This window comes from Mesorhizobium sp. M2A.F.Ca.ET.043.05.1.1, from assembly GCF_003952445.1.
In the GTDB taxonomy this organism is placed as follows: domain Bacteria; phylum Pseudomonadota; class Alphaproteobacteria; order Rhizobiales; family Rhizobiaceae; genus Mesorhizobium.
The window spans coordinates 6,527,513-6,637,729 of record NZ_CP034446.1 but is presented as its reverse complement, the minus strand read 5'-3'; the positions used below and the strand labels follow the sequence as shown (position 1 = coordinate 6,637,729).

The 110,217-nt window shown below is 61.6% G+C and carries 112 protein-coding genes and 12 pseudogenes (2 of these 124 only partly in view); 65 read left to right on the top strand and 59 right to left on the bottom strand.

What is annotated here, in order from left to right; all coding sequences use genetic code 11:
• The 7 genes from EJ069_RS32105 to EJ069_RS32075 all read right to left on the bottom strand — a co-directional run.
• Positions 1–149, bottom strand: the start of a protein-coding gene (locus EJ069_RS32105; RefSeq protein WP_126064530.1) for a type IV secretion system protein. Its footprint begins 853 nt before the window's first position; 149 of the gene's 1,002 nt are visible here — the first part of the coding sequence; its start codon is at positions 147–149; its stop codon lies off the left edge, out of view.
• Between the two features lie 212 nt (positions 150–361).
• Positions 362–1,096, bottom strand: coding sequence for a type IV secretion system protein (locus tag EJ069_RS32100; RefSeq protein ID WP_126064529.1), 735 nt, complete (start codon positions 1,094–1,096; stop codon positions 362–364).
• Positions 1,097–1,105: 9 nt separating this feature from the next.
• Positions 1,106–2,266 carry a lytic transglycosylase domain-containing protein gene (locus tag EJ069_RS32095; RefSeq protein WP_126064528.1) on the bottom strand — a complete coding sequence of 387 codons (1,161 nt, stop codon included), beginning with the start codon at positions 2,264–2,266 and terminating at the stop codon, positions 1,106–1,108.
• Positions 2,250–4,652 carry a VirB4 family type IV secretion system protein gene (locus EJ069_RS32090; RefSeq protein ID WP_126064527.1) on the bottom strand — a complete coding sequence of 801 codons (2,403 nt, stop codon included), beginning with the start codon at positions 4,650–4,652 and terminating at the stop codon, positions 2,250–2,252. The genes EJ069_RS32095 and EJ069_RS32090 overlap by 17 nt, the downstream gene beginning before the upstream one ends.
• On the bottom strand, positions 4,649–4,942 hold the full coding sequence (locus EJ069_RS32085) for a VirB3 family type IV secretion system protein (protein ID WP_095488713.1): 294 nt from the start codon (positions 4,940–4,942) through the stop codon (positions 4,649–4,651). The genes EJ069_RS32090 and EJ069_RS32085 overlap by 4 nt, the downstream gene beginning before the upstream one ends.
• A gap of 3 nt (positions 4,943–4,945) precedes the next feature.
• Positions 4,946–5,260, bottom strand: coding sequence for a TrbC/VirB2 family protein (locus tag EJ069_RS32080; protein WP_066991230.1), 315 nt, complete (start codon positions 5,258–5,260; stop codon positions 4,946–4,948).
• A 17-nt stretch (positions 5,261–5,277) separates the two neighbouring features.
• Positions 5,278–5,955, bottom strand: a complete 678-nt coding sequence (locus EJ069_RS32075) for a lytic transglycosylase domain-containing protein (protein ID WP_126064526.1) — start codon at positions 5,953–5,955, stop codon at positions 5,278–5,280.
• 88 nt (positions 5,956–6,043) lie between these two features.
• On the opposite strand from EJ069_RS32075, the gene EJ069_RS32070 reads away from it, so the two are divergent.
• The 3 genes from EJ069_RS32070 to EJ069_RS32970 are packed head-to-tail and all read left to right on the top strand — an operon-like array spanning position 6,044 to position 7,363.
• Positions 6,044–6,664: a hypothetical protein gene (locus EJ069_RS32070; protein ID WP_126064525.1), complete on the top strand. Its 621-nt coding sequence runs from the start codon at positions 6,044–6,046 to the stop codon at positions 6,662–6,664.
• A 37-nt stretch (positions 6,665–6,701) separates the two neighbouring features.
• Positions 6,702–7,202, top strand: coding sequence for a hypothetical protein (locus EJ069_RS32065; RefSeq protein ID WP_082980351.1), 501 nt, complete (start codon positions 6,702–6,704; stop codon positions 7,200–7,202).
• Entirely contained in the window at positions 7,199–7,363 is a 165-nt protein-coding gene (locus EJ069_RS32970) for a hypothetical protein (RefSeq protein ID WP_189476087.1), read from the top strand. The genes EJ069_RS32065 and EJ069_RS32970 overlap by 4 nt, the downstream gene beginning before the upstream one ends.
• Here the strand turns inward: EJ069_RS32970 and EJ069_RS32060 are convergent.
• On the bottom strand, positions 7,360–7,704 hold the full coding sequence (locus EJ069_RS32060; RefSeq protein WP_126064524.1) for a hypothetical protein: 345 nt from the start codon (positions 7,702–7,704) through the stop codon (positions 7,360–7,362). The two genes, EJ069_RS32970 and EJ069_RS32060, sit on opposite strands and share 4 nt — an antisense overlap.
• 122 nt (positions 7,705–7,826) lie before the next feature.
• Here EJ069_RS32060 and EJ069_RS32055 point away from each other — a divergent pair, with 122 nt between their 5' ends.
• Positions 7,827–9,440, top strand: a complete 1,614-nt coding sequence (locus EJ069_RS32055; protein ID WP_126064523.1) for a hypothetical protein — start codon at positions 7,827–7,829, stop codon at positions 9,438–9,440.
• Complete coding sequence (locus tag EJ069_RS32050) at positions 9,430–10,467, top strand: dienelactone hydrolase-related enzyme (RefSeq protein WP_126064522.1); 1,038 nt, start codon at positions 9,430–9,432, stop codon at positions 10,465–10,467. Before EJ069_RS32055 ends, EJ069_RS32050 begins: the two co-directional genes overlap by 11 nt.
• Here EJ069_RS32050 and EJ069_RS32045 read toward each other — a convergent pair.
• The 5 genes and pseudogenes from EJ069_RS32045 to EJ069_RS32025 form a co-directional block, all read right to left on the bottom strand.
• Positions 10,383–10,981, bottom strand: a pseudogene (locus EJ069_RS32045) (plasmid pRiA4b ORF-3 family protein); the annotation flags it as partial. The gene EJ069_RS32050 and the pseudogene EJ069_RS32045 sit on opposite strands and share 85 nt — an antisense overlap.
• Before the next feature lie 314 nt (positions 10,982–11,295).
• Positions 11,296–11,592 (bottom strand): hypothetical protein, encoded by a 297-nt coding sequence (locus EJ069_RS32040; RefSeq protein WP_126064521.1) that lies wholly within the window; start codon positions 11,590–11,592, stop codon positions 11,296–11,298.
• Positions 11,592–11,910: pseudogene (locus EJ069_RS32035) on the bottom strand (transposase domain-containing protein); the annotation flags it as partial. The gene EJ069_RS32040 and the pseudogene EJ069_RS32035, both read right to left, overlap by 1 nt.
• Positions 11,911–12,170: 260 nt before the next feature.
• Positions 12,171–12,383, bottom strand: coding sequence for an IS66 family insertion sequence element accessory protein TnpB (gene tnpB / locus EJ069_RS32030; RefSeq protein ID WP_348639381.1), 213 nt, complete (start codon positions 12,381–12,383; stop codon positions 12,171–12,173).
• 554 nt (positions 12,384–12,937) lie between these two features.
• Positions 12,938–13,681 carry a 4'-phosphopantetheinyl transferase superfamily protein gene (locus EJ069_RS32025; RefSeq protein ID WP_126064520.1) on the bottom strand — a complete coding sequence of 248 codons (744 nt, stop codon included), beginning with the start codon at positions 13,679–13,681 and terminating at the stop codon, positions 12,938–12,940.
• Between the two features lie 361 nt (positions 13,682–14,042).
• On the opposite strand from EJ069_RS32025, the gene EJ069_RS32020 reads away from it, so the two are divergent.
• The 5 genes and pseudogenes from EJ069_RS32020 to EJ069_RS32000 all read left to right on the top strand — a co-directional run bounded on the left by EJ069_RS32020 (position 14,043) and on the right by EJ069_RS32000 (position 23,134).
• Positions 14,043–19,079: a non-ribosomal peptide synthetase gene (locus tag EJ069_RS32020; protein WP_189476084.1), complete on the top strand. Its 5,037-nt coding sequence runs from the start codon at positions 14,043–14,045 to the stop codon at positions 19,077–19,079.
• Between the two features lie 247 nt (positions 19,080–19,326).
• Positions 19,327–20,364 carry a phosphopantetheine-binding protein gene (locus tag EJ069_RS32015; protein WP_189476081.1) on the top strand — a complete coding sequence of 346 codons (1,038 nt, stop codon included), beginning with the start codon at positions 19,327–19,329 and terminating at the stop codon, positions 20,362–20,364.
• Positions 20,252–21,109: an alpha/beta fold hydrolase gene (locus EJ069_RS32010; RefSeq protein WP_126064517.1), complete on the top strand. Its 858-nt coding sequence runs from the start codon at positions 20,252–20,254 to the stop codon at positions 21,107–21,109. The genes EJ069_RS32015 and EJ069_RS32010 overlap by 113 nt, the downstream gene beginning before the upstream one ends.
• Before the next feature lie 215 nt (positions 21,110–21,324).
• A pseudogene (locus EJ069_RS32005) lies at positions 21,325–22,571 on the top strand (acetyl-CoA carboxylase biotin carboxylase subunit family protein).
• 176 nt (positions 22,572–22,747) lie between these two features.
• Positions 22,748–23,134 (top strand): ectoine synthase, encoded by a 387-nt coding sequence (locus tag EJ069_RS32000; RefSeq protein ID WP_126064515.1) that lies wholly within the window; start codon positions 22,748–22,750, stop codon positions 23,132–23,134.
• Positions 23,135–23,229: 95 nt separating this feature from the next.
• On the opposite strand, the pseudogene EJ069_RS31995 reads toward EJ069_RS32000, so the two are convergent.
• Positions 23,230–23,524 (bottom strand): annotated as a pseudogene (locus tag EJ069_RS31995) (IS6 family transposase); the annotation flags it as partial.
• Between the two features lie 212 nt (positions 23,525–23,736).
• Here EJ069_RS31995 and EJ069_RS31990 point away from each other — a divergent pair.
• Positions 23,737–24,897 (top strand): annotated as a pseudogene (locus EJ069_RS31990) (transposase).
• Positions 24,898–25,274: 377 nt separating this feature from the next.
• Here EJ069_RS31990 and EJ069_RS31985 read toward each other — a convergent pair.
• Positions 25,275–26,168: a LysR substrate-binding domain-containing protein gene (locus EJ069_RS31985; protein ID WP_126064516.1), complete on the bottom strand. Its 894-nt coding sequence runs from the start codon at positions 26,166–26,168 to the stop codon at positions 25,275–25,277.
• Between the two features lie 153 nt (positions 26,169–26,321).
• On the opposite strand from EJ069_RS31985, the gene EJ069_RS31980 reads away from it, so the two are divergent.
• Positions 26,322–26,708 (top strand): ectoine synthase, encoded by a 387-nt coding sequence (locus EJ069_RS31980; protein ID WP_126064515.1) that lies wholly within the window; start codon positions 26,322–26,324, stop codon positions 26,706–26,708.
• Positions 26,709–26,803: 95 nt separating this feature from the next.
• Here the strand turns inward: EJ069_RS31980 and EJ069_RS31975 are convergent.
• Positions 26,804–27,401, bottom strand: a pseudogene (locus EJ069_RS31975) (IS6 family transposase).
• Between the two features lie 171 nt (positions 27,402–27,572).
• On the opposite strand from EJ069_RS31975, the gene EJ069_RS31970 reads away from it, so the two are divergent.
• On the top strand, positions 27,573–28,346 hold the full coding sequence (locus EJ069_RS31970) for an arylmalonate decarboxylase (protein ID WP_126064514.1): 774 nt from the start codon (positions 27,573–27,575) through the stop codon (positions 28,344–28,346).
• Positions 28,346–28,651 carry a GntR family transcriptional regulator gene (locus EJ069_RS31965; protein WP_245456382.1) on the top strand — a complete coding sequence of 102 codons (306 nt, stop codon included), beginning with the start codon at positions 28,346–28,348 and terminating at the stop codon, positions 28,649–28,651. Before EJ069_RS31970 ends, EJ069_RS31965 begins: the two co-directional genes overlap by 1 nt.
• Positions 28,652–28,727: 76 nt before the next feature.
• On the opposite strand, the gene EJ069_RS33865 is transcribed toward EJ069_RS31965, so the two are convergent.
• Positions 28,728–28,850, bottom strand: coding sequence for a hypothetical protein (locus tag EJ069_RS33865; protein ID WP_281060008.1), 123 nt, complete (start codon positions 28,848–28,850; stop codon positions 28,728–28,730).
• Positions 28,851–29,284: 434 nt separating this feature from the next.
• Here EJ069_RS33865 and EJ069_RS33620 point away from each other — a divergent pair, with 434 nt between their 5' ends.
• Genes EJ069_RS33620 through EJ069_RS33860 form a run of 3 tightly spaced genes read left to right on the top strand, consistent with a single transcriptional unit; the run spans position 29,285 to position 30,276 of the window.
• Positions 29,285–29,758 carry a site-specific integrase gene (locus EJ069_RS33620; RefSeq protein WP_245456381.1) on the top strand — a complete coding sequence of 158 codons (474 nt, stop codon included), beginning with the start codon at positions 29,285–29,287 and terminating at the stop codon, positions 29,756–29,758.
• A complete protein-coding gene (locus EJ069_RS33615; RefSeq protein ID WP_348639380.1) occupies positions 29,667–30,086 on the top strand; it encodes a tyrosine-type recombinase/integrase in 420 nt (139 codons plus the stop codon). Before EJ069_RS33620 ends, EJ069_RS33615 begins: the two co-directional genes overlap by 92 nt.
• Positions 29,968–30,276: a tyrosine-type recombinase/integrase gene (locus EJ069_RS33860; RefSeq protein ID WP_281060078.1), complete on the top strand. Its 309-nt coding sequence runs from the start codon at positions 29,968–29,970 to the stop codon at positions 30,274–30,276. Before EJ069_RS33615 ends, EJ069_RS33860 begins: the two co-directional genes overlap by 119 nt.
• A 111-nt stretch (positions 30,277–30,387) precedes the next feature.
• On the opposite strand, the pseudogene EJ069_RS31940 reads toward EJ069_RS33860, so the two are convergent.
• The 8 genes and pseudogenes from EJ069_RS31940 to EJ069_RS31905 all read right to left on the bottom strand — a co-directional run.
• Positions 30,388–30,672 (bottom strand): annotated as a pseudogene (locus EJ069_RS31940) (IS21 family transposase); the annotation flags it as partial.
• Between the two features lie 139 nt (positions 30,673–30,811).
• Positions 30,812–31,807: a tyrosine-type recombinase/integrase gene (locus EJ069_RS31935; RefSeq protein WP_126064512.1), complete on the bottom strand. Its 996-nt coding sequence runs from the start codon at positions 31,805–31,807 to the stop codon at positions 30,812–30,814.
• On the bottom strand, positions 31,797–32,741 hold the full coding sequence (locus tag EJ069_RS31930; RefSeq protein ID WP_126064511.1) for a tyrosine-type recombinase/integrase: 945 nt from the start codon (positions 32,739–32,741) through the stop codon (positions 31,797–31,799). The genes EJ069_RS31935 and EJ069_RS31930 overlap by 11 nt, the downstream gene beginning before the upstream one ends.
• Complete coding sequence (locus tag EJ069_RS31925; protein WP_126064510.1) at positions 32,738–33,964, bottom strand: tyrosine-type recombinase/integrase; 1,227 nt, start codon at positions 33,962–33,964, stop codon at positions 32,738–32,740. The genes EJ069_RS31930 and EJ069_RS31925 overlap by 4 nt, the downstream gene beginning before the upstream one ends.
• Positions 33,965–34,016: 52 nt before the next feature.
• A complete protein-coding gene (locus EJ069_RS31920) occupies positions 34,017–34,355 on the bottom strand; it encodes a transposase (RefSeq protein WP_210211318.1) in 339 nt (112 codons plus the stop codon).
• Between the two features lie 330 nt (positions 34,356–34,685).
• Entirely contained in the window at positions 34,686–35,072 is a 387-nt protein-coding gene (locus EJ069_RS33610; protein WP_245456380.1) for a site-specific integrase, read from the bottom strand.
• 250 nt (positions 35,073–35,322) lie between these two features.
• Positions 35,323–35,901 (bottom strand): annotated as a pseudogene (locus EJ069_RS31910) (IS21 family transposase); the annotation flags it as partial.
• Between the two features lie 102 nt (positions 35,902–36,003).
• On the bottom strand, positions 36,004–37,542 hold the full coding sequence (locus EJ069_RS31905; protein WP_126064509.1) for an IS3 family transposase: 1,539 nt from the start codon (positions 37,540–37,542) through the stop codon (positions 36,004–36,006).
• Positions 37,543–38,033: 491 nt separating this feature from the next.
• On the opposite strand from EJ069_RS31905, the gene EJ069_RS31900 reads away from it, so the two are divergent.
• Together EJ069_RS31900 and EJ069_RS33605 are read left to right on the top strand one after the other, a co-directional pair.
• Positions 38,034–39,368, top strand: coding sequence for an acetyl-CoA carboxylase biotin carboxylase subunit family protein (locus EJ069_RS31900; protein WP_126064508.1), 1,335 nt, complete (start codon positions 38,034–38,036; stop codon positions 39,366–39,368).
• Positions 39,369–39,461: 93 nt separating this feature from the next.
• Positions 39,462–40,481 (top strand): annotated as a pseudogene (locus EJ069_RS33605) (M81 family metallopeptidase); the annotation flags it as partial.
• A gap of 56 nt (positions 40,482–40,537) precedes the next feature.
• Here the strand turns inward: EJ069_RS33605 and EJ069_RS33600 are convergent.
• The 4 genes and pseudogenes from EJ069_RS33600 to EJ069_RS31875 all read right to left on the bottom strand — a co-directional run.
• Positions 40,538–40,969 (bottom strand): annotated as a pseudogene (locus tag EJ069_RS33600) (MBL fold metallo-hydrolase); the annotation flags it as partial.
• A gap of 522 nt (positions 40,970–41,491) precedes the next feature.
• Positions 41,492–42,250, bottom strand: coding sequence for an alpha/beta hydrolase (locus EJ069_RS31885; protein WP_042639129.1), 759 nt, complete (start codon positions 42,248–42,250; stop codon positions 41,492–41,494).
• A 20-nt stretch (positions 42,251–42,270) separates the two neighbouring features.
• Positions 42,271–42,567 carry a putative quinol monooxygenase gene (locus EJ069_RS31880; RefSeq protein WP_126064505.1) on the bottom strand — a complete coding sequence of 99 codons (297 nt, stop codon included), beginning with the start codon at positions 42,565–42,567 and terminating at the stop codon, positions 42,271–42,273.
• 55 nt (positions 42,568–42,622) lie between these two features.
• The gene (locus EJ069_RS31875; protein ID WP_245456379.1) at positions 42,623–43,441 is read right to left on the bottom strand and encodes a DJ-1/PfpI family protein; all 819 of its coding nucleotides are present in this window, start codon (positions 43,439–43,441) and stop codon (positions 42,623–42,625) included.
• A gap of 207 nt (positions 43,442–43,648) precedes the next feature.
• Here EJ069_RS31875 and EJ069_RS31870 point away from each other — a divergent pair, with 207 nt between their 5' ends.
• Entirely contained in the window at positions 43,649–44,305 is a 657-nt protein-coding gene (locus tag EJ069_RS31870) for an NAD(P)-binding domain-containing protein (RefSeq protein ID WP_126064504.1), read from the top strand.
• Here EJ069_RS31870 and EJ069_RS31865 read toward each other — a convergent pair.
• Both EJ069_RS31865 and EJ069_RS31860 read right to left on the bottom strand, forming a co-directional pair.
• Entirely contained in the window at positions 44,234–45,646 is a 1,413-nt protein-coding gene (locus EJ069_RS31865; protein ID WP_126064503.1) for a tetratricopeptide repeat protein, read from the bottom strand. The two genes, EJ069_RS31870 and EJ069_RS31865, sit on opposite strands and share 72 nt — an antisense overlap.
• 43 nt (positions 45,647–45,689) lie before the next feature.
• Positions 45,690–46,856, bottom strand: coding sequence for a winged helix-turn-helix domain-containing protein (locus tag EJ069_RS31860; RefSeq protein WP_126064502.1), 1,167 nt, complete (start codon positions 46,854–46,856; stop codon positions 45,690–45,692).
• 762 nt (positions 46,857–47,618) lie between these two features.
• On the opposite strand from EJ069_RS31860, the gene EJ069_RS31855 reads away from it, so the two are divergent.
• The gene (locus EJ069_RS31855) at positions 47,619–47,921 is read left to right on the top strand and encodes a helix-turn-helix transcriptional regulator (protein WP_348639352.1); all 303 of its coding nucleotides are present in this window, start codon (positions 47,619–47,621) and stop codon (positions 47,919–47,921) included.
• A 7-nt stretch (positions 47,922–47,928) separates the two neighbouring features.
• Here the strand turns inward: EJ069_RS31855 and EJ069_RS31850 are convergent, their stop codons facing one another.
• The gene (locus EJ069_RS31850; protein WP_126064501.1) at positions 47,929–48,981 is read right to left on the bottom strand and encodes a hypothetical protein; all 1,053 of its coding nucleotides are present in this window, start codon (positions 48,979–48,981) and stop codon (positions 47,929–47,931) included.
• A gap of 398 nt (positions 48,982–49,379) precedes the next feature.
• Between EJ069_RS31850 and EJ069_RS31845 the strand changes: the two genes are divergently transcribed.
• Genes EJ069_RS31845 through EJ069_RS31800 form a run of 10 tightly spaced genes read left to right on the top strand, consistent with a single transcriptional unit; the run spans position 49,380 to position 58,553 of the window.
• A complete protein-coding gene (locus EJ069_RS31845) occupies positions 49,380–50,102 on the top strand; it encodes a heme-binding protein (protein ID WP_126064500.1) in 723 nt (240 codons plus the stop codon).
• Positions 50,099–51,973, top strand: coding sequence for a methanol/ethanol family PQQ-dependent dehydrogenase (locus EJ069_RS31840; RefSeq protein ID WP_126064499.1), 1,875 nt, complete (start codon positions 50,099–50,101; stop codon positions 51,971–51,973). The genes EJ069_RS31845 and EJ069_RS31840 overlap by 4 nt, the downstream gene beginning before the upstream one ends.
• 46 nt (positions 51,974–52,019) lie before the next feature.
• On the top strand, positions 52,020–52,823 hold the full coding sequence (locus EJ069_RS31835; protein WP_189341546.1) for a substrate-binding domain-containing protein: 804 nt from the start codon (positions 52,020–52,022) through the stop codon (positions 52,821–52,823).
• Entirely contained in the window at positions 52,820–53,353 is a 534-nt protein-coding gene (locus EJ069_RS31830) for a c-type cytochrome (RefSeq protein WP_126064497.1), read from the top strand. Before EJ069_RS31835 ends, EJ069_RS31830 begins: the two co-directional genes overlap by 4 nt.
• Positions 53,350–54,363 (top strand): cytochrome c oxidase subunit II, encoded by a 1,014-nt coding sequence (gene coxB, locus EJ069_RS31825; protein ID WP_189476075.1) that lies wholly within the window; start codon positions 53,350–53,352, stop codon positions 54,361–54,363. The genes EJ069_RS31830 and coxB overlap by 4 nt, the downstream gene beginning before the upstream one ends.
• Complete coding sequence (ctaD, locus tag EJ069_RS31820; RefSeq protein WP_126064496.1) at positions 54,360–56,336, top strand: cytochrome c oxidase subunit I; 1,977 nt, start codon at positions 54,360–54,362, stop codon at positions 56,334–56,336. Before coxB ends, ctaD begins: the two co-directional genes overlap by 4 nt.
• A complete protein-coding gene (locus tag EJ069_RS31815) occupies positions 56,333–56,938 on the top strand; it encodes a cytochrome c oxidase subunit 3 (protein ID WP_126064495.1) in 606 nt (201 codons plus the stop codon). Before ctaD ends, EJ069_RS31815 begins: the two co-directional genes overlap by 4 nt.
• Before the next feature lies 1 nt (position 56,939).
• Positions 56,940–57,281, top strand: coding sequence for a hypothetical protein (locus tag EJ069_RS31810; RefSeq protein WP_126064494.1), 342 nt, complete (start codon positions 56,940–56,942; stop codon positions 57,279–57,281).
• Entirely contained in the window at positions 57,278–58,156 is an 879-nt protein-coding gene (locus tag EJ069_RS31805; RefSeq protein ID WP_126064493.1) for a cytochrome c oxidase assembly protein, read from the top strand. The genes EJ069_RS31810 and EJ069_RS31805 overlap by 4 nt, the downstream gene beginning before the upstream one ends.
• Positions 58,137–58,553 carry a c-type cytochrome gene (locus tag EJ069_RS31800; protein ID WP_126064492.1) on the top strand — a complete coding sequence of 139 codons (417 nt, stop codon included), beginning with the start codon at positions 58,137–58,139 and terminating at the stop codon, positions 58,551–58,553. The genes EJ069_RS31805 and EJ069_RS31800 overlap by 20 nt, the downstream gene beginning before the upstream one ends.
• Here EJ069_RS31800 and EJ069_RS31795 read toward each other — a convergent pair whose 3' ends face one another.
• The 14 genes from EJ069_RS31795 to EJ069_RS31730 all read right to left on the bottom strand — a co-directional run bounded on the left by EJ069_RS31795 (position 58,554) and on the right by EJ069_RS31730 (position 68,891).
• The gene (locus EJ069_RS31795) at positions 58,554–59,360 is read right to left on the bottom strand and encodes an ABC transporter permease (RefSeq protein ID WP_126064491.1); all 807 of its coding nucleotides are present in this window, start codon (positions 59,358–59,360) and stop codon (positions 58,554–58,556) included.
• Complete coding sequence (locus EJ069_RS31790) at positions 59,357–60,082, bottom strand: ATP-binding cassette domain-containing protein (RefSeq protein WP_126064490.1); 726 nt, start codon at positions 60,080–60,082, stop codon at positions 59,357–59,359. Before EJ069_RS31790 ends, EJ069_RS31795 begins: the two co-directional genes overlap by 4 nt.
• Positions 60,079–61,038, bottom strand: a complete 960-nt coding sequence (locus tag EJ069_RS31785) for a PQQ-dependent catabolism-associated beta-propeller protein (RefSeq protein WP_126064489.1) — start codon at positions 61,036–61,038, stop codon at positions 60,079–60,081. Before EJ069_RS31785 ends, EJ069_RS31790 begins: the two co-directional genes overlap by 4 nt.
• Positions 61,026–62,246: a branched-chain amino acid ABC transporter substrate-binding protein gene (locus EJ069_RS31780; protein ID WP_126064488.1), complete on the bottom strand. Its 1,221-nt coding sequence runs from the start codon at positions 62,244–62,246 to the stop codon at positions 61,026–61,028. The genes EJ069_RS31785 and EJ069_RS31780 overlap by 13 nt, the downstream gene beginning before the upstream one ends.
• 174 nt (positions 62,247–62,420) lie before the next feature.
• Positions 62,421–62,930, bottom strand: coding sequence for a DUF892 family protein (locus EJ069_RS31775; protein WP_126064487.1), 510 nt, complete (start codon positions 62,928–62,930; stop codon positions 62,421–62,423).
• A gap of 73 nt (positions 62,931–63,003) precedes the next feature.
• On the bottom strand, positions 63,004–63,870 hold the full coding sequence (locus EJ069_RS31770) for a DUF3618 domain-containing protein (protein ID WP_126064486.1): 867 nt from the start codon (positions 63,868–63,870) through the stop codon (positions 63,004–63,006).
• The gene (locus EJ069_RS31765; protein ID WP_126064485.1) at positions 63,867–64,259 is read right to left on the bottom strand and encodes a phage holin family protein; all 393 of its coding nucleotides are present in this window, start codon (positions 64,257–64,259) and stop codon (positions 63,867–63,869) included. Before EJ069_RS31765 ends, EJ069_RS31770 begins: the two co-directional genes overlap by 4 nt.
• Positions 64,256–64,870: a hypothetical protein gene (locus EJ069_RS31760; protein WP_189476072.1), complete on the bottom strand. Its 615-nt coding sequence runs from the start codon at positions 64,868–64,870 to the stop codon at positions 64,256–64,258. Before EJ069_RS31760 ends, EJ069_RS31765 begins: the two co-directional genes overlap by 4 nt.
• Before the next feature lie 161 nt (positions 64,871–65,031).
• Positions 65,032–65,361 (bottom strand): hypothetical protein, encoded by a 330-nt coding sequence (locus tag EJ069_RS31755; RefSeq protein ID WP_126064484.1) that lies wholly within the window; start codon positions 65,359–65,361, stop codon positions 65,032–65,034.
• 2 nt (positions 65,362–65,363) lie between these two features.
• Positions 65,364–65,723, bottom strand: coding sequence for a hypothetical protein (locus EJ069_RS31750; protein ID WP_126064483.1), 360 nt, complete (start codon positions 65,721–65,723; stop codon positions 65,364–65,366).
• Positions 65,723–66,943 carry a divalent metal cation transporter gene (locus EJ069_RS31745; protein WP_126064482.1) on the bottom strand — a complete coding sequence of 407 codons (1,221 nt, stop codon included), beginning with the start codon at positions 66,941–66,943 and terminating at the stop codon, positions 65,723–65,725. Before EJ069_RS31745 ends, EJ069_RS31750 begins: the two co-directional genes overlap by 1 nt.
• A complete protein-coding gene (locus EJ069_RS31740; RefSeq protein WP_189476070.1) occupies positions 66,940–67,368 on the bottom strand; it encodes a hypothetical protein in 429 nt (142 codons plus the stop codon). Before EJ069_RS31740 ends, EJ069_RS31745 begins: the two co-directional genes overlap by 4 nt.
• A 239-nt stretch (positions 67,369–67,607) precedes the next feature.
• Complete coding sequence (locus EJ069_RS31735) at positions 67,608–68,588, bottom strand: alpha/beta hydrolase (RefSeq protein ID WP_126064480.1); 981 nt, start codon at positions 68,586–68,588, stop codon at positions 67,608–67,610.
• A 57-nt stretch (positions 68,589–68,645) separates the two neighbouring features.
• Positions 68,646–68,891, bottom strand: a complete 246-nt coding sequence (locus EJ069_RS31730) for a hypothetical protein (RefSeq protein ID WP_126064479.1) — start codon at positions 68,889–68,891, stop codon at positions 68,646–68,648.
• 242 nt (positions 68,892–69,133) lie between these two features.
• Between EJ069_RS31730 and EJ069_RS31725 the strand changes: the two genes are divergently transcribed.
• The gene (locus EJ069_RS31725) at positions 69,134–69,328 is read left to right on the top strand and encodes a hypothetical protein (protein WP_126064478.1); all 195 of its coding nucleotides are present in this window, start codon (positions 69,134–69,136) and stop codon (positions 69,326–69,328) included.
• Here the strand turns inward: EJ069_RS31725 and EJ069_RS31720 are convergent.
• Entirely contained in the window at positions 69,309–69,656 is a 348-nt protein-coding gene (locus tag EJ069_RS31720; RefSeq protein WP_126064477.1) for a DUF768 domain-containing protein, read from the bottom strand. The genes EJ069_RS31725 and EJ069_RS31720 overlap by 20 nt on opposite strands.
• Before the next feature lie 121 nt (positions 69,657–69,777).
• Here EJ069_RS31720 and EJ069_RS31715 point away from each other — a divergent pair, with 121 nt between their 5' ends.
• From EJ069_RS31715 to pqqE, 8 genes are all read left to right on the top strand, one after another.
• Positions 69,778–70,386, top strand: a complete 609-nt coding sequence (locus EJ069_RS31715; protein WP_126064476.1) for an ATP-dependent Clp protease proteolytic subunit — start codon at positions 69,778–69,780, stop codon at positions 70,384–70,386.
• Between the two features lie 163 nt (positions 70,387–70,549).
• The gene (locus tag EJ069_RS31710) at positions 70,550–70,879 is read left to right on the top strand and encodes a low affinity iron permease family protein (RefSeq protein WP_126064475.1); all 330 of its coding nucleotides are present in this window, start codon (positions 70,550–70,552) and stop codon (positions 70,877–70,879) included.
• 218 nt (positions 70,880–71,097) lie between these two features.
• Positions 71,098–71,616, top strand: coding sequence for a ferritin-like domain-containing protein (locus tag EJ069_RS31705; RefSeq protein WP_126064474.1), 519 nt, complete (start codon positions 71,098–71,100; stop codon positions 71,614–71,616).
• A gap of 64 nt (positions 71,617–71,680) precedes the next feature.
• Positions 71,681–71,776 (top strand): pyrroloquinoline quinone precursor peptide PqqA, encoded by a 96-nt coding sequence (locus EJ069_RS31700; protein WP_126064473.1) that lies wholly within the window; start codon positions 71,681–71,683, stop codon positions 71,774–71,776.
• 124 nt (positions 71,777–71,900) lie between these two features.
• Positions 71,901–72,839: a pyrroloquinoline quinone biosynthesis protein PqqB gene (gene pqqB / locus EJ069_RS31695; RefSeq protein WP_126064472.1), complete on the top strand. Its 939-nt coding sequence runs from the start codon at positions 71,901–71,903 to the stop codon at positions 72,837–72,839.
• Positions 72,836–73,594: a pyrroloquinoline-quinone synthase PqqC gene (gene pqqC, locus EJ069_RS31690; protein WP_126064471.1), complete on the top strand. Its 759-nt coding sequence runs from the start codon at positions 72,836–72,838 to the stop codon at positions 73,592–73,594. Before pqqB ends, pqqC begins: the two co-directional genes overlap by 4 nt.
• Positions 73,591–73,890 carry a pyrroloquinoline quinone biosynthesis peptide chaperone PqqD gene (gene pqqD / locus EJ069_RS31685; protein ID WP_126064470.1) on the top strand — a complete coding sequence of 100 codons (300 nt, stop codon included), beginning with the start codon at positions 73,591–73,593 and terminating at the stop codon, positions 73,888–73,890. Before pqqC ends, pqqD begins: the two co-directional genes overlap by 4 nt.
• Positions 73,887–74,993 (top strand): pyrroloquinoline quinone biosynthesis protein PqqE, encoded by a 1,107-nt coding sequence (pqqE, locus tag EJ069_RS31680; protein ID WP_126064469.1) that lies wholly within the window; start codon positions 73,887–73,889, stop codon positions 74,991–74,993. Before pqqD ends, pqqE begins: the two co-directional genes overlap by 4 nt.
• A 97-nt stretch (positions 74,994–75,090) precedes the next feature.
• On the opposite strand, the gene EJ069_RS31675 is transcribed toward pqqE, so the two are convergent.
• On the bottom strand, positions 75,091–75,723 hold the full coding sequence (locus EJ069_RS31675) for a hypothetical protein (RefSeq protein ID WP_126064935.1): 633 nt from the start codon (positions 75,721–75,723) through the stop codon (positions 75,091–75,093).
• 184 nt (positions 75,724–75,907) lie between these two features.
• Between EJ069_RS31675 and EJ069_RS31670 the strand changes: the two genes are divergently transcribed.
• From EJ069_RS31670 to EJ069_RS31655, 4 genes and pseudogenes are all read left to right on the top strand, one after another.
• Complete coding sequence (locus EJ069_RS31670; RefSeq protein WP_126064468.1) at positions 75,908–76,471, top strand: DUF1003 domain-containing protein; 564 nt, start codon at positions 75,908–75,910, stop codon at positions 76,469–76,471.
• Between the two features lie 52 nt (positions 76,472–76,523).
• On the top strand, positions 76,524–76,889 hold the full coding sequence (locus EJ069_RS31665; RefSeq protein WP_126064467.1) for a VOC family protein: 366 nt from the start codon (positions 76,524–76,526) through the stop codon (positions 76,887–76,889).
• Positions 76,890–77,070: 181 nt separating this feature from the next.
• Positions 77,071–77,820 carry a DUF4142 domain-containing protein gene (locus EJ069_RS31660; protein ID WP_126064466.1) on the top strand — a complete coding sequence of 250 codons (750 nt, stop codon included), beginning with the start codon at positions 77,071–77,073 and terminating at the stop codon, positions 77,818–77,820.
• Between the two features lie 22 nt (positions 77,821–77,842).
• A pseudogene (locus EJ069_RS31655) lies at positions 77,843–78,447 on the top strand (general stress protein).
• 339 nt (positions 78,448–78,786) lie between these two features.
• Here the strand turns inward: EJ069_RS31655 and EJ069_RS31650 are convergent.
• The 3 genes and pseudogenes from EJ069_RS31650 to EJ069_RS31640 all read right to left on the bottom strand — a co-directional run.
• Positions 78,787–79,061: pseudogene (locus EJ069_RS31650) on the bottom strand (LysR substrate-binding domain-containing protein); the annotation flags it as partial.
• Between the two features lie 62 nt (positions 79,062–79,123).
• Entirely contained in the window at positions 79,124–80,410 is a 1,287-nt protein-coding gene (locus EJ069_RS31645; RefSeq protein WP_126064465.1) for a D-tagatose-bisphosphate aldolase, class II, non-catalytic subunit, read from the bottom strand.
• The gene (locus EJ069_RS31640; protein ID WP_126064464.1) at positions 80,407–81,354 is read right to left on the bottom strand and encodes a sugar kinase; all 948 of its coding nucleotides are present in this window, start codon (positions 81,352–81,354) and stop codon (positions 80,407–80,409) included. The genes EJ069_RS31645 and EJ069_RS31640 overlap by 4 nt, the downstream gene beginning before the upstream one ends.
• Before the next feature lie 239 nt (positions 81,355–81,593).
• Here EJ069_RS31640 and EJ069_RS31635 point away from each other — a divergent pair, with 239 nt between their 5' ends.
• On the top strand, positions 81,594–82,616 hold the full coding sequence (locus tag EJ069_RS31635) for a LacI family DNA-binding transcriptional regulator (RefSeq protein ID WP_126064463.1): 1,023 nt from the start codon (positions 81,594–81,596) through the stop codon (positions 82,614–82,616).
• On the opposite strand, the gene EJ069_RS31630 is transcribed toward EJ069_RS31635, so the two are convergent.
• Positions 82,613–83,578 carry an alpha/beta hydrolase gene (locus EJ069_RS31630; protein ID WP_126064462.1) on the bottom strand — a complete coding sequence of 322 codons (966 nt, stop codon included), beginning with the start codon at positions 83,576–83,578 and terminating at the stop codon, positions 82,613–82,615. The two genes, EJ069_RS31635 and EJ069_RS31630, sit on opposite strands and share 4 nt — an antisense overlap.
• 9 nt (positions 83,579–83,587) lie before the next feature.
• A complete protein-coding gene (locus EJ069_RS31625; RefSeq protein WP_126064461.1) occupies positions 83,588–84,736 on the bottom strand; it encodes a Gfo/Idh/MocA family oxidoreductase in 1,149 nt (382 codons plus the stop codon).
• A gap of 183 nt (positions 84,737–84,919) precedes the next feature.
• Here EJ069_RS31625 and EJ069_RS31620 point away from each other — a divergent pair, with 183 nt between their 5' ends.
• The 16 genes from EJ069_RS31620 (at position 84,920) to EJ069_RS31545 (ending at position 100,680) form a co-directional block, all read left to right on the top strand.
• Positions 84,920–85,720 carry a class I fructose-bisphosphate aldolase gene (locus EJ069_RS31620; protein WP_126064460.1) on the top strand — a complete coding sequence of 267 codons (801 nt, stop codon included), beginning with the start codon at positions 84,920–84,922 and terminating at the stop codon, positions 85,718–85,720.
• 3 nt (positions 85,721–85,723) lie between these two features.
• Positions 85,724–86,674 carry a PfkB family carbohydrate kinase gene (locus tag EJ069_RS31615; RefSeq protein ID WP_126064459.1) on the top strand — a complete coding sequence of 317 codons (951 nt, stop codon included), beginning with the start codon at positions 85,724–85,726 and terminating at the stop codon, positions 86,672–86,674.
• Positions 86,675–86,756: 82 nt separating this feature from the next.
• Positions 86,757–87,902, top strand: coding sequence for an ABC transporter ATP-binding protein (locus EJ069_RS31610; protein ID WP_126064458.1), 1,146 nt, complete (start codon positions 86,757–86,759; stop codon positions 87,900–87,902).
• 111 nt (positions 87,903–88,013) lie between these two features.
• Positions 88,014–89,261, top strand: a complete 1,248-nt coding sequence (locus EJ069_RS31605) for a sugar ABC transporter substrate-binding protein (protein ID WP_126064457.1) — start codon at positions 88,014–88,016, stop codon at positions 89,259–89,261.
• Between the two features lie 126 nt (positions 89,262–89,387).
• Positions 89,388–90,284: a sugar ABC transporter permease gene (locus EJ069_RS31600; protein ID WP_126064456.1), complete on the top strand. Its 897-nt coding sequence runs from the start codon at positions 89,388–89,390 to the stop codon at positions 90,282–90,284.
• Between the two features lie 5 nt (positions 90,285–90,289).
• Entirely contained in the window at positions 90,290–91,132 is an 843-nt protein-coding gene (locus EJ069_RS31595; protein ID WP_126064455.1) for a carbohydrate ABC transporter permease, read from the top strand.
• Between the two features lie 32 nt (positions 91,133–91,164).
• On the top strand, positions 91,165–91,986 hold the full coding sequence (locus EJ069_RS31590; protein ID WP_126064454.1) for a sugar phosphate isomerase/epimerase: 822 nt from the start codon (positions 91,165–91,167) through the stop codon (positions 91,984–91,986).
• A gap of 4 nt (positions 91,987–91,990) precedes the next feature.
• Positions 91,991–93,067, top strand: coding sequence for a Gfo/Idh/MocA family oxidoreductase (locus tag EJ069_RS31585; RefSeq protein WP_126064453.1), 1,077 nt, complete (start codon positions 91,991–91,993; stop codon positions 93,065–93,067).
• A complete protein-coding gene (locus tag EJ069_RS31580; RefSeq protein ID WP_126064452.1) occupies positions 93,067–93,885 on the top strand; it encodes a sugar phosphate isomerase/epimerase family protein in 819 nt (272 codons plus the stop codon). The genes EJ069_RS31585 and EJ069_RS31580 overlap by 1 nt, the downstream gene beginning before the upstream one ends.
• Positions 93,885–94,712: an alpha/beta hydrolase gene (locus EJ069_RS31575; RefSeq protein WP_126064451.1), complete on the top strand. Its 828-nt coding sequence runs from the start codon at positions 93,885–93,887 to the stop codon at positions 94,710–94,712. Before EJ069_RS31580 ends, EJ069_RS31575 begins: the two co-directional genes overlap by 1 nt.
• Positions 94,709–95,431 carry a ribulose-phosphate 3-epimerase gene (locus EJ069_RS31570; protein ID WP_126064450.1) on the top strand — a complete coding sequence of 241 codons (723 nt, stop codon included), beginning with the start codon at positions 94,709–94,711 and terminating at the stop codon, positions 95,429–95,431. Before EJ069_RS31575 ends, EJ069_RS31570 begins: the two co-directional genes overlap by 4 nt.
• The gene (locus EJ069_RS31565; protein ID WP_126064449.1) at positions 95,431–96,414 is read left to right on the top strand and encodes an ROK family protein; all 984 of its coding nucleotides are present in this window, start codon (positions 95,431–95,433) and stop codon (positions 96,412–96,414) included. Before EJ069_RS31570 ends, EJ069_RS31565 begins: the two co-directional genes overlap by 1 nt.
• Positions 96,415–96,796: 382 nt before the next feature.
• On the top strand, positions 96,797–97,783 hold the full coding sequence (locus EJ069_RS31560) for a substrate-binding domain-containing protein (RefSeq protein ID WP_126064448.1): 987 nt from the start codon (positions 96,797–96,799) through the stop codon (positions 97,781–97,783).
• Positions 97,780–98,784 carry an ABC transporter permease gene (locus tag EJ069_RS31555; protein WP_126064447.1) on the top strand — a complete coding sequence of 335 codons (1,005 nt, stop codon included), beginning with the start codon at positions 97,780–97,782 and terminating at the stop codon, positions 98,782–98,784. Before EJ069_RS31560 ends, EJ069_RS31555 begins: the two co-directional genes overlap by 4 nt.
• The gene (locus EJ069_RS31550) at positions 98,781–99,545 is read left to right on the top strand and encodes an ATP-binding cassette domain-containing protein (protein WP_042639027.1); all 765 of its coding nucleotides are present in this window, start codon (positions 98,781–98,783) and stop codon (positions 99,543–99,545) included. Before EJ069_RS31555 ends, EJ069_RS31550 begins: the two co-directional genes overlap by 4 nt.
• A gap of 49 nt (positions 99,546–99,594) precedes the next feature.
• Positions 99,595–100,680: a Gfo/Idh/MocA family oxidoreductase gene (locus tag EJ069_RS31545; protein WP_126064446.1), complete on the top strand. Its 1,086-nt coding sequence runs from the start codon at positions 99,595–99,597 to the stop codon at positions 100,678–100,680.
• A gap of 195 nt (positions 100,681–100,875) precedes the next feature.
• On the opposite strand, the gene EJ069_RS31540 is transcribed toward EJ069_RS31545, so the two are convergent.
• The 5 genes from EJ069_RS31540 to EJ069_RS31520 all read right to left on the bottom strand — a co-directional run bounded on the left by EJ069_RS31540 (position 100,876) and on the right by EJ069_RS31520 (position 106,615).
• The gene (locus EJ069_RS31540; protein WP_126064445.1) at positions 100,876–102,006 is read right to left on the bottom strand and encodes a substrate-binding protein; all 1,131 of its coding nucleotides are present in this window, start codon (positions 102,004–102,006) and stop codon (positions 100,876–100,878) included.
• Positions 102,007–102,089: 83 nt separating this feature from the next.
• Positions 102,090–102,362 (bottom strand): hypothetical protein, encoded by a 273-nt coding sequence (locus EJ069_RS31535; RefSeq protein WP_027024197.1) that lies wholly within the window; start codon positions 102,360–102,362, stop codon positions 102,090–102,092.
• Positions 102,363–102,453: 91 nt separating this feature from the next.
• Positions 102,454–103,998 carry an HD domain-containing phosphohydrolase gene (locus EJ069_RS31530; protein WP_245456376.1) on the bottom strand — a complete coding sequence of 515 codons (1,545 nt, stop codon included), beginning with the start codon at positions 103,996–103,998 and terminating at the stop codon, positions 102,454–102,456.
• A 457-nt stretch (positions 103,999–104,455) separates the two neighbouring features.
• Complete coding sequence (gene msuE / locus EJ069_RS31525; protein ID WP_126064443.1) at positions 104,456–105,019, bottom strand: FMN reductase; 564 nt, start codon at positions 105,017–105,019, stop codon at positions 104,456–104,458.
• A 219-nt stretch (positions 105,020–105,238) separates the two neighbouring features.
• On the bottom strand, positions 105,239–106,615 hold the full coding sequence (locus tag EJ069_RS31520) for an aspartate aminotransferase family protein (protein ID WP_126064934.1): 1,377 nt from the start codon (positions 106,613–106,615) through the stop codon (positions 105,239–105,241).
• A 195-nt stretch (positions 106,616–106,810) separates the two neighbouring features.
• On the opposite strand from EJ069_RS31520, the gene EJ069_RS31515 reads away from it, so the two are divergent.
• Positions 106,811–107,932, top strand: coding sequence for an NAD(P)/FAD-dependent oxidoreductase (locus EJ069_RS31515; protein WP_126064442.1), 1,122 nt, complete (start codon positions 106,811–106,813; stop codon positions 107,930–107,932).
• Between the two features lie 35 nt (positions 107,933–107,967).
• Here the strand turns inward: EJ069_RS31515 and EJ069_RS31510 are convergent, their stop codons facing one another.
• Complete coding sequence (locus tag EJ069_RS31510; protein WP_126064441.1) at positions 107,968–108,183, bottom strand: KTSC domain-containing protein; 216 nt, start codon at positions 108,181–108,183, stop codon at positions 107,968–107,970.
• 99 nt (positions 108,184–108,282) lie between these two features.
• On the opposite strand from EJ069_RS31510, the gene EJ069_RS31505 reads away from it, so the two are divergent.
• The 3 genes from EJ069_RS31505 to EJ069_RS31495 form a co-directional block, all read left to right on the top strand.
• Positions 108,283–108,894 (top strand): alpha-ketoglutarate-dependent dioxygenase AlkB, encoded by a 612-nt coding sequence (locus tag EJ069_RS31505; RefSeq protein WP_126064440.1) that lies wholly within the window; start codon positions 108,283–108,285, stop codon positions 108,892–108,894.
• A gap of 82 nt (positions 108,895–108,976) precedes the next feature.
• The gene (locus tag EJ069_RS31500) at positions 108,977–109,381 is read left to right on the top strand and encodes a hypothetical protein (protein ID WP_126064439.1); all 405 of its coding nucleotides are present in this window, start codon (positions 108,977–108,979) and stop codon (positions 109,379–109,381) included.
• A gap of 59 nt (positions 109,382–109,440) precedes the next feature.
• A protein-coding gene (locus EJ069_RS31495) for an NADH-quinone oxidoreductase subunit D (protein ID WP_126064438.1) crosses the window boundary here: on the top strand, positions 109,441–110,217 show its 5' portion. Its footprint extends 414 nt past the window's final position; only the first 777 of its 1,191 coding nucleotides appear in the window; it begins with the start codon at positions 109,441–109,443; the stop codon falls past the right edge of the window.

Below are 110,217 nucleotides of genomic sequence, written 5' to 3'. Positions count from 1 at the left end.
ATCGAGTAGCCCCACCAGATGATATAGAGGGTGAGCATGAGCGCGTAGACATTCCCCAGCGCATAGCCGAGCTGCAGGTAGACGCTGGAGACAAAGCCCCGTCCGACGTCGTCGATGCCTCCCAGAATGCTTGTCGCCAGACCGTTCATCCAGCCTCGACAACACGATCGAAGGGCGGTGCGTTGACCGGCTTCAGGGGTCCGCAGCCCGTATCGCCGGCATAAGCCAGCGGCGCGCACGGGGCCTTGAGTTCGCGACCTGGCCCGGCGCAGCCGCCTAGCATGACGCTAGCGACCGTTGCGGCGATCACGCCGACCCGCCGCCACCAGGCTGGCATCCGTTTCGCTCGGCACCTCAACGATCAGTTCCCGCTTGTGCCGAAATTTTCGAACGGATTGACTTGCGCCGGCGTCATCAGCTTTTGCACCTGGCTTTGGCGCAACAGCCGGGTCTTCATTTCCTCGTTGAGCGCGGCGACGGCACCGTTCTGGACGACGATGAGCTCGTTGACCGCGCGTGCGTTCTCGAGCTGCATGCGCGTGTTCTGATCGACCGATCCCTTGACGTCCTCGGACTGTCCGATCTGGCCGCTGGCCGACTGCAACGACTGCTCGCGTTGCGCGACGCCTTGCGAGGCCTGCGAGGTGAGGGCGCTCAACAGCGAGGCGACGTTGACGCTGCCGCTATAGGCTGTGTTGACGGCACTGCTGCCGTGGCCGGTAATCTGCTGGAGCTGTTTGACCAGCTGCAGGCCGTTGATGACCGCTCCGGCGATCTTCTGGATTTCAGGCGACAGCCCGCCGAAAGAGAGGGCGCCGCCATTCAAGATCGATCCGAAGCTCGGCGCTTGCGCAATCGACATGTTGCCGCCGAGGCCCATCTGGCCGATGCCGAGAGAGCCGTTGCGGCTTCCTGTCAGGGCTTGCAGAATCTGATTGCTCTTCTCGAGGATGTCCTTGTTGGTGCCCATGATCGAATTGGTGTTGTCAGCGTTCTGGCGGGCAATGTCCAAATTCGCATTGTCGATGACGGCGATCTGCGCATGAGCGACGCTGGACAGAAGTGTTACACATGCCGCGAAAGCGATTTTTCTCACGTCAGCCTCCTATTCCTGAATTGCTTCGATTGCGCGGGCCGCGCCGGTTGGATCTACGTTGATCTGCACCGACTGCGCGTTCCCCGAAACGCTCTCGGCGCTCCGGCCCGCACAGGGTAGCCATTGGCTTCGATCAATCCGCAGGCGTTCAAGCTCGGCCGGGTCGCATGAAAATGGATTTGGGGATCCACCTTGCGGCGGCGTGATGGTCCGCGCGGTCTGCGAGGCTCCGACGTTGTTCAACGAAAGAAACTGACCGAGCAGGGCGGTGAAGTCCGAGGCCTGACCGATATATTGGCCGGTCACATCGGCATTGAGAGTTCGAGCGGACGAGTTGAGCTCCCAGGCGTCCTTGTATTCGCCAACATGTCCGACGCCGCCGGCAAGCGCGTCGATCCGCGAGGAATTGGCCGTCATCTGTGCGGAGCTTCCGTCGAGGTCGGCCGCGGCTTTGGAGACGGAATCGAGGGCGTCGCTTTGGGCAGACCCGCCCGGTCCGCTTGATGTCACGATGCTGATCGCTGGCGGAGACGCCGCCGGCGCCTCTCCGCTGGAGACGTAATTGTCAAAATAGCCATGCCATCGGCCGACGCCCGAGGCCCACCCAGCCTGTTCGGCGGCGTTCGAGCCGTTATAGAAACTCGCCAGGCAGCTGTAGTTGCTGGCGCCACACTGCGCGACGCCTTTGCCGAGATATTTGACGCCGCCCTCGATGTTTTGCTCGTTGATGTCGCGATCGAAGCCGAGTTGCCTGCCCGTTCCCTTCGTCAGTTGCATCACGCCCTTGACGCCGGTGTGCGAACCGGCGCAGCTGTCCAAGCGCGATTCCTGGTAGGCGACCGACAGCGCCAGGCCCTCCGGAACGCCATATTTTTGCGCATAGTAGCGGATGAGCCTTGCGTTCTCGGCGTCGCGGCTCAGCGCCTCGCCAGGGGAGCGGCTGAACATTTGCGATCTGTATTTGTTCGTATAGGTGCAAACGAGGCTCTTTTTCTTCTCCTTCTCGTCGGATTTGTTTTCCTCCGACTTCGTGCTGTGCTCTTCGTCCTGCGCGCGCTGATCCAGATTGGAATTGTCGATCACGGCGATCTGGGCCAGCGCCGGGAGAGCCGCCATCTGCCCAGGTATGATCGCGGCAGCGGCGATCGCGCTGCTAAGCCGCTTCTTCATGCTCGCTCTCCCATCCACAAAGGTATGGCAGCCACGCTTCCGGCTCTTGCCCGTAAATCTCGCGCAGCCGTTCGCATTCCTTGATGCTGGCTTCGTTGGTCGACAGCACCTTGACGAGGTCGGGCATGGCCGAGAGGTCGAGCTTGGCCACGACGGAATCGCTGTCGTGCTTGACCAGGAACGTGCGCGTTTCCTTGGGCGTACGGCGCACGAACTCGAACTCCTTCGCCGTCAGCGAAAAGCGCGCCATGTAGGAATCTTTGCTCGCCTTCGGATTGGGGAAGAAGATGTTGGTTTTCGTCTGCTCGATCAGCGAGGACGAGATCGACGAGTTCACCACATCCTCGGCAGTCTGGGTGCCAAAGCCGACGACACCGTTGCGCCGGCGGATTGTTTTCAGGGTCTCGTTAATGAAGGCGGCAAACACGTCGTCATCGAGCAGCTTCCAGCCTTCGTCGAGGAACATCAGAAGCGGTGTGCCGTCGATGATCTCTTCGAGCCGATGGAAGATGTAAAGCAGAGCGGCCGAGCGCAATTTCTTGTCGGCCAGGATCTTCGTCATGTCGAACCCGACCACCGGCTTCGAGAAATCGACGAGATCGACAGGGTTGTTGAAAAGCCAGCCCTTGTCGTCAGGGTTCAGCCACGGTTCAATTCGAGCCGAAAGGTCGTTCATTCCGGGGGTCAGCGAGCCGCGCAGCACCTCTGGCAGCAACTCGAACGTGCGCTGTTGGCGCGGGATCTTGTAGACCTTGTCGACGGCCGTGTTGATCACGCGCATCTCCACTACGTCGAGCGAAGCGTCGTCAGGGGTGAGCAAGTAGCGTAGCAGCCCTTCCAGAAACGTGCGGTTTTCTGCCGTGTCTTCCAGCTGCAGCGGCGCGAAGCCGGTGGCCTGCATCGGCTCCATGACCTCGTAGCGGCCGCCGAGCGCGCGAATGAAGAGTTCGGCGCCGCGCATATAGTCGAAATAGACGCATCGGGGTCGCGGCGAAATGCGCATCGCCTGCGCCATCAGGAATGACAGCACCACCGTCTTGCCCGAACCGGTCGGGCCGAAAACGGTGAAATGGCCGACGTCGTGGACATGAAAGTTGAAATAATAGGCGGTCTGGCTGGTCGTCTCGAGGAGCGCGATCGGCCGCTTCCAGTGCAGTCCCTCACGCTGGCCCGAGGGAAAATTGTGACCCGAGAACAGCCCAGCAAAGTTCAGCGACGAGATCAGGGCGCGGCGCGCGATGTAGCTGAAATTGCCGGGCAGCTGTGCCCAAAACGCTAGTTCGGTGTTGAGCGTTTCCCGCACCGGCACGATCGACATGCGCGACAGTTCGGCCGTGATGTCGGACAGGGAGCGGTTTAGCGCTTGGACGTCGGCAGCGAGCGCCATCACCGTCATGTGGTGCTGCCCGAAAACGACCTCGCCACCGGCGAGCTTGTCAGCGCCGGCGTGCACGGAATCCTCGACCGTGGTCCCGGCCTCATCCGAACCGCTGACCTGGTTCGAGATCGTGTTGATGCGGCGCATGGCCGTCACGCGATCTTCAATCGCGAAGGACTGCGTCAGGATGAATTCATGCGGTAACCGCAACAGGCCATCAAGCGACCCGGGTGCGGTGAAGGGCGGGTATTCCTTGATCGACACCATGGCGCCGATCTTGCTTGTCTGCGCTCCCGTGATCTCCAGCGCGGATTTGCCGAAGAAGATTTGCCGGGTCGCACAGGCGCTCGCCAAGCTCATGCGCGGCAGCGGCATTTCGACATCCGCGCCGCCGGCAAGGATCTTGGCGATGAATTCGGCAGGTTCGGAAAACAGGCTGTCGCGCCGTGTCACCACGCCCAAAAGTCGCGCCCTGTAGGCCGAAAAGTCCTTCACGACGCCATTGAGCACATCGTGCAGTTCGGCCATGGCCTCTTCACGTGTCTCTTCGCCCGCCGTGCTGATGCGGAACGCATTGAGCGCCCTGTCGACCCAGCCGATACGCCCGACCATCGGGCGGCGGATCAGCGTCAAAAAGGCCTCGTTGACGAACAGGTTCTTCGAGCCCAGCTCGTCCATGTAGCGGGCATCGAGTTCCGCCACGAAAGGGTTGTCGAAATCCCCTTCGATCTCGGGCGTGATGTGACGCCGGATGATGGTCGCATAGGCGGCAAAACGGGACGTGGAGAGGTTGCGGAATGTCGTGTTGCGATTGAACAGGCGGTTGTTGAGCTCTGCCTGGTCCATTGTCTGGAAGGGCAGGCCGCCAAGCTGAATGACGCCGAGGAGAAAGCCGCTTTTGGTGACGACCAAATTATCGTCGACATGGCGCAAATAGGGGACATGCGCCTCGACAGGCTTTTCCCGTCTGCGCGCTTTGGCGAATTTCAGGTCGGCGTTCAGGCTCACGGCGAATAGCTCCTCGCGCCCCAGAAGCCTGAGTTTGCGACCGCGTCCCGCTTCGACAGTCGACGTTCGACGATGTGGAAGATGTATGGGTCGCGCTGGCACAGATAGGCGCTGATCAGATGGGTCGCGCTGAATAGGCCGAGGCCAAGCGTGAAGCTGCTGGTCGCGATGAATCCGATGACGGCAGCCATGCCGTTAAGCGCGAACACCTCGTAGCGCACACCCCATTTCATCGGCGGGCGCGTCAGAGGCAGGCTGACCGGCTCGACATAGACCTCTTCATCCTCCATCGGTCACGCGCCTCCAGCGGTAGACCGGATGGAATCGACCAGGGCTGCGGCGCCAAACACCAGAGCGATGCCGATGATGATCGAAAGCGCCATCATCCACACCAGTCTGCCGGTCATGGCGAGGAAGCCGAGAAAGCAAACCGCTATGATCCCGAAAGATCGGGCAATGCTGCCCTGCAGCACACCGACGAACCATTCCAGCACGCCCTCGACCGGGGCAGCTGACTGCGCGTATGCGCTCGCCGGCGCCAGCGCCATGCCGATCGCCGCGGCGGCCACAAACTGCAGGGCGAACTTGCCCGCCTTTTTATAATCCATCCTCGTCTCACTCCTATTCAGTTGCCAAAATCCATGACGTGACCATCTTGCCAGGCGACGCCATCGACCGCGTCGGTCGCGGCTGCGCGATGATCGTCAACAGGGTTGGGAAGGGGAGCCTTGATCAGCTTGCCGAGCTTCCAGCGATTGAGCACCTTGACCACGTATTTCGTGGTCTCGTCGTTCACCGGGATGCCTTTGGCCTTGTAGACGTTCTGCTCGCCTGCATTGTAGGCCGCCAACATCAAAAGCGGATCATGGAACTCATCATAAAGCGCTTTCAGATAGCGGACGCCGGCACGGATATTGGCATTCGCGTCACACCTGTCAGTCACACCGAGACGGGACGCTGTCGCCGGCATGAGCTGCATGATGCCGAGCGCGCCCGCGCGGGACGGCCCTTGATTGCCGCCCATGTCGCTTTCCGCCCAGGCAACCGCTTCGGTCAGGTCGGGATCGAAGCCCTCTTCCTCAGCAATTTGGCGCACCAAGGCCGCGGCCCGCCCGCGATCCGTCGGCGCACACCCGCCACCGATCGGCAAACCGTTCTCAGCGGCCGAACGGGTCGAAACCGCCGGGCGGGCAGGCAGAGCAAATGCCACCGCGATGCGCGTCGAACTCGTGTTGTCCGCATGGGCGCCTAATGGCGCCATGACGGCTGAGAGAGAAAGCGCAAGGGCGATCCGGTTTTTCATTGCGCCACCAAGGTTGACACTTTACTATGGGTACATGGTGCCAAAGTAAAGTGTCAATACGAGAAGCAGGATCGAGGCCAATTTTCCGATGAAGCAGTTCTTCTTCCTCGCGGCATTGTTGTTCCACAGCACCGTCGTAGGCGCCGCCGATCTGGGCGCCAACGAGCCGCATCCGTTCGAGCAGCCCTCGACCGCGTATCTGCAGAAGTTCGCAAAGCCTGGCGAAAAGACCTTCGTCTACGAGCGCTACGACGCACGCGGAGGCCTTTTTCAACGCGAGGTGATACCGCTGGCAAAGCCGGTGGACATCAGGTCCGCCACTGAACGCGTCATCAACGGCGTCATCTACAGGCTGCGTGGGCTCGCGGCCTGCCCGAAACCCAAGATTACCTACAAGGCTGAGAAATGGGATTGCACGAAGGCCGTGCGGGACTATGACGAGGCTGTCTATAACACCCGCGCCTCCGTCGTGTTGTGCAAGACGCTGGTCCTGAAAAGCCAATCCGGGGTGCCGGACGCGGTTTCGTGTTTTGCCCTCGTCGGAGCTGGCAATACCAACGATCCTTATTCGGTCTCCTATGACGACGATTCCATGGTTTTCTTCGAGATGGCTGCGATCGGCCGCAACAAGGACGGCAAGTCCCTGCGGCCGGATCTCGAACATGCCTTAGATCTCGGCAAACAGTTCCAGACCGATGAAGCGAACTAGCCTCGCAGCGCTTATCTCACTCGCGACCGCCCACGCCGTGAGCGCCGCAGGCGTCGAGCCAAGAAGCGCGACAGCCGCGCCCTTCCTGGTGTCGAAAAGCGTCGAGCTGCTGACCGGAGATACGTGGCGCGACGATGGCAAGCTCTACCGGCTTTATGGCGTGCAATCATGCTTGCGGGGCACGATCGCCGCGGATGCCAATGGCAAAGAGCTCGATTGCGGCAACGTCTCGCTCGCGCACCTGGCCGCCTTGTTTTCGACGGCGGCCGTGACCTGCCAGCCGATCGCCTTGGCGCTCGACAAAGCCACGTTTGTGGTATGTGGCGCGAAACTCGACGGCGATACGGTCGACCTCGGCACCGCGCTCATCGCGGCCGGCTACGCCTTCGCCGCTACTGATGCGAAAGGCAAGGCGGTCAGCGCCACCTATCTGGTGGCTGAGCTCAACGCGAAGATGAAAGCTGATGGTCTCTGGGCGACGAAGTTTCAACATCCCATTGAACTTCTGCTGAGACGGGCAGGGGAGCGCAAGCAATGAACCACGAAGATGAATCGAGCCGTTATTACTACCCGGTCGAGGGCCGCACGCACGGTGCCATAGCCGGGGCGCTCGCATTCATCGCCATCATCGCGGTGCCGGCGCTGACCTATGCCGCATGGCACGAGCTCATGTCGTGGATTTCCGCTCTCTTTTCTTAGATCGGCAACTCGGCAAATGACCGCAGCAGTTCCTGCAGGTCGTCCGCATCCACGTCGCACCAACCGTTGTTGATGAGCCGCTTAAAATATGCGGCTTTGATTTTCAGCTCGCCGACATTAGCCACCGGCGCCATCGCTGCCTGCCGTCGAACAACCGTCTCGGTCTTCATGGCAGCGTCAAGCCGCGGACCGATCAGCGCCGCCTCGGCCTCTCCGGCGTGCATCAAACGTTTCCCGAGACACTCCAGCGCTGAAATGGCGCGGCGGTGCGCCGCGATCAGACCCACGACTCCTTCCGCCTTTTGCGCCTCTCCGTTGCTGCATGCCAGTTCAACAGCCATTGTCCTGCTCCGAGTAATTCGCGGCCCGCCCCTCGCCCGTTGCATCGAGTTGAGAAATACGTTGATCAGGAACGATGGCACGATAGGATACGAAACGAAGCGAAATCAGAGCCTGCAAGTCGTTGTTTAAGAATGAAAAGTTATTTCTCCCGCCACCGAGAGATGGGAGTGATTTCAAGGAAATATTCAAACGGTTAGCGGCTGCGGGTGCGGGTCGGCCGTTGGGCAAGGATGGATTTCCTGCAGGCCCATGGACGCCCGAGCTTCTTGCAGAGGCAATTTCACAAATTGATTCCAACCGGATCGGGGTCGATCTGCGAACAGTGCAGCTTTGGTTTCAAGAGAACGACAAGGGTATTAGCGCTGCCAACATTCGTTGGCTGGCGAGGGTTTTTGGCTGCGGTGATCCGGCGGCCACCAGCGAATGGCAGATGGAACTGAGTGCTGCGCAATCGAGGTTAGCGGCCAAGAGACGAGAATCGAAGAGCGCCGGAAGCAGCATTGCACGGGAGATTCCAGATACAGCACTGGCTGCGACCTTTGATGACGACACAGCGTCTCCGGCAGAGCTAAAACGGGATACTGACGCCAAGGGGCCAAGGCGGCGTTTTAGTTTGGCGAGGAAATCGGAGGCGTTTTTTACTCACGGATCTCCTCTGAATTTGCCGGCGTCGGTGTTTGCAGGTGTCACCGCTCTTGGGTTTTTGTCATATACTCTGGGGATTCACAGCGTGACGTATGGCCGGGCGGATGGCGTCGTCAAGCAGGTGGGGTTTCTTTGGACAGCGAATTGGACATTCGTCTTCATGGTATTTTTGCCACTGTTTTTTGCCTTCGTGACCGAGCTAGTGACCTTTTGGAAAGATGAAGGCCGCCCAAAGGTTGCGGGGAATGGCAATAAGATGGAAAGCGACGATGCCTGGGCGCGCAGCGTAGAAGCTTCTTCGTATTCATATTGGGCGGTTTTTTTGATTTGTGTGCTGTTCGCCGGTCTTTTTCAGTGGATCGGCGTGTCATTGATCCCGTTGATGAAAGGTGGTGGCGACTATGCGACGGATTGGGGCTCGTTAGCGATTGTGCGCCCCGAGGTCATATCGGTTCCAGAAGCGGTCGTATTCACCGGGCTCGCTTACTTATACATGTGCCTTTGCTTTTATCTGTTCTTCGTAGGTCTCATTTTGCTCTATACGGTTGTCCATGATCTTTGCAGAATTGGAGAAGCAGCGAGTAATCGACCGGAAGTGGATTATCAACACGAGCTCAACGAAGCCAGCCTCAGAGTGATGCGCGGAACTTTTCGCTGTACTGTTTTGGGGGTTCTGATCGGCATAGTTATGAAGGTTCAGAGTGCTTACCTGACATCGCGTGGAGAAAATGTCGTGGCTTGGTTGGTCGGCGATATGTCTTCAGCCTTCCATGGCGGCCACGACGTGAGCGATGGCATCGCCTATAGGATGCCGACGCATTACAGCAGCTTTCTTATCGTTATTTCGACCTGTGTGGTTTTTGTGTATGGGACCGTCCGTTTGGGCGGCGGAAGTCGGGTTCCGGTTCCTTTGTGGAAGATGTCGGCGGTCGTGGCGTTACTCGTTTCTGGCTACTTGCTGATCGATGCATTTGCTGGCTTTTCGATCCTTCTGGGCGTTGGAGTGCTGCTCGCGATATACGGTCTCATTGATCCCGCATTTGGGCGATGGCGAGCAAGCGAATTAGGAAAAAATCACAGTGTATCATAGCTGGCTTGATCATTGGGATGAGCGGCGTGCGCGACGCGGTGAGGAAGGGAAGAAGACAACGGATTTCATCCTTGACGCGGACCGTGCCTTTCCAGGCGCGGGGAAGATTGCAAGCATCGAAGAGTTTTGTGTCCTTGCCGACCAGGCCGTGGCCGATCCGGCCTTTTTCGATGAGCCGAGCGAGAGCGATCAGCGTTTCGACCGGAAAGATGGGTGGTTAAGATTTCCATCGGACATTGCGACTGATATCGCGGCGAACAATGTTGTGTGGGCGAAAATCACGGAAAGCGGGTCGTTCGATCGGGCGATGGTGATCTTTCACCATTGGAATGCCGGCGCGCGGAACCGTCAGATTGCCAGTTTTTTCTCGCGGCGTGGTATCACCGTTGTCGAGATTGCCATGCCTTATCACTTCGAGCGCAGCCGTCCCGGCTCCGCCTACGCCGACTATATGCTTAGCCCCAACCTTGGGCGAACGGTCCAGTCAATGAGGCAGGGGGTATTGGACGGGCGAAAGCTCATACGTTGGTTGAAGAGCGAAGGCTACAGAGAGATTTCGGTTCTTGGTATGAGCTTAGGTTCCTGGGTCGCGGGGTTGATTGCTGCGCGCGATGCCGCCGTGTCAAAAGCCTCGTTGTATCTGACGGCGGGGAGTCTGGCGGACATGGTCTGGACGGGCCGCGCGACACGATCGATACGCGATAGCCTTGAGGCCGAGATTGAGCTGACCGATCTCAGAAGGGCCTGGGCTCCACTTAACCTGGAGAATTACGCACATAGTCTGGCACGGCCTGATCTCGATCTTCACGTTGTGTTGGCCAAGAGAGACAAAGTGGTGTTGCCGGAGCTCTCCGCGAGGTTCATGCAGAGGCTCAAGGACGCTGGAGCCAGGCCGACTGTTTTGGAATTGAACTGTGGTCACTATTCGCTCGCCATGCCGCCTTACATTTTGCTGGCGGGTTTGAGCTTGAATCGGTTTCTGTCGCGTGCGCACAACTCTGCCCTGGGTTGGCGGCGGAAGCGGTAGTTTCTTCGTGCGGCGCGCACTGCCTTGGCGATCGCCTTGCTTATGGCATCGAGGTCGCAGTTTTCGGGATGAAATTTGCGGCCGGCCCACCGGCGCATGGCCTTATGCTCTTCGTGACCGCTGTCGCGCCATGCTTCGAGGAGCTCGGCATAGCCGTGCGGGCCGCCGACGTCCTCTGGCGGCCCTAACCGGCCAGCTGCAATGCAGCGAGGATAATTGCGCCTGCCTCGCGCGGAAGGCGTTCCAGACGGAGCAGATGGCGTCAGTTGTCGCCGAAGTCGTACTCATAGAGGATCGTGATGGGCTGCTCGTCGGGATCGTAGAAAAAAACGAAAACGACCATCCGTAACTCGGTTGCCTCGAAGATGCGATTGGCGGTGAAGCCGTCGTCGTCGAACTCCGGCGCGCCATAGATGATGCCTCCGATGTTGAACTGGTGCAAATGGCTACCGGTCCAACCAAAGGAGGCCTAGAGCACCTCGAGGAGTTGGGCAAGGTTGAGCGCCATCGGCAGAGCTCGAAGGTGCGGCTGGCGATGGATGCGACGACATTTCGCGGGTAGGGACGCTGCTTCGAAAACAACCCCGATTGTTGATCAGCCGGCCGTCCCACCTTATTCATAGGGGCGCAACGCCTCCCTCCTACGCCAGCCGAGAGAACATGAGCAGGTACAAAGACCATCCCAAGCCGCGTCGGCAGCGAGATGACGACGAGCCGTTTTGTTTTCCGGAAAAGTTTTTCGTGCCCAGCTTCTTTCAGCGGCCACCGCCCGCGGTCGCGGCGCCTGTCGACGCCCACGTGAAGTGGTTCAACGTAACGGCCCGGTTGTTACCGCGGAGATTTCCGCTTGATGCGTGTGATGAGTTCCTCGTCGTCGACGAAGGCGTCGAGGAAGTCGCTCCATTCGTCGGCGGTGCGGCGAGCGTCGGCAAGCATTTGCCTAAGTTCATCCATGCCATCGTCGGTTAGAGCAGTTATTGCCTCATCCGGCCCGGTGTAGACGCTGATGATGCTGCCGTAGCTCAGGTTGTCATCGTTGCGGACGATCGCCTGAAGGAGTTCGGGATTTTCATCGATCAATTTGGCGACGTAGTCGATGCTGAACACGTGGGTCACGGTTGCCATCAGGCGGCCTCGGCGGAGATGGCGGCGACAGGCGACCAATTCCAGGGAAGCAGTTCGTCGAGACGATTGATCTTGTGATCGTGGATACGGTCGAGCACGTCATCCGGGTAGGCTTGCGGATCGATGCCGTTCATCTTGGCCGTCTCGATGATCGTCATGGCGCGCGCGAGCGTTTCGGCACCAGTGTCGGCGCCGGCAAATAGCCAGTTCTTTCTTGCGCAAGGCGCGCTCGGCGGCGTTGTTATCCATGGCGACGCGGCCGTCTTCCAAGAACAGGCAGAATGAAGGCCAGCGGCTCAAGCCATATCGGAAGGCTTTCGTCCGAGGATTTGCCCGAAGACCTGCTTCTTCAGCCTGGCGATGCGCGGCCGCAGACTCTACGTCGCCGACATCTTCGCATTCTCCGCCCGCAAGGCGGCGATGATCGCCTTCAGCGAGGCGTGATCGTCGGGAAGATTCTCGGCAGCGTTCAACATGAACCTGACTACCACAAGTCAGGCAGAAGAGCCATATAAACAAGCAGGTTCAAAAGGATAAAATCACCCGACACGCGCCGGCGGCGCTCCCCAGCTGGGGCGTCACCAGTCAATCCCTTCCCACAGCATCGCCATTTGCGCTGACGTCAGTCGAGCTGTCCCATCCGCCGCCGATGGCCACGGAAAGCGGCCTTTCTGTAAGACCTTGTAGTAGAGACAGAACCCCTGGCCATCAAAATAAAGAAGCTTCAAACGATCGCCGCGCCTGCCCCGAAAGGCGAAGACCGCTCCTCCCGTCGGCTTCTGACGCAGCACATCCTGGGGCAGGGCGGCCAGGCCTTCGATCCCTTGCGCATGTCTGTTACGCCGCAGGCAAGATAGACCCGAACGCCAGCTCCCGGTCCGATCATGCTGCCTCAACCGCACGGATCAGCCGCGCCAGAATGGCGGCATCGATGTCCTTATCAAAGCGAAGGCTCCGCCCGCGGCATAGTTGCAATTCGACCGTGCTGGACGAACCCTCGGCATCGGTTCAACGCAAGCAAGGGGTTTGGGTTCGTCAAAGGCTCAAACTGTTCTGCCTTGCGACTTTTCAGCTTTGGATCGTGCTACAGCCTCGAAGGCGGGTTTGTCAAACTCCCGGAGTAAGCCAACTCTGGGCTACTCGGCGGTCAGTCCAATCTCGGCGGGATCCGGCATTATCGCCTCGAATGTCTCGAGGTAGCTCTTCCAGCAGTTAGGACGTTCTAAGCCGCTGGCCTCGATTTGCTCGGCAATTCTTTTCTTTTGATTTAGATCCTTGGGAGTGCAGACGGCTCTCGGCTGGCGACCCCGTTTCAGCCAACGCCGGGAACGATCCGCAAGTAATCTCAGGACGAGCCACTCATCGGGCCTGAACTCATTGGCGCTGATGCAGCACGGCATTTCGGCCAAGCGTCCAATTGTGATGGCAGGCTGCGCATGATGATTTTTTGGGGAGCATGCGACGCTAAATGCCCTACCAAATGCCCGCAGACCGGGAGTGCGCTGAGGTAATATCGCACGTCACCAAATTGCACAGCCGGCTCATCCCAGCCCGTATGAAGGCCGCGCGGGTCTTGGCGGAGGCCAAGACCAGCGCATTTCAGTACGGCCTCTTTTCTGGTCCAGAGCTCCAGAAACTTTCGCGCAGTCAGCTCGCTCGGAATCGCTTCAAAGGTCATTGCCTCTTGGTCAGTCATAATGTGGCAAGCCAATTGCGGGCAATTAGCCAGGGGGCGCCAATGCTCAATATCTATCCCGACGAAGCCCGTGGCTGATACTGCGACGGCGGACCAGTCATGGCTATGAGACTGACTCACCTCAACGTTGTGTGCCGGTAATAGGGGCTTGCCGAACCGCGAAACGGTCATCTGGAGATCTCTCAGCGGAACATGCAAGTGCGAAGCAAGGATAGTTCGAAAAGCAAACTTCGCCTGAAGGTACGAAAGGCGCAGGTCTGAGTGACGGATTTTTTCGGCCCGTTCCCGCTCAGCTGGACTCAACACTTCGCGCATGTGCAACGTCGGGATCGTCAGCTGCGCATGCCGGAAAACCCAAACGTCGATTGTGCCCGTCTGCTTATTCGAGTGCATGCATACCGCGTGCTACCTTGCCTGATTAGCAGGGGGGTCATTCATTTCGACCCTTTGGCCGTTCATACCCTTCGGCTGCCTTGGAGGCGTGGATGCGTGACTGACTAGGAGTCACTTCTAGGAGCGACGGCCCGTGATGGGAAGAGATTTATGAAATGCAAAAAAATTTCGATACTAATCTGTCCACATTTTAAATTTTCCTTTAAAAATTTGTTTCTGCCAATGCAATGCGATTATTATTAAGATTAATATTCGTGATACGATGTGGACATAATCGACTGAATTATTCACAAAAAATTCAAACTGTTTCCAAGCAAAGACGGCTAGTGTTCTACGCACAACTATGCGCTTGGAGAAAGCAATGGATCATGTTGCGCGTCCGCTGTCGCATGGCCAGATGGGCCTTTGGATACATCATCAAAAACGACCTCACGGCAGCGAATACAATCTGCCCGTCGAACTGCGCATAAGGGCACCGTTCGACATTGATGCCTTGCGGCGCACGCTCCAATCATTGATCGACCGCCATGAAATGCTGCGCACGACCTTTCACCGGGAAGGCGAGCAGATCGTTCAGCGCATTCATGAGACAGCCCTTCTGAGTTTTCATGTCGTTCGGCTACAAGGTCTCGAAGAGGCGGACTTCCATCACTCCATCGCAGCGGAAGCTCGCTCGCCTTTCGATCTGGAACATGGGCCGGTGTTTCGCGCTCACCTGTTCATCAGCAGTGCCACGGAAGAGGTTCTCCTCCTCAATTTCCATCACATCATTTCCGACGGCTACAGCATTCGCACCTTCCTGCACGAGTTCGGCGGGCTTTACCAGGCGTTCTGCGGCGACACGGATACGCCGGATCTGACCACGGCAGCTGCTTACGCGGATTTCGTAGCCTGGCAAGAGCGCCTCCTCGCCGGCGACAACGGAGAACGCATGTGGGCCTACTGGCGCAGCCAGTTTGTTGATCATGAACCTGACCTGGCCCTTCCGACCGACAGACCACGAGCTGCACTTGCCACGCACACCGGGTCAGTTTTCTCCGTGAATGTCGAGATGCCGCTGGTCGCGCGCTTGGAGCGACTGGCGGATAAAGAAAAAGTGACGCTCGCCACCGTGCTGCTTGCTGCCTATTACGTCCTGCTGCATCGTTACGGCGACCAGGACGACATCACCCTTTACGTACCACGCCTCGGTCGTCCGACCGGAAATTTTTCGGGGACCTTCGGCTACTTTGTGACACTGGCGGCCCTACGGCAGGATCTTTCCGAAAATTCCATTTTCCTCGACCATTTGCAGCGGGTTCGTGAGCTCATGCGCTGCGCGCGTAGACACGAGTATTTTCCTCTTCCCCTACTGCTGGAGAAGCTAAAGCTCCCTCCTGCACCTGATCGCAACCCGCTTGCGCAAGCTGTTTTCAACTTCATCCCGGAGGCGGTGAGTTCTCTTGGCTTCAGGCGATGCGACGTCGACCTGTGCGGCTTGCCTGCGCAAATCCGACTTTGCGAGACCGACGTCTGGATCGATCTTGATTTTCGCATCCTCGCTGGAAAACAAAGCGTCCGCCTTGACGCCGTATACAATGCGGATTTGTGGGATCGCAGCACCATCGAGCGGCTGACCAAGCAGTATCAGTTGTTGCTTGAGGCGATTGCAGATGCGCCAGGGCGACGGATAGGCGATTATAGTTTTCTGACGCCAGAGGAGGAGCACCAGCTTCTGCGTGATTTTACTGACACATCTGCACCTTTTCCTTCGGACATTTGCCTGCACAACCTGATCGAAGCGCAGGCTGCCGCTTACCCAGACAATATCGCCGTCAGCTGCCCATCGGAGGCGCTCAGCTATACAGCACTTGAGCAAAGGGCAAACAGGCTTGCCCATCATTTGATTTCAAAAGGTGTGCGCCTTGGAGATGTGGTCGGCGTTCTCGTTCAGCGTTCGTGCGATCTCATTGTCGGCTTTCTAGCTGTCTTGAAGGCGGGCGCCGTCCATCTTCCTCTCGATCCTAGACTCCCACCCCAGCGCCTACACTTCATGTTGCGGGACGCTGAAGCCACTGCAGTGATCAGCAAGGCAGAGCTTACAGAACAGGCGTTCGGGGGTGCCCTGTCGGGGCGAAACATTGAAGGTGCGAATGGATGCGCTGTGGTTCTCCTCGACCAGGACCACACCGAAATCGCCCTGCACGAAGTCACTCCTCCGCACTGCCCCGCCGGTCCCTCGGATTTGGCTTACGTTATCTATACATCCGGTTCTACGGGTCAGCCGAAAGGCGTGATGGTTGAACATCGAAGCGCCTGCAACATGGCGGAGGATCTAAAACGCACGTATCAGCTGGGGCCGGATAGCCGGGTACTACAGTTCGCTTCCTGCGGATTTGACGCATCGCTGTTCGATTTTATGCTGGCCTTTTCTTCTGGGGGTCGATTGTGCCTGGCGCCCCCATCAGCGGCGCTGCCCGGAGCAGAGCTTGTCGACTTCATGCGCCGTGAGCGCATTACCGCAGCCGGTCTCACACCGACAGCATGGGCCTCCTTGCCGTCTACTGATCTTCCTGATCTCACCGTGATCAAGTCAGGCGGAGAGCCGTTGCCGCCAAGCCTCGTTGAGCGATGGGGTGAGAAACGCCGCGTCTTCAATTCTTATGGGCCAACCGAAACGACCGTCTATTGCATAAGGAGCGAGGTGAAACCCGACTGGCGAAGGCCACCCATAGGGCGCCCTGCCATCAATACCAAGGCTTACATCCTCGACCGCTATGGTAACCCGGCTCCGGTTGGCGCAATCGGCGAGCTCTGTATCGGGGGCGTCGGCCTAGCTCGCGGCTACATTAATCACAATGACCTCACGCGCCAGGTTTTCCGGCCAAACCCGTTCGATGATGATCCGCAAGCCAGGCTCTACTGGACTGGGGATCTGGCCCGGTATCGGTCAGATGGCACGATTGAGTTCCTGGGCCGAAAAGACGGACAGATCAAATTTCGCGGCATGCGGGTCGAGCTTGCCGAAATCGAGCAATGTCTGATGGAGCATAAGAACATCAAAGCATGCTGCGTCACGCTGACAAACCGTGCCGTTGAAAATGCGAGCCTGACAGCGTACGTGGTGAGGCGATCGGAAAGTTCGGAGGACATCGATGAACTCCAGGCTTTCCTGCGCGCCGCGCTGCCTGGCTACATGGTTCCCTCACAGTTCGTGTTCCTTCCACAGCTACCAACCAACCGCAGCGGCAAGATCGATCGGCGCGCTCTTCCCGAGCCGAAGAGAGACGGCTCGACATCGAAGGCCGCCACTTTACCGACTGGTGGGTTACAGACAGAAGTGGCTGACATCTGGAAGGACATTCTGCAGGTGGACTCCATCGGCGTTGAAGACAATTTCTTCGATGTTGGTGGACATTCCCTGGCCATTGTTCAGGTTCAGGCGCGTATCCACGATCATTTGGGCATTGATTGCAAGATTCTGGATCTATTCGAGCATCCCACCATAAGAACGCTCGCAGCGCACTTGGCCGCAATTTCCGACGCCCCTCGCCTCACTTCGTATCTTGAGAAGCCAATTGGGGTGGCCGCAAGCGAAAGCAAGGCCGAACAGAACCGCAATGCTGTCGCGATCATCGGCATGGCGGGCAGGTTCCCGGGAGCGGAAAACGTCGATCAATTCTGGAACAATCTGGTTGATGGCATAGAGTCCATCGCAGACTTGGATGAACAGACATTGCGACAAGCTGGCGTTGATCCCAATACCTTTGGCAAGCCCAATTATGTGAGGCGCGAAGCCGTTATCAGGGGGGTCGATCTGTTTGACGCAGCGTTCTTCGGCATCTCGCCAAAGGAAGCAGCGTGGATGGACCCGCAACAGCGGATCCTGCTGGAAACGGCGTATCAGGCGCTCGATCATGCAGGATACGGATCGCGCGAGACCGCCGAGGATCCAGTCGGTATCTTTGCCGGCGTGGGAGCCAACCACTATCTCGCTGAACATGAAGCAGGCCGGGACTTGCTGGATTCGGAGAAATTGCAGATCCGCATTCTTAATGGCCACGATTTCACGGCGACGCGCATTGCCTACAAGCTCAACTTGACCGGTCCCTGCGTGTCAGTTCAGACGGCGTGTTCCACTTCGCTGGTGGCCGTCCACCTCGCTTGTCAGAGCCTGCGCAGCAATGAGTGCGACATGGCGCTGGCTGGCGGTGCATCGATTTCCCTGCCCCACGGAAAAGGCTATCTCCATCAAGAGGGCCATATCTTGTCCCCTGACGGTCACTGCCGTGCGTTCGATGCTAGAGCACAGGGAACGGTGAGAGGCAGCGGAGCAGCGGTCGTCGTTCTCAAGCGGCTGAGCGACGCCTGTAGAGACGGCGATTATATCTGGGCAGTGATAAAGGGGACCGCCATCAACAATGATGGCGCCGCCAAGGTAGGGTTCACCGCCCCCAGCGCCGACGGACAGGCTGCGGTGATCCAAGCCGCCCTCACCGATGCTGAGGTCTCTGCGGACACCATTGGTTACGTCGAAGCGCATGGTACGGGAACCTATCTTGGAGACCCCATCGAAATCTCCGGCCTGACCAAGGCCTTCGGTTCCTACACAGCACGGAAACAATTCTGCGCAATAGGTTCGGTGAAGACAAATGTCGGCCATCTCGACGCCGCAGCGGGCGTAACGGGATTGATCAAGCTCGCCACGATGCTGAACAGGAACGTCATTCCGGCTAGCCTACATTTTGACAAGCCCAACCCAAATATCGACTTTCACGAGAGCCCGGTTTTCGTAAACAAGACCTGCACCGATTGGCCCAAAGGTGGTGAGCCACGGCGCGGCGGGGTCAGCTCATTTGGCATTGGTGGCACGAATGCGCACGCGATTCTCGAGGAGGCTCCGCCGCGAACCGGTGCGCATGCCAGTCGCCGGCCGCACGTCTTTACGGTATCGGCGGCGAGCAGATCGGCAATGACCGAAATGCTCCAGCAACTGGCCGGCTTTATGCGCCGAAGCGATATTCAGCATAGCGCCGCAAATATCGCATACACCCTGCAAACGGGTCGAGCCGCTCTCAGATATCGCACAAGTTTCGTGGGATCCGGTCTGGTGGAACTAACCGACCAAATCGACCAGGCGGCACTGCAGGCGGGCGCGACGCGAGAGGTGTCAAGCAGTGAACGCATCGTTTTCATGTTCTCCGGCCAGGGCGGGCAGCAGATTGCAATGGGTCGGGAGCTCTATGAAGAAGAGCCGGTATTCCGCAACGCCATCGACGAATGCGCAAACTGGCTTAATGAGCTCGCACATATTGATTTCCGCCCCTGCTCTACTGCGAAGGCAAATCTGATGGCGAGCCTGAGGCTCAGCTGGAACCCGTCATACAGCCTGTCATCTTTGCTACGCAATATGCAATGACGAAGCTCTTCATGTCGTGGCGCATTGTCCCTGCAGCTGTGATCGGCCACAGCATCGGCGAATATGCAGCCGCTCATTTTGCGGGCATTATCTCGTTACCTGATGCTATTCGTCTGACGCTGATAAGAGGACAGTTAACGTCGCGTGTGCCTGCCGGCGGGATTGTTGCAGTCAGCCTGTCGCCGGAAGAGCTCCAGCCCTATTGGAACGAACGCCTTTCATTGGCGGCCATAAACGGGCCTCGTCAGTGCCTCGTTTCGGGGCAGCATCCGAGATCGCGGCGTTTCATGAGCGGTTGGAGTCGAGATCCATTGCGAGTAAACGGATACGTGCAAGTCATGCCGTACATTCATCCCTACTCGATCCAATCCTTCCGGAGTTTAAGATTCACGCAGCACAAGTCGATTTGCACGCGCCGCAAATGCCTTTCATGTCAACGGTACTCGGTGACTGGCTTGAGCCGGACGTGCGGCTCGATAGCAACTATTGGGTCCGCAACCTGCGAGAGACGGTGCAGTTCCATCAGGCCTTCGATCGGCTAGTGCAATCGGGCCACGAGTTGTTCATTGAGATGGGGCCTGGCGCAGCCCTGACGGGACATTCCAAGCGGTTCAAGTCAAAGATCAACCCTCACAGTCCCCTTGCCTTTGCGGCCTTGCCAGGAGGCGACCATGGGCAAGGTGATCGCCTGAGACTGTTACAGACACTGGGCAAGCTTTGGAGCTGCGGCGTTCGCGTAGATTGGTCTGGCCTGCACGCCCATCACCACCCACAGCGCACCCCCCTCCCCCCTTATCCTTTTGATCGCAAGCGTTACTGGCTCGATGCGGTCGTAACCAAGGAGCAGGAACAAAATGCCGATTTGAATCAGCCTGATATTGCAGCCACATCCGTCGATCGCCCGACTGGGAACGAAGGGGTGCGCAGTCCGACTGAAGTTGAGATGTCTGCTGAGGCAGCTTTAGACAGCCAAATTGGGGCGGTCTATCGGGACATTTTGGGCTTGGATGAGGTTGCCCTGACCGACAGCTTCTTTGATCTTGGTGGCGATTCGTTGAGCGCCTTAAGCGTCATCGATCGCATCGAGCAGCTCACGGGAGAGAGAGTGGCTGTCTCCCTGCTGCTGGAACACCAGACTCCAAGAGGGCTCGCAATAGCCCTGTCGAAGACCCGTGGAAGCGCGCGTCAGAACGCATTGGTGCCGATACAAACCGGCGGTTCACGGACGCCTCTGTTTTGCCCCACCCTTTTGGGGACATGTACTCCTCTATACGCCTCTTGCTAAGGCACTTGGCACGGAGCAGCCGCTGTTCGGCCTGCAGGCGCGCGGTCTGAATGGTGAAGCAAGACCTCACCTGAGCATTCCGGAGATGGCGCGGGAATACGTAGAGGCTATCAAGAGCGTTCAACCGCGAGGCCCCTATCAGCTCGCCGGGTTGTCTATGGGCGGTAGCATTGCTTGGGAAATGGCCTGCCAATTGCACGATGCTGGTGACGAGGTAGCAATAGTTGGGCTGCTCGATGCCAAAGCGCTTCACAAGGATGAAGAGCACACAAGCGACCGGTATCATCGCTTGCTCGGCGACCGCCGTATTCCTGACTGGCTTAGCGAGCAAGCGGTCACATTGAGCGTCCTTTTTCCTACGCTGAAGAAACATTGGCGAAAGCTGAAATCCATCAAACGTGAGTGTCAGGTCACGGCATTGCTGGATTTCGGAATGCAAGCAGGCAATGTACCCGACATGGGTGAAACGCAGCTCAATAATATTCTGGCAGTTGCCGAGGCAAATAAAATTGCGCTGCGTGAATATACGCCTCGGCTCAACGACAGCAGGTCCGTTCTTTTTGCAGCCAAGAAGGGGCTGCGCACATCCACTAATGAACCTGATGGCGATCTTGGGTGGAAGCAATTCGCGCGGACGCGCCTGGAAATCCATGAGGTGCCAGGTGACCATTACACGATGGTCGCTCCGCCTCATGTGAGCGTCCTAGCAACGAAGCTCAAAGATTATCTCAATCGAAACGACTAAGCGACGGCACCAGCAGCAGATCGCAAAAGCCGGACAAGGGCCGGCGACCAAACTGTTGCAACAAATCCTTGAAGTAAATTTACTGAATCTTTGCGACCGCAAATCGCTCACAATGATACGTTCACTACAAGGTCTGAGATCGGGCACGGCTGAAAAAGCTTCTGCCGATGTACGAAGGACTGCCACAAAGCACGTAACGTCGGAGTCAACGGCCAATGGCAAGAAGAGCGCTCATCCTGCTTGAAGGTTCAAGGTATAATGGTCCGCTATACGTCCAGGCGGCCAAGCAACTTGGTCTTCATCCAATTGTCCTATCGGCTGATCCAGATCAGTACGACTATCTTGGGGCCGAAGGAATTGAGGCAATCCGTGTCGATACAGCGGATCTCGATGCGCTGATCCGCGAATGCTCCCGGCTGCATGCAACCTATGACATTGCTGGCATTACGTCCGTCGGGGACTCATTCTATGCGACAGTTGGCAAGCTCTGCCGCCATTTCGATCTGCCGGGACCGAAACCCACATCCATCGAACAATGCTGCGACAAATTCAAGCAACGTCACCTACTCGCAGAGGCCGGCGTTCCAATACCTGCCTATCGCTTGGCAGCGGATGCGACGGAGGTGGAAAGTTTTGCCGCGGAGATCGGCCTGCCGGTGATTGTCAAGCCAGCCGTGGGCAGCGGCAGTAGGGGAGTCCGATTGTGCCGCAACGTCAACGAGTTGGTTGAACATACGACCTATCTGTTGGGCGGGAAGCATATATGGCGGTCTTCGCCGAGAATACTCGTGGAAGAATTCGCACAAGGCCCCTACTATTGTGCCGAGATAATGGGAAATGAGATCATTGGCATTTCCGCCGCCGATTTCGGCTCCCCACCGCATTTCGTCTTTCGTGAATTCACCTTTCCGGCCGGGCTGACTGATGACGAGCATCAGCGTATCGCCGATGTTTCCCTGAGCTGTTTGCGAGCTCTCGACCTTGGCTGGGGCCAGCGGGTATTGAATTCCGGTGGACGACGCGTGGGCCAGTCGTCATTGAAGTCAATCCGCGCCTTGCCGGCGCGCCCGATCCTCAACTGGTTCATCTGGCTTACGGTGTCGATCTCGTCACCGAGCACATCAAGCTTGCCATTGGGGAAGAATGGGATTTGCACAGAAGGCATTCGCAGACTGCGGCCGCGCGGTTCCTCGTTCCTGATCGCGATGGCACCCTCGATTGGATCAGCGGCGACAGTCGAGCGGCTGCCATACCCGGTATAGTCGAGGTCAAATTCTATGTTGAACCCAAGACGCCAATCGTCAGGAAAGGCGATCTTCGAGACTGGATCGGATATGTCATCGCTGCTTCACCCACCCATGATCGGACTGAGGCGATACTTCAGCGTGCAGTCGACTTAATCGATTGGTCGATCACACCATTTTCGACCGTTGGCGAACAGGAACAACCGGCGGCCCCTTAACCAGCGCTGGTGGCGCCTGGTAAGAGGCGTTCGTCGCCGTAAAGCGCCCAGGGGGTCAACTATCTGATGAGGAATCCGCGTTTGTTTCATGCAGAAACCAGGCAGATAAAGCACCTGCCGCGAGTGGTCTGAACTCGCACGCAGCTATTGTCAAATCTTCTTAAATGGAGAACACCATGTTCGTACGCAGCCTGCAAGATGTTGAAGCCACCGATCACTTCGTTGAGTGGGGTAGTGGTACCAGCCACCGTCTGCTGACGAAAAAGGACGGAATGGGCTTTACCGTCTGTCACACGGTAGTGCGCGCCAACACGGAATCCCTGCTCCAATACCGCAACCACCTTGAGGCCTGCTATTGCATTGCTGGGGAGGGCGAGGTTGAGGACATGGACGGCAATGTCTTTCCCATTCGCAAAGGCGACATCTACGTGCTCGACAAGCATGACGAGCATTATTTGCGCGGGGGCCGGAACAAGGACCTGGTTCTCGTCAGCATCTTTAATCCGCCGCTCAAGGGCACCGAGCGCCACAACCTCAATGACGGGTCAAGCTCGGCCTATTGAAGACGGAAAAGAACCGCAGGTTTTGTAGGAACTCGGTCCAAGGGCGATGTCACGTTGTCTGCATATAAACGCATTGAGACCTGCGGCCGCTGATGTCAGCTGACCATGGCCACGGCTTTCCATTGCGCCATGGCCTGCAGGCGGTGAATATGTGCAGCGAGAGCGGAGCGTTTTGAGCGGGGCGGGACGAAGAGATTGCGCAGAGCCGAGAAGATCGAAACGAAGCGTTGCAGTGCTCCTGGTGATCGGAAGTCTTGCATCATCCGCTCGCGTTTTCGCAGCGGCATGTGCACTCTCCGCCCGGCTGCGGCGCGACGCCTTGCTTCTTCAGCAGCCGCGTCAGCAAACGCTTGGCCGCTTTGGTTTGCGGCGGTTCTGGACGATCTCGTCGAGCCCTGTCCGGAACGATTGGAATACGCACCAAAACATCGCTTCAGCAGGCCAAAGACCACTGAAACCTCCGGGAAAACAGCCGTTTATGGACACGTACTAGACGTTATGACCGTGGTCTGAGCGGCGGCCCGTCCTTAGTCTTTGTAGCTGTAAGCAAACGGGGTTGCTCGGGAATGCCGAGCCGAGCCCCAGCAAAGGAAGGACGGGCCATGGCAGAAGATAAGGGTTTTTACGTCGGTGTCGATGTTTCGAAGGCCAAGCACGCGATTTGCGATTGCGGAGGGTGGCCGGGAGGGGGAGGTCCCCTATTTCGGCGAGATCGAGGCGACACCGGCGGCGGTGGAACGCTTCATGCGTAAGCTGGAGGGCAAATATCCGCGCCTGCATTTCTGCTACGAGGCCGGACCAACGGGCTACGGGCTTTGCCGCCAGATCGTTGAGCTCAACCACCGCTGCGATGTTGTCGCGCCGTCGCTGATCCCGAAGCGCCCGGGCGAACGCGTCAAGACGAACCGACGCGATGCGGTCACCCTGGCACGGCTGCTGAGGGCGGGGGAGCTGACCGGGATCTGGGTTCCCGACGCAGTGCATGAAGCGGTGCGCGTTCGGAGCTCGGCGAGCGAGGATCTGCGCAAGGAGCGCCAGCAGCTTCTGTCGTTCCTGCTGCGCCATGGCCGGGTCTTTAGTGGACGCACGAATTGGGGCCCGGCGCATGCCCGCTGGCTGGCGGCGCAGAAGTTGGACCATCCGGCCCAGCAGATCGTGTTCCAGGACAAGTCGATGTGATCACCGATGCGCAGAACCGGCTGGAGCGGCTCGGTGCCCAGCTCGCCGAACTGGTGCCGAGCTGGTCGATGGCGCCGGTGGTGGCGGCCTATCAGGCGCTACGTGTCTCCTTCATCGTTGCCGTCACCTTTGTCAACGAAGTCGGCGATGTACTGCGCGGCGACAATCAAGGTGAGACTCGTATCATCCCGTTCGTCGCGCTATAGATGTACGCCGTTTCGACAATCCGCGGCAGCTGATGGCCTTTCTCGGCCTGGTGCCGTCGGAGCGGTCAACCGGCGAGACGGTGAAGCGTGGCGGCCTGAGGCTTGCCGGCAAAGCCGCGCACGCCGCGTCCTTGTGGAGGGCGCCTGGAGCTACCGCTATCCGGCCCGGGTGACGAAACCATTCGCATCCGCCTCGAGGGCCCTGCCCAGGGCGGTTCGCGAGATTGCCTGGAAGGCGCAGACCCGACTGTGCGCTCGCTACCGCGCCTGACGGCCTGTGGCAAGAAGAGACCGTGACCGATCGTCGTGGCGGCGATCGCCCGCGAGATCGCGGCTTTCCTGTGGGCCATCGGCCACCAGGTTGAGCCGGTGCGCTGAAGATGCTGTGCGCTCCCCTGTGGAGATTGAGCTTCCGGCAAACGCTCGTCTCCCACGGGCGCCGCCGGATTGAAGCTAATTGACCGGCTTCAATCCGGCGCAACAAACCGGGACAGCACGGAGACGGGATGTGGCCACGGTGGGGAATTCCCGCGCTAGCTATGTGGCTGGGCAACGGCCCAACGCCCGATTCTAGGCAAGGATACCCAAGACGGATTACGAAAGTGCGGTAGCCAACCCGAGGATAAGAGCATGATCGAGCGTCGTCTCAAGGGCTCATCCCGTCCCCGGGCCGTCCATCAAAGGGGCAAACATCCTGTGGCAAAGAACATCGGACGGAAAAGTTCATCTACCACACTTGACCACGGTCATAAGAGCTAGGCGTTCGGCCCGTCGTCCTCGCTTGCACAGATCTGCTGAAACCAATCGGTGAACGCGTCCACGGTGGGGCCCGCATCATGGGCCCTTAATAGGTAATACCCTTGATCTTCAAGCGTCGCGATCTCTGACAGGACCACGAGATCGCCGTGCGCTATCTCCCGTCGGAACACCTGGATCGGACAAAGTGCGACACCATGGCCGGCCATGATGGCGCCCGTCAGAAGATTGAAATCCTGATAGATCGGCCCGCGCAGCGGCTTGACACGCGTCATGCCCGCCTTCTCGAACCACTGCGCCCAGCCATCCAAGCTTTCGTCATGGAGCAGTTCCGCGCCTTCCAATCCATTGCTGTGGAGAATCTCGGGCTTGTGTTTCACGTAATGGGCGCTCGCCACCGGCTTGTTCATGCGTGAGAAAAGCCTGACGGACCGGCAGGCCTCGCTGTCCGCGCGGCTAAGCGTGATCAGGACATCGTGCTTGTCGGCATCGAAGGTTTCCTGCGCATGGGCGTATTCAACGCGCATGTCTATGTCCGGATGCATCCTCAGGAAGTCCTGGATAGCCGGCACGAGCCAACGTGTGGCGATCGATGCGATACAGCCGACCGACAGCGGGCGGCTGCCGGGCCTGCACTTTAGGCGCCGGGTCGAGACCGAGATCACGCGTAGCGCAGTCGATACGGCCTCGTAGAACTCCTCGCCGGCAGGTGTGAGGGCAATCCCTCGTCCGACGCGCCTGAATAGCCGTCGACCGATCCATTCCTCCAACTGTCTGACCTGCTGGCCCACCGCCGAATGCGTAACGTTTATCTCGCGGCTTGCATTGGTCAGGCTGGCCAAGCGAGCCGCGGCCTCGAACGCTCTCAGCGCGTTCAAAGGAGGCAGTTCCATCTGTAAGCATTCCTTTCAGTTGTGTTAGAAATGACCGTTTGTCCGAAAAGCCACGATCATGCATCTTGTCCTTCGGTCGCGCGGCTGGCCGGCGTCCTTCGATGTGACAAGCTGTGGCACCTTTATCGCACTTTTCCTTAAATGGAGAACACCATGTTCGTACGCAGCCTGCAAGATGTTGAAGCCACCGATCACTTCGTTGAGTGGGGTAGTGGTACCAGCCACCGTCTGCTGACGAAAAAGGACGGAATGGGCTTTACCGTCTGTCACACGGTAGTGCGCGCCAACACGGAATCCCTGCTCCAATACCGCAACCACCTTGAGGCCTGCTATTGCATTGCTGGGGAGGGCGAGGTTGAGGACATGGACGGCAATGTCTTTCCCATTCGCAAAGGCGACATCTACGTGCTCGACAAGCATGACGAGCATTATTTGCGCGGGGGCCGGAACAAGGACCTGGTTCTCGTCAGCATCTTTAATCCGCCGCTCAAGGGCACCGAGCGCCACAACCTCAATGACGGGTCAAGCTCGGCCTATTGAAGACGGAAAAGAACCGCAGGTTTTGTAGGAACTCGGTCCAAGGGCGATGTCACGTTGTCTGCATATAAACGCATTGAGACCTGCGGCCGCTGATGTCAGCTGACCATGGCCACGGCTTTCCATTGCGCCATGGCCTGCAGGCGGTGAATATGTGCAGCGAGAGCGGAGCGTTTTGAGCGGGGCGGGACGAAGAGATTGCGCAGAGCCGAGAAGATCGAAACGAAGCGTTGCAGTGCTCCTGGTGATCGGAAGTCTTGCATCATCCGCTCGCGTTTTCGCAGCGGCATGTGCATTCTCCGCCCGGCTGCGGCGCGACGCCTTGCTTCTTCAGCAGCCGCGTCAGCAAACGCTTGGCCGCTTTGGTTTGCGGCGGTTCTGGACGATCTCGTCGAGTCCCTAGCCATCCTGGTCGACGGCGCGCCACAACCAGTGTTTCCTGCCGGCGATGGTGATGACGACCTCGTCCAGGTGCCAGACTGTGCTGCTTGCGGAGCAAGCGGCGAGCGTAATGCGGACCGAACTTGATGCCCCACCGGCGGATTGTCTCATACGAAACCACGATCCCCCGCGCTCCAGCAGCATTTCCTCGACCAGACGCAGGCTCAAGGGGAACCTGTAGTAGAGCCAGACTGCATGGGCGATGATCTTCGGCGGGAAACGATGGCGCCTGGAGCTGACGGTCGCGGTGTTCATGCCATCGGTCTATGCCGCAAATCCCTGAACGCTAGTTAAGTGGATAACGCCGGTCCAAGACTTAACCGGTGAGCCTGCTAAAGGCTCCGCCTCGTGCTGCATTGGCGTTTTTTTGGACACAAATCTTGTGCATTCCCATTGGCTGTGTACAGGTAAGAAGGAGCAGACGGAATGCAACAGACTGGACAATTTGAACATTCACTCGGTCGCGGAGGCATCCGGTTCGACGCGGGACGCCATCACAAGGCCAAGCTAGGTTTCGTTCTTCTGGCAATGGAGCAGACCATCGAAGAGGATATGTTCAAGATGGCTCCAGACGGGGTCGGCGTTCACTTCCAGAGAGCCCCGATGGCAAATAAGGTGGAAATCGAAACTTTGTCTGCCATGGCTTCGGGAATCGGTGACGCTGCTGCTCTGATCGTTCCGGAGGTGCAACTCGACGTAATTTGCTACGGATGCACTTCGGGAAGCGTCGTGATCGGCGAAGACAAGGTGTTCGCCGAACTCACGCGCGGTGCACCCGGCGCCAAGCCGACGTCTATAATCTCCGGCGTCATGCGCGCCTTGAAGGCCGTGAATGCGAGGAAGATCACCGTCGCGACCCCTTATGTCGATCCGGTCAACGAGATCGAGCGGGTTTATATGGCGGAACGGGGATTTGAGATCCTGAATATGCAGGGTTTGAATATTGAAAATGATGAAGACATGGTGCGGGTGACCCCTGACTATATCTACGAATTCGCGAAGCAGGTGGATCGGGCAGATTCCGATGCCATTTTTATCAGTTGCAGCGCCCTTCGCTCGGTGGACATTATCCAGGCACTTGAAGCAGAATCGGGTAAGCCGGTGATTACCAGCAACCAGGCGATGATGTGGGATTGCTTGCGGCTGGCGGGGGTGAATGACCGGAGCGACAATTATGGCCGACTTTTCAAAGAGAACTGATGTCTAAAGCCGCGACAGAATTTAGGCGAGAGGCGCCACGAGCTGCGCCTCCTCGGGGCCAGTCAATCGAGATCCATCGTGTTCTTCGAGACCGGATCTGTCGGTTACAATATCGGCCCGGAGAACTGCTCGTCGAGACAGGATTGGCAGCGGAATTCAATGTCAGTCGTACACCGGTCCGGCAAGCGTTGCAGCGTCTTGAATACGAGGGTCTGGTTGAAACCAAGAATGGCGTAGGTACGACAGTCACCGGAGTGGATTTCCAGGAATTCAAGGATGTCTACGCTTTCCGTCTAAGAGCCTGAATCAAAAAGGGTCTTTTGATATCAAGCTCTTGCAAGCTGCGTACTGCACATGAGTCGACTGATGTTGAGCTCAACATCAGTCGACGAGATCGGCTACCTGCCCGTCGTCCACGGTGGCGGCAAAGGTGGACGCCAAACCCTTCTCGGCTTTGAGATGGTGTTCGAAGAACTGATAGACGAGGCTGCCGGCGGTCCTCATGGCCGCCCTCCACGCGAAAGCGGCGCTGCAAAGCGTTCGAAGCGCTGACCGGCGGCTTCTAGGAGATCGGCGGTAACGGTGAGATAGACGGCGGTGGAAGCGGGATCCACATGACCCATGAAGGTCGACAGCTTGACCAGTTTGTCGGTGGGATTATGTCCGTCGCGATACCACCGTAGAAGTCGCCCGACCGCAAAGCTGTGGCGCTAATTCCGAGCTCGGAATTAGCGCCACTCGTTTGCCACTGGCACACTCATGCGCTGGTATAGACTCGGCCTCGATCCTCAGACGAGGCTTCTTGCACTCTCGACTTTCATGGGGCACGGCGACATCAGTTCCACTGCCGTGTATCTGGCGCCGACCCCGGAACTGCTCGAACACGCCAACCAACGCTTCCGTGCCTTTGCCGCGGCAACACTCGGGGAGGATCGGTCATGACCCTCTCCCTCGGTACACTGGTTCAGTCATTTTTTGCCGATCATCTCCCGGTACAGAAGGGGCTGCGGCTCGGTTCGATCCGCAGTTATCGTGACACGATCCGCCTGTTTCTGTGCTTCGTGTCCAAGCAGCGTGGCCGCAAAATTACTGCACTGGCCCTTGATGATCTGACGTTCGAACGGTGTCTGGCATTCCTGAAGCACCTGGAACAAGAACGCGGCAACTCGGTGCGTAATCAACGTCGCGCTGCACTGAACACCTTCTTTGCTTACCTCGCTGTGCGTGCACCCGAGATGCTGGCAGTTTGCCAGCGGGTCGCGGCAATCCCCGTCAAGCGCACATCACTTCCCGATACGCACTTCCTGGAACGGGAGGGAGGTGGTGGCCTTGTTTCGTTCGCTGCCTCGGCAAGGGCATCTCGCGCTACGCGACCACACACTATTGCTCTTCCTCTACAACACCGGCGCTAGGGTACAGGAAGTTGCCGATCTTCGTATCGAGCACCTCGAACTCAAGCCGCCGGCCAAAGTCCACTTGCACGGCAAAGGTGACAAGTGGCGGACGTGCCCGCTCTGGGATGAGACAGTGAAGCATGCTGGCCCCGCGCCGCGTAGCGCCAGGCGAGCCAGTCTTCTGCGCTCCGAAGGCTCGTCCCCTAACAAGGTTCGGGATCTACAAGATTGTCCGACGACACGGCGCTTCCTTCGATACACACGGGCCAAAATCCAGACGAGTCAGCCCGCGCCTATTCCGGCACACCGCTGCCTGCCACCTACTGGAATCCGGTGTCGAAGTTAATGTCATACGCAGTTGGCTCGGGCACGTGAGTCTCGACACGACAAACCGTTATGCCGAGCTGACGCTACGCGCCAAAGCCGAGGCGCTGCGGGCCTGCGAAGTGGGTGGTTCAGGTATTTCAACGGTGCCCCGACCACGTGTTGCCTGGAAGGATGACAAAACCCTCCTCAACTGGCTCAACTCCCTGTAACGCATTATGTGTCCTCTCGCCCGCGGCCCACCCGCGAAGACCGGCTCAAAACCGTTGCCAGCCACATAATGGCGTCGGACACAAAATCCCGATTTTGTTCCCGGGAACAAAATCGCAGACCACGAGCCTGGTAACGCCGTGAAAAAACCGAAACATCCGGACATGCGAGCCAATCCAGTCGGGCAGCGTTTGCGTCCAGGTCGCCTCGGCAAAGGTGTAGCTGGAGGCGCCCAGCACCGCCACGAAGATCTCCGCCTCGCGGATCTCGCCGGTCTTGCGGTCGACAATCGGGATCTTCTTGCCGGAATAATCCACGAAGACCTTGTCGCCGGCGGCGTGTTCCTGGCGCATTGTCGGCGACAGTCGCTGCTGGAATCCCCGCAGGAGTTCACAAAAGCGACTGATATGTTCTGCAGAACATATCAGTCGTTATGTTGCGGCCAAATTTATGTTGCGGTTGCAGGGGATGAGCCAAGGTTCTCGGTGATTTCCTTGGCCCAAGCCGCCACATAAGAAGAACGCCGATAGTAGCTGCCTACAAGGCTTTCAGGAATGCCATCAATGACGGCAGGGATCGTTGCCGTGGGGGTTCATTCAAGCCGCCGATATCAACCTTGGCCAACGCCTTGGCCTTCATTTCCAGATCCACCTCGGCGTAGATGTGCGTGGTGTCCAACGACACATGGCCCAGCCAAGCGCGGATCGTGTTGATATCGACGCCGGCACGCAGGAGGTGGACGGCTGTCGTGTGCCGGATCGTATGGGGGCTGACGCGCTTCGTGGCCAGGGTCGGAACGGTTTTGCTTGCCATGGCGGCATATTGAGTCACGACGCGGTGTATTCCGAACCGCGTCAGAGGCTCCTTCATCCGCCCCAGAAAGACGGCATCGCTTTTATCCCGATCGGTCACGAGGCCGGCCAGCGATGTTGCCGTCGCTGGCCACAATGGGCAGATCCGGATCTTGTTCCCCTTGCCATGAAGGCGCACTGAAGGAGACGCGCCCAGTTGAAGATTACCGACCGTCAATTTTGCTGTCTCATCCGCGCGGGCACCGCTGTTGTACAGGAATAGCAGCAGAGCACGGTCGCGCGCGCCCAGAGTCGTACGCCTGTCGGGTTGAGCAAGGAGCGCATCCATCTCGGTCTTTTCGAGATAGCCGATCGATGCTTTTGCCGTTTTCTTGAATGGTATTGCCCTTATCTCGGAACACCAGGCCAGGTGGACCGGCGAACGCATGCCGATGTAGCGTGCCAATGAGTGAATGGTCGCTAGCCGTTGGTTACGGGTTGCTTCGCTGCATCGGCGGTCACGTTCCAGGTGGTCCAGGAACTTGCGGGCGACCTCCGGTGTCAGGTCTTCAACTGTCATGCGATCGATGGCGCAGCCTTCCTGTTTGCTTGCGAATGGCAGCAACAGGGCCAGTGTGTCGCGGTAGCTGGCTTGGGTGTTGCGGGAAAGATTGCGTTCGGCGACCAGATGTTCCAACAGGAAACGACGGATCCACGGACCAAGGAGGGTCTCATCCTTCATGGTCGGCCCCCATTGCATATTGCGCAAAGCGCTGGCTTGCCGCATCGAGGAGATCGGGCGTCATGTGCAAATAGCGCTGCGTTGAACGTATATCGATATGGCCAAGGTAGGTTGCTAGCTGCGGAAGCAACCGTTGCACGTCTTGGCCGGAGCGATACCAGGCGACCACCCGGTGCACGGCGGCGGTGTGACGAATATCGTGCAATCGTGGCGGCCGAAGCTCCCCGATAGGGCAACTGATTCCGGCGGCTCGACGGACATGCTGGAACCAGGAAATAACTCGCACGTAGTGCCACGGCCGGCCATCGCGCGTGGTGAACAACGATGATTCTTCCCCACGCGGCAAAGGTAGAAGGTGCCGGCGTTCGATATGCGCAGCCAGCTCGCAGTTGAGCTTTGGTCCGATTGGCACGAGACGCGTTTTGAAGAACTTCGTGTCGCGGACGGTGATGATCTGTTCGGTCAGATCCACGTCGTGCAAGACCAAGCGAAGCGCCTCGCCGATGCGCATGCCGCTACCGTAAAGCAGCAGGAGAAGGGTACGATAAATTGTCGGCACCTGGGGGCTGTGCCCATCCTTCAGGATCGAGGTCGCGGCCAGCAGCCGGCGCAGCTCTTCCGTCGAATACACGTACGGCGTTTGTTGCGGCGGCAACTTCGGCAATGACGTCGGCAGTGGCGAGAACGCCGCATAGCCGCGGCTGACGGCGAAGCGATAAAATCCGCTCAAGACCTTGTAGCGCAGCATCCAGCTGGCACTGAGCGAACCGCTGCCTTGGAGAAACGCGGCTACCCTCTCTGGGGCAATCTCGCTGATCTCGGGATTGCCCATCACGCGGCAGAACCGGCGCAGCAACGCCTCGGCGGACTCAAAACGCATGCCCAATGACCGCTGCTTGGTCAGATAGTTGTCGATGACATCGGCCAGCATCATTGGAGTTCTCCCAAATCGAATGCAGCAACCTCGCGCAGGGCCTTGATATTCACCTTGGCGTAGATACTGGTTGTTGCCGCGCTGCTGTGTCCCAAATGATCTCCGATCTCCTTTATCGACAGACCTTCGGCAAGAAGCCGAGAGGCGCAGGCATGGCGCAGTGCATGCCCCCCGCGATGAGCCGCTTCGATTCCAAGCGCGACAAATCTGCGGTTCGCGACATCATAGATGCTCCCCGCCTTCAACGGTCGACGGGGTGCTTGCATGCAAAGGAAGATCTCTGGGCACGATGACGGCGGCCGCACCGTGTCTATGTAGCGGGCGAGCGCCTCAGCAACAGACGAAACAAGTGGATAGATCTGCGGCTGCCGACGCTTCAGACGGAAAAGCCTGAGCGTCCGACCGGACCAGTCGATCTGATCGAGGCGCAATGCCACTACTTCCCCGCTGCGCATTCCATAGACTGCGAGCAGCAGCAGGATTGCACGATCGCGAATGTCCCGTGGCTTGTCGGTCGCGGCATCGGCCAACATGCACTGCACGTCTGACCAGTTCGGGGCGTACGGCAACGATTCTTGGCGGTAAAGCCGCGGGCGACAGATCGATCCGGCCAGAGTGTCTGCGCACATTCCCCGCTTGCCGGCGTAGCGCAAAAATACCCGCAGAGCGGAAGCAGTGTTGGCGACGGACACGCGGGACCATCGTCCCGTTGCCTGGGTAACAAAATAAGCGTCGATGTCGGCGGCCTGAAGATTCCCAAGTTGCCAGTTCGTCTGGTCGCACCACCGCAGAAACCTGCCGATCACACGAGTCCATTGCTCGAGCGTGGATGGTGTGAAGCCGCGCTCATCGCGCATCCATCTCACATACTCATCGAGTTGGCTCTGATACTCGAACCCGGCACTCGGTTCACGCCACCAACCGAGAAATCGAAGCCAAGGTCGTCCGATATCGACAACTCTTCGCGCCGCAGTGATGGCTCCGTGGGCTTGTTCCCTCTCAATGCCAATCCGTCGAAGTGTGTCTATGCCGATGCCCTCCGACGAGGCATCCGGGCCGAGACGCATGGCAATCCACAGCAGCTCGTTGCGCTTTATTGTCAGCGAAGCGGGAGTCGCCCCGCATTCCGCACAGTGGCGAAGGTAACGGTCCCGCTCTTCGGCAAAGGGCTCGTCATTGTCGTCGTGGCCGACCGAGCGGCCGGCATCAGTCGTCTGATCCATAGCAAACCTCCGTTGGAAAAGGCTTGCTACCGACCTGCTGAGTTATGTTGCGTCAAGAACCCCACGCCGCCCAAGCACCCGAGCAACAGCGGGGCTTGCGCAACATAAATTTGGCCGCAACATAACGACTGTATCCGTACCCGTCGGGATGCGCCCCTCGATACTCCTCCCAGAGGATGAGTAAAGTGACGCCTGGCTTCTTGAGCTCGACCGCAAGATCGGCCCAGTTCGGTTCCGTGCGCCGCCGTGTGCCCTGCCTGACGCCGTTGCGGCTGAAAAGCTTGTGCTCGAGCGCATCGTCGGTCAGCTCGCCCGGCAACGGCCAGTTCAATCCAACTGCTGCCGCACGCTGCAGGTTATCCTGCACGGTGCTGCGCGCTATTCCTAACATGACTGCTATCTCGCGGGAGCTCGTCCCGCTTCCGGCAAGCCGAAGCATTTGTCTCAATTGTCTCATTGGTCAGCCTTCTCTTCGCCGGCATCCAAATCTCCCCTTTTACGGCGGGCACTTGATGCCAAAGTTGCTGACCCAGGAGGTAATCTTCAGTGCCGAAAACTGGCCGGTCTTTGATCGGAACGGTGGCCGGCTTCAAATCGGAATGGTGGCCGGTCTTTGATCGGAATGGAGGCCGACTTCATGTCGGAATCCGCACCCGCTTCCAATCGAGGTCATCAAGCGTCAGCGTCGCGACCTCGCGGGCGCGCAGACCGTATGTGATCATTAGCAACAGCATGGCGTAATCGCGCGGCCAACGACGGTGCGGCGATCGACTTGGTCGAGCATCTTCCGGACGGAATCCCAACCGATCGATCGGGGGATGTCGGCCAACCTGTAATGCTGGGGCACCTCGACGAGCTTGCTGATGTCGCGTTGGATAAGTCGGAGAAAAACCCGCAATGTGCTTGCGAGACCGATCATTGATCTGGGCCCGAAGTGCTGAGCCTGCGTCGTGACAAACCCCGTCACCACTGGCAACGAAAGCGCGGTCACCTCGCATCCAACATCCCTGAGATATCGCTCGAACCCACGCAGGTAGTGCCGGTAGTGATGAATGGAGCTCGCACGCAGGCCCCGCTCTTCGCGAAGGTAATCAAAGAATCCCGACACCTGGGTAGCGAATGGGATCGGCCAGGCTGTTCTATGGCTGGTGTTGTCCGACTTCGAGACGACATGGCTGAAGAAATGCCGCACAACGCCCCGACGAAGTTGCGATCGCGTCGACACGCTTCAGCGGATCGGTCGGCACGACGAGTGAACAACCAATCGTCGATGAATGGCTCGATGAGCACCTCGGTTCGTTTGATCTGGTCGACATTGTGGGCCGCGGTGAACTTACGATTACGTGCCCGGGCACGTAATCGTAGATGCCGCGCCGAGGAACGCCGCCAAAGACACGGAAAGCGTGATTGTGCGCGTCAAACAGCATCTCATGCGTCTGCAGCAGATAGGCCCGAACGATGAAGGCGCGGCTGTAGCTTAGCTTTGAATGGGCCACTTGCAGTTTGGTGCGCTCATTGCCGACGATTGCCCAGTCCTCCGACCAATCGAACTGGAACGCTTCACCCGGATCGAACGAAAGCGGCACGAATGTCCCGCGCCCTGTCGTCTGTAACTCCCTCTGCAGATCAGCCTTCCACTCCCGGGCGAAAGCAGCAACACGGCCGTATGACCCCTCATAGCCAAGGCTAAGCAGATCGGCATGAAGCTGCTTGATCGTGCGTTTCTGTTTGCGGTTCTTTTTGGCTTCCGTCCTCAGCCAGGCCGACAAACGGTCGGCAAACGCATCAAGCCTGCTCGGCCGCTCTGGAACCTTGAACTTCGGCCCCACCTCGCCCACCCGCAGGTATTTGCGCACGGGCCGGTCCTATGGCTAATCTCTCGGATCGATAAAATGCTCTCGAAAATGCCAGCGTCGGATCACGCTCAATAATGCCATGTCGATCACTCCGTAATCCCCGCTGAAAAAACGCGCGGTAAGGTTCAAACATGGGTCAATTCTCGGTGGAAATATGGGGGTGCGGATAAAAAGTTGGACTGGTTATGCGCTAAGTCCAAGGCTTTTCCGATATTCGATGGGACTGAGGGCGCCGAGTGACAATTTGATGCGCTTTTCGTTGTACCATTGGATGTAGGCATCGACCTCGTTGACGAACTGCTCGATCGTGGTCGCCTTCCAGTCTCGTGGGTAAAAGAGTTCGGTTTTCAGCCGGCCGAAGAAGCCCTCGCAGGCAGCATTATCTTGCGAACAGCCCTTGCGGGACATTGAGCGAACCAGCTTCGCATCGCCTATCCTGGTGAGCCAGCCCGGCCAGCGATAATGGGCTCCGCGATCGGAATGAACGATGGGCCGTGCATCCACGTCGACCACGGTTTCGATAGCGGCTTCCAACATGGTATTGACCAGCCCCGCATCTGGCTGCGTTCCAATGGACCAGCTTATGACCATGCCGTCGAAGCAGTCGATAATGGGCGAGAGGTACACCTTACCCGCCGGGATCTGGAACTCGGTGATGTCAGTGAGCCACTTCTGGTTCGGCACCTCGGCCTGGAAGTCACGATTGATCAGGTTCTCAGGCGCCGGACTGATCTCTCCCAGATACGAACCGAAGCGCCGGCGCTTGGGCCTAGAGACGACCAAACTTTCCTGTTTCATCAGCCGCTGCACAACCTTTTCCGAGATCGTCACGCGCTCCCTAGCCAGCGACGCCTGCAGTCTGCGATAGCCATAGCAGCGATGGTTGGTTTCGAAGATTTCGGTGATGCTTCGACGAATAGCGACATATTTGTCCGCCAAGCTCACACGGGCGCGATGGTAGAAGTATGAGCTTCGTGCCAGCCCCAACTGGGAAAGCAGTTCTGGCAGTCGATAGAGATCCTTGAGGGCGTCAACCAGCCTCGTTTTCTCCCGGTTACTCAGGAGTGGCAGATCGACGCCCAGGCCTTTTTTTAAGAGTTCATTGGCCTTCTTCAAGAGATCATGCTCGAGCTGCAATTGGCGGACATCGCGTTGGAGGGCTTCAAGCTGTCGCTCGAGTTCCTCGCGGTCCGGCGCCGGCGGAGAGGCGTTGCGGCGTTTCATGGATGAGGAAGCCTCATGACCGAGTAACTGGTTCTTCCAGTTGTACAACGTCGGTCTGCATACGCCCAGCCGGTCAGCTACGTCCTGGGCACTTTCCTCTCCACTGCAAAGCCCAATGACGCCGACCTGCTTCAACGCCTCGGGATACGCCGGCCGCCAAGATCGACCGACTATGGACGTTCTGGTCTCCGGAAACGCCTCTCGAACCCATGCGGTTAAGGTTCCACGACCGGGATAACCCAATGCCCTCATCGTCGAAGCGATGCAGCGATCGTGACAGAGGTAATGCTCAACAGCCGCCTGCTTCTGAGCCTCAGAATACTTCGGAGCTTTTGCGGCACAGCCTACACGCAAGTCGCGATGCTGCTCGAACTCACGGCACCACGCCTTCAAAGCATTTTTGGTGGGATAACCCAGCTGACGAATAGTCGCCTTAACCCGCCTGCCAAGCTTTACATATAACTCGACCGCTCGGATTCTGTCTGCGTAGGAATACATGAACTACCTCCTGGTGGTCCAAGTTTTCGTCCGCACCCCCTATCCTGTGTCGCCGGGTCAGTTCTCAGTGACAATCAACAGTCCGTTCTTTTTGCAGCCAAGAAGGGGCTGCGCACATCCACTAATGAACCTGATGGCGATCTTGGGTGGAAGCAATTCGCGCGGACGCGCCTGGAAATCCATGAGGTGCCAGGTGACCATTACACGATGGTCGCTCCGCCTCATGTGAGCGTCCTAGCAACGAAGCTCAAAGATTATCTCAATCGAAACGACTAAGCGACGGCACCAGCAGCAGATCGCAAAAGCCGGACAAGGGCCGGCGACCAAACTGTTGCAACAAATCCTTGAAGTAAATTTACTGAATCTTTGCGACCGCAAATCGCTCACAATGATACGTTCACTACAAGGTCTGAGATCGGGCACGGCTGAAAAAGCTTCTGCCGATGTACGAAGGACTGCCACAAAGCACGTAACGTCGGAGTCAACGGCCAATGGCAAGAAGAGCGCTCATCCTGCTTGAAGGTTCAAGGTATAATGGTCCGCTATACGTCCAGGCGGCCAAGCAACTTGGTCTTCATCCAATTGTCCTATCGGCTGATCCAGATCAGTACGACTATCTTGGGGCCGAAGGAATTGAGGCAATCCGTGTCGATACAGCGGATCTCGATGCGCTGATCCGCGAATGCTCCCGGCTGCATGCAACCTATGACATTGCTGGCATTACGTCCGTCGGGGACTCATTCTATGCGACAGTTGGCAAGCTCTGCCGCCATTTCGATCTGCCGGGACCGAAACCCACATCCATCGAACAATGCTGCGACAAATTCAAGCAACGTCACCTACTCGCAGAGGCCGGCGTTCCAATACCTGCCTATCGCTTGGCAGCGGATGCGACGGAGGTGGAAAGTTTTGCCGCGGAGATCGGCCTGCCGGTGATTGTCAAGCCAGCCGTGGGCAGCGGCAGTAGGGGAGTCCGATTGTGCCGCAACGTCAACGAGTTGGTTGAACATACGACCTATCTGTTGGGCGGGAAGCATATATGGCGGTCTTCGCCGAGAATACTCGTGGAAGAATTCGCACAAGGCCCCTACTATTGTGCCGAGATAATGGGAAATGAGATCATTGGCATTTCCGCCGCCGATTTCGGCTCCCCACCGCATTTCGTCTTTCGTGAATTCACCTTTCCGGCCGGGCTGACTGATGACGAGCATCAGCGTATCGCCGATGTTTCCCTGAGCTGTTTGCGAGCTCTCGACCTTGGCTGGGGGCCAGCGGGTATTGAATTCCGGTGGACGACGCGTGGGCCAGTCGTCATTGAAGTCAATCCGCGCCTTGCCGGCGCGCCCGATCCTCAACTGGTTCATCTGGCTTACGGTGTCGATCTCGTCACCGAGCACATCAAGCTTGCCATTGGGGAAGAATGGGATTTGCACAGAAGGCATTCGCAGACTGCGGCCGCGCGGTTCCTCGTTCCTGATCGCGATGGCACCCTCGATTGGATCAGCGGCGACAGTCGAGCGGCTGCCATACCCGGTATAGTCGAGGTCAAATTCTATGTTGAACCCAAGACGCCAATCGTCAGGAAAGGCGATCTTCGAGACTGGATCGGATATGTCATCGCTGCTTCACCCACCCATGATCGGACTGAGGCGATACTTCAGCGTGCCGTCGACTTAATCGATTGGTCGATCACACCATTCCCGACCCTTGGCGAACAGGAACAACCTGCGGCCCCCTTAAGAACTCCAGCACTTGTCCCCGGCGCAGCCTCTTGCGGGCCACTACCCGCCAGCCGTCCGCCCCGTGAACTTGAAACCGCAGTATAAAACGCAGCAATACGCCGTCGCACGCTGATCCAGTAAAGTAGCCGCGAAGTCGCTGGCGATCAAAGCCTGACATTCAGGAGGAAATATAAGATTATGAAGCGCATAGCAGTTGGACGCCTGTTTCATGAATCGCACGGATATGCGCTTGCGACAGCGGCGGCAGATATCACGGTCGTTCGCGGCGAGGCTGTGATCGAGGCGGCCAAGGGAAATGGCACCACGCTCGGCGGGATTGTCGACGCCTTGATTGAACGCGCTGATATTGAAATCCTTCCCGTTTCAGATTCGATGGTCGCCCCGAGCGGCGCCATCGATCATGGTTTCTACGTTGAGCAACGCCAGTTCTGGGGCGAGGAGCTCAAGAACCTCGCGCCCGATGCGATTGTCCTCGACCTGCATGGGTCGATGTCCACGACTGAGTTCGAAGATGCGGAAGGTGATTTCCTCTCCTACATTCGCGGCGCCATCGGCGGAAACGCAGTCATCGGAGTTGGTCTCGACCTTCATGCCAATATCACGCCGCAGATGTTGAAGGCAGCCGACATCTGCATCGCCTGCAAGAACAATCCCCATGACGATTACTACGACAATGGCAAGAAAGTCGTCCAGTTGGTTTTCGATGTCCTGGAAGGTCGTCTGCGCCCGGTCTATACCTTCGCGAAAACCCGGATGATTGCCCCCGGCAGGCTCGAAACTCATCTCAGCCCACTGAAGGAAATGCACGCACGCGCCCGTGCGCTCGAGAAGTCGGAAGCGCTAGTGGTGGACCTTAGCATCTACAACGCCTATCGCTTTGCGGATCTAACGGACATGGGTCAGGCCGCTGTGATACTGAGCAACGGGCCATATGCGCAAGCCAAGGCGATCGTCGAGGATTATGCCCAGGAGTTCTGGGATCTGCGCGAGTGCTTCAAGGATGAAACCGTGACGATCGCAGAGGCCCTGGATGCAACTGCGAAGGACAAGAGCGGCATTACCAAGGCGCTTGCCGATCTTGGTGACCGGACGCTGGCCGGCGCGCCGGGGGACAGCACCTTGATCCTGAAGGCCGCACTGAACCATCCTGTGAAGCTCCAGGGCGCGATGACGGTCAATGATCCGGATACCGTCGCCCAGGCACATGCCGCCGGAGTCGGTGCAAAAATCAAGATGCATCTAGGCGGCAAGGTTAGGTATTTGCGCGTGTTTTCATGGGCCGTGATCTTTGCCCCGAGCGCGCCAAGCCACGCGTTGCCGTCGGCATGGTCGAAATGCCAATGCGTGTTAATCAAGTGTGTTACGGGATCGGCCGAGAGCTTATCCAAGGCTTCGGTCACGTGTGTCCGTGACACTCCGATGCCAGCGTCAACCAGAAGATTGCCCTCCGGCCCCGTGAGGACGGCGATGTTCCCGCCCGAACCCTCCAGCACGCTAATACTGCCGCGCAGTTGATGCACGACGATCGGCGATACGGCAGCGCTATCCCTGACAAGACTGACAACACCGCGAGCCTCGGCGTACGCTTCCCTGGGACTGAGCCATCCGCCGGTAGCCGCTGAAGCAGAAGCGGCTGCGCAACAGAGGCAGAAACTCCTTCGCGATATCAGATTGGTCTGAGACATCATTTCCACTCCGCTTGGAAGACAATAGCGCAAGCACGACTGACATTTGTCCGTGCTGACACCCACGGCTTTACGCAAGCTTCTTCAGGGCAGCGAGCAGGATGTTGAACACTTCCTGCCAGCCGGAGCCGTCCACGAAGGCGCCATGTACTAGAACGATCGAGACAGGTTTGTCGGCGGCGAAGGAAGCGACGGGGAGGCAAGGATCATGGCGGCGAGAAATCCCCTGATTGTTCGTCTCACAATGACCTCCAATGTATGTTGGCAACCGCCGCGACGGTATCGCGTTCAGCCATGTMCTCTTTGGGGCCTGCTGCTGTCCGTCCGCTTGTGGCACTGCTCGAAACAACCGCCGTCGCGTGTTCAGCCGCTCAAGCATTCAACGGGGCCGACGCCAGCCATCCGGGAAGGCCGCGTCGGCAGTTCAGCATAGTTGACGGCCCTTCCGCCGTTCGATGAAGAGAGACTGCCGCTGGGCGGTCTCGCTGTCTCCCGTTGGGCCTGTATGGGTTACAACCGGCATTAATTCGTCTGGGCGGCCACGCCAGCGATGAAGTCGGCGACCTCCTGAGGATGCGAGAGCATCACCGCGTGGCTGGAGTCGATTTCCATCACTTTTGCTTTCGCGCGTGCCGCATTGGCGCGCTGCTGGCTGGGTGGGATCATGTGATCTTTGGTCGTCACCATGAAATAGGTCGGCTTGTCCTTCCAGGCGGGGGCGGTGATCTTTGTCTGCACGGCTTCCAGACCCCAGGGCACCTGCGCATCCGCCATGAAGCGAGCCGTCTTGGGATCGACATCGGCAGCGAAGGAAGTCGGGAACTTCTCCGAGTCGCAGAGCAGGAAGTTGTTACTTGGCGGGAGCAGCGGCGCCTTGTCCTCGCCGGGCGTGGGCGCCGTCGCGATGTCGAACACGGATTCTCCGGCCTGGGGTGCGTAGGCGGCGAGGTAGACCAGGCTCTGCACCTTGGGCAGATCGCCAGCCTCTGTAATGACCGCGCCGCCATAGGAATGACCCACAAGCACCACCGGCTTCTTGGCCCTGGCGATAACCTGGCGGGTCGCTTCAACGTCACCTTTAAGGGTGACAGTCGGGTTCTGCACCGCCAAGACCTCGTAACCTTTCGCGGACAGGATGTCATGGACGGCCTGCCACCCGGAGGCATCGACGAAGGCACCGTGAACGAGCACGATTGAGACGGCCTTTTCGGCAGCGGAGGCTGCAAGCGGGGAAGCGGTTGTGATCATGGCTGCGAGTAATCCTGTAATTGCACGTTTCATTGTCCTGTTCTCCTAGCGTTTCATGTGACGTCGACCGGATCGAGAACGATCGGCGTTCGTTCGGCCAGATCGTCGATCTTCTTTGCATAGTTCTTGAAGTGCGGCGTCTCGCGATGGGCGTTAAGCGCGGTGTCGTCCGAGTAGAGCTCGTCAAGTATGAAGCGGTCCGGATTGGCACGGTCGCGCCAGACGTCCCATCTCATATTGCCGGGCTCCGTCCGGCTGGATACTCGTGTGGCGCATAGGAGCCGCTGGAGCTCCGCGGCCTTGCCTGGCCGAGCGGTAAGGATTCCCACGATCTTGACGCCGGTCGACATGATCCAGTTCTTTCTCCGAGAGGTTGGGTCGGCGCCGAGGCCGACCCGCAGGACCTCAGGCGGCGCGCTTGCCTTCGCACTGGCGGTCGAGCGCAGCGATCAGCGCTGCACCGATCGGATGATCCGAACGCGGGTTCTGGCCCGTGATCAGTTCGCGATCCTCGACCACATAGGGATCGAAATCGACCGGAGTTGTGGTCACATTGGCACCTGCAAGCGTCAGCGCGTAAGGCATGTGGAAATAGATTTTCGCGTGCAAGATGTTGTCCTCGATCACCTTCTCTTCGGTCGAAGAGAATATCGTCATCTTGTAGCCCGCATACTGCCAGCCTTTGGCCCACTCTGCCGCCTTGTCCGGATCTCCGGCAATCAAAGCCGCGCGAAACTCGCGTGCGTAGGGCATCGCGGCGACCGCTGATATGGGTCCGTGGCAAAGCAGGGCCGTGGGCTTCGCCTTCTCATGAAAATGGCGGAGCACATCGCCGACGTCCTGATCCTGCATGAGGTCGACGACCGGGGCCTGCCCACCCGGAGCGAACACACCGGCATAGTTGTCCAGCCCTTCTTCGATTACCGACCGCAGCGTTCGCGGCGTCATCGATGGATGGTCGGCGTAGAAGGCCTTGGCGCGATCGTACGCCGCCTTGTCGCCGCCGAAATGCGCCGGCGCATCAGAAGCCTTGTCGATTACCGGTTTTTCGCCATTCGGCGTCGCGAGCACGACCTCATAGCCGGCATCGATGACGGCCATTGCTGGAACGACCGTCTCATTGAGGTACTGTCCTGTAGCGCCCCACCGGCCGCCCTTGATCTCGATCCTGGTCGCATTGGACCCGAGAATAAGCACTTTTCCTTTGCTCACATTGTCCTCCATTGCGTGTCGTAGGTGGACTTGGCCTCCAGCGCTCGGTGGAGGGCACCGTTTCAGGTCGGTAAGTGGACGATAGGTTGGGCGGGCTAAGCCGGCGAGTGAATCGATGTGAAAAGTTGCTGCGCTAGTTGCTTCGACGTTCACATCGATTCATTCGCTTAACGGAGCGCCGTGCATCATCCTGGAGCGAGTCCGCGAGCCAACCAGCCCATGCCCCTCCAACCATCTCAGAGCAGTCTTCCCGATGTCGAGTATGCCAGGATCGGTATCATTGGCTGTGGGCGGCTCGGCTCAGCCATCGCGCGCCTCGCAGTGGGGGCCGGCATGGTGGCGGTTGTCAGCAACAGACGAGGAAGGTCAACCCTTCAGGATTTTGCAAGGGAACTCGGGGACCTGGCCGTCGCCGCTAGCGTGACCGAGGCGGCGCAAGAGGAAATCGTCGTGCTCGCCGTACCATGGTCCCAGCTTGCCGTGGCGCTACTGGAAGTGCCCGATTGGGACGGCAGGATCGTGATCGATGCAACGAACCCCGACATGCCTACCGCCGCACTCCCCGATTTCCTGGCGAGGAACTCCAGCGAGATTGTATCCCACCTCGTCCCCGGCGCACGACTGGTAAAGGCCTTCAACACGCTGCCGCCTCAGTTGCTGCTGATGCCCCCGGAGGCTGCGACTGGGCGGCGTGTCATCTTCTTTTCTGGCGACCATGCGCGTGCCAAGGCGGTGATCGGCAGGATGATCGCGCATCTGGGCCTGGCCGGCATCGATCTCGGCCGACTCTCCGAAGGCGGCAGGTTACAGCAGTTTCCCTCGGGTGCTCTTGTCGGTCTCAATCTCATCAGTATCGGCCCGTCGACTGTCTTCTAGCCGCGTGAGAAGCTGTGCGGCTTCGACGAGATCGGCCGTCTCAAATCCCTCCGTGAATCTTGCCCGCAACTCAGACAGGAACGCGTGCGCCACAGCGATCCTGCCCTGTTCCGCCAAAAGACGCGCCAGGCTGATGCCCGTGCGGAGCTCCCAGGCAAGCGCCCCTTGCCGTCGGGCCCAGTCCAGGGAAAGTAGAAAAGTCTCCTCGGCCGCATCGGGTGCCCGTCGTGCGGCCAAAAACTCGCCTTTGACGCGCAGCAACTCCGGAAAATACCAAACGTCCCCCGAGCGTTCGGCGAGTGCGAGTGCATGCTCGATCACTGTCGCCGCATCATCAGCCCGGCCCGCCGCGGCGAGACCCTGCGCCAGGGCGGCCCGAAGCGACGCGTAGTGAGCGTGAAAGGCCGCTTTCGGGAGCTCGGTGAGAGCCACCTCCAATAAACGGGAACCAGCTTCAGGATCGCCGTCGCGGATCATGATCTCGCCCCGGTAGGCTCGAATCCAGACGCCGTAGCTGACTTGCCGCGCAACCGCGCCCTGCAGCAAGGCCAGCAGCCTATCGGCGGAAGGCCTGTCGCCCGCCAGGAGCGCGACCCGGCAACCCGACAATGCGGTCGCATGAAATATCGAAGGATCGTGGGCAAGGTTTTGTGCCAGTTGCGCACTGGTCTCGACTATTTTCATTGCCTGCTCGGGAAAACCCTGAAGCCAAAGCGTCAGAGACAATGCCGAATAGGCCGTGACCCGTTGATCGAATTGGAAGCGGATCAGGTGCGAACGATCGGACGGAGCCATATATGAGCGAAGGACCTGTTCCATCGTGCTGCGAGCGGCCTGCAGTTCTCCCTGAGCCCAGAGGACCGTTCCAATGATCCGATCGCCCACGACGGGATCGGCAACATCCGACGACAGCGCCGCGACGTCCCTGAACTTGCGCGCCGCCTCGAGGGCCCTAGCCTGGCTCTCGCCGGTGTGATGGCCAATCCAGATGCCCCATAGTGCACGGAGCTGATAGTCGATGTCGCCGATCCGCTCAGCGATTTGGAGCGTCGCTGACCAGGCCAGTTCCGACTCCGGTCCCGGCCCCTTGGTCAGGGTCGAGGCCGCCGCAAATGCTGCGAAGAGCTGCATCTCGCGCTTGCCTCCGCGAGCGACATCGGGACTCAAGACTGAGAGAGCGCGTTCGACGCGAGTTCGGCATTCCTCGAGGAGGGTCAGACGAGTCCACAGCGGAACGGCGTTGGCAGTGAGCGCCACGCCGACATCACCGTCGCCATCAGGCGATAGAGCCCAATCAATGGCAACGTGGACGTTGTCGATGCAGCTGCTGTACTCGGCCATCCACTCGGCTAGCGGCTTGCTGAAAAACTCGGAATGCGCCCGATCAAGAAGCGCGGCGTAGTAGGATGCGTGGCGACGCGCCGAGGCGGAGCTTTCGCCTGCCTCGGTCAGCTTCTCGCGAGCGTAGCTTCGAGTCGATTCTAGCAACCTGTATTCCGTCGAGGCGACGACATATGTCGGCGGCAAATGGCACCGTCGAATCGTCGAGTTCGAAATCGCTTCGCGTCGCCTTCGCACGATCGACAAAGAGTTGCGTGGCCGGAAAGCTGAGCGCCTCGGCCGTCGTGAGGCCTTCCAGCCGGGTCGGGAACTCAAGCGACGGCAATCGTGCCACGGTCTCGCCGAGAGCGCGAAGGGGCTCGCGGCTCGTGGCCAGGACGCTGACTTGTGACGTGTTTTGGGTGATCCGTTCTGCCAGTTCAGCCGCCGCGTCGATAAGATGCTCACAATTATCGAGCACGATCAGCATGTGTTTGTTCTGGAGGAACTCGAGAAGCTCGGGGGTCGCGTCTTTGGAGCGGACCGGCTTGCCCAATGCCGTGGCGAGCGCAGTAGGGACGAGTCGTGGGTCAACCAAGCGCGCGAGTTCGACAATATATGCCCCATCGGAGTAACGCGTCGCGACAGATTCCGTGACAGCCAGTGCGACGGACGTCTTCCCCATTCCTCCCGGACCGACCACGCTGACAAGGCGCCGTTCGCACAGAAGGGCGTTCAGCGAGGCCACGAAGTCGTCACGGCCGAAGATGCGAATTCCGGCGACCACTTTCCCGTCGCTTCGCGGTCGTGCGGCGGCGTCTATTTGGCGAGGCACCGGTTCTCCGGTTGTTGCAACTGGCGCGACGAAGCGATAGCCACGGCCGGGAATGGTGGCGATGTACCGGTTATCGCCTTCGCCGTCGCCAAGCGCTTTACGCAGGGCAGCGACATGGACCCTGAGACTACTCTCCTCGACAGCCGTGTTGGGCCAAACGATATCGAACAGCTCCCTCTTGCTGACGACTTCGCCAGCACGTTCGGCCATCGCGACAAGGATCCCCAAGGCGCGGCTACCGATCCGCACAGGTTGATCCCCGCGTACCAGCAGCTCCCGCGCAGGAAGCAAGTTAAAGGGGCCAAATGACAGCGTCCTGCGATCTGAATCAGTGCCCAAGCGACTGAGCCTCGCGCTTCGACAGTCGTGCCGCAAGGTACAACCGCGACTGTTCATTGCTAGCAACACTTTCAAATGAGCGCGTTTAGGCGTCGTACGCAAGCCACTCGATCAGCAACGACATCCTGAGAAGGGGGCCCTATGTCCCTTGCTCAACTCGACGCGAGCATCGTCCGGGTCGATGTTCGATTGTGCATTTGCTAGGTCACGCGGTGTGCCGTTCGCATTTGCCACTGGCGCCGAAGCGATCGCCGCCGATCTGGCGGATATCGCGAGGCTATAAAAACCGAAATCTAAGCGTGCACTCGTTCCCCCGGTTTCGAGCGAGAGGGAGCGCCAACCGTGCTGGTTGGTTCCGGCGTGCCCTGAAAAAGGGGAACCCGCGCCCCCTCGGCGAGGACGCGGGCCGGTGTTTCCACCATTCTGCGACCGCTTGAGGGGGACAGTCGCAGACCTTCTCAACATGGCAAACTGCAGCTTGTTCCGAGTTGCAAGAAGAAAACCCGCCGAACAACGTCGAGGCCCGGGCTCATGATCGCGCCACGCACGCGCTCACATACAGTGGCAAACCCTCACAAGGAAAAACACGCCCACTCCGTAAGGGATGACAAGAAGTCCGAGGGCAATCCAATAACCCGGCTGCGCCATTGCCGCGAAGTCTGAAAGAAGCTGTTTCATCGCCACCGAACGAAAGGTGATCATCATTGTTCCAAGGGGCAGCGGTCCGGGGGGGCATTTCGCCTGCGATTTTTGGGGGCAAGGGAACATGTTCTTGAACTTTCAGTTCGAGACACGATCAAAAAGCAGTGGAGATGTCTGGTGGCTCCTCTAACACCAGAGCAGGTAATAGCCGCCCGAACCTTGTTGAACTGGCCGCGGGTGCGGCTTGGGGCAAAATGCGACTTGAGCGAAGCGAGCATTCGCGAATTCGAGCGCGGGGGTCGGGTGCCCTCGGCGGAAAAACTGCTTGCCATGCGCCAGGTATTGCAGGCCGCCGGCGTCGCGTTCTTTGGACAGGACAGCTCCGGCAAGCCTGTCGTGCGATTGCACACTTCGAAAGCTCCGCACGCCACCAATCTCGCCGGGGGCGAAGCCGGGATAATCGGCAACAGCGAAATGTGACCACAGGTCAAGGAAGCTGCGCCAGCTCTTCGCGTGACAAGCCGCGGTCGTTTGGTAGAAGCGGCGCCGTTGGACTGCCCAGGTGACGCGACAAGGCTTCGACAGTTGGGGCATAGCGTTTTCTGAGCGATGCCAGTCGCTCCAAGCCATGCGGTTTTGGGGTTCCGTGGCCTGCCCTTGCCGCACGTTCCAGGACCTGCTGCAGCACCTCTCTATCGGTTGTCGGGCGGCCGATGTCGAGCCGAAGCAACTTGCTCAGCTCGTCTGCAAGGTGGGTGCCTTCCTCACGCAGCAGGACAGCCTTGCCGCGCAGTTTGGGCTCATCGATCGCCTCGATGACGGCAGCAAGGTCCAACAACGCCGCGAGAGTGGCAGGCCACCCCGCACCAGTCTCCAAAGACCGGAAATAGATCAGGAATGGGTGCGATGCATGGCTCTGCAGCACCTCTGCGCACCAATCCCTGCCCTTTACGAGCACCTGTTCCAGCTCGTCCTTGCAACCGAGTGAAGCATAGCGCTCCAGCAGCGCCACCGCGGACGGCGGATCGCCTGACGCTGTGGTGATCTTGAGGATGCCGGAGTCACGCCTGCCGATGCTGGTCTGCACCTGAAGCAGGTAGGTGACGGCCATCGTCATGACCGACAGGCCGCAGAATCCCGCCGCGATGTTGACCCAACGGGCAGGACCGGTCGCGTCGGTCTCGCTCAGGCCAACCGTCACCAGGCTGCTTCCGGCAACGAACACCGACTGGGAGAAGGTCGGCACCGCGGGCCGGTACCAACCGCTCAGAGCAGCCACCATCAGCCCGAAGCCGAAAATGAGAAGCAGCATCCAGCCGGTGAAGGACGCTACCAGCACGAAAGGCGCGAACGCCGCCGGGATGGCGGCACCGCGTCTGCGCGTATGCCGTAGTCCGAACAAGCCGGCGAAAACCATCCGGCTTGCGAGACGCAGGGACGCCCGGCTCTCGCCCGGCACAACGACGGTGTCAAAGACATCGCGAAGCGTGAACCAGACCACAAGGGCTCCGACGACGAATTGCAGGATATCGACGAACATCTCCTGTAACGCCCAGACCGGACTTGTGTTCAGAAACCCTGGCCTCCCGCTGCGTCGGACTCGCAGGGAAGCCGGAAGGGTAAAGCTCTCCGAGCCGCCGATCGGTCACCTCAGCCCCGGAGCCGGCAAGATCGCAAACCGGCGACAGTTATAAACGGGCGTGCGTATCAAACAGCCGTGATGGGACGAAGCGATCTGCTGCGGATTCGGCTCCGTCCGATTCCTCTTCCGATCCGGCAGCCTCGGCCAGCCAACCTCGCCAGTGCAGCCCTTCGCGATGTTCGAGGAACAAAGCAGCCGATTGTCAGTTCGGTAACATCAACAAACGTTTTCGGGTCATGGCTCATCGTCGGTTCCTGTCACTAGCTCTGGGCCTGCTTGTCCTGGCGTTTAGCTCGATGCAGCAAGGCACTGCTCGGGCCCAGGCGCCCTGCCCGGCCGACCACGACAAGCTGCTCTCGGCCTTGAAGGCCAACGTCAAGGCGAGCGGCGGCCCCGCGAATGGCGGCTTCGAGACCAATGAATGGGCAGCGATCGTAGCTCGCGACGGCACCGTCTGCGCGGTTGCCTTCAGTGGACCCACGGTTGATGCGCAGTGGCCGGGCAGCCGGCTAATCGCGGCCGAGAAAGCCAACACGGCCAATGGGCTCAGCCTGACGAACATGGCGCTTTCGACAGCCAACCTGTACGCCGGGGTGCAGCCCGGCGGGCCGCTGTTCGGCCTGCAGGCGACCAACCCCGTCAATGAGGCAGCGGCTTACACAGGCGACCCCAAGACGTTTGGCAGCGCCAGTGACCCGCTGGTCGGCAAACCGATCGGAGGCGTCGTCGTGTTCGGCGGGGGCCTGGCTCTGTACGACGGCAAGGCCATTGTCGGTGGCCTCGGTGTCAGCGGCGATTCCTCCTGCGCCGATCACAATATCGCCTGGCGCGTGCGCGCAGCCCTCGGTTTCGACAAGGTCCCGGCGGGCGTCAATCCCAATCGCAAGGACGCCATCATCTATGATCTCGATCCCGGCGGAAAAAGCGCCTCCGGCTGGGGGCATCCGCTTTGTGCCGGCCATGAGGCCGACATTGCGGCCGAAATCGGTTCCGGCGTCGGAGGTTCGACGCCCAAATGAAGCAAGCGCACCCAGCACGATCCAGGGACCACGCCTCGCTGGCCGGCTACCCGTCGGCACTCCGAAGATATTCTCCAAGCATCCTTGCGACCCTGCTGCTGGCTTGCGCTACGTTGCTGATGGCCGCTTCACAGGTCCCGCCAGCATCTGCGATCTCTCCGCCTGCCGCGGCCGCGCCGCCCGATGACGGGCAATGGACGATGCCGGCCAAAAACTACGCCTCGACCCGTTTTAGCGACCTCGCGGAAATCAACGAAGGCAACGTCAAGAACCTGCAGGTCGCCTTCACCTTCTCGACGGGGGTGAACAAGGGCCAGGAGGCAGCGCCGCTGGTCGTCGGCAACACGATGTATATCGTCACGCCGTTTCCCAACGTCGTCTACGCGCTCGACCTCTCCAAGCCCGGCGCGCCGATGAAATGGAAATACGAGCCCAACCCCGAACCGGCCGCGCAAGGGGTCGCGTGCTGCGACGTCGTCAACCGCGGCGCGGCCTTCGCGGACGGGCGCATCTTCTTCAACACGCTGGACGGCCATACCATCGCACTCGATGCAACCAGCGGCCAGCCAATCTGGAACGCTCATATCGGCAACATCAATATCGGCGAGACCCTCACCATGGCGCCGCTCGTGGTGAAAGGCAAAGTGCTGGTCGGCAATTCCGGTGGCGAGATGGGCGTGCGCGGCTGGGTCAAGGCGCTCGACGCCGGCGACGGTCATGTCGTGTGGACGGCTTACAATACCGGGCCCGACAAGGAGGTGCTGATCGGCCCGGACTTCAAGCCGCATTACGACATGGACAAGGGCAAGGACCTCGGCGTCACGACATGGCCGCCGGAAGCCTGGAAGATCGGCGGCGGCAACATGTGGGGCTGGATTTCCTACGATCCCGACCTCAACCTGATCTTTCACGGCACCGGCAATCCCGGCCCGTGGAATCCCGACCTGCGGCCTGGCGACAACAAATGGACGTCGGGAATCTTCGCGCGCGACCCCGACACCGGAGCGGCGAAATGGTTCTATCAATGGAGCCCGCACGATCTCCACGATTATGACGGCATCAACGAACAGGTCCTGCTGGACATGAACTGGCAGGGCAAGCCGCGCAAGGTGCTGGTCCGCCCGGAACGCAACGGCTATCTCTACGTCCTTGATCGCGCCACCGGCGAGGTCCTGTCTGCAAAACCTTATGGCCCCGTCAACTCCAGCAAAGGCGTGGACCTCAAGACCGGCAGATTGATGGAAAACCCGGACAAACTGACGGGTACCGGCAAGGTCGTCCGCGACATCTGTCCGACCGCGTCGGGCCTCAAGGACTGGCAGCCTTCGGCCTTTTCGCCGAGGACTGGTCTGCTCTACATCCCGCACAACAATCTGTGCATGGACGAAGAGGGCGTCGAGGTGAACTACATCGCCGGCACGCCCTATGTCGGAATGAACGTCCGCATGATCCCCGGGCCGGGCGGCAATCGCGGCGCCTTCACGGCCTGGGATATCGCCGCCGAGAAACCAGCCTGGAGCCTCAAGGAGAATTTCCCGGTGTGGAGCGGTGCGGTCGTGACCGCCGGCGACGTGGTTTTCTATGGGACGATGGAAGGCTGGTTCAAGGCGGTGAGCGCCAAGACCGGCGACCTGCTTTGGCAGTTCAAGACCTCGTCCGGCATCATCGGCCAACCCATCACCTATCGCGGCCCTGACGGCCACCAATATGTCGCCGTTTTGTCCGGCGTCGGCGGCTGGGCCGGCGCCATCGTTTCGGGCGACCTCGACCCGCGCGACGCCACCGCCGCGCTCGGTTTCGTCAATGCGATGAAGGACCTGAAGAACGCGACCACGGCGGGAGGCACGCTTTATGTGTTCCGTCTGCCCTGATGCATTCGGCTTGATCCACGGCGTGGCCCAGAAGCTGCTCACGCGCATGGCGCCCGGCATCGCCGCGCTCGCCTTGCTGATCTCGCCGGCGACCGCCGGCCCTCGTGAGCTCAGGGTCTGCGCCGACCCGAACAACCTGCCCTTTTCCAACGCGGCCGGCCAGGGCTTCGAAAACAGGATCGCGCAGATCATTGCTGACGATCTCGGGGCGAAGCTGACCTACACCTGGTGGGCGCAGCGCCGCGGCTTCGTGCGCAACACGCTGAAGGCGGGACTGTGCGACCTCGTGCCCGGCACGCCTGCCAATCTCGAAATGCTGCGCACCACCACGCCCTATTATCGGTCGTCCTATGTCTTCGTGACACGCCAGGACAGCCCGGACGTGACCTCCTTCAACGACCCGCGGCTGCGCGACTTGCGCATCGGCGTTCAACTCATCGGCGACGACGGCGCCAACTCGCCTCCTGTCCAGGCGCTTGGGCGCCGCGGCATCGTCGGGCACCTCATCGGCTACCCCGTCTATGGCGATTACTCCGCTCCCAATCCGCCCGCGCGCATCATCGACGCGGTGGCGAGCGGCGAGATCGACGTCGCCGTCGTGTGGGGTCCGCTTGCCGGCTATTTCGCCCAGAAACAGAGGGTGCCGCTACGCGTCACGCCCGTTGCGCCGCGCATAGACGGACCGCAACTGCCCATGATTTACGATATCTCCATGGGCGTTCGGCGTGACGACGATGCGCTGCGTGGTGATGTGAACAGCGCTCTCGCCAGGCACAAGGCCGAAATAGACGCCCTGCTGGGCCAATATGCTGTGCCTCGCCTCGATGCCTCCGGGAGCCCTGTGCGATGAGACCGGTTGCCGCGCTGCTCCTGTTCGCGTCGCTGGCCCTTGCTGCCTGCCAGCGCGAGGAACGGGACACACGCCCGCAATCGGCGCTCGGCTCCGGCGAGCAGCCGACGCCGGTGACAACGCTGGAACCCGGCGGGCAGCGCCCCTCCCCCACGGACAACAAGGCGGCGAGCTTCGAGGCCAATGCCTTTCATCTGAGCGAAGGCAAGCGCCTGTTCGGCTGGTTCAACTGTTCGGGATGCCATGCCAATGGCGGCGGCGGCATGGGCCCCGCGCTCATGGACGAAAAGTGGATCTATGGCAGCTCGATGGAAAGCATTCATGCCACGATCCGCGACGGTCGCCCGAACGGCATGCCGAGCTTCCGCGACAAGATCCCCGACGACCAGATCTGGGAGCTTGCGGCCTTCGTTCGCTCGCTTAGCGGCAACGCACCCTCCTCCGCCGCGCCGTCGCGCAATGACGACATGATGGCGCATCCGTCCGAAAACCGCATGCCGGATGCCGCCACGCTGGGGAAGTCGCCGTGAAACGGCTCGCCTCGATTGCGTTCGCCACGGCAATCGCCCTGTTTCTTCAGGGATGCGCAGGCTGGCAATCGGCGCTCGACCCGAAAGGTCCGGCGGCGAGCGAGCTCGCATGGCTGATCTGGTTCTTCACCGGCCTGTGCGCGGTGGTGTGGGTGCTGGTGATGGCCGCCCTTGCCGTGCCGTTGCTGATGCGCTCGCGGCAACATGCCGAGCCGCTTGCGCTGGACGCCGGCGCCGACAGCCGCAAGCTGCGCGTGGTGATGATCGCCGTCGGGCTGACCGCCGTGATCCTGGTCGGGCTGACCTTGCTCAGCTTCTTCGCCAACAGAACCCTTGCCGCGATCGGCTCGGACGCCGCGCTGACCATTCGCGTCACCGGTCATCAATGGTGGTGGGAGGTGCGCTACGAAGACGCCACGCCGAGCCGCATCCTGACCACGGCCAACGAGATCCATATTCCCGCCGGCGAACCCGTGCGGCTTCTTCTCACCTCGACCGATGTCATCCACTCCTTCTGGGTGCCAAGCCTTTCCGGCAAGCTAGACCTCATTCCCGGCCGAATGAATGTGCTCGATATCAAGGCCGACAAGCCCGGCGTCTACCGAGGCCAATGCGCTGAGTTCTGCGGCGCGCAGCACGCGAGTATGGGCACCTTCATCATCGCCGAGCCGCGCGCGAAGTTCGATGCCTGGTGGAATGACCAGTTGGAGCCGGCCGCCGCTCCAACAGGCGACGAGGCCAAGGCCGGCGAGAACCTCTTCCTGAAACGCCCCTGCGTGATGTGTCACAAGATCGGCGGCACGCCGGCGGGCGGAACGGTCGCGCCCGATCTCACTCATCTCGCCAGCCGGCAAACGCTCGCGGCCGGTACATTGACGATGAGCCGAGGCAACCTCGCCGCCTGGATCGCTGACCCGCAAGGCGTGAAGCCCGGCTCGCACATGCCGGTGGTCGATCTGAGCGGCGACGAACTCAACGCCATCGTTGCCTATCTCGAGGGGCTGAAATGAGCAGCGCGGATCTCACCAGCGAACGCGATCTGCCGCCGGAGCGGGAAACGTCCGTCAGGGGCGATATAGCACCAGAGCGTGACGGGCCGCGCGACACCGGCATGGACGACGCCAGCTTGCATCGCTGGTTGTCGCGGACGTGGCGGACGCCTCCCGGAACCATCGGCGCGCTGTCGAGCGTCGATCACAAGGTCATCGCACGCCGCTACCTGATCACCGCCTTCCTTTTCCTGTGCCTGGGCGGACTCAACGCCGTGGCCATGCGCATCCAGCTCTCGGGCCCGCAGCGTGGCCTGATCGGCCCGGACCTCTACAACCAGCTGTTCACGATGCACGGCGTCACCATGATGTTCCTATTCGCCGTGCCCATTGTGCAGGCGACCGGCATCTACCTGGTGCCGTTGATGGTCGGCACCCGCAACATCGCCTTCCCGCGCCTCAACGCCTTTAGCTATTGGGTTTATCTTTCGGGTGGCCTCTTCGCCTGGGTGTCCTTCGCCCTCGCGATGGCGCCGGATGTCGGCTGGTTCGCTTATGTGCCGCTGTCCGGGCCGGAATACGGTCCAGGCAAGCGCGCCGACGTCTGGGCGCAGATGATCACCTATACCGAGGTATCCTCGCTGGCCGTCGCCGTCGCGACCATCGTGACCGTGCTGAAACAGCGCGCACCCGGCATGTCACTCGACAAGATCCCACTCTATGTCTGGGCGCTTCTCGTTACGTCCTTCCTCGTCGTCTTCGCCATGCCGGCGGTGATGATCACCTCGACCTTCCTGATCCTCGACCGCCTCGTCGGCACGCATATCTTCAACCCTGCTGAAGGCGGCGACGCGCTGCTGTTCCAGCATCTCTTCTGGTTCTTCGGTCATCCTGAAGTCTACATCATCTTCCTGCCTGCGACCGGCATGGTCTCGGCTATCATTCCCGCTTTCGCCCGGCGCCCAGCCTTCGGTCATCTCGGGCTGGTCCTGTCGCTGATCGCGGTCGGCTTCCTGTCGTTCGGGCTCTGGGTCCACCACATGTTCGCAACCGGGCTGCCGAAGCTCGGCGCGAGCTTCTTCACCGCGTCCAGCATGTTGATCGCCATCCCCAACGGCGTTCAGATCTTCTGCTGGTTGGCCACTCTCTGGGACGGCAGGCCGGTGATCCGCGCACCGCTGCTGTTCGTCTTCGGCTTCTTCTTCACCTTCGTCATCGGCGGCCTTACCGGCGTCATGCTCGCCTCGGTGCCGCTCGACCTGCAGGTGCACGACACCTATTTCGTCGTCGCCCATTTCCACTACGTGCTGATCGGGGGTTCGGTCTTCCCGCTGCTCGCGGCCGCCTATTTCTGGTTCCCCAAAATCACCGGCCGCATGATGAGCGAGCGCCTCGGACGCTGGCATTTCTGGCTGGCGATGATCGGCTTCAACGCGGCATTCTTCCCTATGCACATCGTCGGCCTGTGGGGCATGCCGCGCAGGGTCTACACCTATCCGGCCGAGCTCGGCTGGGGGAACATCAATCTCTTCATCAGCGCCGGCGCGGTGCTCTTCTTCCTGAGCTTCGTGCTGTTTGCCTTCAACCTCGTGCATGGCGCGTTGCGCGGAACGCCCGCGGGCGACAATCCCTGGGATGCCGGCACGCTTGAATGGGCGACGTCCTCGCCACCCCCCAGCTATAATTTCGCGCGCATTCCGGTCGTGACGAATGTCGAGCCGCTCTGGGCCGAACGCGGGGCGCTTCCTGTCGCGACCGGGCTTCGGGTCGACGTTCGCGAATTGCTCGTCTCCACCGTGGCGGAAGCCCATCCCGACATCCGCGAAAAATCGGCGACGCCGTCGATCTGGCCGCTGTTGGCGGCCATCGCCGTCGGCGCCACCTTCCTGTACTCGATCTTCACGCCCTGGGCGATCATCTGGGGCGCCGCGCCGATCGCCGTCACTCTGGTCGGCTGGTTCTGGCCGAAGGACGATCCGGAGGACGAGGAATGAACCAGCGTCCCGCCCTCGATCTTACCGGCCTCCCGACCTTTGGCCATGGCCCGCGCAGCCCGACCTGGTGGGGCACGCTTGGCTTCATGGCGCTGGAAGGTATGGGCTTCGCGCTGGCCGCCGGCGCTTACCTCTACCTCGTTACCTTGTGGCCCAACTGGCGCCTGAGCGCTCCGCAGCCCAACCATTGGCCGGGAACCATCGTGACGCTGCTTCTCATCGCCAGCCTGGTGCCCAACCACATCCTCAACGGCTATGCCAAGCGATGCGCCATGCGGCCCGTGCGGATCGGAATGGTGGTCATGTCGCTGCTCGGCCTCGCGCCTCTTGTCGTGCGCTGGTTTGAGTTTCCCGCCCTGAATATCTACTGGGACACGAATGCCTACGGCTCGATGCTCTGGGTGCTTCTCGGTCTCCATACCACGCATCTGATCACCGATGTCGGCGACACGATTGTCCTGACGGTGTTGATGTTCACGCACCATGGCTATAGCGGCCGGCGCTTCGGCGATGTCGGCGACAATGTCTTCTACTGGGACTTCGTGGTCCTCACCTGGATCCCGATCTACCTGCTCATCTACTGGCTACCGAGGTTAGGCTGAGATGCGCGCGCTGCGGCTGGGCACGTCCTGGGGAGGTTTGTTGTCGGGGCCGTTGGCCTGGGCAATCTCGACGCAGCTGAACTACGCCCTCGTTCATTGGCAGTGCAATCGCCAGGTGCAGGTGGTGCTACCGGTGGCGGTGTCGCTCGCGGTGTTTTCGCTGCTTGGCGGCGCGCTTTCATGGCGGGCGAAGCAGCAAGGCGGCGCGGCATTCAAACCGGACCGCACCCGCAGCACCGAGCGTTTCGTCGCCGATCTCGGCGTTCTCGCAGCATTGCTGTTCGCCCTCGTCATCATCATGCAGGGCAGCGCCGCGCTCATCCTCGACGAGTGCCTGCGATGAGCTTGGACGCCTTCTTCTCGACCTCGATCTGCTACGGCGCCGGTGCGCCGGAGGCCGGGTGGACGTTGGCGCTTCCCATCACTCTTCCCCTGGCGGCGATCGCTATGATCTATGGGATCGGCGCTGGCCGTCTATGGCGTCGCAGCGGCCGAGGCCGTCCCGAACGGCTGCGGCAAGCTCTGTTGTTCGCGGCCGGCTGGAGCGTGCTGGCCGTTGCGCTGGTCAGCCCGATCCATGCGCTCGGCGAGAGGGTGTTTTCTGCCCATATGATCGAGCATGAGTTGCTGATGGCCGTGGCGGCGCCGCTTCTTGTCGCCGCCTCCCCCGGCGCGGGTTTGATGTGGGCATTGCCCGCCCCACTCCGCCGAGGGACGGGAAAGCTCACCCATGGCAAGGTGCTGCAGGCGCTCTGGGCCTTCGCCGCTCGCCCGCTCAGCGCGACGATCCTTCATGGGATGGCGATCTGGATCTGGCATGTCCCGGCGCTGTTCGAGGCAGCGCTGCAGCAGGGTGTGCTGCATCATGCGCAGCATGCGAGCTTCCTCGGCACTGCCCTGCTGTTCTGGTGGGTGCTTCTGCCGCGTTCCGGCCGACAGCAGACCTATGGCATTTCCGTCATGCATTTGTTCTTCACCTCGCTTCACACCGGCTTGCTCGGCGTCCTGCTGCTGGTCTCGCCAAAACTCTGGTATCCTGAGAATGCCTTCGGCGCCGCGCTCTGGCGCCTGAGCCCGCTCGAGGATCAGCAACTCGCCGGGCTTGTGATGTGGGTGCCGGCCGGGCTGATCTACGGCGGAGCCGCCCTGCTGCTCGCCGGCCTTTGGATAAGCAACAGCGGAACCAGGGAGGCGGCCCATGCGCTCCGACCTGGTTAGGCTGCTCGGGGGCGTCCTCGTCGCGATCGTGCTTCTGGTGGTCGTAATCGCGGCGACGACCTTGTGGCTCGACCGCCGCGAGCGTGTCCAACACGAGTCGGACGTGGCGACCGGCGGCGTGGGCGCGCGCGCCATTCCGATCATGACAGCGAATGGCTGCTCAGGCTGCCATACGATTCCCGGGGTGCCGGGGGCGCAAGGCCAGGTCGGGCCGCGGCTCGACGGCAGCCTCGCCGGGCGCATCTACATCGGCGGTGTGCTGGCGAACAATCCGGAGAATCTGATCCGCTGGATCCGCTCGGCACGGGAAATCAATCCGCACACCGCCATGCCCTCGACAAGGATCACAGAGCAGCAGGCGCGCGACATCGCGGCCTATCTCTATGCCCTCAGATGATCAGCCCTCGCCGCGGCGCCGGGACCACAGGCCGCGACCGGGATCATAGCCGGTCACCGCCGCCAGGAAGAATGCCACGAGACAGGCGACAACAACGAGCATGGAAACCATGTCGAACCGCAGGTAGAGCGCAAAGCGGATCAACTCGACCGCCGAGCTGAATGGATTCCAGGCGGCGATCGTCGCCAGCACCGGACCGGCTTCAGCGAGGCGCCAGATCGGATAGAGGGCCGTCGAGGCGAAGAACATCGGGAAGATGACGAAATTCATCACGCCGGCGAAGTTTTCCATCTGAGTGGACATCGAGGAGACCAACAGACCGAACGCGCCGAGCATCAAGCCCGACAGCACGAGCGCCGGGAACACGGCGACATAGCCCAGGACCGGCGGCCGCACGTCCCAGAAGCGCGCCACGAAAAGAAACAGATAGACGAGCGGCAGGCCGACAATCACGCTGGCAAGCAGGCGCGCGGCAAGCAGGTACCAGCGCGGCAGCGGGGCCGTCAGCAAAAGGCGCATGCTGCCCATCTCGCGGTCATAGACCATGGCCAACGAGCTCGCCATTGCGTGGAACAGCAGCATCATGGCCGCCAGCCCAGGCACTACATAGACCTCGTAAAGAACATAGGTCTGGTAGGGCGGCGTGATCGACAGGCCGAGAACGGAGCGGAAGCCGGCCGCGAAAATCGCCAGCCAGACCAGCGGCCTCACCATTGCGGAGAACAGGCGCGCGCGCTGCCGCAGCGAGCGCAGCATTTCCCGCTGCAAGATGCCGTCGAGTGCCCGTAATGCCTGATCGACTTTCATGGCGAACCCGTCAGCAAGGCGAATGCTTCAGCGACGCTTCCTACGCCGAGTTCGGGCGCGATGCGGTCCGCGGGGCCGGTCCAGCAAACCCTACCCCGATCCAGCACCACGACGTCATCGTCGGCCGCTACTTCTTCGAGAAAATGCGTCGCCCATAGGACGGCGATGCCACGTTCACGGCAAAGGTTCCTTACATGCTGCTCGAGCGCGCTCCGTCCCGGCACGTCAAGCCCGGTGGTCGGCTCGTCGAGCAGCAGCAGGCGCGGGCCGTGCATCAGCGCCCGCGCAATCTCCACACGCCGGCGCTGGCCGCCGGATAGCGCGCTGGTCCGATCGTCGATCCTGTCCAGCACTTCGAGGCGGCTCAATTCCTCCCGTGAGCGCGCCTTGCTCAGTTCCGTCGGAAGTCCGTGCAGCGCGGCGTGGTAGCGCAGGTTCTCGCCCGCCGTCAGATCGAGATCGAGCGTCGGCAACTGGAAGACGACGCCCATTTGCGCGAGCGCAGCGGACGGGTTCGCCTGCATCGCCATATCGAATACACGCACCAGCCCGGTGCGCGCGTAGTAGAGACCGGTGATCAGCGAGAACAACGTTGTCTTGCCGGCGCCGTTACGGCCAAGCAGGATGCACATTCTGCCTTCAGCCACGGTGAACGAGACATTCTGGAGAACCTGCCGGGTTCCGAAGCTGTGGCTAAGATTCTCGATCGCCAGGGCGTTCATGGGCCGATCACGACGCCCCATGGACCGCGCCCCACCGGCAGCGACTTCACGACCTCCTGGTTCTCCACGTCGATGAAGGAGATATCGCCGGAGTTGCCGTTGGCGCTGATCAGTTGCTTCTGGTCGTCAGAAAGCGCGACATGCCAGGGCCGCTGGCCGACGAGATAAAGGCGCCTGACCGTGAAGGTCTTCGTGTCGACCTCGGCAACCCTGTTGGCTGGGCCGAGCGCGACATAGGCAGTCGCGCCGTCGCGTGACATCTCGATGCCGACGGCTTGCACGCCCTCACGCCGAATGCCCGGCACCTCGAACTCGATCTTGCCCGTTTGAGCGCGTGTCGCAGTGTCGAAGATCGTGACGGTGCCTCGGATTTCGGACGACACCCATAATTGCTTGCCGTCCACCGAGAACGCCGCGGCGCGCGGCCGCGTGTCGACGAGCAGATTGTCGATGAGTTCGAGCGCAGTGGCGTCGATGAGATGGACCATGCTCGTCGTCTCCGACGTGCAGGCGACGGTTCGGCCATCGGCGCTGATCGCCATGCCCTCCGGCTCGACGCCGACATCGACTGTGCCGATGATTTTCGCGCCGGCTATATCCACCACCGAGACCTGGTTGTCGTTCTCATTGGCGACGAAGAGCCGCTTGCCGTCCGGGTGCACGACAAAGAATTCCGGATCGGCGCCCGAAGGCAGTTGACCCACGACCTGCCGCTTGGCGAGATCGACCACGTCGATGCGGTTGTCGTCGCCTTCGGCAACGAACAGTGTCTTCTTGTCGACGGAAAGCGCCATGCCGCGCGGGCGCCGGCCGACATCGATCGCCGCCTGCAATGTCATGGTCGCCCCGTCGACGACCGCGACAGTGTTGTCCTGCTCGTTGGAGACGTAAATCGTCTCGGCCGCCGCGGGAGGGACAAAGACCAACACCAGCAGGAGCGTGATCAGAATTTGCATGCGCTCTCCTCCAGATCGATGCCCAGAGTGTCGAGCGGGGTGCGCTGATGCAGAAAACCCGGTTGTGGCGAACTGGAAACGAGCAGCCGGGGGCCCGCGATCAGAATGGGCTGGCGCATCTGCCCGTCCCACGGACGGAAACTCAGCCCTTGCCCCTTGAAGCCGGCGAGCAGGAAATCGTCGCTGCGCAAATACTTTGCGATGGCGGTCGGATCGAGGCTGTGCAGCCGCGTTGCCGCCTCGCCGACGCTTCTGACCGCCAGCCAGGCGGCGTAGTCGTCGGGCAGCATCCAGCGTCCGGCCTGCTTGTGAAAGCGGTCCTGGAGCTGCGTGGCGCCCCATTCTTCGTCGACAGCGCTCCAGCCGGTGGCGACCAGCCCTTGCGTCCCGGCCACCGCCCTCGGCAAGGCGGTGCGCCCCTCGAGATAAGCGCCGAATTCGTCGGCTTCGTCGGCGACGACCAGAACATCATAGTCGCCGACCTGCGTTGCGGCAGGTATCTCCGTCTGGAGCGTGACATGTCCGGTGTCGGCGCGGCCGCTGGCCGGCCGGAACGTCCAAGGTTTGTCGATGGTGATCTGCGCCCCGAAACGCGTCGCTGCCCGCCGAAAGGCCGCCGCCATGGCCAGGTCGTCGGGATGCGGACCAGTCAGCAGGAACCAGTGCTGCCAGCCTTTCCAGACCAGATATTGCGCCAGGGCGTCGGCCAGCATGGCGCGGCTCGGAATGGTGTGCAGAACGTTTCTTCGGCAGTTCTCCTGACGCAGGCTGTCATCAGGGTCGCGGCTGTTGAACAGCGTCATTCGCTCGGCACCGGGCGCTGCGCTCGCCTGCAGCAATTGCGCGGCATCGAGATCGGCAACGACGAAGCTGATGCCGGCGGCCGCGAACGCGTTGACAGCTTCGGCAGGCGCTTCGCCCGGTTTGAGAACCCTTTCTTGCAGACGAAATTGCTGGCCGAGAAAGCGGCCCGTGCCGGCGTCGTCGGCGATCCCCAGCCTCGCGCCCTGCAGGCCATCGTCTGTGACGGCCTCGTCCAACGGCCCCAGGGGTAGAGGTAGTTTGCGCTGTTCGCCGAGATAGCCAATCACCATCTTCTGCGGCTCGGCGTGCGCGGTGACGGCAATGGCGAGCAGACCGACAAACGCCAGCGCCAGCCTCGTCTGACTCAGGTCGAGCAAGCCAAGTTGGATGTTCGAAATCGCCACGGGAACTCCAGGACCGCAGCGACCTAATGATTTTCAGCAAGGAATGTTCCTTGACGGCAAACCGAGTCGAGCCCGCCCTGCTGAAAGCAGGACGGGCTTGGAGCCTAGACCGGTGGTGGGAGGACCGACCTGGGCTCCAACTTGTGGAACCTCCGATTATTCCTGCTTCCAAAATCAGCGTTTCGCGCTGTCGCTGTCCATGTCTGCCCGCGCCAGGAATTGTTCTGTGACCTGCGGCAGGTTGCTCTTCAGCCACTCGGCCATCGCTTCCTCCTCACGCAAGTTCTGTTCGCACACGCGGGCAATCTCGGCCTCGCCCGCGGCATTCGCCGCGGCGATGAGGATCGTGTAGGAGGCGATTTCCATATGTTCGAAAGTGTAGCTCGCCAGCGAGCCCTTCATGACTTCGTCGCCGGCAAACACGCCACTGATCGACTGCGCCGTGGCGGTCAGCTTGCCGCCTGCATCCTTCAGCATGGACGACCCTTCGTCGAGCCCGTCCAGGCAGCTCTTCAGCCGCCTCGCCTGCTCTTTCGTCTCTTCCAGATGAGCGCGAATTCGCTCACTGAGCTGAGGGTAACTCTCGATCCGGCTCAATTGTCCCGACAGCATTGTCTCTGCCTGCTCCTCCATGGCGTGAGCGTCCCTCAACCATTGGACAAGCCATTCGCGCGATTCAGCCATTTTAGTGTCTCCATCGATCTGACGCCGCCCGAACCGCCGGCAGCGTGCATTGTTCCTTGAACGTGAGTTCCGATTACGATTCCCGCGAGGAGAACGGATCGGAATCGGAGAGCTTCTGGCGCACCGACTCGTCGGTCTTGTCGGCCGCGGCCTTGACGACACCGCCGACCTTGCCGGCCAGCGTCCCCTCGTTTGACGCCAGCCGTCCGGCTTCGTCGCTCGCCGTCTGGTAGGCTTCGGCCGCAACTTGCTTTGCGGCGTCGAGGCCTTCTTTCAAAGTCTCTCCGGCAGTGTCCCGAAGCTTCTCGCGATAGCCGCCCAATTGCTCGTCCTCGAGTTCCGTGCGGGGCAGCATGGCGCCGATCGCAGCTCCGATGGCGAGGCCGACGGCGGCCGCAGCGAGAGGCTGGTCCTGAAGCAGATTGTGCGCGGAACGGCCGGCGCTCGTTGCCATGTCGGCCGTGGCTGCCGCCGAGCTCGCAAGCGTGTCCGCAGCGCTGCTCGCCATGTCCGACACTGTGCCGGCTGCTTCGCTTGCCATTCCCGAGACAGTTGCGGTCGCTCCGCTGGCCGCTTCGCCAACAGAGTCGGCCGCATCCGAGACCCTGGAACCCATTCCCGCACCGAATGCTCCGTGATCGAGCCCGGGACCGCGCCGCGTCACGCCATCGGCACCAGCCGACGCGGTAGAAGCGCCACTGCCCAACATCAGCCAGGCCAGGCCCGCGCCGATCACTGTCAGGGGCAACGGATTGTCCCGCACCTGGACCTTCAGGTTGTGGAGCATGTCGGAGCCTGTGCCATCCCTGAAAAGCCCAGTGAACTCGTCGAAGAGCTGGCCGGGAGTCATCTTGTCGCGAATGGAGTCGGCGGTCGCCACCACCCTTGCGCGCGTGGCTTCCGCCTCGCGTTCGAGCTCGGCTGCGGATTTCTCGGTCATCTCGCTTGTTCCTTGATCACGTTCACGTCACGCTTGAGCTGTTCTTGTGTACGGTCCGGCGCGAGCTCGGAGGGTGCCATGCTTGCCATGCCCGTCCGCAACAGGATCACGCCCAGAACGGCAACCACCACACCGACGAGCAAGGCGGACCACCCGGCGCCCAGACCGAGGCGGGCCAGGGCGATGACCAGCGCCTGCAACAAGACCAAAAGCGCCGCGAGCAGGCATATCGCGCCGCCCAGCACCTCGACGGCGCCTGCGCCGGCCTTGGTCGCGCTCTCCGAGATTTCCGCCCTTAGGAGCCTGGCCTCCGTTTGCACGAGCCTGCTCACCTGTTGCGCCAGATCGGCGACCAATGTGCCGAGACTTGGATTATCCTGAGTGCTCATTTCTTCAGCTCCGCTGCCTTTCCCGGTATGCCGCCGTCGGAACCCCAGTTGGCTGGAGCGTCATCCCGGCGGGCGCTCGTTCCCGTGCCCGGTTGGCCGGAATGTTCACGCGTGGCCGCGCCCTGCGTCGGGCGGCGGGTTCCGGGCGGCGAAGCCTTCATGAAGCGGCCAAGCGCCAGTCCCGCCAGAACCGAACCGGCAAGGAGCGTTCCAGGATTCTCCCGGCCAAAAGACTGGACGTCTTCGAGCACCTGTCCGAACGGCTTTTCCTTCAACGAGGAGGACAGCCGTTCCAGCCCGCTCGCCGCCTCCTGCATGAATTTCGAGGCCGCGCCCTGGTCGCTCTCGGCCAGGAGATCGCTCGCGGCGCGCAGGGCGCCGCCGAAAGCAGACAGGCTCGATCCGATATCGCGCTGCGCCTGCTCGGCTTTTTCCGTGGCGGCCTGCTGGGCTTCGGCCGCATACGCCCCAGCCCTGCGGGCAACCTCGTCGCGGGCATCGTGGAGCGCTTCGCCGGCGCTTTGCGTTTCTTCCTGGATCCTGTCGGAAACTTCGTCCTTTGCCCTAGCAAAGTCGGCGGGCTCGCGGCCCCGATCGTTCTCGCGCTGCATGGTGCCTCCTAGTGAAAACCGAGGAAGGAAAGCACCGCTAGCACAACGACGATCAGACCGATGAGATAGATGACACTGTTCATGGCGCAGCCTCCTCCATGCCAATCCAACTTCGCGCCGGCTGCTATGTTCCCCCGCACCGGCAGCTTTTTAGCAAACCGTCATTTGTCCTCGGGCTGCGCCTTGAAAGCGGCAAGCTCCTCGTCGGGGCAGAGCAGTCTGGGGCGCGTCGGATCGGAAATATCGAGCTTGTCCCAGGGAATGCGATAAAGGCCTTCACGCCGCCGCAACGCGAAGAAGTCGAGCAAGGCGGTGCCGATGGTCGAAGCGGACAAGCGCTCGAACGCGGCGAAGATCCCGACATGGAATTCGGTGACGACAAGGTCGCTGCCGTCCCGCTCGGCGATGATCTCCTCGACATAGCCGATGCTCCTGCCGTGCTCGGAGAACACGCGTCTGCCCGCAAGGTGATCGAGGTGTACAGTCGCCATGCTCACGCTCCCGGGATTCGACCGACCACATGTTCGCGCAGCCAGTCCTGCCAGGCGAAGATCCTGGTCCGGCGCACGTCGATGTCGAACTCGATATCGACGCCGATATCGCGCACCTTGTTCCAGGCGATCCGGTGCGGCCGTGCCTGCTGTTTGCCGCTCAGCCTTGCCGCGAGCTTCGCGGTCCAGCTTGCGGGCGTCGAGCCAAGCCGTCGCGCCAGCGCGATCGAGCCGAGTTCAACGGCGCTTACCCTGGGCGGCTTGCCCGGCTTCAGCTCGGCGACAATGCTATCCACCTTGCCGATCTTGACCTGCTCGCGATCGACGACCTGCTTGTCCAGTATGTCGCGCAGCAACTGCATCACGTGCCTCCGAATATCTGCAGTGGAATGGACACCACCGCCAGCACGAAGCCGAGCGCGATGACGAAGATCACCGCCGCGTTCGAAACGACGCCATTGCGGTGCTCGCCGACATAGCGGTCGTCATTCAGCAGGAAAAGGAAAGGCACGACCGTCAGCGGCAGGCTCGCCGCGGTCAGCGCCATCGAGAAGATGGTGAGCTTCAACGGGTCGAGACCGAGCGTGATCGGAACGGCGGCAAGGAAGAGCGTCAGCGTGTAGACCAGGCTGAAACCGGGATCGTCGCGGGGCTTGAGATCCTCGCCCCAGTTCCAGCCGAACCCTTGTGCGACGAGATAGGCCTGCTGCAAGGCCACTTCGAGCGCAGCGCCAAAGCAGGCGATTGCCAGCGAAGCAACGAAAAGGACAAAGCCCCAGAAGCCGAATATCGGGATCAGCATCAATGGCAGCTGGTTATAGTCGTCCACTTCGGTAACGCCATGAGCGCCAAGCACGAGCGCGGCCACGATGAGAACGCCCACGGAAATCGTCCCGCCGAAACTCATGCCGAGGCCGGCAATCGCCCGATTGGTGCCGAGATAGCTCTTGTCCCACTGATCCTCGATCGCGCCCGAGGAATAGAACATGAAAAGGTAAGGCGAGATCGAGGCGCCGAGAATGCTGACGGCCATGAACCAGTATTTCGCCGTGTCATGGTGCGGCAGGCTCGGCACGGCGCCGACAGCCACTTCTTTCCATTCAGGCCGAAGCATCACGGCCGCGACGACGAAGCAGACGGTGACGAGGCCAAGCATCGACACCCCTTTCTCGATGAGGCCAAACGTTCCTTTCCACAGCAGCAGCCACGCCAGGAAAGCCACCGGCAAGGCCCACCATTGGAAGCCGATACCCGTGGCAAGCTCGGCGGCAATGGCAACACCGCCGATCTCCGCGGAAAGCACCAGGAAGTTGACCAGCAAGACTGCAAGCAGCGGCCAGATGAACGCGTTGAAGCCGAACCTCTCGCGGATGCCGTCAGCGATGGTGTGATGACTGACCGCAGCGAAGCGGCCGGCCATCTCGACCAGGAAGATGATGCAGATGGTGCCGAGCACGACCGCCCAGATGAGCTGGAAGCCGAACAGCGCGCCGGCCTGTGCCGCCGTCGCCATCGATCCGACCTCCAGGAAGCCGCCGACGCTGGTGACGACACCAAGCGAGATCTCCAGCAGCTTCTTCATCGGCCCGGCGAGAAATATTGTCGATAGGCGGCGGCGAGGTCGCCTTGCGCGGCGCGAAGCTCCTGCTGCGCCTCGCCGGCCCCGGCGTGCTGTCCGGCCTCGACCGCGTCCTTGGCCCGCCTTGCCGCGTTCGACAGTCGGCTGAAAGCCTCTGCCAGCGCATCCCGCTTTGCCTGGTCGGACGGAGACGCCGATTGCACTTGCCGGCCGGCGTCGTCGAGTGTCTCGGCAAAGGATTGCAAGGCGGACGATGCGTAGGGGGACGGCGCGGCGCCGGCGAGCCAGGCATCACTTACCAGCACCGCCGACTGTGCCGTCGAGGCTGCAAGCTTCGATTGCTGGTCGACGGTACCAGACGAGGAGCAGGAAGCCAGCGCCAGCAGAGGCAGGAAGGCCCGGCACGGCCGGGCAACGGTGCGCAACATCTTCCACTCTTTGCAATCGCTTGAAATCACGATGATAAAGCCGCACCCACGGGAAAGTTCCTCCGTGTTCGGGATTTGCGCCACCGATTGCCTGCTGCAGCGCGCGCGGAGACAGGGTTCGGCTTTCCCACCCTGGCCGGGAATTGCAATTTCTTGTCGGTAAAAAAACGCGGCTGTTCTCCGTTGGAAGCCCGCCGAACCTCGGCCGTATTACTTTATTCCGCGGGCCGCGCACTTAATCATGTCGTACGAGCCGGTTGCTTCGCCATGTCACCAATATTGGCAAGAGCCGCAACCTTGTCGATCATCGCTAGGATCGCCTTCGGATTGCTTTGATGCACCATATGTCCGGCACCCGGGACGATATCCAGAAGTGAATGGCTTATCTCGTCTTGAAGCCGCAGCGCCTCGGCCTTGGCATCGAACAGCTGGTCGCCCGCGCCGGCAATTATCCCGACAGGGACGGCGATGTCGGCATATCGACGATTTGGGAAAAATGCCGATGCGAGCATCAGGAAGGATTCAGCGGAGATGGATCGCAGCTGCGAGGGCCGGCTCGCCAACCCCCTTGTCGTTGTCGCGAAAGGGATCGCGATCGTTGCCGGATGAAAAATCTTCTTCATCGCCCAGCGCCAGTTCAGCCTGACCAGCGAAGGCAGCACCGCGTGGCGCAGCACCGTCCCGATCAGCGGAACCGCCGGCAGCGCGGAGATAGCAAGGGCAAGCCTTGGCGACGGGTAGTGATAGCCGGCGACGACAACGACGCCGGCAACCGACCGGGGATGCCGGCGCGCCATCTCGAACGCCACCGCTGCCCCCCAGGAATGGCCGACAACCATGTAGCGCTCGATGCCGAGTTTCGCGACCGCGGCATCGATGAGGTCGGCCTGGGCAGCCGCGGTCCAAGGTCTGCCGGCCGGACGTGGACTCATGCCGAAGCCGGGCCTGTCGAAGGCAAGTACGCGATATCTGGCGGCGGCCCTGCCGAAGATGCCGCTTGTCGTGAAGTCTTCCGCCGAGGCGCCATTGCCGTGCAACAGCAGAAGCGGTTGCCCGTGGCCCGCCTCCAGGAAATGCAGCTTCGTTCCCCGGAGATGGATGAAGCGCCCGAGCGGACGTGCGGCCAACGCCCGTCGCGCGAGCCGATTGTTATAGAGCGCCAGCCCGAACGTTGCGACCGCAAGCAACAGCAGCAGGTTCTTCCTGGACTTTGCCGTCATGTTTGGAAATCAAGGCGGGGGTGGTAGGCGACCTTTACAGTGGTGCCCCGCTCGCTATCAGGCCGACCCTTTCTGAGGCAGATCGGTGTCTTCCTCGACTTGGTCGCGCAGGCTCTGCTCGGCCTCCTTCTTATCAGCCCCGGCCGGCGGCTTTTGCCGGGCGAGCTCGCGATCCACAACCTTGCGCGAGCCTTCAACCGGATCTTCTTGCGGTGAGCCCCTGTCCGCTCCTGCTTGCTGGCCGGTCCTGCCACTGCTTGGAGTGGATCGCACAGGATCGTGGTTTTGACGCGACTTCGTCATTGAGGACCTTCTCCGCTTTGGTCGGATGTCTGCTGGCTTCCGGGCAGGTTGGAAGCAGGGTCCAAACCTCTGTGGCCGTCGTTTGTTCCGTGCGCGGCGCGACCGGCCTCGCCACCTTCCGCAACCGGGCCGAACCAACGGCTGCTTACTGCAACAAATGTGGTTGAGGCTGAACCGCTGCACTTCTACGACTGCGGCAAGCGTCCGGTTGCCTCCTGCGTCCGCCTCGCGACGGAGGAACCATGACGCGCCACTCTCCACTCAGCCTTTTGGAATTCGAAGCGCTCACGCAAGCAGCTTCGAAACTGTCGAAGGATCACGGCGAAACGCTGGAAAGCGTGGTGACCTCATTGTTCGAAGCGCTGCGCGAAGGAGAGACCTGCCCAAAGGCGGTTCTGGACGCGGCAATCGCGGCGCTTACCAAGGAGACCCGCTAGACGAGTCGGCCGGCCTGCCGGACCCCTCGGCATCACCCTGTTCAGGCTCAACGGATTCCAGGGCATCGATCACAGGCGCCAGCGAATTCTCTTCATCGGGTGTGGATTCCGACCCTCTGTTTTCTTCGCCGGTTTTGTCGAGCGCACGTTGAATGGCGTCTTCAATGTTGCCCACCTCCTGCTCACGCACCTCGCGACCATAGCCGGCGGCATCAGCATCCTGCTCGAATTGCTGCGCCAGCATGGGAACGCTGATCTCGGTGTCGGTTGGCAAGTTGCCGACATTCTCCTCCAGCCAGCTGCGCAGGAATTCCTTCGTCGCGTTCATGGAGCACCTCCTCGACGCCAGATAACCGGACGACGGCACCGAGGTTCCCGTAAATCCGAAACCGCGAGGAACGAACGAACCAACGGGCGGTTGGGAGTCCGAAAATCCGGTGAGGCATTCCATGGCTTTCCACGACGACAGCGTTTCACACGAGCGCGACGGTTCCGCCCCAGGCCAGGACAAGCTCCTGTTCCAGCCCAACATCTCCATCAACGGCCTGATCGATGATGAGACGGTCAGCTTTTTCTTGGGTCGCCTGGAGACCGTGCGAAAAAACGGTCAGGACATGATCATGGAGTTGAACACGAGCGGCGGCGATGCGGACGCCGCGCGCCGCATGGCGCTGGAGGTCCGGCTCTTTCGTCGGCATTCTGGCAGGGAGGCATTTTGCGTCGGAAAGACGAAGGTCTATTCGGCGGGAGTGACAATCTTCGCCGCCTTCCCGAGGCAAGACCGCTTCCTGACCGAGGATGCGGTTCTTCTCGTGCATGAGCGGCGCATGGAAACAAGCATTGCGCTCAACGGCCCGATTCGATCCTGCATCCAGATCGTTCGCGAGCAGCTTGCCTTGCTGGAGACATCGCAACGTCTGGAGATGGAAGGCTTCAGGGAACTTGTCGAAGGCAGTTCGCTCAGCGCGGACGAGCTTTACCGGCGCGCGACGGAGAATTGCTACATCAACGCCGCCGAGGCGCTCAGTCTTGGAATGATAGGCGGGATCCTGCGTTAGAACAGCACACTCGGGGGCCGCACTTTCCTGTCGGACAACTTGCGGCCGAAGGATGAAGAGAGTCGCCAAAGTGGGGGTGGCGGCATGCCGATCGCTAGGCATAGCACCTCGCGCACCAAGCCGACCTGGTGGGAACCCGGGTTGCTCTGAGCCGTTCGCAGGCATGGCAACATTGCAGCTTCGAGAAGCGCTGACCAAGGTCGGCACACTGACGTCCCGGCCTGCGGCCTTTCTGATCTTGGGCGGTTACACTGTCTCCTGGTTTCTCTTCGAGCGGGAAACACTTGACTGGCACGGCGCCGCGACGCTGATCACCTGGGCGATGACGCTGTTTATCCAAAGGGCTGAGCATCGCGACACCCAAGCCCTTCAGGCGAAACTTGATGAGCTGATCAAAGCGAACGACAAGGCTCGCAACGAGATCGCCGAGATGGACGACAAAGAGCCTGAGGAGATTGAGCGAATACGCGATGGCGGGCAAAGGAGGAGTTGACATCTCGCCTCGACCTCAACCGAACTCCGTTCGGAGCTAAGTCGTTGTGAGCACGGCGCCAGCGGTGATCGGTATTCTTAGAACAAACGCCGGAGCAGTTTGCGGCGCCCACTCCGACCGCGCTGTTCCAACATGGCGATCTCCTGGGAACTTCAGGCCTCCCGGCGGATTAGGATGAGTGCCGCAGGCATATCACCACACCGCAAGGAGGATCTAAAATGCCGAAGAAAGCCTCGTCCGCGACCTCGAACGGCTTGGAAAGCCTGTTCCTGGACGGACTGAAAGACATCTACTACGCGGAAAAGAAGATCCTGAAGGCTTTGCCAAAGCTGGCAAAAGCAGCACAGTCCGAAAAGATAAGCGCCGCTTTCGAAAAGCACCTCAAGGAAACTGAAGACCAGGTGGATCGCCTGGAGCAAGTCTTCGACATGCTCGGCAAGCCGGCCAGGGGCAAGACCTGCCCGGCCATTGACGGCATCATCGAGGAGGGCTCGGAAATTCTCGAAGAGTACAAGGACGAGCCGGCGCTCGACGCAGGACTGGTGGGTGCTGCCCAAGCGGTCGAGCACTATGAAATCGCGCGTTACGGTACGCTGATCGCATGGGCTGAACAGCTCGGTCTCAAGGACGCTCTTCCGTTGCTCCGACAGACCCTGAAGGAAGAGTCGGCAACCGACGAGGCGCTCAACACTCTTGGTGAAAGCGACGCCAACCAACGTGCTTTGCAGGCGGCCTAGCAACGCCCAACACTTTGCATTGGCGCCGCCGTCGCTCCGTGCGGGCTGCAGAAAGGAGAACTCGATGAAGAAGACCTGGAAGAAACCAACCATGTGTCAGGTGGCGGCGGGCTTCGAAATTTCGCGATATCTACCTGCTGAAATCCGGCGGAAAAAGTAACCCGTGAATTGCATGCCCTGCTCAACGGGGCATGCAATCTTTGCGATATCGGAAGACGTGGACGCAAATCGACCGCAGCCGCAAGAGTGGCGCCGGTCAGTTGGCTCGCTGGGCATGCATTGACATGCGCGTGAAGATCATCGGATCGGCAGCGGGAGGCGGCTTTCCGCAATGGAACTGCAATTATCGCCTGAGCCGCGCGGCCCGCGCCGGTGTGCCCGGTCTGCGCTCCCGAACCCAATCGTGCGTCGCCGTATCGGCGGACGGAACAGGTTGGGTTCTCTTCAACGCATCGCCCGACATCCGCCAGCAGATTGCGCAAACGCCCGAGCTGCAGCCCGCGGCGGACGCACCGTTGCGCTCGACACCTATCCGAGCGGTGATGCTGACCAATGCCGACGTGGACCATGTCGCGGGGCTGCTAAGCCTGCGTGAACGAGAGCCTTTCGCGATCTATGCGACCGCGCGGGTGCTGGCGACGCTGGAGGCGAATTCGATCTTCAATGTTCTCGATCCGGCGATCGTGCCGCGGCGTCTCTTGGCGCCGATGGAGGAGACGGCGATCTGCGGCGCGGACGGCCACCCGACCGGCGTGATCGTCGGCAGCTTCCCGGTGCCGGGCAAGGTCGCGCTCTATCTCGAGCAAGGAGGCGATCCCGGCGCCGATTTCAGCTCCGACACGGGCGACACGATCGGCGTCCGTATCAGCGGAGCGGTCGGTCGCGGCGCGATTTTCTACGTGCCGGGCTGCGCGCGCATCGACGCAGCGCTGCGCGCGCGGCTGGCTGATGCCACCTGCCTTGTGTTCGACGGCACCGTCTACACGGACGACGAGATGATCAAGGCAGGGGTCGGCCCGAAAACCGGCGCACGCATGGGACATATCGCAATGTCGGGAGAAGCGGGTTCGATCGCCGGCCTGGCCGATGTGAAGATCGCTCGCCGTATCTTCATCCATATCAACAACACCAATCCTGTTCTGGACGAGAATTCCGCCGAGCACGCGGCGATCAAGGCGGCTGGCTGGGAAGTCGCCTTCGACGGCATGGAGATGGAATTTTGAGCGATTTCCACGATGCGGCCCGAGGCGGCCTGTCAAAGCGCGACCTCGAAGCCGTGCTGCGGCGGGTCGGCGACGATCGCTACCACAACCGCCATCCTTTCCATCACAGGATGACCGGCGGCGCCTTGTCGAAGGCCGAAATGCAGGCCTGGGCGCTGAACCGCTATTGCTACCAGGCCGTGATTCCGCGCAAGGACGCCATGATCCTGGCTCGTGCGGAAGACCCGGCTTTTCGCGCCGCCTGGCGCAAGCGCATCGAGGACCATGACGGCGAGGACGGGTGGAGCGGCGGCATCGCGCGCTGGCTGCATCTGGCGACCTCGCTCGGGCTCGATGCCGAAGCGGTCAAGAGCGAAAGGCTGGCGCTGCCGGCGACCCGCTTCGCCGTCGACGCCTATCTCTCATTCTGCACCAACCGTACGCTGCTCGAGGCGATCGCGTCGTCGCTGACCGAGATGTTCTCGCCGACCATCATCGGCGAGCGGGTGCCGGCGATGCTGGCCAGATACGATTACATCACCGAGGACACGCTGGCCTATTTCACGCAGCGACCGGAGCAGGCGAAGCGCGACGCCGACTTCGCCCTCGCCTACGTGCTCGTCCACGCCGACACGCCCCAACGCCAGCAGCAGGCGATCGATGCGCTGGTGTTCAAATGCGATATACTGTGGGCCATGCTCGATGCGCTCCAGCATGCCTATGGCGCGCCGGGGAACATACCGCCAGGCGCCTTCCGTCCGGAGGCGGCCTTATGACGACGACGCTGCGCGAAAGAGCCATCGTGTCGCTGCGCTCCGCGCCATCGCTGCCCAGGCATGTGCGCATCCATTACGACCCCGTGCGACTGGCCTTCGCCGTGCTTGCGCCGGAGAAGGTGTTCTGGCCGAATGACATCAGTCTCGACATACTGCGCCGCTGCGACGGGCAATCAACCGTCGAGCGCATCATCGCCGATCTTGCGGCCGATTATGATGCGGATCCGCAGGACGTGGCGGACGATGTCGTCGCTTTCCTGCAGGAATGGTCGGACAAGCTTTTGGTGAAGCTGTGAGCGAGGCGCTCCTGCCTCCGATCGGCATGCTGGCGGAGCTGACGCATCGCTGCCCGCTGCAGTGCCCCTATTGCTCCAATCCGCTCGAACTGCTGAAGGCCAACCGCGAACTCGACACGCAGACCTGGCTCGATCTCTTCTCACAGGCCGCCGATCTCGGCGTCCTGCAGGTGCATCTTTCCGGTGGCGAACCGACACTGCGCCGCGACCTCGAGCAACTGATCGCAGGGTGTTCGGCGCGCGGCCTCTACACCAACCTCATTACCGCCGGCGTCGGCATTGCCGCAGGCCGCATCGAGGCCTTCGCCGAAGCCGGTCTCGACCACCTGCAACTGAGCTTCCAGGGCGCCCGCCCAGTGACCACCGACCGCATCGGCAACCACCAGGGCAGCCACGAGAAGAAGTTGGAGACGGCGCACCGCGCCCGCGCGGCCGGGCTGCCGCTCACCATCAACGCGCCCGTCCATCGGCACAACATGGAGGAAGTGCCGGAATTCATCGACCTAGCCCTGTCCCTGGACGCAGAGCGGCTTGAGATCGCCAATGTCCAATATGCCGGCTGGGCGCTAGCCAATCGCAGTTTGCTGATGCCCGACCGTGCCGCGGTCGACCGGCAGGCCGACATCGTCGCGGCTGCCCAGGAACAGCTCGCCGGCATCATGACCATCGATTTTGTCACGCCGGATTATTTCGCCATCTACCCCAAGCCATGCATGGGCGGCTGGGCACGCGACGCCTTCATGGTGGCTCCCGACGGCACCGTGTTGCCGTGCCATGCCGCCCAGACGATTCCCTCGCTCCGCTTCGAGCGCTTCGGAGACCGCAGCCTCGTCGAAATCTGGACCGACTCACCGGCCTTCAACGCCTTCCGCGGCACCGAATGGATGCGGGAGCCGTGCCGAAGCTGCGAGCGTCGCGAGGTCGACTGGGGCGGCTGCCGGTGTCAGGCATTAGCGATTGTCGGCGATGCCGCTGCAACAGATCCAGCCTGCATCAAGTCGACAGCGCACACCCGTATGGCCGCCTTGGTCGATGAAACGCGGCGCAGCAATACCGCCGGAGACGATGCTTTCATGTATCGCCGGATAGGATCGCGGTTTTGACGGTAGCAACAATCGCCGCCGATACGGTCCCGGCTTCGCCTACCAGCGACGGTCCATCTCGGCCATTGATATACACTTCGCTTGGGAGGCAATTCCCTCAACGCAAAAGGCCGTCGATATCGAAATCTTCCCAGCCTCTCAGGCGGGGCGCATCGTCCCGGCTCACGTCGGTGTGATTTGCGGCCCCGCCGCGACTCTTTTGGGAGCGCTTCAGAGCCGCCCTTGCAGCGGCCCGTCGCCGGTTCTCGGCGGCTGTCGCCGCATCTTCGTCACGCCAGACAGTGACCAGATCGCGGTCGAGCACATCCTCGATGTGGCGAGGGTCGAACACGTGGAAGGTGATCTTCCTCGCCCGGCCGCGCAGTTTCACGGTTCGCGTCCCGGCGCTCTGAAGCCGACCGTCCTTCAGCCAGCGGTGCCGCTCGCCGGACGAGATCGTCAGGATGTCCTCGACCTCGCGAGGGATGACCGGCAGGTCTTCGATGTCGCGCATGGCTTTGGATACGACCAGCGCTGCCACCTTAACATCGGCATCCGAGCCCTCCGGCAGGCGCAAAGTGAGCACCCGAGATTCAATGTGAAGCAGCTTTTTCAGTGGCGCAGGAAGGCGAGCGCGTATCTCGAGGAAGATGCCCCTCGCCCGCATCGACGATCCCAAGGTGGCCGCCGGCGAAAGCGGCCACTCGGCTATCAACTTGGTGGTAGGTTCGGTTTTTCGGCGCCCTGGCATATCCGATAAATAGGTCGGGCTGATCCCAGAGCAAAGCCGGCTCAAGAGGCAACCCGTTGTGCCGCGACGCCAGTGATCGCAGACAAGCATTCTGCCACGTGTTGCCAGCTGAGAAGGCTCGATGGAGCGAATTGTCGATCGGCGAGTTAGGCTGGCTAAACGGGAGATGACTGGATTAGAACGGATGGCCGCCTCGAAAAGCAACGGTTATTTCACGCCAACCAAGCCGGCTCCGGAAGGCCTTGCCCCTGCCCTGGCGCGAAACATCGAAGCATTGATCGAGAGGCGAAAACGCGAAGCCAAAGCCGCAACGCTGGAGGAGCGCGCAGCCGCAGCGATCAGCGGCTTCGCTGGAAGCATGGTCTTCGTCTACTTACACGTTGCCTTCTTCGGCGGTTGGATCGCCCTCAATGTGGGCATCCTGAGCTCCGTCAGACCCTGGGACCCGTCACTGGTCATCCTGGCCATGTTAGCCTCGGTCGAGGCCATCTTCCTCTCGACCTTCGTGCTCATCAATCAGAACCGAATGGCCGCGGAGGATAATTCCAGGGCAGACCTCGATCTGCAGGTCAGCCTGCTTAACGAGCACGAAACCACCAAGCTCATCAAGCTGGTGGAGGAGATTGCCAAGCGTCTCAACATAGATACCGACGCGGATCACGAGATCAAGGAACTCAAGCGCGATGTGGCGCCGGAGGCAGTTTTGGACAAGATCGAAGAGGTGTCCGACCGTCAGCCGCCCGAGTGACAGATCACCAAAGCTAAGCGTTACTAAGTTGGGTCAATCAGAGGATAGGCGCATGTTCGATCACATCGGCTTCAACGTCGGGAACTTAGAGAAATCGCTCGCCTTTTACAAAGCAGTACTCGCACCTCTCGATCTTAGCGTGCTGGAATCTGGCGAGGGCTGGGCCATGTTGGGCGGCTACTCCGGTCGTCTCTGGATCGGGGCATTCGGTCCTCCTCCTGGACCCATCCACATGGCGTTCCGCGCCGGCTCCCGCGCGATGGTACACGCGTTCTACGAGGCAGGCCTTGCCGCCGGAGGTCGCGATAACGGCGCTCCTGGCATTCGCACCCAATACGCGCCGGATTACTTTGCAGCTTTCTTGCTCGACCCGGACGGGCACAATGTCGAGGCCGTAAGCTTCGCTCTGGAAAATTGAGCTGCGGGTTCTGCGCCCCGTCAGCGCAGGAGGCCGTGGATATCGAAATCTTCCCAGCCTCTAGGCCCGACGTAGCTGCGAAGCTCATCAGCGTACACCGAAATCGAGTTGGAGTTGGAACAAACGCGGCGGCCTTCTGTTTGCCTCTGAGCACAATTCAGTGCGTTAGAGGACATCATCTATGAAGTTGCGTTTGTTATCGGCCGCGCTGTGCACGGCCGTCGCCTTGGGTTTTGCCCATCCGGCGCTCAGTGCCGAAAAGGCGCAGGATTTCGTCAACAAGGCTGCCGAAGGCGGGATCTTCGAGGTCGAGTCCAGCAAGATCGTCCAGGGCAAGGCGAAGGACCAGACTGTCAATGAGTTCGCCCAGAAAATGATAACTGATCACGGCGCGGCCAACGCCAAGCTGCAGTCGATCGCCGGCGAGCAGAAACTGCAGATTCCCGCCGAAACGGACGCGAAGCACAAGAGCGATCTTGAAGCGCTGAAATCGGCCAACGGTTCGGCCGACCAGTCCTACGTGAAGATGCAGCAGGACGCGCATGCGGACGCGGTCAAGCTATTCCAGGACTATGCGGCCGACGGCGACAACGCGGAACTGAAGGCATTTGCCCAGCAGACGCTTCCGACACTCAAGATGCACCAGGAGATGATCGAAAAGATCGCCTCAGGCAAAACCGACAATACGGCAACGACCAGCACCGTACCCGCGGCGACAGACACAGACCAGAATGCATCCGCCCCGGTGCCTGGAGCGAACAGCTTTACCGAAGCGCAGGCGAAGTCGCGGATCCAGGATGCCGGCTTCTCGAAGGTCAGCGCCCTGACGAAGGATGACCAGGGCATCTGGCGCGGCACCGCCGAGAAAGACGGAAAGCAGGTTGCCGTCGCGCTCGATTTCAAAGGCAACGTTGTTGCCGGCGCTCAATAACCATTCAGAAATGGAGTGAAACATGACGACTGTCACCGGACTTTTCGATGACTATCAGGACGCCGCCGACGCGGTAAGCGAACTGGAAGCGATCGGCGTGCCGCGAGACGACATCAGCATCGTGGCCAACAATTCCGACAATCGGTATCGGCAGGACGAGACTTCAGACGCCGGTGAAGATGCCGCCGCCGGCGCCGGCCTTGGGGCGCTCGTCGGCGGCGCGGGCGGGCTCCTTACCGGGCTCGGGATCATAGCCATCCCGGGAGTGGGACCCGTCGTGGCGGCAGGTTGGCTCGCGGCTACGGCTGTAGGCGCGGTCGGCGGCGCTGTGGTGGGCGGAGCCGCCGGCGGCATCGTCGGGGCGCTGACGGAGTCCGGTGTTTCGGAACGTGATGCACATGTCTATGCCGAGGGCGTGCGCCGCGGCGGCAGTCTCGTGACTGCCAGAGTGGATGATCGGCTAACCGGCGAAGCTGAACGGATCCTGCGTGGAGAGCGTGCCGTCAATCTTGACGAGCGGCGTAGCGCTTACGAGGCCGGGGATGGACAGGATTTGACGCTGCCGCGGAGCCTTATGATGACATTGAGGCTGAACGCGATCGTGTTCGGCGAACCACACCGCTCTAAGAAATGCGGCCCCGTCGAACTCTCGGCGGGGCACCGGAGCCATCGACAGAATCTCACAGGCCCCTTTGCTGTCGCGCACGGCGTCGTCGAGGTGTGGCCTCTGAGGTAGTATCCAGCGCGGCCTCGCCTGATATGATCCGGTCGATGATGTTTGGGCAGTTGAGCGGTTGCCCGCCCCAGGAACCGCTCAATCCCGCCTTGCCCCCGTTTGATCAGTGTAAGGAACCCGCATACTCCGCCATGACGTTGCTCAACACCGAGGGGGCCGGCGTCCTGTCCCACGCATGTTCGATTGCGGGCACCTGTCCATTGCAAGCGTCGCCGACGGCCTGGTAGGCATCAGTCGCGCGATACGGACAACCCCGCGAGAAGCGGAGCGTAGGCGGCAAGCCTGCGGGATACAAATTCCGTGAAGGGCCGCACGCGCTTCGTCTTGCGTGCCTCTCCCTGTGTGAGAAGCCAGAGCGTTCCGTAGATGTGCAGGTCGGTACCCGGCACCCTCGCCAGCAGGGGTCGGCATCTCCCACGAAACACGGCAGCGTCGTCATCCCGAGCCCCTGCCGCACCGCGACGATCTGCGCCTCGGCATCCGTGACCCTGAACGGAACCCCCGTGGCCCCTCCATGAGAGATCCACGCGGGCTAAATCAAATCCGAGGTCCGGAAGCGAAGACGGCTTACTGGTTCGTGGCGTTGCGATAGATGTCGAGCACGCGCGTCACGCTGCCGAGCAGAAGCCCATGCGCGGTCGGTCTGATGCGACCCGCGCCGACCTCGACGTCGAGCTGGCCAATATATTGGCTGATCAGCGGGCGCGGAATCTCCCTGTCGGCAAGCGCGGCCAGCACCGCTGCGGTTGCGCGCTGCGCTTCCGGCGCCAGCCAGTAGTAACGGATGCGGTCGCTGAAGGAGAAATGCCGCCGCAGACGCTGCTCGTCGGGCGTGCCACAATAGTATTTCTGCCAGTTGCCGGGCGAGGCGAGCATCACGCGCTCCATGGCCGCCGGCAGGGTTTCGCGCAACGGATCGGGCGCCAGTTCGTCGGCAATGTGGCTGAGGCCGTAGAGAGCCTCGCGCAGCGCGAATGTCAGCCATGGGCCGACTTTGAGGATGGCGAAGCCGTCACGCACAAGCATGCCCAGCGCTTCCGCCGGCTGGTAGTCGGTCGAGTGCGCTTCGAAGACGAATTGCGGCATGCGTTCCAGCACAGCGACCAGCTCGATCGCCTTCTCCGGCGCATAGCCAATGATGTCGGCATTGCCGAATTCGACGCCGGGCTGGACGACGACGCCGACGACTCGGTCAAAGGCGCCATCGAGGCCAAGGCGAGAGAAAGCCTTGCGGTGGACCTCGACCGTGCGGAGCGCGTCGGCAGGCTCGGTCACATGCATGTGCTCGAATGGTTCGAGCGCGCCGCCGGGCACCGGCACCTCGGTGCCGATGATGTAGACGGGTTTTTCACCGCCGGTGCGCGCGACCGCCGCCTCGGCGACCTTGGCAAGCTCGGCCGCGCGGGCGGCAATCGTCTCGTTGGGGAGCGGCACCGGATCGTCGGCGCAGGCCATGCTGGTGTCGAGATGCAGCTTGGTGAAGCCGGCGGCCGCATAGGCGTCGATCATCGCGGCCGCTTTCCGCATCGCCTCGGCGGCGGAGTCGTGTTTCCAGGGATTGGGTCCAAGATGGTCGCCGCCGAGGATTAGACGATCGAGGGGAAGACCGGCACGGCCGGCATACGTTTCGACGAGGCCGCGAAAGGCGGCCGGCGCCATGCCGGTGTAGCCGCCTTCGTGATTGACCTGGTTGCAGGTCGCCTCAATAAGGACATCCGCGCCATGCAGCGCGCCATGGCGGAGCGCCGCGTCGATCACCAGCGGATGCGCCGAGCAGATCGAGGTGATGCCTTCCTTGCCGCCCGCCGCGCGCCGCGCGCCGATGGCCGCGAATCTCTTGGTCGCGCAGCTCATGCGCGTGTACCAGCCCCGGCTATGAAAGCCTCGACATCGGCGAGCCGGTGAATGCCTTCCATGGGTCCCTTCCGCGTCACGGCCAGCGCGCCGCAGGCGTTGGCGATGCGCAACGCCTCGGCAGGCGCGGCGTCGCGCAACCAGAAGCATACGAAGGCGGCTCCGAAGCAGTCGCCGGCGCCAGTCGGGTCCACTTCCTCGACGGCGTATCCGGGCATTGCGACCGAGCACTGGCGATCGTGATAGACGGCGCCGTCAGCGCCTCTCTTCAGCACGATGCAGGCTATGCCCCGACCAAGCAGCTCGGCGATCGCGCCCTGCTCATCGCCTGCTGAAGAGAACAGGAGCAACTCACTGCCGCTTGGCAGAAAGACGTCGGTCTGCGCCAACACCCTGTCGAGCGCCTCGCGCATGCCTGAGTCCTGCATGATCTCGCGCCGGACGTTGGGGTCGAAGGACACGGTGCCGCCCCTGGCCTTCACGGCCGCTGTCGCGGCGAGCACAACGTCGGTCGCCTTGTCCGAGAACAGCGACGAGCCCATGACATGAAAGTGGTCGGCATCGGCAAGCAAGCGTCTTGCGGCATCATCGATGGCCAACAGGCCCGCCGCGCTGTTGCGGATGTTGAAGACGAAACGCCTGGAGGCATCGGGCAGATAAGTGACGAAGGCAGTGCCGGTGGCGTGGCCCTTGTGGGACGCGATCGCCGAAACATCGGCGCCAAGCGCTCGCAGCCGGTCAATGTTCAGCTGACCAAAATCGTCCTCGCCGACGGCGCCGATGAGGCCCGCCGGCTGCCCAAGCGCCGCTGCCTGGCCGACGAAGATCGCGGGGGCGCCGGACGGAAACGGCCCTACCAGCGGTCCAGGCTCGAGAAAGCTCTGGCCGATGCTTTCAGCCATGATCTCGACGAGGATTTCACCGGCGCAGACCAGCTTCTTCATCCATGACCCCCGGCATTCGCCGCCGCACGGCGTGCGCCGTCCGCAAATTCAATATGGCGTGAAATTTTTCACGTCAATTAATTAGTTTTACGCATGCAATAATTTCTTTCGACGCGTTGAAACTTGTAAATCTTCCTGTAAAATTTCAACTTGCGCTCGCGCGCCGGCGCACCGTAGTGGTGGCGCCGGAGCAACACAGGGACACGGCGATTGGAAGTTGCACGCCGCGAGGGCTTTAAATGTCGATGACGCACAAGACTATGGAGGATTTCGCCCGTTCCTGCGGCGTCTCCAGACCGACACTGTCGAAATTCTTCGACGATCCGACCAGCGTTAAGCCGGCAACGCGCAAGCGTATCGAGGATGCGCTGCGCTCGTCCGACTACCAGCCGAACCTCTTCGCGCGCAATCTCAACCGCAAACGCACGCGCAGCATCGGCATTGTCGTGCCGACGGTGACCGACCCGTTCTATTCAGAGATGGTCAGCCGCATCGAGCTCAGGCTGCGCGACGAAGGCTACTGGCCGGTGGTCATTTCCTCGCATGGCTCGACCGAACTCGAGATTGAAGCCACCCGAACCATCTTGTCGCTGAAGGTATCCGGCGCGCTGATCGCGCCGCTGGGCAAACGATCCGATCAGAGAACCCTGGAAAAGCTCACGCAGACCATCCCGATTGTTTATTTCGACACTTTCCTGGAAGGTGACACGCCATTTGTGGGCAACAACAACGCAAAAAGCGTCGCGACGATCGTGGATTACCTTTGCCGTTCCGGCGATGCCCCGGTCTACTTCGACATCCCGCACGTCAATCACAATTCGGCGGAACGATTGAGCAGCTATGACGCCTCGATGCAGCGACAGGGGTTCGAGCCGATCGTCTTCGGCAACACCGACGACTATACTTGGGAGTTCGAGCGCATCGGCTACGAGCAGACGGAGAAGCTGCTCGACAATGGCGGCCTGCCGGGCAAGACCATCCTGTGCGCCAACGACCGCCTGGCCTTCGGCGTGATGGCGGCGGCTTTCTCGAAAGGGCTGAAGGTGGGCCGTAAACCGGCTTGCGACCTTCGCATCGCAGCCCATGATGATCATCCACTCAGCCGCTATACCTGCCCCGCGCTCACCACCATGGCGCAGGATTTCGCCGCCATGGCCGGCCGCAGCGTCGAGACACTGCTGGCGCTGCTCGACGAGGATGCGGCCGCCGTGACGCCGAAGGTCAGCCTCGACGCAACGTTGGTGATGCGTCAATCGGCCTAGACGCCTTCAAACGCCGGATCGAAATTACGCCAGGACGCAACAGCAGCCTCGACCGCCTGACGCGACGCCGGACCATAGCGGCCCATTGAGACGAATCCATGGATCTGTCCTGGCCAATGTTTGACCACGATCGGGACGCCGTCCATCTCGAGCCGCCTTGCATAGGCCTCGCCCTCGTCGGCGAGGATGTCATGGCCGGCGATAGCGACGAAGGCCGGCGCCGCGCCGGCAAGGCTCTCGGCTTTGAGTGGCGAGACGCGCCAGTCTGACCTATCGGCGGCGCTGCGGACATAGTGGTCACGGAACCAGGCCATGGTCGCGGCCGTCAGGCCGAAACCTTCGCCGAAGCGGCGATAGCTGTCCGCAGTTTGGGCGGCGTCGGTGTTGGGGTAGAACAAGAGCTGCGCGGTCGGAGGGCATTTGTCATTGCGGGCAAGCAGCGCCAGCACCGCGGCGAGGTTGCCGCCGGCGCTGTCGCCGGCGACGGCGATGCGGCTGGCGTCGATGCCAAGCCCGCCGGGCATATCCTGCATGAAGGAGAGAACGGCACGGCAATCCTCGACCGCAGCCGGAAACCTGTGCTCCGGCGCCAGCCGGTAGTCCGGCGAAACGACAACACAGGCGGCGATGTTGGCGTACCAGCGGCAGATCTCGTCATGCGAATCGAAATTGCCGATCACCCAGCCGCCACCGTGCAGATAGAGCAGGGCCGGCGCGTCGGCCGCCGCAGCACCCTGCCCGCGATAAATCCGAACGTTGAGAGGGCCACCGGGCCCGGCAATGATTTGCTCGCACACCGAATCGACAGGCTCGCGCTCGCCTTGCAGGCTACGGAAACCGTTATTGTAGGCGCGTCGCGCCTGCTCGGGTGTGCCGGTCTCGAAGGGCGGCTCATGCGCCTGTCGGCCAAGGTCGAGGACCGTCCGCGCCTGCGGGTCGAGCGATACGGGCGATGTCGGCATGGGACCGCCTCAGGCCAGCAGGCTCGCCGCCTCGTCCTCGCCAAGCAGCGGCGGCTGGTCGACAGTGCCGGCGATGGTGACCGAGTTGCGGCTCTCGCCCGAGGCGAGGATGGCCTCCATGATCTCCAGCACATGCAGCGCCAGTTCGCCGGACGCGCGCGGCTTTCTCTTCTGCGACAACGAATGCGCCAGGTCGGCGACACCGAGCATGCGGTAATTGGCGCGATCTGGCGACGCATAAGGCCAGTTGCGCGCGCCATAGAGCTCGCTTTCACTGGCGAAATCCGTCCACTCGGCACCACGCGCGGAAAGCGAGACCGTGCCGCCGAAAGTGTCGGGGTCGGGCAGCCTGAGCGACCCTTCGGTGCCGTGCAACTCGATGGGGTGGTTGGAGTGCTTGAAGACATCCCAGGAGGCACCGAAAGTGACGGTGGCGCCGGAGCGGAATTCGAGCAGCGACAGGATGTTGGTCGGCGTGCCGACCCTGAAGCTGGTGTTCTTGTAAGGGCCGTCGGCGGTGATCAGCCGCTCCTCCTGGCCGCGCGTGGCCATCGCCATGACACGGGTCACGGGGCCGAGCAGGTTGACGAGCATCGTCAGATAATACGGCCCCATGTCGAAGACCGGGCCGCCGCCTGGCTGGTAGTAGAATTGCGGGTTGGGATGCCAGTGCTCCATGCCGCGCCCCATCATGAAGGCGGTACCGGTCACGGCGCGGCCGATCGCGCCCTCGTCCATCAGCCGGCGCGCGCGGCGTCCGGCGGCGCCGAGGAAGGTGTCGGGAGCCGAGCCCAGCAGCAACCCACGCCTCGCCGCCTCAGCCACCAGCTTGCGGCCGTCGCTGGCCGAGGTGGCGAGCGGCTTTTCGGTGAAGACATGCTTTCCCGCCGAGAGCGCCGAAAACGAGATGTCGAAATGCGCCGCGGGAATGGTGAGGTTGAGGACGAGATCGACCTCCGGGTCGGCGAGCAACGCATCGACGTCGAGCGCGCGGATGCCATATTCCTTCCCGCGCAAGACAGCCATCTCGGCGGAGATATCGGCGCAAGCGCGCAGTTCCACGCCGGCGAAAAGTGCCGCGTTGCGCAGATAGGTCATCGAGATGTTACCGCATCCGATGACGCCGATACCGAGCTTCGCTCCTGAATTTGCTTGCATTTCCCTTTCGACCTCCCAATCGGCGACGCCCGAGACAAGCCATCGCGACGGCGACGGACAATTTTCGTGACTCGCTATAGCGCATTTTAAATCTTGACGCGCGTAAAATTTTTATAGAGCATATGAAAACGCTAACTCAGCGTCGCAGGCCGCCGGCCTTGTAAATCAAGAGATTAGGGAATTATGAGCCTAGGGACCAAAGTGCGCCTTGCGCGCCTCTTTTCGCATCCATCGGGGAATCTATTCGGCGGCGCGGTCGACCACTTCGTCGGCTATGGCGACGTGCGCAAAGGCGGCCTTGCCGATCTGCCCGGCGCGCTGGCCCGCGTCATGGCTGGCAAGCCCGACTATGTCAGCATTCAGCCCGGCGCCGCGCGCCATCTGTGGCCGCAATATGCGGGCAAGGCTGCCCTGGTGATCCAGGCCGGCTGCTTTACGCCGGACGACCGCATCAGCGAATTGATCGCAACGCCCGAGGACGCGGTGCGCGCCGGCGCCGACGCGTTGGCCGTGGCCATTCCGGTGCGCGGCGCGACCGAAGGCAAATACATTCGCTGGCTGACCGATTCGGTGAACGCGGCCGCCCGCTACGGCATGCCGGTGGTGGCGCATATCTATCCGCGCGATTTCACCGACGGGGCAAAGATCGTCTTCACCCCCGACGAGATCGCCTATGCCGCGCGCATCGGCTACGAGTCCGGCGTCGACGTCATCAAGATCGGCTACACGGGCGATTTCGAGTCCTTCCGGGAGACCGTGCGGACCTGCCCGGTGCCGGTCGTGATCGCGGGTGGCCCGAAGACCGATACGCTGCTCGGCGCGCTACAGCAGACGGCGGACGCCATCCGCGCCGGCGCGCGCGGCGCGGTGGTTGGCCGCAATCTCTGGGGGCACGGCGATCCTCAGAAGGCAGCACTTGCCTTTCGGAGCGTCATCCATGACGGGCTTTCGGCGCAAGAAGCGCTTGCGAAGGCGGGCGCCTGAACGATGCGCGCCGTTCCCTCGATCCTCGGCTTCGGCGCCATTGCGATCGACGACATCGTCTATGTCGATCAGCCGTTGTCGGCGGGCAAGGGAAAGGTTCTGCAAAGCACGCGCGCTTTCGGCGGAAATGTCGCAACGGCCCTTGCCGCCGTCGCGCGGCTCGGCGGACGCGCCGGGTTCATCGGATGGCTGGGCAGCGCCGATGACGATGCCGCCTTGTGCGACCTCGTCGCCAGCGGCGTCGAAACCGCGTTCGCGCCACGCCATCCCGACGCGCGGCCGGTGCGCTCGCGCATCATCGTCGGCTCGGACGGGGACCGGTTCATCGCCTATGACGACGACGCGATGCTGGGCACCGCACCGGACTTTCCGGACGAGATCCTCAGCCGCGCGACCGTCCTGATCGTCGACAGCTACGCGATCCGCTCGCTGGATGTCGTGGCCCGGGCTCGCGAGCTCGGCCTCGCGATCCTCGGCGATGTCGAATGGAGCGCCGGCCCAGCCACGGACAGGCTGATGGCGCTCTGCGACCATCTCATTCTTCCGCTCGGCTTTGCGCGGACCGCCACGGGCCGTCGAGCGCCCGCCGAGATGCTTGATGCATTGTGGTCGCCATCGCGCTCCGCCGTCGTTCTGACCGACGGCGGCCGGGGCGTCTATTACCGCGGACGCGAGGATACGGCGCTGTGGCACCTGCCTCCGCACCGGGTTGCGATCGTCGATTCGACCGGTGCCGGCGACTGCTTTCACGGCGCCTATGCCCATGCATTGACGCGCGGATCCGACACCGCGGGCCGGGTGGCATTCGCTGCCGCGGCGGCGGCGCTTTCGATAACCGGGCGTGGCGGACGCGAGGCGCTTCCGACCGACAGCCAGGTCACGGAATTGCTAGCATCGGCCAGCGCGCCATCGGCGGTCGAACTGAAATATGCGCAACTCGATACCGGAACATAGGCGGAAAGCCACCCGGAAAATTTTCACAAGCAAAAAAGCCAAGGTGAAGACAAAAACGGCTTTGACTTGTGGAGGGAGGAATATGGCGGAAGTCATTCTTGAAAATATCTGCAAAACCTACGGGAACAATTTCCGCGCGATCGACCGATTGAACCTGTCGATCGAGGATGGCGAGTTCCTGATCCTGGTTGGGCCGTCCGGCTGCGGCAAATCCACCGCCTTGCGAATGATCGCGGGATTGGAGGACATCACAAGCGGCAGCCTTCGCATCGGCGGCATAGACGTCGTCGACATGCCGCCCAAGGACCGTGACATCGCGATGGTCTTCCAGAGCTACGCGCTCTACCCGCATATGACGGTGTTCGAAAACATCGCCTTCTCGATGCGGCTGGCGGGCAAGCCGAAGGCTGAGCGCAAGAAGCGCGTGGACGAGATCGCCAAGACCCTTCAGCTGACGTCGCTGCTGGACAGCAAGCCCGCCAACCTTTCCGGTGGACAGCGTCAGCGGGTCGCCATGGGCCGCGCCATGGTGCGCGAGCCGGCCGCTTTTCTCATGGACGAGCCGCTCTCCAATCTGGACGCGAAACTGCGCGTCCAGATGCGCGCCGAGATCACCAGCCTGCAAAAGCAGCTCGGCGTGACGACCATTTACGTTACCCACGACCAGACCGAAGCGATGACGATGGGCGACAGGGTCGCGGTGCTGAAAGGCGGCGTGCTGCAGCAGGTCGACACACCGAAGCGGCTCTATGAATCGCCGGTGAACGCCTTCGTGGCCGGCTTCATCGGCTCGCCTTCGATGAACCTTTTCGAGGGGACACTGACGGGCGACGAACTGACGGCCGGCACCTTTGCCATCCGGCTGCGGGATGCAGCCTTCGTGCGAAGACCGGGCTTGAGGTCGTTTGCGGGGCGCAAGATCGTGTTCGGGATCCGGCCGGAGCATCTCTATGACAGCAGCCTCGAATCCGGGCGCAAATATGAGACGATCCCCGCAAAGGTGACCTCGATCGAAGAGCTCGGGTCGGAACACATCGTCCATCTCAACATCGACGCGGTCCGGGTGGATTCAGGCGACCCGGACGCGGTGAGGGATTTCGGCCTGGCGTCGAATGCGGTGGCGAAATTCGAACCGGAAAGCGCAGTCCGCTCCGGCTCGGAAATCCGGTTGGCCCTGGATGATACCAAGCTCCATTTCTTCGATCCCGAGACGCATCTGGCGATCTGAAGATTTGCGGCAAGGCCAGCAGGCGGGAGCGAGGCGCCTGCGAATGAAGACTGCTGAATAAACCAGACGATCGCCCGCATTGTGCGGCCGATCTCAAAGAAGGAGGAGAAAATGACGTTTCGAATAAAGCCCATAATGCTGAAGATGGCCGCGGCCGCATGGCTGCTTGGCGCAACCAGCGCCATGGCGGACACGACCCTGGAATTCGCCCAATGGTGGGAGCCCGAATTGCCCGCAGGCTCGCTGCGGAAGATCATGGACGAATTCGAGGCCGCCAATCCCGGCATCAAGGTGACGCTGGTCAGCGGCCCCTATGCCGCCACGCGGGATCAGATCTCGGTCGGCGCGGCAACCGGAACGCTGAGCGACGTCGTCGGTCTCGATGGCGCCTGGGTGAACAATCTGAACGCGCAGAACGCGCTTGCCGACATGAACCCGATGATGGATGCGAGCAAGTTCGACAAGACGCAAGTCGCGGACATCATCAAGGTGGACGGCAAGGCCGTCATGTTCCCGGTGGCTTCCTTCGTCTATCCGGTCTTCGTCAATCTGGACCTCGCCGCCCAGGCGGGCGTCACCAAGCTGCCATCGACCCGCGCCGAGTTTCTCGAGGCCGCCAAGAAGATGACCCTTGCCGACAAGAACCAGTATGGCTGGGTGCTGCCGCTGTCGCTGCAGTCGCCGTCCGGCGTCCAGAACGACATGATGTCGTGGGTCTGGGCATCGGGCCAGTCGATGATGGCTGACGGCAAGCCCGCCCTCGAGGGCAAGCCGGTGGTGGACATGCTCACCTTCGTCAAATCGCTCAATGACGCAGGCACCATCTCGCCCGGCATCGCAACCAAGACGGAACAGGAAAAGGTCGAGGAATTCGTCAACGACCGGGTGGGGATGATGATCGACTCGCTCGCGCATGTGAACCTCATCCGCAAGCGCAATCCGAAGCTGAACTTCGACCTCATTCCGGTCCCGGTCGTGGAGAACTATAACGGCAAGCGCGGCCTTCCCTATGCCTCCTGGGGCATCGGCATCTCCGCCGGCTCGAAGCACCAGGAAGAGGCCTGGAAACTCGTCCAATATCTGATGAGTGAGAAGGTCAACGCCAAGCTGGTGTCGCTGGCCAACGCCTTCCCTGGCAACGTCAACGCCAAGCCCGATTTCGTGACCTCGGACAAGGCTTTCGGCAAGGCTTTCGAAATCTTCAAGACCGGTTACCTCGCCAACGAGTTCACGGGTCTGCCGGTGGCGGAAGACCTGATGACCCAGTTCGACGTCGAAGCCCAGAAGATGCTGGCCGGCGAGCAGTCTCCGGAACAAGCCGCGGCCAACGCTCAGAAAGGATGGACGGCTAAATTCTGATCGGGCTGTTTCACGATCTTCGACCGGGAGGCCTGACATCGGGCAGGCCTCCCGGCAACAATGGACCGGCGACGCGAGTGTTCGCGAAGCTCGCCTTCTCTCGAAGGCGTATCCCAAGGTTGACACATGACCCGGCAGAAGCGCTCCCGTCACAGACTGAAACGAACGGTCGCACCCTATCTCTATCTGTCGCCCTCGCTGGTGATCATCGGCCTGCTGATGCTGCTGCCGATGGTGACGGTGATTTCCTATTCGTTCCAGAACAGCGCGGTGCTGCGTCGCGACCCGTCCTTTGCCGGACTGAAACACTACCAGGCGATCTTTGCCGATCCCGTGTTCTGGGCCTCGCTGTGGCACACGCTCTACTTCACGTGCATGAGCGTCGTTTTCCACATGACCATCGGCATGATCTTCGCGCTCATGCTGAACAGCGACCGCATCAATCCGACGCTGCGCAACATCCTGCGCGTGCTCTACATACTGCCCTGGCTCTTCACCGCGGTGATTATCGCGGTGATCTGGCGCCTGCTGCTCGAGCCCAACGGTGTCGTCAACAGCATTCTCATGCAGCTAGGTCTCATCGGCTCCAAGATCGAGTGGTTTTCCTCGCCGGAGACCGCGCTGCATGCCGTCACCTTCGCCAATATCTGGGCGGGCTACCCGCTCTTCATGGTCAGTCTGCTCGCGGGCCTGCAGGGCATTCCCAAGGATTTCTACGAGGCCGCCGATATCGACGGAGCGAAGGCCTACCAGAAGCTGATTTTCATCACCATCCCGCAGCTGATGCCGATCATCATCAGCATCTCGCTGCTCGACTTCATCTGGACGATGCAGGTCTTCCCGTTGATCTGGATCACGACGGGCGGCGGTCCGATCTACTCGACCGAGGTGCTCAGCACCTACACCTACAAGCTGGCGTTTTCGAGCTACAACCTGTCCCAGGCGTCGGCGAGCGCCGTGGTCATCCTGCTGATCTCGCTTGGCCTGACTCTGTTCTACCTCCGTTATCAGAAGGCCCGGTAATCACCATGAGGAAAAGGCACACGACGAAGGACAGGCTGATCACCGTCGCGCTGCATCTCGCGCTCGCAGCGGGGCTTTTTTTCGCGGCCTTCCCGATCTACTGGATGCTCACCAGCTCGTTCAAGTCGAACACCGAGATCTTCGCCCTGCCGCCGACCATCCTGCCGAAAGCCTTCACGCTGGAAGCCTATGCAGCGATCCTTGGCGACCCGGTCAAGCTGCGCTTCTTCTTCAACAGCTACTTCGTGGCCTTCATGGTGACTGTGCTGACGGTGCTGATCGCCTTGCTGGCGGCATACGGGTTCAGCCGCTTCAATTTCCGTGGCAAGGGCAGCCTGAACACCCTCATCATCAGCACGCAGACCATCCCGCCGATCACGCTTCTGATCCCTTTCTTCGGTCTGGTCGTCTCTTATCGCATCTTCGACACCTATATCGCGCTGATCCTGACCTATCTGGTCTTCACCCTGCCCTACGCGATCCTTTTGATGACGGGCTATCTGAACACCTTGCCGCGCGATCTCGACGAAGCTGTCGCCGTCGACGGCGGCACCAGTTGGACAGCGCTCTGGCGGGTGATCGTGCCGATCTCGGTGCCCGGCATCGTGGCGACGTCGGTCTACACCTTTCTGTTGTGCTGGAACGAATTCCTCTTCGCGCTGACGCTGACGAAGTCGACGTCAATGCGCACCGTCCCGATCGGCATCCAGCTTTTGATGGGGCAGCACGCTTTCGAATGGAACCAGATGATGGCGATGAGCGTGCTCGGCTCGTTGCCGCTCTTGTTGATCTACCTCATTGCCCAGAGGTTCTTCCTCGCGGGCATGACCGCGGGCTCGGTCAAATAGGCACGTCCCGCGGAGAACCAAGGAATGAAAGGATGAACGTGAGAGACCTCAAAGTCGGCTGCCAGACCTTCACCTGGGAAATGCTGGGAGACCGGTTCACCGGCGGCCCCGATGATCTCATCAAGGCGATCGCCGATGGCGGCTATGCCGGCATCGAGATCACCGACACGATGATCGGCCGCTATGCCGGCAAGCCGGCCGAATTCGCCGCCGCGCTGAAGGCGTCCGGCCTGACGCTCGTCTCCTTCGCCTTTGGTTCGAAGAGCGGCTTCACGCTCAAAGAGAAGATCGGCGAGGACCTCGACACAGCCCAGCGCTGGATCGACTTCGCCGCCGCCTTTCCGGGCGCGCTGGTGTCGATGGGCTCGGCGACCGTCGTGTCGGATGGGCCGCGCGAGGACAAGTTCGCCATCGCGGCGGAAGTCTACAACCGTGCCGGCGAGCTCGGCCGCAAGGCCGGCGTCCAGGTCGCGGTGCATCCGAGCTCGCACCACAACACGCTGCTGTTCGACCGTGCCGATTACGACCGCATCTTTGGGTTGATCGACGCTTCGCTGGTCGGCTGGGTGCCGGACACGGGGCACATATTGCGCGGCCACAAGGACATGGCCGACACGCTCACGACCTATCGCGACCGCATCCGCTACGTGCATCTGAAGGATGTCGATGCGAACGGCGCCTGGGCGATGCTCGGCAAGGGCGTCTGCGACACGGCAAAGGTGATCGAGATCGCCAGCGGCGCCCCCAACTTCAACGGATGGCTGGTGCTTGAGGAGGAATCCGAGACTGCCGCCGCCGATCCGGCCGGCGCGGTCAAGACCAACCGCCAGACCATGCGCGGCTACGGGGCGTGAGACGATGATCCACAAGCAAGACCGTCGCCTTCGTGTCGGTGTGCTCGGCTGCGGGCCGATTGCGCAATTCGCGCATCTGGAATCCTGCGTGAAGGCAAGCAACGCCGACCTCTACGCGATCTGCGATGCGGCGCCCGATCTGCTGGCGCGCATGGGCGCCACCTACGAGCCGCGCAAGATGTATGGCGACTATGACGAAATGCTCGCCGATCCGGAGCTCGAGGCGGTGATTGTCGCCACGTCGGACGCCTATCACGTGCCGATGTCGATCAAGGCGCTGCAAGCGGGCAAGCATGTGCTCTGCGAAAAGCCGATCGGCGTCTCGGTCGAGGAAGGCGAGAAGCTTGCCGAAGCGGTCAAGCGCTCGGGCAAGGTGCTGCAGGTCGGGCACATGAAGCGCTTCGACCCGGCGCTGGAAGCAGCGCGCGATTTCGTGCGCGACGAGATGGGCGAGATCCTGGCGCTCAAGGCCTGGTATTGCGATTCCACCCATCGCTACACCAACACCGACGCAGTGCAGCCACTGCCCATCACAAGCAAGCTGGCGAAGAAGCCGGGCGGCAATCCAAAGGCGGACCTGCGGCAGTATTTCATGCTGGCGCATGGCTCGCATCTGGTCGACACGGCGCGCTTCCTGTGCGGCGAGATCACCGTCGTTCGTGCCCGCCTCAACGAGCGCTTCGGCGCCTATTGCTGGTTCGTCGAGACCGAATTCGCCAATGGCGCGCTCGGCCATCTCGACCTCACCGTCGCCGTGCGGATGGACTGGCACGAGGGCTTCCAGCTCTATGGCCAGAACGGCTCGGTGATCGCGAAGACCTTCAATCCCTGGTATTTCCGCGCCAGCGAGGTCGACATCTTCCACGAGAAGGACGCGACATCGCGAAAACCGCTCGGCGCCGACGGCCATTTCTTCCGTCGCCAGTTGGAAGGCCTCGCCGACACAGTGCTCAACGGCGCGCCGCAGCGCGGCGCCACGGTTGACGACGGGCTCGCCTCGATCCGCGCCATGGTGGCGATCGCCCGCTCGGTCGAGAGCGGCGAGCGCGTCGCGCTCGCCAGCGTGACGGGAGCGGTCTGATGCAGGTCGGCGTGTTCGCAAAGACTTTCCCGGGCAGCGAGCCGACCGGCGTGCTTGCCGCTGTCCGTGATGCGGGCTTCGCGGCCACCCAGTTCAACCTCGCCTGCGCCGGCCTGCCGTCGATGCCGGACGCGGTTCCGGACTCGGCGATCGTCGCCATCGGTGCCGCTGCCAAGGCGACCGGGATCGGTCTCGTCGCTCTCTCCGGCACATACAACATGGCGCATCCGGACAGCCGGATGCGCGAGGACGGACTGCGACGGCTGGCGGTCGTCATCGAAACCGCGGCCAGGCTTTCGATCCCGCTCGTCACGCTCTGCACCGGGACGCGCAACGCCGAGGATCAGTGGGCGCATCATCCCGACAATGCTGATCCCTCGGCCTGGGCCGACATGGCGCGCGAGATGGAAAAGGCGCTTCGGCTTGCCGAGCGCCACGGCATCGATCTCGGCATCGAGCCGGAGCAAGCCAACATCGTCACATCGGCCGAAGACGCGATGCAGCTGATCGGCGAGATGGGCTCGAAGCGGCTGCGCATCGTGCTCGATCCAGCCAATCTGTTCGAGCGGGCGAATGCCGAACAGGCACGCTCCATCGTTGCCGAAGCGGTCGAGCGCGCCGCTGGCCATGTCTCTCTGGCGCATGCCAAGGACCGCTTCGCCGACGGCCGCTTTGCCACGGCCGGACAGGGCGTCGTCGACTTCGCCGACTTCATCGCCCGGCTGAAGGCCACCGGCTTCGACGGGCCGCTGGTGACGCATGGGCTGTCGGCCGGGGAGGCGCCGGGCGTCGCGCGTTTCCTCAAGGAGCTGGTGTGATGGCGGGCCAGATTGCGCTTCTTCGCGACGGCGCGACGCTGCTCGGCACCGACACGGGCGAAGGCCCGGCGGTCGTCTTCCAGCACGGGCTGGGCGGCGGCGAGGCGCAGGTCGCCCAGACTTGCCCCACCGGCTTCCGCCGCCTCACGCTGGAATGCCGCGGCCATGGCGGCTCCGGCCTCGGCGAGCGGCAACCGTTCTCGTTCGAAATGTTCGCCGACGATGTGCTTGCCGCGGCCGACCGGGCCGGCCTCGACCGCTTCGTTGCCGGCGGCGTCTCGATGGGCGCGGGAATCGCGCTGCGCCTCGCCTGCCGCCATCCGGAGCGCGTCGCCGGCCTTATCCTGGTGCGGCCGGCATGGACGTTCTCGCCGGCGCCGCGGAACATGCAGCCGATCGCCGAGGTCGCCGAGCTCATCCTCGAACACGCGGCCGACGAGACGCGGAAGATCTTCGCGCAATCCGAGACCGCCGCGCGGCTCTACCGCGAGGCGCCCGACAATCTCGCTTCGCTGCTCGGCTATTTCGACCGGTCCGACGCCAAAGCCTTCGCGCGAGTGCTTGCCGACATCGCCGGCGACGGACCCGGCGTTTCGGAACGCGAGGCTGCCGCGCTCGACATTCCGGCGCTGGTCATCGGCAATGCGATGGATGCCGTGCACCCGTTGTCGACCGCCCATGCGCTGGCTGCCGCGATACCCAACACCACCCTCGCGGAAGTGACGCCCAAGGCGCGCGACAGCGCGAAGCATTTCGCCGAGCTGCATGAGCAGATCAGCTTCTTCCTTCATTCCCACTCGAAAGCCCGGAGCCTCGTTCCGTCATGATCGCCAAACCTCTCTCCGGTCCCGCGGCCATAGCCGCATTGCCGCGCAACCGCCTCATCGGCGAATTCTCGCTGTGGTCGGCCGACCTCGCCAACATGGAGCGCGACCTGAAGCGGATCGAAGCCCATGCCGACCTGCATCACATCGATGTGGCGGACGCCCGCTTCACGCCCGGCTTCCTGTTCTTCCCGGATCTGGTGGCGCGCATCGCCAGGCTGACGGCCAAACCGATCCACGTGCACCTGATGGTCGAGGCGGAAATCGTCGAGGCGCAGACGCGCCAGTTCATCGAGGCCGGCGCCGACCTCGTCACCATCCACGCCGAAAACGGCGAGGCCGGGTTGCGCGCGGTCAAGCTGGCGCACGAACTCGGCGCCGAGGCGGGCGTGGTGCTCAAGCTGGAAACGCCGGTCGACGCGATCGAGCCGTTCCTGCCTGGCGTCGCCTTCGTGACGCTGCTCGGCACCTCGATCGGCGTCAAGGGGCAAAGCCTGTCCGAAAAGACCTGCCCGCGACTGATCGAGGCGCGCGCGCTGATGCGACAGGCCGGCCGCGAGGCCGACATCATCCTTGCCGCCGATGGCGGCATACGCCATGAGACGGTGCCGCTGCTGCGCGCCGCAGGCGCAGACACTGTGGTGCTGGGCTCGCTCGCCTTCGGTGATCCGGATCTTGCGCAACGCATGGCCTGGCTGCACGGACTGAAGGCCGCCGCCTGATGAGCACGCTTGCCCTAGCCTTCGACCTCGGCGGCACCGAGCTGCGCGGCGCGCTGGTCGGGCGCGGCGGCGAGGTCGTGGCGCGCGTTTCGGAACCGACGATGACCGAAGCGGGATCGGAGGCGGTGATCGGCCGGATCATCGCGCTCGCCGACAAGCTGCTCGGCGACCACCCGCAGGCCAAAGTGATCGGCATCGGCGCCTGCGCGCCGGGTCCGCTCGATCCCAAGGCAGGCATCGTCATCGGACCGCCGACGCTCTCCGGCTGGCACAACGTGCCGATGATCGACATTTTGAGCCGGCAGTTCGGCCTGCCGGTGCGGTTGGAGAACGACGCCAATGCTGCAGCGCTGGGCGAATGGCGCTTCGGCGCCGGACGCGGCGCGGGCTCGCTGGTCTTCGTCACCGTGTCGACAGGCATCGGCGGCGGTGTGATCGCCGACGGCCACATCTATCACGGCAGGCGCGGCCTGGCGGCCGAGATCGGCCACATGACGATCACCGGAGAAGGCGATCGCTGCTTCTGCGGCAATGTCGGCTGCTTCGAGGCCGTCGCTTCGGGCACCGCTCTCGGGCGCCGGGCGACGCGGCTCACCGCGCCCGGCGACGGCTCGCAGCTGCGGCGGCTCTCCAATGACGGCGACGTCTCGGCCCGGCATGTCATCGAGGCCGCGCGGACGGGGGACGCGCCGGCGCACGACTTGGTCGAGTCGGAGGCGAAATGGCTCGGCATCGGCTTTACCAATCTTCTGCATCTCTATTCGCCCGAGGTGATCGTCATGGGCGGCGGACTCGCCAACGGCTTCGACCTGCTGGCCCCGGGGATCAGGGCGACGATCGAGGAGCGGGCCATGCAGGCCTATCGCGACGTGCCGATCGTGCCGGCCGAGCTCGGCGACCGCGCCGGGCTGGTGGGCGCGGCAAGCCTGATCCTGTGGGAAGGTGAGCCGGGGACGGCGGCGGCCATGGTGCAGAACGACTAAACCGGGAGCGCGCCGGAGAAGCCCGGCGCGCCCCGGGGCGGTAAGTCCGGCCGAAGCTGAAGTTGCGCAGGGCGTGCAAATCTATCAATCGGCGAAGATCATCGAAGAGCGCCTTCCCCATATCCTAGACCACAAAATGCACGGCATTCCATTTTAATTCTTGACGTGCGTAAAATTATTTCCAAACATGCGATAACGCTGATGTGATCTCATCAGCGCTCTGGGAGGAGCAACGCCTGATATGAAAGAAACCCGAAACGGGCGCCTTGTGCGCGCACCAGCTTGTCTTTCCAACGCAAGCCCCGGGCTCGCGTGTGTTTCGTCAGCCATGCTGTTCGCAGAACAACGAGCCGACAATCAAAAATCCGGAGGAGGAAGATATATGCGCATGTTCAATTGCCTGGCGCTCGGCGCTGGCCTGCTTGCCACGACGTTTGCCGTGCCGGCACACGCCGAAGACGCCAAGGTCGCGGCGATCGTCAAAGGCCTCGACAATCCGTTCTTCCAGACCATGCAGAAGGGCATCGAGGAACAGGCCAAGGCCGACGGCGTTGGTGTCACCGTGCAGGCCGCCGCCAATATGGGCGATGCGACGGGGCAGGCCGACAAGCTGACGGCCATGGCCCTGCAGGATTACGATTGCTACCTGGTCAATCCCATCAGCGTCTCCAACCTGGTGCAGGCGCTGGTGCCGGTCGCCCAGAAGAAGAAGCCGATCGTCAACATCGACTCGACCATCGACGCCGAGCAGGCCAAGGCCGCGGGCTTCGCCGTCTCGACCTATATCGGCACCGACAACGTCGCCGCCGGCGCGCTGGCCGGCGAGGAGATGCTGAAGCTGGTGCCGAAAGGCTCCAAGGTGGCGCTGGTTGCCGGCATCGTCGGCGACGTCGGCTCGAACGCCCGCATCAAGGGCTTCAAGCAGGCGGTCGAGGGCAAGCTGGACGTGGTGGTCATGGTGAGCGCCGACTGGGATCGCGAGAAGGCGCTGACTGCAGCCACCGACATCCTGGCCGCGCATCCGGATCTCGCCGGCTTCTTTGCCGCCAACGACATCATGGCGCTCGGCGTCGAGCGAGCCGTGCAGACGTCCGGCAAGGACGTCAAGGTGATCGGCCTCGACGGCATTGTCGACGCGCTCAAATCGGTCGCCGCCGGCGAACTCACGGCCACCGTCGCGCAATACCCCTATGTGGTTGGCGCGATGGGCGTCGAGGCGTGCAAGCTTGCCGCAATGAGTAAGGAACTTCCCGCCAACGTGCCTGCGCCGGTGCTCCTCATCAACAAGGACAATGCGGAAGCCTCGCTGAAGAACTTCCCGCGTCCAGGCGGCGACTATCCGGATCCCTTGCGCGAGATGCTGAAGTGAGCCTTCCAGCCGACAACGCGCCCGCCTCGCGACAGGCGGGCGTCCACGAGGAGAGCCGCCCCTCCCTGGCGGCTCTCCTCATCGATCCTTCCTTCTGGGCCGACTGGGCATCCGTCGTCGGCCTGGTCGGTCTCGTCATCCTGTTCGGGGTCACCTCGCCAGTCTTCCTCAGCGTCGCCAACATGCAGGCGATCCTGCTTGCCGCCGCGATCCTGGTGGTGCTGTCGATCGGTCAGACCTTCGTTGTCGCCACGTCCGGCATTGACCTCTCGCTCGCAGCCTCCGTCATGCTCGGCGCGGTCATCCTCGGCCTGGTCAATGCGGCGGGTCTCGGCATCTTGGCCGCCTGCGTGCTCGCGGTGCTCGCCACCAGCGCCATAGGCTTCATGAACGGCGTGCTGATCACCGCCGGGCGTATTCCCGATTTCGTCGTGACGCTCGGCACGCTCTCCGGCATCACTGGTCTTGGCCTCATCCTGTCAGGCGGCGAGCCGACCATGGTGGGCTCGACGTTCCTGCTCAAGCTCGCGTCAGGCTATCTCGGGCCGTTCGGCTATCCGGTCTGGGTGGCGATCGCGGCCGTCCTTGTCGCGCATGTTGCGCTCTACCACACGCGGTTCGGCGTGCATCTGCTTGCCACCGGCGGCCAGGCCGAGAGCGCCAGCGCGCTCGGCATTCGCACGAACCGGGTCAAGATCGCGGCCTATACGATCTCCGGCTTCTGCGCCGGCATCGCGTCGATCCTTCTGGTGGCGCGCATCGGCTCGGCCGAGCCCCAGATCAACACGAGCCTGCTCCTGAACTCCGTGGCGGCCGTGGTGCTGGGCGGCGTCAGCCTGTTCGGCGGTCGCGCCAGCATCCTGGGACCCGCCATCGGCGCGCTGATGCTGACGGCCCTCGTCAACGGGCTGACGCTGCTCAGCGTCTCGGCCTTCTATCAACCACTTGCCGTGGGCGTGATCGTGGTCCTGGCGGCGCTGATCATGCGATATCAGAAATGAGCACCGTCAATCACATCGCGCCTTCCGAGGCGATCCTCGCCTGCCAGGGACTGAGCAAGCATTTCGGCGGCATCCGCGCCTTCACCGATGTCGGGTTTCAAGCCCGGCGAGGTGAGGTCACCGCGGTGATCGGCGACAACGGCGCCGGCAAGTCGACGCTGATCCGTTGCCTGGTCGGCGTGCATGTGCCCGATGGCGGCACGATCTATTTCGACGGCCGCCAGCAGCCGTTCTCCAATCCGGACGAGGCGCGCAAATCGGGCATCGAGACCGTGCACCAGAACCTGGCGCTGATCGACGAATTGACGGTGGCGCAGAATCTTTTCCTCAACCGCGAGATCGTGCGCCGCATCGGCCCGTTCGCCCTGCTCGACCGCAAGGCGATGAAGGACCAGGCGCGCGCCATGCTGTCGCGGCTGTCGATCAACGTGCCGTCCGTGACCCAGCGCGTCCGGCGTCTCTCGGGCGGTCAGAGGCAGGCGATCTCGATCTGCCGCGCGGCGGGGTCCGGCGCCAAGCTGGTGGTTATGGACGAGCCGACGGCGGCGCTTGGCGTGCAGGAAACGGCAAATGTCGAGGCCCTTATCCGCAAGCTGCGCGAGCAGGGCGTGAGCGTCATCCTGATCAGCCACAATTTCGATCAGGTGCGACGGCTCTCCGATCAGATCTGGGTGATGCGCGCCGGCAAGATGGTGGCGACAGTGCGCTCGTCCGAAACCACCGGCAATGAGCTCGTGGCGCTGGTGACCGGCGCGGCGTGACAGCCGCGCCGCGCATGGAATTTGAAACAAACTAGTGAAGGAGTTTGCCGTGTCGCTGATCCGTGTCGGGCTTGTGGGTCTTGGAGAGGTGGCGCAATCGATCCATCTGCCGGTGCTGGCCGACCAGCGCGACCGCTGGGTCATCGCCGGCGCCCATGACGTATCGCCGAGCCTGGTAAAGCTCATCACCTCGCAATACCCAACCGCAAAAGCCTATGAAAGCGCCGAGGCGCTGATCAATTCGCCAGACATCGACGCGGTCTTCGTGCTCTCGTCGGACGACACGCACAGCCGCTTCGTCCGCGCCGCGATCGCAGCCAACAAGCATGTCCTGCTCGAAAAGCCCGCCTGTCTGACGGTGCGCGAGATCGACGAGCTGATGGCGCTGAGCAAGGACTACGAAAAGAGGATCTTCGTCGGCTACATGCGCCGCTACGCACCGGCCTATCTGGCGGCGCGAGACGAGTTGCCGGCGCACGGAGACATCACCCATGTGCGCATTTTCGACCTGATCTCGGAAGGCCGGCATTTCCTGAAGAAGAGCCAGAATATCCTCTATCCGCGGGACATCGACCCGGCGATCCTTTCGCGCGGTGCCGAGGAGCGCGACGCGCTGATCCGCGAGGTTGTCGGAAAAGACGCCTCGGCCGAGCTCGTGCGCGCCTATCGCGGCCTGACCGCGCTCTCCTCGCACCACATCTCGGCGATGCGCGGCTTGATTGGCGAGCCGCGGCGGGTGGTGGCGGCGCACCGCACCAATGGCGGCGCCAACACCAGCGTCACCTTCGACTACGGCCACTTCGCCTGCCTCTATGACGCGGTGGTCGACGATCTCGGCCTGTTCGACGCCATGATCGAGGTTCGCTCCAACACCAAACGGGTGCGGATCATCTACGACACGCCCTATATCCGCAGCCTGCCGACGCGCCTGGAGGTGACCGAGTCCGGGCCGCTCGGCCCAGTGACGAAGGCCTTCGGACCGCTCTATGGCGATGCCTTCTCCAACGAGCTGGAGACATTCCACCGCCACATCATGGAGGGCACCAAGCCGGTCACCGACCTGGCGGACTCACGACGCGACCTTGCGCTGATGGCCGAGATCATCGCGCGAATGAGAGAGAGCGGCGGAAGATAAGGTCGCCGGCCGCGACATGCAGGCGGGCAGACCCGCCCGGGGTCCGACCGGCAAGCCTGCGATATGGCTTTTGAAGGACACGGAGGCGCACGCCATCGTCAATCAATCCACCGTTCGTTCTTGTCAGTGCGACGGAGATGGCGAGGGCACTATGTGGCTGCCCCCGCCAGAAAGATCAGCGATCGGCGCTCCAAGTCACCCCGCGTTCCTGAATTGAAAGCCGCTGAGCACTTGCTCGTCGGGATCGATCGCACCCAGATTCTTGACAATCCGGAATCGACCGCTCTGTGCCTGCGCGATGTACATGTTCATGCGAACATGGTGTTGGCCTGGAACCATCTCGGCCGGACCGCCTGGGCCTTCGGCGATCCGCACGTGATCGAGCGCCTGTATAACCGCATCTCGCTCGACACTGCCTGCTTCCTTGACCGCGGCTTCCCACATCTTGATTGCCCGGTAGTGGCCGGTGCACCCGCTGCCCGCGGTCAAGGTGGCGCCGCCCGGGAACCGCTCGCTATAGCGGCGCAAGAGCGCGCGGCCGAACGGTTCGCCGAGTTCCTGGTAGTAGTCGAGGCAGCTATAGAGGCCCTCGATCTGCTCGGACGGCACCAGATTGAAGAAGTTCTCGTCGAAGTAAGTGCAGACGATTCTGCCGCCGCGTTTGCCGAAACCGGCCTTGTGCAGTTCTTCGAGGAATGGCGTCAGGCCCGGCGGGACAATGGTGTTGAAAACCACGTCGGTGCCGCTGGCCATGATCTGCTGCACCGTCCGCCGGAAATCGACGGTGTCGAGCGGGAAATACTCCTCGCCGACGATCTCGCCGCCATTCGCGTGCACCGCCCGACTGGCGGCCTTGTTGAGCAGATGCGGCCAGATGTAGTCGGCCGACGGCAGATAGAACCGCTTCGCCCCGGTGCTCTTCATCAGCCACGGGATCAGCGGGTCGACCTGCTGCGCGGGCACGGGGCCTGTGCAGAAGATCAGGGGATCGTTTTCCTGTCCCTCATACTGCTCGGTATAGATGTAGAGCGTCCTGCCCCGCGTGACCGCCTCGCTCTTGATCGCCAGGCGGGTCGAACTGTAGATACCGCCGACGACCACATCGACCTTGTCGGCATCGACCAGTTTCGCGGCCTTTGCCTTGGCGACACTGTCGGTGGTCTCGCCATCCTCGATGACGAGTTCCACCGGCCGGCCGAGGAGACCGCCTTTGGCATTGATATCGTCGACGAGCATCATGGTGAGGTTCGCGTTTGCGATGCCCATGAAAGACAATGGGCCTGTCAGTTCGGCGATAAGGCCGATCTTGATGGGTTTCGGATCCATCTGAAATCTCCGATTACCGGTTTCATGTTCTGGATTTTGCCGGACGCGCCGCCGCCGACGGCAGGCGACGCGCGGCGTGGACCTCAGGCCTCGTAGTGGCCGAGCAGCAGTGCCGCCTGCGGCTTGCCGACATGGCCGGCTTCCTGAAGGATCGCCGGCACCTCCGGATCCGACACGAAATTCTTCCAGCCCTCGGCGTCCCAATCGAAGATCGCCCAGACGCGGTCCGGTTCGCTCGGGTCGCGGAACACGGTTGCGCCGTTCGAGCCGTGCAGCCGGCGCTTGTCGGCGCCCTTGGTTGAAAAGATGCGGATGAAGTGGTCGACGTCCGCCACCTTGGTCGTTGCGAGAAGCATCCGATTACCCTCCTGTCGGTCGCGGCCACCATTGGTCCGTCGACAGGACTACGATGCGCGCCTCGCAGCGGGCGCACATGGGGTGAATTCCCTATGCCGGCATTTCGCCCGGCCGGACGAGGCCATGCTCGACCGCGTAGAGCGCGGCCGCGCCACGGGTGCCCACGCCGATCTTGGCGTAGACCGCCTGGATGTGATGGTCCGCGGTCTTGGGCGAGATGTCCAGCTTCCGAGCCACTTCCTTCGCGGTAAGCCCAGCGGCGATCAGGCGCAGCACCTCGATTTCGCGCGGCGTCATGCCGGCCAGCGCCCGCGGCAAGGCCCGGCGCGACTGCTGCCCGGCGAATGACAACACGGCTTCGGCAGCGTCGGGGCAGATACAGCCGTCACGAACAGCCGCGCGCAGCTGTGCCGCCGCCGCCTCGCTGGACAGCGCCTTGCGGTGCGGACGTTCCTCGCGTGACGTCTGGAAGGCTTCGGCAGCGGCCAATATCCTCGCCGCCGGGGAGAGGTCGGAGCCGCCGACCTTGCGGTGATATCCCGAACCATCCAGGCGTTCGTGATGACGCAGCACGAGCGCGCCCATCGCATCGCCGTCATGGCCGAAGGAAGCCAGCGCCCGCTCGCCGTAATAGGCATGCAGTTGCGCGGCGTCGCGCTCGCGCACCGATAGCGGGCCGTTGCGCATCCAAGTCGCCACAGGCACTACGAGCTCTCCGATGTCATGGATGCAGCCCGACCAGCGCAGCGCGCGGACATCGGCGGCGGGCAGACCGATCCTTGCTCCAGCACCCGCGGCCATCTCCGACACCATCCGCGAATGGCCCTGCGTGAATGGCATGCGCATGTCGATCATGTCGGCGATGGCGAGGAACGCCTCGTCGCAAGCCCCTTCGTCCAGCGTCACCGGCGGATCCGGCTCCAGCGCCAGGATGGTCTCGCGGTCGACCGTGGCGCCGATACCCTTCATCAGCATCGCCGCATTGGCGGAAACGAGCCGCGCCAGATCGGCCTCGTATGGGCCGTCGGCACGACTGGCAATGGTCTCGGCCATCCCGTCGATGCCGACGGCATCGCTGAGCGCAATCGCATCCTGCGCCAGCGTGATCAGGCGCACGGCGGGCAGGACCTCCTCGCCACTCAGTCCACGCGGCAGGCCCTTGCCGTCCCAGCGCTCGTAGATCTGTCCGAGATTGCGCCGGATTTCGTCGGAGAGACCGAGGCGTTCGCCGATCCGCTGCGCCACCTCGCAATGGGCTGTCAGAACCGGGCGCGCCACGGCGAGCGCCTGCGACATCGCGGCCTCGATCGCCTTGGCCTGCGCGTCAGGTGCGAGATCATAATAGAACCGCTTGAAGGCCTGCACGAAGACCCTGCCCAGTTCCGCACGGTTACCCATGTCGAGACCGACAAGGTCCTGGCGAAGCGCGATTTCGTCGCCGAAGAGACCCGAGAGAAGGTCGGTGTCCGCGTTGCAGCCGACATAACGCAGCATGGACTGGTGATAGGCATTGCGCCGAACCTGTTCCGAAACACCAGCAAGTTCGGCGATCCGCATTGCCAGCACGCAGGATTTCAGCGCGAAGTCGCGGGAATGGCCTGTCGCGAGATCCGAGGCATAGGCGAGGACCATCATGAAGTCTGCTCGGCGTATCGAGACTTCTGTCATCGCACACCCTCAGCCAGGTTATGCCAACTCGGCGCACCAACTCGTCACATGTCGACAGCGTCTCAGCCTGAGATGTCCGACGTGGACAAACCAGCCTTGACGAAGCCCTCTTATACCAGCAAGTCCTAATGTAGGTAAGCGTTTGATTTCCTCGCGGATATCAGCCGCTTCCGGCTATCGCGATGGAACTATGTCGCGATCGAGGCGCATCGAACTGGTCGGGGATATAGATTTGTACTTAAGCGAGCCGGGTCCAAGGAGCGTCCCGCGGTATTGCAACCGGCAATATCAGCCGTCCAATTTCGCCCGACATCTCGGCTACGCCTGAAACCGGCGCGATCATCGTATCGCCTGCCGGCTGGCCCCGATGGCGTATCGGCCATGCCTCACTCGTCGGGAAACGTCGCGCTGCCTGTGGCCTCGGCTATTCGGCCGCGACCCGCTGACCACCAGCGCGGCGCAACAGCGCGTATCCCGCTTCCTCGACCGCCTGCGCGGCGCGTTTGCGGATCGCTTCGGACACGAGAACGCCATCGGCGAAATCCTTGTCCGTCGCGTAAACCCCCGTCGGCAAGGCAAGCGCCTCGAAGAATCCGAACAGCGGCCGAAGCTGGTGCTCGACGATCAGCGCGTGCCGTTCACCGCCGCCGGTGGCAAGCAGCAGCACCGGCTTGCCCCTGAGCGCGGCTGGGTCGAGCAGGTCGAAGAAGTGCTTGAACAGGCCCGTATAGCTGCCCTTGTAGGTCGGTGATCCGACCACCAGCACATCAGCGTTGACGACCTTGTCGAGAACGTCGCGACCCTGCTGATCGAGATCGCGCGCCCATTTGGCGCTGCCGAGCGAGGCGCCGACATCCTCGATGTCATAGGTGCTCGCGGACAGATTGTTGCGGACGGCGATATCCCTGACGACATGCTCGACGAAGCCGCGCGTCTTCGAGGGCCGGGTGAAATTTCCGGAGAAACCGACAACGGTTGGATTGGGCATGCTGCGGCACTTTCTCGGTATGTCGACGACCAGAGTCCAATGTCTACAATTTTTATGGACTCCGACCCGTCTTAGAAGGAACCGTCGACCCTTGGAGGGCTCGCCACCGAACAATTTTTCCATGGATCGAACAGATTATGGATACCGACAGCGAGAGGCCCATAAACACTTTGCCGATCAGCGGGGGAAAACGCGCCAGGACATCGGGCGCCATCCTCTTCAGCCCTGCGGATGAACCTGCGGCAGGGCGGCGGCGAGCGATCGCTCGAACGCATCGACCACCATGTCGATCTGGGCCTCGGTGATGATCAGCGGCGGACAGAAGGCGATGGCATCGCCCATGTTGCGCGAGATGACGCCATTCTGCTGCAGGAAGCCGTTGACCAGCGCGCCGAGCGCCGCGGGCTTGCCCCACGGCGCCTTCGCCGCCTTGTCGGCGACGAGCTCGACGGCGGCGATGAGGCCGACGCCGCGCACCTCGCCCACCAGCGGATGCGAGGCGAGCTTGCGCAGCCTTGCCTGGAGATGCGCGCCGACCTTGCGCGCATTGCCGACAAGGTCGCGCTCCTCGATCAGCTTGATGTTCTCCAGCGCGACCGCCGCGGCGACCGGATGACCGCCGCCGGTGAAGCCGTGACCGAAAGTTCCGATGCGGTTGCTCTCGTCGGCGATCGGCTCGAACACATGATCGTTGATGAGCAGCGCCGAGATCGGCAGATAGGAAGACGAGATCTGCTTGGACAGCACCATGATGTCTGGCTTGATGCCGAAGGTCTGCGAGCCGAACATCTCGCCGGTGCGGCCGAAACCGCAGATCACCTCGTCGGCCACCAGCAGGATGTCATACTTAGACAGCACCGCCTGGATCTTCTCCCAATAGCCGGCGGGCGGAACGACGACGCCGCCGGCGCCCATGATCGGCTCGCCGATGAAGGCGGCAATCGTTTCAGGCCCCTCGGCAAGGATGAGCTTTTCCAGCTCGTCGGCGAGCCGGGCGGAAAACTGTTCCTCGCTTTCGCCGGGCTGGGCGTCGCGCCAGTGATGCGGCGTCGACGTGTGCAGGATGTTGGCGATCGGAAGATCGAAGGAGAGATGGTTGTTCGGCAGACCGGTCAGGCTCGCCGAGGCGATGGTGACGCCATGATAGCCGCGCTTGCGGCTGATGATCTTCTTGCGCGCCGGCTGTCCGAGTGCGTTCGAGCGATACCAGATCATCTTGATCGCGGTATCGTTGGCCTCGGAGCCGGAATTGGTGAAATAGGCCTTGCTCATCGGCACCGGCGCCATCTGCACCAGCTTCTCGGCCAGGTCGATCAGCGGCGCATGCGCCTTCGAGCCGAAGTCGTGGTAAAAGGGCAGCTTCGACATCTGTCTTGTCGCGGCTTCGACCAGCCGCTTTTCCGAGAAGCCGACGGCGACGCTCCACAAGCCCGCCATGGCCTCGATGTAGCGATTGCCGGCAATGTCCTCGACATAGACGCCGTCGCCCTTTTCGATGACCAGCGGGCCGGTTTCCTGGTGCTTGCGCGCGTTGGTGTAGCCATGCATGTGGTAGCGGATATCGCGGGCTTCAGGGGAATTCGGTCGGGGGTCCATCATCATGGGGTCCTGTCTGGGGGTCCAAAGCGGAAATAGAACGAGATTCCTCGTTGAGAAATCCGAAAGTTCCGCGTTGCATTGTCACGGCTGATGGCTCATCGCGAAGGCTGATCGCAAGAGCCGCGAAGCCAGGATCGATAGCGCCAACAATCCGCGACCGTCGCGGAACTATTGGCGCAGTTGGGTTGGAGCATGGAACAAGTCGATTGCATCGTCGCCGGCGCAGGCGTGATTGGTCTGGCGGTCGCGCGCGCATTGGCCGCCAAAGGTCTCGACACGCTGATCCTCGAAGCCGCGGATGCCATCGGCACCGAGACGAGCTCGCGCAATTCGGAAGTCATCCACGCCGGGATCTATTATCCGCGAGGGTCGCTGAAGGCCCGGCTCTGCGTCGCTGGCCGCGGCATGCTGTACCGATACTGTGCGGAACGCGCGATCCCGCATCGCCACGCAGGCAAGCTGATCGTCGCGACCGACGAGGCCCAGGATCCCGCGCTTGCCACGATCCAGGCTGGCGCCGCTGCCTGCGGCGTCAACGATTTGCGCTTCGTCTCCGCCGCCGAAGCGCAAGCCCTGGAGCCGGCGCTTCACTGCACCATGGCGCTGCTTTCACCGTCGACTGGCATCATCGACAGCCACGCGCTCATGCTCGGCCTGCTCGGCGACGCCGAGGATTACGGCGCAACGCTGTCGCTCAACACCCGCATCGTCTCGGGCCGCGTCGAGCCGGGCAGGATCGTGGTGCGGACGATGGACGCGGCTAGCGGCGAGCAGTTCGAGATCGCCGCACCGCGCCTTATCAACGCGGCCGGCCTGGGCGCCGCCGCCCTGGCAGGCTCGCTCGAAGGGTTTGGCCGGCAATTCCTGCCGACGCTTCGCTACGCCAAGGGCAATTATTTCTCGGTTGCCGGGCGCGCGCCCTTTTCACATCTTATCTATCCTGTGCCTGAGCCCGGCGGGCTCGGCGTCCATCTCACGCTCGATCTTGCGGGCGCCGCCCGCTTCGGACCGGACGTCGAGTGGACGGACACGATCGACTATCGCGTCGATCCGGCGCGCGGCGAGCGCTTCTATGCCGCGATCCGCAAATATTGGCCCGACCTGCCCGATGGCAGCCTGCAGGCGGCCTATAGCGGCATCCGGCCGAAGCTCTCCGGCCCAGGCGACGCCAACAGCGATTTCGTCATCCAGGATGCCGCAACGCATGGCGTCGACGGCCTCGTCAATTTGTTCGGCATCGAAAGCCCCGGCCTGACTGCCAGCCTGGCGATCGCCGAGCACGTGATGGGCATCGTCGCGCCCACGACCGGCTGACGGCGCCGCGGCGTCAAGATGCGGCGCCCTCGCACTCAATGCCGGCGCCCACGTCCAACGAGGCGGTATCTGAAGCGATCGCGCACGAACTCGTTGAAGAATTGGCCTTTTGAGAAAGCTGCCTTGAAGGCCATGTAGATCTCGGGTTCCACATCCTCATAGTCGTAGCGGTCGCCGCTCGGAACGAACCACACCGAAAGGACTCGCCGCGACGGATCATAGTGAATGTTCTGGATTGCGGTGGAAGGCATGGCCGGCATCCTGCTTCCATCCTAACCCTTCACGCATCTCCAGGTTCCGCGAGCCGGGAGCGGCCTTGCACAAGCGCTCCGACCGCCTATCTGACCCGCATGTCATCAGCCAAACGCCCGACCAAAGAGAGCGCCCGCCAGGGCGATCTCTTTGGTGCGCCCGCGGTGCCCGCAAGCCTGCCCGAAGGCTTCTCCTACCAGCCTGAACTGATCACCCGTGACGAAGAGCACGAACTGGTCCGCCATATCCGTGGCCTGCCTTTCAAACCGTTCGATTTTCACGGCCATCTAGCCAACAGGCAGGTCGTCGGCTTCGGCCTGCGCTATGACTATGAGCGCCGCCAGGTGCTCGAAGCGCCGCCCATTCCGGATTTCCTGCTGCCGCTGCGCGCCAAGGTCGCCGAATTCGCGGGCGTCGCGGCGAGCGAATTCGCGCAGGTGCTGATCAACGAATATCGCCCGGGCGCCGGTATAGGCTGGCATCGGGACAAGCCGCATTTCGAGCTGGTCGCCGGCGTTTCCCTGCTGGCGCCCTGCAGCTTCCGGCTGCGCCGCAAGAGCGGCGCGGCATGGGACCGTGAGACGATCGACGTCGAGCCCAGGTCGGTCTATCTCATGGCCGGCCCGTCGCGAAACGAGTGGGAACACTCCATCCCGCCTGTCGCGCAACACCGCTACTCCGTCACCTTCCGGACGATGCGCGTCTCTTAAGTGGCCGCTGTCACGACTTTACGGGAACTATCACCCGGCCCCGGGGTTGTGTCGTCAGATTTCGAGATCGAAAGGAAAGACGATGCGCACCTTGACGATGGTCCTGACGCTGTCGGCAATGGCATTGGCGCAGCCCGCTTCTGCTCAACGCGCCGATCCGCAGCCGCCTCAAGCCCCGCCTCCTGCCCAGGAGCCCATCCCGGGCCAGCCGCAGTCCGGCCAGCCTGGCCAGGACGATGCCGCCCAGAACGTCACCAACATCGTCGTGGTGGCGATGGAGGACCTGCCTTCGGAAGTGAAGGCGCAGGCGGAGGCCGTGGTCACCAGGACGACGGCCAAGGAGCTGGCCAAGCTGCAGAACTCGGTCGATGCCTCGCCCGAGGCGACGTCGGTCCTGCATGCGAACGGGCTGAATTCCTCGCAGGTCGTCGCAGCCAACATCGACGGTGACGGCACGCTGACGCTGATCATCCAGACGACGGCCTGACCGGCCAGCAGCCAAGCGACCGCGTCCCGCCTTCGATCCTCACTCTTGCGGAGGTCGCCATGACCGAAGCCGCAGTCCGCAACTTCACCCTGAATTTCGGGCCGCAGCACCCGTCCGCGCATGGCGTGCTGCGGCTGGTGCTGGAATTGGACGGCGAGATCGTCGACCGCGCCGACCCGCATATCGGCCTGCTCCATCGCGGCACCGAGAAGCTGATCGAATACAAGAACTACCTGCAGGCGCTGCCCTATTTCGACCGGCTCGACTATGTCGCGCCGATGAACCAGGAGCATGCCTTCTGCCTTGCCGCCGAAAAGCTTCTGGAACTATCGGTTCCGCGGCGTGGGCAACTGATCCGCGTATTGTTCTGCGAGATCGGGCGGCTGCTGTCGCATCTTCTCAACGTCACCACGCAGGCCATGGATATCGGCGCCCTGACCCCGCCGCTCTGGGGCTTCGCCGAGCGCGAGAAGCTGATGGTTTTCTATGAACGCGCATCCGGCGCCCGCATGCACGCCAATTATTTCCGCGTCGGCGGCGTGCACCAGGATCTGCCGGAAGAACTGCTCGACGACATCTGGAATTTCTGCGATCCGTTCCTGAAGGTCTGCGACAATCTCGAAGGGCTGCTCACCGACAACCGCATCTTCAAGCAGCGCAATGTCGATGTTGGCGCGATCTCGCTCGATGACGCATGGGCCCTTGGTTTCTCCGGGCCCATGGTGCGTGGCTCGGGCGCCGCCTGGGACCTGCGCAAGGCACAGCCCTATGAATGCTATCCCGAGATGGAGTTCGATATCCCGGTCGGCAAGAACGGCGACTGCTACGACCGCTAT

Excerpts from the sequence above, each read along its gene's own strand:
- EJ069_RS32095 (WP_126064528.1), bottom strand. The coding sequence starts at position 2,266 with ATGAAGAAGCGGCTTAGCAGCGCGATCGCCGCTGCCGCGATCATACCT.
- EJ069_RS32085 (WP_095488713.1), bottom strand. The coding sequence starts at position 4,942 with ATGGAGGATGAAGAGGTCTATGTCGAGCCGGTCAGCCTGCCTCTGACG.
- EJ069_RS32080 (WP_066991230.1), bottom strand. The coding sequence starts at position 5,260 with ATGGATTATAAAAAGGCGGGCAAGTTCGCCCTGCAGTTTGTGGCCGCC.
- EJ069_RS32075 (WP_126064526.1), bottom strand. The coding sequence starts at position 5,955 with ATGAAAAACCGGATCGCCCTTGCGCTTTCTCTCTCAGCCGTCATGGCG.
- EJ069_RS32070 (WP_126064525.1), top strand. The coding sequence starts at position 6,044 with ATGAAGCAGTTCTTCTTCCTCGCGGCATTGTTGTTCCACAGCACCGTC.
- EJ069_RS32970 (WP_189476087.1), top strand. The coding sequence starts at position 7,199 with ATGAACCACGAAGATGAATCGAGCCGTTATTACTACCCGGTCGAGGGC.
- EJ069_RS32060 (WP_126064524.1), bottom strand. The coding sequence starts at position 7,704 with ATGGCTGTTGAACTGGCATGCAGCAACGGAGAGGCGCAAAAGGCGGAA.
- EJ069_RS32040 (WP_126064521.1), bottom strand. The coding sequence starts at position 11,592 with ATGGCAACCGTGACCCACGTGTTCAGCATCGACTACGTCGCCAAATTG.
- EJ069_RS32025 (WP_126064520.1), bottom strand. The coding sequence starts at position 13,681 with ATGCACTCGAATAAGCAGACGGGCACAATCGACGTTTGGGTTTTCCGG.
- EJ069_RS32020 (WP_189476084.1), top strand. The coding sequence starts at position 14,043 with ATGGATCATGTTGCGCGTCCGCTGTCGCATGGCCAGATGGGCCTTTGG.
- EJ069_RS32000 (WP_126064515.1), top strand. The coding sequence starts at position 22,748 with ATGTTCGTACGCAGCCTGCAAGATGTTGAAGCCACCGATCACTTCGTT.
- EJ069_RS31985 (WP_126064516.1), bottom strand. The coding sequence starts at position 26,168 with ATGGAACTGCCTCCTTTGAACGCGCTGAGAGCGTTCGAGGCCGCGGCT.
- EJ069_RS31980 (WP_126064515.1), top strand. The coding sequence starts at position 26,322 with ATGTTCGTACGCAGCCTGCAAGATGTTGAAGCCACCGATCACTTCGTT.
- EJ069_RS31970 (WP_126064514.1), top strand. The coding sequence starts at position 27,573 with ATGCAACAGACTGGACAATTTGAACATTCACTCGGTCGCGGAGGCATC.
- EJ069_RS31965 (WP_245456382.1), top strand. The coding sequence starts at position 28,346 with ATGTCTAAAGCCGCGACAGAATTTAGGCGAGAGGCGCCACGAGCTGCG.
- EJ069_RS33865 (WP_281060008.1), bottom strand. The coding sequence starts at position 28,850 with ATGAGGACCGCCGGCAGCCTCGTCTATCAGTTCTTCGAACACCATCTC.
- EJ069_RS33620 (WP_245456381.1), top strand. The coding sequence starts at position 29,285 with ATGACCCTCTCCCTCGGTACACTGGTTCAGTCATTTTTTGCCGATCAT.
- EJ069_RS31935 (WP_126064512.1), bottom strand. The coding sequence starts at position 31,807 with ATGAAGGATGAGACCCTCCTTGGTCCGTGGATCCGTCGTTTCCTGTTG.
- EJ069_RS31930 (WP_126064511.1), bottom strand. The coding sequence starts at position 32,741 with ATGATGCTGGCCGATGTCATCGACAACTATCTGACCAAGCAGCGGTCA.
- EJ069_RS31925 (WP_126064510.1), bottom strand. The coding sequence starts at position 33,964 with ATGGATCAGACGACTGATGCCGGCCGCTCGGTCGGCCACGACGACAAT.
- EJ069_RS31920 (WP_210211318.1), bottom strand. The coding sequence starts at position 34,355 with ATGTTAGGAATAGCGCGCAGCACCGTGCAGGATAACCTGCAGCGTGCG.
- EJ069_RS31905 (WP_126064509.1), bottom strand. The coding sequence starts at position 37,542 with ATGTATTCCTACGCAGACAGAATCCGAGCGGTCGAGTTATATGTAAAG.
- EJ069_RS31900 (WP_126064508.1), top strand. The coding sequence starts at position 38,034 with ATGGCAAGAAGAGCGCTCATCCTGCTTGAAGGTTCAAGGTATAATGGT.
- EJ069_RS31885 (WP_042639129.1), bottom strand. The coding sequence starts at position 42,250 with ATGAAACGTGCAATTACAGGATTACTCGCAGCCATGATCACAACCGCT.
- EJ069_RS31880 (WP_126064505.1), bottom strand. The coding sequence starts at position 42,567 with ATGTCGACCGGCGTCAAGATCGTGGGAATCCTTACCGCTCGGCCAGGC.
- EJ069_RS31875 (WP_245456379.1), bottom strand. The coding sequence starts at position 43,441 with ATGGAGGACAATGTGAGCAAAGGAAAAGTGCTTATTCTCGGGTCCAAT.
- EJ069_RS31870 (WP_126064504.1), top strand. The coding sequence starts at position 43,649 with ATGCCCCTCCAACCATCTCAGAGCAGTCTTCCCGATGTCGAGTATGCC.
- EJ069_RS31865 (WP_126064503.1), bottom strand. The coding sequence starts at position 45,646 with ATGGCCGAGTACAGCAGCTGCATCGACAACGTCCACGTTGCCATTGAT.
- EJ069_RS31860 (WP_126064502.1), bottom strand. The coding sequence starts at position 46,856 with ATGAACAGTCGCGGTTGTACCTTGCGGCACGACTGTCGAAGCGCGAGG.
- EJ069_RS31850 (WP_126064501.1), bottom strand. The coding sequence starts at position 48,981 with ATGTTCGTCGATATCCTGCAATTCGTCGTCGGAGCCCTTGTGGTCTGG.
- EJ069_RS31845 (WP_126064500.1), top strand. The coding sequence starts at position 49,380 with ATGCAGCAAGGCACTGCTCGGGCCCAGGCGCCCTGCCCGGCCGACCAC.
- EJ069_RS31840 (WP_126064499.1), top strand. The coding sequence starts at position 50,099 with ATGAAGCAAGCGCACCCAGCACGATCCAGGGACCACGCCTCGCTGGCC.
- EJ069_RS31835 (WP_189341546.1), top strand. The coding sequence starts at position 52,020 with ATGGCGCCCGGCATCGCCGCGCTCGCCTTGCTGATCTCGCCGGCGACC.
- EJ069_RS31830 (WP_126064497.1), top strand. The coding sequence starts at position 52,820 with ATGAGACCGGTTGCCGCGCTGCTCCTGTTCGCGTCGCTGGCCCTTGCT.
- ctaD (WP_126064496.1), top strand. The coding sequence starts at position 54,360 with ATGAGCAGCGCGGATCTCACCAGCGAACGCGATCTGCCGCCGGAGCGG.
- EJ069_RS31815 (WP_126064495.1), top strand. The coding sequence starts at position 56,333 with ATGAACCAGCGTCCCGCCCTCGATCTTACCGGCCTCCCGACCTTTGGC.
- EJ069_RS31810 (WP_126064494.1), top strand. The coding sequence starts at position 56,940 with ATGCGCGCGCTGCGGCTGGGCACGTCCTGGGGAGGTTTGTTGTCGGGG.
- EJ069_RS31805 (WP_126064493.1), top strand. The coding sequence starts at position 57,278 with ATGAGCTTGGACGCCTTCTTCTCGACCTCGATCTGCTACGGCGCCGGT.
- EJ069_RS31800 (WP_126064492.1), top strand. The coding sequence starts at position 58,137 with ATGCGCTCCGACCTGGTTAGGCTGCTCGGGGGCGTCCTCGTCGCGATC.
- EJ069_RS31795 (WP_126064491.1), bottom strand. The coding sequence starts at position 59,360 with ATGAAAGTCGATCAGGCATTACGGGCACTCGACGGCATCTTGCAGCGG.
- EJ069_RS31790 (WP_126064490.1), bottom strand. The coding sequence starts at position 60,082 with ATGAACGCCCTGGCGATCGAGAATCTTAGCCACAGCTTCGGAACCCGG.
- EJ069_RS31785 (WP_126064489.1), bottom strand. The coding sequence starts at position 61,038 with ATGCAAATTCTGATCACGCTCCTGCTGGTGTTGGTCTTTGTCCCTCCC.
- EJ069_RS31775 (WP_126064487.1), bottom strand. The coding sequence starts at position 62,930 with ATGGCTGAATCGCGCGAATGGCTTGTCCAATGGTTGAGGGACGCTCAC.
- EJ069_RS31770 (WP_126064486.1), bottom strand. The coding sequence starts at position 63,870 with ATGACCGAGAAATCCGCAGCCGAGCTCGAACGCGAGGCGGAAGCCACG.
- EJ069_RS31765 (WP_126064485.1), bottom strand. The coding sequence starts at position 64,259 with ATGAGCACTCAGGATAATCCAAGTCTCGGCACATTGGTCGCCGATCTG.
- EJ069_RS31760 (WP_189476072.1), bottom strand. The coding sequence starts at position 64,870 with ATGCAGCGCGAGAACGATCGGGGCCGCGAGCCCGCCGACTTTGCTAGG.
- EJ069_RS31755 (WP_126064484.1), bottom strand. The coding sequence starts at position 65,361 with ATGGCGACTGTACACCTCGATCACCTTGCGGGCAGACGCGTGTTCTCC.
- EJ069_RS31750 (WP_126064483.1), bottom strand. The coding sequence starts at position 65,723 with ATGCAGTTGCTGCGCGACATACTGGACAAGCAGGTCGTCGATCGCGAG.
- EJ069_RS31745 (WP_126064482.1), bottom strand. The coding sequence starts at position 66,943 with ATGAAGAAGCTGCTGGAGATCTCGCTTGGTGTCGTCACCAGCGTCGGC.
- EJ069_RS31740 (WP_189476070.1), bottom strand. The coding sequence starts at position 67,368 with ATGTTGCGCACCGTTGCCCGGCCGTGCCGGGCCTTCCTGCCTCTGCTG.
- EJ069_RS31735 (WP_126064480.1), bottom strand. The coding sequence starts at position 68,588 with ATGACGGCAAAGTCCAGGAAGAACCTGCTGCTGTTGCTTGCGGTCGCA.
- EJ069_RS31730 (WP_126064479.1), bottom strand. The coding sequence starts at position 68,891 with ATGACGAAGTCGCGTCAAAACCACGATCCTGTGCGATCCACTCCAAGC.
- EJ069_RS31725 (WP_126064478.1), top strand. The coding sequence starts at position 69,134 with ATGACGCGCCACTCTCCACTCAGCCTTTTGGAATTCGAAGCGCTCACG.
- EJ069_RS31720 (WP_126064477.1), bottom strand. The coding sequence starts at position 69,656 with ATGAACGCGACGAAGGAATTCCTGCGCAGCTGGCTGGAGGAGAATGTC.
- EJ069_RS31715 (WP_126064476.1), top strand. The coding sequence starts at position 69,778 with ATGGCTTTCCACGACGACAGCGTTTCACACGAGCGCGACGGTTCCGCC.
- EJ069_RS31710 (WP_126064475.1), top strand. The coding sequence starts at position 70,550 with ATGGCAACATTGCAGCTTCGAGAAGCGCTGACCAAGGTCGGCACACTG.
- EJ069_RS31705 (WP_126064474.1), top strand. The coding sequence starts at position 71,098 with ATGCCGAAGAAAGCCTCGTCCGCGACCTCGAACGGCTTGGAAAGCCTG.
- EJ069_RS31700 (WP_126064473.1), top strand. The coding sequence starts at position 71,681 with ATGAAGAAGACCTGGAAGAAACCAACCATGTGTCAGGTGGCGGCGGGC.
- pqqB (WP_126064472.1), top strand. The coding sequence starts at position 71,901 with ATGCGCGTGAAGATCATCGGATCGGCAGCGGGAGGCGGCTTTCCGCAA.
- pqqD (WP_126064470.1), top strand. The coding sequence starts at position 73,591 with ATGACGACGACGCTGCGCGAAAGAGCCATCGTGTCGCTGCGCTCCGCG.
- EJ069_RS31675 (WP_126064935.1), bottom strand. The coding sequence starts at position 75,723 with ATGCCAGGGCGCCGAAAAACCGAACCTACCACCAAGTTGATAGCCGAG.
- EJ069_RS31670 (WP_126064468.1), top strand. The coding sequence starts at position 75,908 with ATGGCCGCCTCGAAAAGCAACGGTTATTTCACGCCAACCAAGCCGGCT.
- EJ069_RS31665 (WP_126064467.1), top strand. The coding sequence starts at position 76,524 with ATGTTCGATCACATCGGCTTCAACGTCGGGAACTTAGAGAAATCGCTC.
- EJ069_RS31660 (WP_126064466.1), top strand. The coding sequence starts at position 77,071 with ATGAAGTTGCGTTTGTTATCGGCCGCGCTGTGCACGGCCGTCGCCTTG.
- EJ069_RS31645 (WP_126064465.1), bottom strand. The coding sequence starts at position 80,410 with ATGAGCTGCGCGACCAAGAGATTCGCGGCCATCGGCGCGCGGCGCGCG.
- EJ069_RS31640 (WP_126064464.1), bottom strand. The coding sequence starts at position 81,354 with ATGAAGAAGCTGGTCTGCGCCGGTGAAATCCTCGTCGAGATCATGGCT.
- EJ069_RS31635 (WP_126064463.1), top strand. The coding sequence starts at position 81,594 with ATGTCGATGACGCACAAGACTATGGAGGATTTCGCCCGTTCCTGCGGC.
- EJ069_RS31630 (WP_126064462.1), bottom strand. The coding sequence starts at position 83,578 with ATGCCGACATCGCCCGTATCGCTCGACCCGCAGGCGCGGACGGTCCTC.
- EJ069_RS31625 (WP_126064461.1), bottom strand. The coding sequence starts at position 84,736 with ATGCAAGCAAATTCAGGAGCGAAGCTCGGTATCGGCGTCATCGGATGC.
- EJ069_RS31620 (WP_126064460.1), top strand. The coding sequence starts at position 84,920 with ATGAGCCTAGGGACCAAAGTGCGCCTTGCGCGCCTCTTTTCGCATCCA.
- EJ069_RS31615 (WP_126064459.1), top strand. The coding sequence starts at position 85,724 with ATGCGCGCCGTTCCCTCGATCCTCGGCTTCGGCGCCATTGCGATCGAC.
- EJ069_RS31610 (WP_126064458.1), top strand. The coding sequence starts at position 86,757 with ATGGCGGAAGTCATTCTTGAAAATATCTGCAAAACCTACGGGAACAAT.
- EJ069_RS31605 (WP_126064457.1), top strand. The coding sequence starts at position 88,014 with ATGACGTTTCGAATAAAGCCCATAATGCTGAAGATGGCCGCGGCCGCA.
- EJ069_RS31600 (WP_126064456.1), top strand. The coding sequence starts at position 89,388 with ATGACCCGGCAGAAGCGCTCCCGTCACAGACTGAAACGAACGGTCGCA.
- EJ069_RS31595 (WP_126064455.1), top strand. The coding sequence starts at position 90,290 with ATGAGGAAAAGGCACACGACGAAGGACAGGCTGATCACCGTCGCGCTG.
- EJ069_RS31590 (WP_126064454.1), top strand. The coding sequence starts at position 91,165 with ATGAACGTGAGAGACCTCAAAGTCGGCTGCCAGACCTTCACCTGGGAA.
- EJ069_RS31585 (WP_126064453.1), top strand. The coding sequence starts at position 91,991 with ATGATCCACAAGCAAGACCGTCGCCTTCGTGTCGGTGTGCTCGGCTGC.
- EJ069_RS31580 (WP_126064452.1), top strand. The coding sequence starts at position 93,067 with ATGCAGGTCGGCGTGTTCGCAAAGACTTTCCCGGGCAGCGAGCCGACC.
- EJ069_RS31575 (WP_126064451.1), top strand. The coding sequence starts at position 93,885 with ATGGCGGGCCAGATTGCGCTTCTTCGCGACGGCGCGACGCTGCTCGGC.
- EJ069_RS31570 (WP_126064450.1), top strand. The coding sequence starts at position 94,709 with ATGATCGCCAAACCTCTCTCCGGTCCCGCGGCCATAGCCGCATTGCCG.
- EJ069_RS31565 (WP_126064449.1), top strand. The coding sequence starts at position 95,431 with ATGAGCACGCTTGCCCTAGCCTTCGACCTCGGCGGCACCGAGCTGCGC.
- EJ069_RS31560 (WP_126064448.1), top strand. The coding sequence starts at position 96,797 with ATGCGCATGTTCAATTGCCTGGCGCTCGGCGCTGGCCTGCTTGCCACG.
- EJ069_RS31550 (WP_042639027.1), top strand. The coding sequence starts at position 98,781 with ATGAGCACCGTCAATCACATCGCGCCTTCCGAGGCGATCCTCGCCTGC.
- EJ069_RS31540 (WP_126064445.1), bottom strand. The coding sequence starts at position 102,006 with ATGGATCCGAAACCCATCAAGATCGGCCTTATCGCCGAACTGACAGGC.
- EJ069_RS31535 (WP_027024197.1), bottom strand. The coding sequence starts at position 102,362 with ATGCTTCTCGCAACGACCAAGGTGGCGGACGTCGACCACTTCATCCGC.
- EJ069_RS31530 (WP_245456376.1), bottom strand. The coding sequence starts at position 103,998 with ATGATGGTCCTCGCCTATGCCTCGGATCTCGCGACAGGCCATTCCCGC.
- msuE (WP_126064443.1), bottom strand. The coding sequence starts at position 105,019 with ATGCCCAATCCAACCGTTGTCGGTTTCTCCGGAAATTTCACCCGGCCC.
- EJ069_RS31520 (WP_126064934.1), bottom strand. The coding sequence starts at position 106,615 with ATGGACCCCCGACCGAATTCCCCTGAAGCCCGCGATATCCGCTACCAC.
- EJ069_RS31515 (WP_126064442.1), top strand. The coding sequence starts at position 106,811 with ATGGAACAAGTCGATTGCATCGTCGCCGGCGCAGGCGTGATTGGTCTG.
- EJ069_RS31510 (WP_126064441.1), bottom strand. The coding sequence starts at position 108,183 with ATGCCTTCCACCGCAATCCAGAACATTCACTATGATCCGTCGCGGCGA.
- EJ069_RS31505 (WP_126064440.1), top strand. The coding sequence starts at position 108,283 with ATGTCATCAGCCAAACGCCCGACCAAAGAGAGCGCCCGCCAGGGCGAT.
- EJ069_RS31500 (WP_126064439.1), top strand. The coding sequence starts at position 108,977 with ATGCGCACCTTGACGATGGTCCTGACGCTGTCGGCAATGGCATTGGCG.